General features: G+C 46.9%; 109 protein-coding genes, 6 tRNA genes, 1 pseudogene and 2 riboswitches (2 of these 118 running past the window's edge). Of the genes and pseudogenes, 66 read left to right on the top strand and 50 right to left on the bottom strand.

The window, feature by feature from the left end:
• The 3 genes and pseudogenes from BN3349_RS03470 to ampD form a co-directional block, all read right to left on the bottom strand.
• On the bottom strand, positions 1–380 hold the beginning of the coding sequence (locus BN3349_RS03470) for a sulfite exporter TauE/SafE family protein (protein WP_040975944.1). It extends 409 nt beyond the left edge of the window; only the first 380 of its 789 coding nucleotides appear in the window; it begins with the start codon at positions 378–380; the stop codon falls past the left edge of the window.
• A gap of 120 nt (positions 381–500) precedes the next feature.
• Positions 501–978 (bottom strand): annotated as a pseudogene (gene rppH, locus BN3349_RS03465) (RNA pyrophosphohydrolase); the annotation flags it as partial.
• A 556-nt stretch (positions 979–1,534) separates the two neighbouring features.
• Complete coding sequence (ampD, locus tag BN3349_RS03455; RefSeq protein WP_040975940.1) at positions 1,535–2,089, bottom strand: 1,6-anhydro-N-acetylmuramyl-L-alanine amidase AmpD; 555 nt, start codon at positions 2,087–2,089, stop codon at positions 1,535–1,537.
• A gap of 122 nt (positions 2,090–2,211) precedes the next feature.
• Between ampD and ppdD the strand changes: the two genes are divergently transcribed.
• From ppdD to BN3349_RS03395, 12 genes are all read left to right on the top strand, one after another.
• Entirely contained in the window at positions 2,212–2,640 is a 429-nt protein-coding gene (gene ppdD / locus BN3349_RS03450) for a prepilin peptidase-dependent pilin (protein ID WP_040975938.1), read from the top strand.
• A 16-nt stretch (positions 2,641–2,656) separates the two neighbouring features.
• Positions 2,657–4,072, top strand: coding sequence for a GspE/PulE family protein (locus tag BN3349_RS03445; RefSeq protein WP_040975937.1), 1,416 nt, complete (start codon positions 2,657–2,659; stop codon positions 4,070–4,072).
• Entirely contained in the window at positions 4,059–5,282 is a 1,224-nt protein-coding gene (locus tag BN3349_RS03440; protein WP_040975935.1) for a type II secretion system F family protein, read from the top strand. Before BN3349_RS03445 ends, BN3349_RS03440 begins: the two co-directional genes overlap by 14 nt.
• A complete protein-coding gene (locus tag BN3349_RS03435; RefSeq protein WP_052461926.1) occupies positions 5,279–6,043 on the top strand; it encodes a prepilin peptidase in 765 nt (254 codons plus the stop codon). The genes BN3349_RS03440 and BN3349_RS03435 overlap by 4 nt, the downstream gene beginning before the upstream one ends.
• Positions 6,044–6,110: 67 nt before the next feature.
• Positions 6,111–6,731: a dephospho-CoA kinase gene (gene coaE / locus BN3349_RS03430; RefSeq protein ID WP_040975933.1), complete on the top strand. Its 621-nt coding sequence runs from the start codon at positions 6,111–6,113 to the stop codon at positions 6,729–6,731.
• Positions 6,724–6,930 (top strand): DNA gyrase inhibitor YacG, encoded by a 207-nt coding sequence (gene yacG / locus BN3349_RS03425; protein ID WP_040975931.1) that lies wholly within the window; start codon positions 6,724–6,726, stop codon positions 6,928–6,930. The genes coaE and yacG overlap by 8 nt, the downstream gene beginning before the upstream one ends.
• Complete coding sequence (locus tag BN3349_RS03420; RefSeq protein ID WP_040975929.1) at positions 6,930–7,196, top strand: GNAT family N-acetyltransferase; 267 nt, start codon at positions 6,930–6,932, stop codon at positions 7,194–7,196. Before yacG ends, BN3349_RS03420 begins: the two co-directional genes overlap by 1 nt.
• A gap of 269 nt (positions 7,197–7,465) precedes the next feature.
• Positions 7,466–7,585: riboswitch (glycine riboswitch) on the top strand.
• Between the two features lie 112 nt (positions 7,586–7,697).
• A complete protein-coding gene (locus BN3349_RS03415; RefSeq protein ID WP_040975927.1) occupies positions 7,698–9,065 on the top strand; it encodes an alanine/glycine:cation symporter family protein in 1,368 nt (455 codons plus the stop codon).
• A gap of 267 nt (positions 9,066–9,332) precedes the next feature.
• Positions 9,333–9,656 (top strand): ribosome-associated translation inhibitor RaiA, encoded by a 324-nt coding sequence (gene raiA, locus BN3349_RS03410; protein WP_040975926.1) that lies wholly within the window; start codon positions 9,333–9,335, stop codon positions 9,654–9,656.
• Positions 9,657–9,745: 89 nt separating this feature from the next.
• Positions 9,746–9,790, top strand: a riboswitch (PreQ1 riboswitch).
• A gap of 1 nt (position 9,791) precedes the next feature.
• Positions 9,792–10,478, top strand: a complete 687-nt coding sequence (gene queC / locus BN3349_RS03405) for a 7-cyano-7-deazaguanine synthase QueC (RefSeq protein ID WP_040975924.1) — start codon at positions 9,792–9,794, stop codon at positions 10,476–10,478.
• Entirely contained in the window at positions 10,471–10,899 is a 429-nt protein-coding gene (gene queD / locus BN3349_RS03400) for a 6-carboxytetrahydropterin synthase QueD (RefSeq protein ID WP_040975922.1), read from the top strand. The genes queC and queD overlap by 8 nt, the downstream gene beginning before the upstream one ends.
• Positions 10,889–11,533 (top strand): 7-carboxy-7-deazaguanine synthase QueE, encoded by a 645-nt coding sequence (locus BN3349_RS03395; protein ID WP_040975920.1) that lies wholly within the window; start codon positions 10,889–10,891, stop codon positions 11,531–11,533. Before queD ends, BN3349_RS03395 begins: the two co-directional genes overlap by 11 nt.
• Before the next feature lie 4 nt (positions 11,534–11,537).
• Here the strand turns inward: BN3349_RS03395 and xerD are convergent, their stop codons facing one another.
• The 3 genes from xerD to proC are packed head-to-tail and all read right to left on the bottom strand — an operon-like array spanning position 11,538 to position 14,409.
• The gene (gene xerD / locus BN3349_RS03390) at positions 11,538–12,431 is read right to left on the bottom strand and encodes a site-specific tyrosine recombinase XerD (RefSeq protein WP_040975919.1); all 894 of its coding nucleotides are present in this window, start codon (positions 12,429–12,431) and stop codon (positions 11,538–11,540) included.
• Positions 12,428–13,594 carry a 3-phenylpropionate MFS transporter gene (locus BN3349_RS03385; protein WP_040975918.1) on the bottom strand — a complete coding sequence of 389 codons (1,167 nt, stop codon included), beginning with the start codon at positions 13,592–13,594 and terminating at the stop codon, positions 12,428–12,430. Before BN3349_RS03385 ends, xerD begins: the two co-directional genes overlap by 4 nt.
• Positions 13,594–14,409, bottom strand: a complete 816-nt coding sequence (gene proC / locus BN3349_RS03380) for a pyrroline-5-carboxylate reductase (protein ID WP_040975917.1) — start codon at positions 14,407–14,409, stop codon at positions 13,594–13,596. Before proC ends, BN3349_RS03385 begins: the two co-directional genes overlap by 1 nt.
• Positions 14,410–14,485: 76 nt before the next feature.
• Here proC and rdgC point away from each other — a divergent pair, with 76 nt between their 5' ends.
• Positions 14,486–15,391, top strand: a complete 906-nt coding sequence (rdgC, locus tag BN3349_RS03375; protein ID WP_040975915.1) for a recombination-associated protein RdgC — start codon at positions 14,486–14,488, stop codon at positions 15,389–15,391.
• A 125-nt stretch (positions 15,392–15,516) separates the two neighbouring features.
• On the opposite strand, the gene purA is transcribed toward rdgC, so the two are convergent.
• The 4 genes from purA to BN3349_RS03355 all read right to left on the bottom strand — a co-directional run bounded on the left by purA (position 15,517) and on the right by BN3349_RS03355 (position 20,431).
• Positions 15,517–16,815, bottom strand: coding sequence for an adenylosuccinate synthase (gene purA / locus BN3349_RS03370; RefSeq protein WP_040975913.1), 1,299 nt, complete (start codon positions 16,813–16,815; stop codon positions 15,517–15,519).
• A gap of 149 nt (positions 16,816–16,964) precedes the next feature.
• Positions 16,965–18,320: a lysine-sensitive aspartokinase 3 gene (lysC, locus tag BN3349_RS03365; RefSeq protein WP_040975910.1), complete on the bottom strand. Its 1,356-nt coding sequence runs from the start codon at positions 18,318–18,320 to the stop codon at positions 16,965–16,967.
• A 171-nt stretch (positions 18,321–18,491) separates the two neighbouring features.
• Positions 18,492–19,751 carry a glutamate-5-semialdehyde dehydrogenase gene (gene proA, locus BN3349_RS03360; RefSeq protein ID WP_040975908.1) on the bottom strand — a complete coding sequence of 420 codons (1,260 nt, stop codon included), beginning with the start codon at positions 19,749–19,751 and terminating at the stop codon, positions 18,492–18,494.
• Between the two features lie 8 nt (positions 19,752–19,759).
• A complete protein-coding gene (locus BN3349_RS03355) occupies positions 19,760–20,431 on the bottom strand; it encodes a trimeric intracellular cation channel family protein (RefSeq protein ID WP_040975906.1) in 672 nt (223 codons plus the stop codon).
• Between the two features lie 157 nt (positions 20,432–20,588).
• On the opposite strand from BN3349_RS03355, the gene BN3349_RS03350 reads away from it, so the two are divergent.
• Positions 20,589–21,398, top strand: coding sequence for an HI_1241 family integral membrane domain (locus BN3349_RS03350; protein ID WP_040975905.1), 810 nt, complete (start codon positions 20,589–20,591; stop codon positions 21,396–21,398).
• Between the two features lie 184 nt (positions 21,399–21,582).
• Here the strand turns inward: BN3349_RS03350 and BN3349_RS03345 are convergent, their stop codons facing one another.
• Complete coding sequence (locus BN3349_RS03345; RefSeq protein WP_040975904.1) at positions 21,583–21,813, bottom strand: hypothetical protein; 231 nt, start codon at positions 21,811–21,813, stop codon at positions 21,583–21,585.
• 258 nt (positions 21,814–22,071) lie between these two features.
• On the opposite strand from BN3349_RS03345, the gene BN3349_RS03340 reads away from it, so the two are divergent.
• Positions 22,072–22,770 (top strand): RraA family protein, encoded by a 699-nt coding sequence (locus BN3349_RS03340; protein ID WP_040975903.1) that lies wholly within the window; start codon positions 22,072–22,074, stop codon positions 22,768–22,770.
• A 32-nt stretch (positions 22,771–22,802) separates the two neighbouring features.
• The gene (locus BN3349_RS03335) at positions 22,803–24,149 is read left to right on the top strand and encodes an MFS transporter (RefSeq protein ID WP_040975902.1); all 1,347 of its coding nucleotides are present in this window, start codon (positions 22,803–22,805) and stop codon (positions 24,147–24,149) included.
• 158 nt (positions 24,150–24,307) lie between these two features.
• Here the strand turns inward: BN3349_RS03335 and BN3349_RS12020 are convergent, their stop codons facing one another.
• The 3 genes from BN3349_RS12020 to BN3349_RS03330 all read right to left on the bottom strand — a co-directional run bounded on the left by BN3349_RS12020 (position 24,308) and on the right by BN3349_RS03330 (position 25,587).
• Positions 24,308–24,451, bottom strand: a complete 144-nt coding sequence (locus tag BN3349_RS12020; protein WP_180334831.1) for a hypothetical protein — start codon at positions 24,449–24,451, stop codon at positions 24,308–24,310.
• A 305-nt stretch (positions 24,452–24,756) separates the two neighbouring features.
• Positions 24,757–24,903 (bottom strand): hypothetical protein, encoded by a 147-nt coding sequence (locus BN3349_RS12015; protein WP_180334830.1) that lies wholly within the window; start codon positions 24,901–24,903, stop codon positions 24,757–24,759.
• A 12-nt stretch (positions 24,904–24,915) separates the two neighbouring features.
• A complete protein-coding gene (locus BN3349_RS03330; RefSeq protein ID WP_245853732.1) occupies positions 24,916–25,587 on the bottom strand; it encodes a putative quinol monooxygenase in 672 nt (223 codons plus the stop codon).
• A 143-nt stretch (positions 25,588–25,730) separates the two neighbouring features.
• Here BN3349_RS03330 and BN3349_RS03325 point away from each other — a divergent pair, with 143 nt between their 5' ends.
• Complete coding sequence (locus tag BN3349_RS03325; protein WP_032109500.1) at positions 25,731–25,982, top strand: helix-turn-helix domain-containing protein; 252 nt, start codon at positions 25,731–25,733, stop codon at positions 25,980–25,982.
• Between the two features lie 500 nt (positions 25,983–26,482).
• Here BN3349_RS03325 and BN3349_RS03320 read toward each other — a convergent pair.
• From BN3349_RS03320 to BN3349_RS03310, 3 genes are all read right to left on the bottom strand, one after another.
• Positions 26,483–26,569: transfer RNA gene (locus BN3349_RS03320), tRNA-Leu, on the bottom strand.
• Positions 26,570–26,595: 26 nt separating this feature from the next.
• A tRNA-Cys gene (locus tag BN3349_RS03315) sits at positions 26,596–26,669 on the bottom strand.
• 11 nt (positions 26,670–26,680) lie between these two features.
• Positions 26,681–26,756 (bottom strand) — tRNA-Gly (locus tag BN3349_RS03310).
• 316 nt (positions 26,757–27,072) lie between these two features.
• Here BN3349_RS03310 and BN3349_RS03300 point away from each other — a divergent pair.
• The 3 genes from BN3349_RS03300 to trxA all read left to right on the top strand — a co-directional run bounded on the left by BN3349_RS03300 (position 27,073) and on the right by trxA (position 29,659).
• Positions 27,073–28,185 (top strand): methionine biosynthesis PLP-dependent protein, encoded by a 1,113-nt coding sequence (locus BN3349_RS03300; protein ID WP_040975899.1) that lies wholly within the window; start codon positions 27,073–27,075, stop codon positions 28,183–28,185.
• Positions 28,186–28,220: 35 nt separating this feature from the next.
• Positions 28,221–29,216 (top strand): 2-hydroxyacid dehydrogenase, encoded by a 996-nt coding sequence (locus BN3349_RS03295; RefSeq protein ID WP_040975897.1) that lies wholly within the window; start codon positions 28,221–28,223, stop codon positions 29,214–29,216.
• 119 nt (positions 29,217–29,335) lie between these two features.
• Positions 29,336–29,659: a thioredoxin TrxA gene (gene trxA, locus BN3349_RS03290; RefSeq protein ID WP_040975895.1), complete on the top strand. Its 324-nt coding sequence runs from the start codon at positions 29,336–29,338 to the stop codon at positions 29,657–29,659.
• Between the two features lie 73 nt (positions 29,660–29,732).
• Here trxA and rluC read toward each other — a convergent pair whose 3' ends face one another.
• Entirely contained in the window at positions 29,733–30,704 is a 972-nt protein-coding gene (rluC, locus tag BN3349_RS03285; RefSeq protein WP_040976025.1) for a 23S rRNA pseudouridine(955/2504/2580) synthase RluC, read from the bottom strand.
• 410 nt (positions 30,705–31,114) lie between these two features.
• Here rluC and rne point away from each other — a divergent pair, with 410 nt between their 5' ends.
• Positions 31,115–34,054, top strand: coding sequence for a ribonuclease E (gene rne / locus BN3349_RS03280; RefSeq protein WP_040975893.1), 2,940 nt, complete (start codon positions 31,115–31,117; stop codon positions 34,052–34,054).
• Between the two features lie 168 nt (positions 34,055–34,222).
• Positions 34,223–34,312, top strand: a tRNA-Ser gene (locus BN3349_RS03275).
• Positions 34,313–34,386: 74 nt separating this feature from the next.
• Here the strand turns inward: BN3349_RS03275 and priC are convergent.
• From priC to BN3349_RS03240, 7 genes are all read right to left on the bottom strand, one after another.
• Positions 34,387–34,944 (bottom strand): primosomal replication protein PriC, encoded by a 558-nt coding sequence (priC, locus tag BN3349_RS03270; protein WP_040975891.1) that lies wholly within the window; start codon positions 34,942–34,944, stop codon positions 34,387–34,389.
• A gap of 40 nt (positions 34,945–34,984) precedes the next feature.
• Complete coding sequence (locus BN3349_RS03265) at positions 34,985–36,343, bottom strand: Na+/H+ antiporter family protein (RefSeq protein ID WP_040975889.1); 1,359 nt, start codon at positions 36,341–36,343, stop codon at positions 34,985–34,987.
• A 116-nt stretch (positions 36,344–36,459) separates the two neighbouring features.
• Positions 36,460–37,107, bottom strand: a complete 648-nt coding sequence (gene rnt / locus BN3349_RS03260; protein ID WP_040975886.1) for a ribonuclease T — start codon at positions 37,105–37,107, stop codon at positions 36,460–36,462.
• A 114-nt stretch (positions 37,108–37,221) separates the two neighbouring features.
• Positions 37,222–37,629 carry a lactoylglutathione lyase gene (gene gloA / locus BN3349_RS03255; protein ID WP_040975884.1) on the bottom strand — a complete coding sequence of 136 codons (408 nt, stop codon included), beginning with the start codon at positions 37,627–37,629 and terminating at the stop codon, positions 37,222–37,224.
• A 106-nt stretch (positions 37,630–37,735) separates the two neighbouring features.
• Complete coding sequence (locus BN3349_RS03250; RefSeq protein ID WP_218971799.1) at positions 37,736–38,020, bottom strand: hypothetical protein; 285 nt, start codon at positions 38,018–38,020, stop codon at positions 37,736–37,738.
• A gap of 44 nt (positions 38,021–38,064) precedes the next feature.
• A complete protein-coding gene (gene cmoA, locus BN3349_RS03245) occupies positions 38,065–38,790 on the bottom strand; it encodes a carboxy-S-adenosyl-L-methionine synthase CmoA (protein WP_040975881.1) in 726 nt (241 codons plus the stop codon).
• A 66-nt stretch (positions 38,791–38,856) separates the two neighbouring features.
• A complete protein-coding gene (locus tag BN3349_RS03240) occupies positions 38,857–39,366 on the bottom strand; it encodes an isoprenylcysteine carboxyl methyltransferase family protein (RefSeq protein ID WP_040975879.1) in 510 nt (169 codons plus the stop codon).
• Between the two features lie 205 nt (positions 39,367–39,571).
• On the opposite strand from BN3349_RS03240, the gene aspS reads away from it, so the two are divergent.
• From aspS to ruvB, 7 genes are all read left to right on the top strand, one after another.
• Positions 39,572–41,338, top strand: coding sequence for an aspartate--tRNA ligase (aspS, locus tag BN3349_RS03235; RefSeq protein ID WP_040975877.1), 1,767 nt, complete (start codon positions 39,572–39,574; stop codon positions 41,336–41,338).
• Between the two features lie 157 nt (positions 41,339–41,495).
• Positions 41,496–41,951 (top strand): dihydroneopterin triphosphate diphosphatase, encoded by a 456-nt coding sequence (gene nudB / locus BN3349_RS03230; protein WP_040975875.1) that lies wholly within the window; start codon positions 41,496–41,498, stop codon positions 41,949–41,951.
• A gap of 91 nt (positions 41,952–42,042) precedes the next feature.
• Positions 42,043–42,783 (top strand): YebC/PmpR family DNA-binding transcriptional regulator, encoded by a 741-nt coding sequence (locus BN3349_RS03225; RefSeq protein ID WP_032109514.1) that lies wholly within the window; start codon positions 42,043–42,045, stop codon positions 42,781–42,783.
• Between the two features lie 28 nt (positions 42,784–42,811).
• A complete protein-coding gene (locus BN3349_RS03220; protein WP_040975873.1) occupies positions 42,812–43,279 on the top strand; it encodes an ACP-like domain-containing protein in 468 nt (155 codons plus the stop codon).
• Between the two features lie 47 nt (positions 43,280–43,326).
• Entirely contained in the window at positions 43,327–43,899 is a 573-nt protein-coding gene (gene ruvC / locus BN3349_RS03215; RefSeq protein ID WP_040975871.1) for a crossover junction endodeoxyribonuclease RuvC, read from the top strand.
• 74 nt (positions 43,900–43,973) lie between these two features.
• Complete coding sequence (ruvA, locus tag BN3349_RS03210; protein ID WP_040975870.1) at positions 43,974–44,588, top strand: Holliday junction branch migration protein RuvA; 615 nt, start codon at positions 43,974–43,976, stop codon at positions 44,586–44,588.
• A gap of 12 nt (positions 44,589–44,600) precedes the next feature.
• Positions 44,601–45,611 carry a Holliday junction branch migration DNA helicase RuvB gene (gene ruvB / locus BN3349_RS03205; protein WP_032109517.1) on the top strand — a complete coding sequence of 337 codons (1,011 nt, stop codon included), beginning with the start codon at positions 44,601–44,603 and terminating at the stop codon, positions 45,609–45,611.
• A 46-nt stretch (positions 45,612–45,657) separates the two neighbouring features.
• Here ruvB and BN3349_RS03200 read toward each other — a convergent pair whose 3' ends face one another.
• From BN3349_RS03200 to BN3349_RS03190, 3 genes are all read right to left on the bottom strand, one after another.
• Complete coding sequence (locus tag BN3349_RS03200) at positions 45,658–46,791, bottom strand: glycerate kinase (RefSeq protein WP_040975868.1); 1,134 nt, start codon at positions 46,789–46,791, stop codon at positions 45,658–45,660.
• A 13-nt stretch (positions 46,792–46,804) separates the two neighbouring features.
• Positions 46,805–48,181, bottom strand: a complete 1,377-nt coding sequence (locus BN3349_RS03195; protein WP_040975866.1) for a GntP family permease — start codon at positions 48,179–48,181, stop codon at positions 46,805–46,807.
• Between the two features lie 122 nt (positions 48,182–48,303).
• Positions 48,304–49,401 carry a sugar diacid recognition domain-containing protein gene (locus tag BN3349_RS03190; RefSeq protein ID WP_040975864.1) on the bottom strand — a complete coding sequence of 366 codons (1,098 nt, stop codon included), beginning with the start codon at positions 49,399–49,401 and terminating at the stop codon, positions 48,304–48,306.
• 179 nt (positions 49,402–49,580) lie between these two features.
• On the opposite strand from BN3349_RS03190, the gene rpsO reads away from it, so the two are divergent.
• The 6 genes from rpsO (at position 49,581) to manA (ending at position 54,617) form a co-directional block, all read left to right on the top strand.
• Complete coding sequence (gene rpsO / locus BN3349_RS03185; protein WP_040975862.1) at positions 49,581–49,850, top strand: 30S ribosomal protein S15; 270 nt, start codon at positions 49,581–49,583, stop codon at positions 49,848–49,850.
• A 370-nt stretch (positions 49,851–50,220) separates the two neighbouring features.
• Positions 50,221–51,201: a PTS mannose transporter subunit IIAB gene (manX, locus tag BN3349_RS03180; protein WP_040975859.1), complete on the top strand. Its 981-nt coding sequence runs from the start codon at positions 50,221–50,223 to the stop codon at positions 51,199–51,201.
• Between the two features lie 12 nt (positions 51,202–51,213).
• Positions 51,214–52,017 (top strand): PTS mannose/fructose/sorbose transporter subunit IIC, encoded by an 804-nt coding sequence (locus BN3349_RS03175; protein ID WP_032109523.1) that lies wholly within the window; start codon positions 51,214–51,216, stop codon positions 52,015–52,017.
• 13 nt (positions 52,018–52,030) lie between these two features.
• Positions 52,031–52,867: a PTS mannose transporter subunit IID gene (locus tag BN3349_RS03170; RefSeq protein WP_040975857.1), complete on the top strand. Its 837-nt coding sequence runs from the start codon at positions 52,031–52,033 to the stop codon at positions 52,865–52,867.
• 58 nt (positions 52,868–52,925) lie between these two features.
• On the top strand, positions 52,926–53,411 hold the full coding sequence (locus BN3349_RS03165; protein WP_040975855.1) for a DUF986 family protein: 486 nt from the start codon (positions 52,926–52,928) through the stop codon (positions 53,409–53,411).
• Positions 53,412–54,617: a mannose-6-phosphate isomerase, class I gene (gene manA, locus BN3349_RS03160; RefSeq protein ID WP_040975853.1), complete on the top strand. Its 1,206-nt coding sequence runs from the start codon at positions 53,412–53,414 to the stop codon at positions 54,615–54,617.
• Between the two features lie 112 nt (positions 54,618–54,729).
• On the opposite strand, the gene rnhA is transcribed toward manA, so the two are convergent.
• A complete protein-coding gene (rnhA, locus tag BN3349_RS03155) occupies positions 54,730–55,194 on the bottom strand; it encodes a ribonuclease HI (RefSeq protein WP_040975852.1) in 465 nt (154 codons plus the stop codon).
• Between the two features lie 72 nt (positions 55,195–55,266).
• Between rnhA and dnaQ the strand changes: the two genes are divergently transcribed.
• The 4 genes from dnaQ (at position 55,267) to der (ending at position 58,054) form a co-directional block, all read left to right on the top strand.
• Entirely contained in the window at positions 55,267–56,028 is a 762-nt protein-coding gene (gene dnaQ / locus BN3349_RS03150) for a DNA polymerase III subunit epsilon (RefSeq protein ID WP_040975851.1), read from the top strand.
• A gap of 87 nt (positions 56,029–56,115) precedes the next feature.
• Positions 56,116–56,192: transfer RNA gene (locus BN3349_RS03145), tRNA-Asp, on the top strand.
• Positions 56,193–56,213: 21 nt separating this feature from the next.
• Positions 56,214–56,290, top strand: a tRNA-Asp gene (locus BN3349_RS03140).
• 240 nt (positions 56,291–56,530) lie between these two features.
• The gene (der, locus tag BN3349_RS03135; RefSeq protein WP_040975849.1) at positions 56,531–58,054 is read left to right on the top strand and encodes a ribosome biogenesis GTPase Der; all 1,524 of its coding nucleotides are present in this window, start codon (positions 56,531–56,533) and stop codon (positions 58,052–58,054) included.
• Positions 58,055–58,166: 112 nt separating this feature from the next.
• Here the strand turns inward: der and BN3349_RS03130 are convergent, their stop codons facing one another.
• From BN3349_RS03130 to udk, 4 genes are all read right to left on the bottom strand, one after another.
• The gene (locus BN3349_RS03130) at positions 58,167–59,357 is read right to left on the bottom strand and encodes a sugar transporter (RefSeq protein WP_040975848.1); all 1,191 of its coding nucleotides are present in this window, start codon (positions 59,355–59,357) and stop codon (positions 58,167–58,169) included.
• Positions 59,358–59,420: 63 nt separating this feature from the next.
• Positions 59,421–60,764, bottom strand: a complete 1,344-nt coding sequence (locus BN3349_RS03125) for an AsmA-like C-terminal region-containing protein (RefSeq protein ID WP_040975847.1) — start codon at positions 60,762–60,764, stop codon at positions 59,421–59,423.
• 3 nt (positions 60,765–60,767) lie between these two features.
• Positions 60,768–61,349 carry a dCTP deaminase gene (dcd, locus tag BN3349_RS03120; RefSeq protein WP_032109532.1) on the bottom strand — a complete coding sequence of 194 codons (582 nt, stop codon included), beginning with the start codon at positions 61,347–61,349 and terminating at the stop codon, positions 60,768–60,770.
• 5 nt (positions 61,350–61,354) lie between these two features.
• The gene (udk, locus tag BN3349_RS03115; RefSeq protein WP_040975846.1) at positions 61,355–62,002 is read right to left on the bottom strand and encodes a uridine kinase; all 648 of its coding nucleotides are present in this window, start codon (positions 62,000–62,002) and stop codon (positions 61,355–61,357) included.
• 245 nt (positions 62,003–62,247) lie between these two features.
• Here udk and BN3349_RS03110 point away from each other — a divergent pair, with 245 nt between their 5' ends.
• The 3 genes from BN3349_RS03110 to fbpC all read left to right on the top strand — a co-directional run bounded on the left by BN3349_RS03110 (position 62,248) and on the right by fbpC (position 66,533).
• Positions 62,248–63,288 carry an ABC transporter substrate-binding protein gene (locus BN3349_RS03110; RefSeq protein ID WP_040975844.1) on the top strand — a complete coding sequence of 347 codons (1,041 nt, stop codon included), beginning with the start codon at positions 62,248–62,250 and terminating at the stop codon, positions 63,286–63,288.
• 66 nt (positions 63,289–63,354) lie between these two features.
• Entirely contained in the window at positions 63,355–65,412 is a 2,058-nt protein-coding gene (locus BN3349_RS03105; protein WP_040976023.1) for an ABC transporter permease, read from the top strand.
• 71 nt (positions 65,413–65,483) lie between these two features.
• A complete protein-coding gene (gene fbpC, locus BN3349_RS03100) occupies positions 65,484–66,533 on the top strand; it encodes a ferric ABC transporter ATP-binding protein (RefSeq protein WP_040975842.1) in 1,050 nt (349 codons plus the stop codon).
• A gap of 161 nt (positions 66,534–66,694) precedes the next feature.
• On the opposite strand, the gene apbC is transcribed toward fbpC, so the two are convergent.
• Positions 66,695–67,819 carry an iron-sulfur cluster carrier protein ApbC gene (gene apbC / locus BN3349_RS03095; protein ID WP_040975841.1) on the bottom strand — a complete coding sequence of 375 codons (1,125 nt, stop codon included), beginning with the start codon at positions 67,817–67,819 and terminating at the stop codon, positions 66,695–66,697.
• A 166-nt stretch (positions 67,820–67,985) separates the two neighbouring features.
• Between apbC and metG the strand changes: the two genes are divergently transcribed.
• Complete coding sequence (gene metG / locus BN3349_RS03090) at positions 67,986–70,031, top strand: methionine--tRNA ligase (protein ID WP_040975840.1); 2,046 nt, start codon at positions 67,986–67,988, stop codon at positions 70,029–70,031.
• A gap of 61 nt (positions 70,032–70,092) precedes the next feature.
• On the opposite strand, the gene mnmC is transcribed toward metG, so the two are convergent.
• Positions 70,093–72,114 (bottom strand): bifunctional tRNA (5-methylaminomethyl-2-thiouridine)(34)-methyltransferase MnmC2/FAD-dependent 5-carboxymethylaminomethyl-2-thiouridine(34) oxidoreductase MnmC1, encoded by a 2,022-nt coding sequence (mnmC, locus tag BN3349_RS03085; protein ID WP_040975839.1) that lies wholly within the window; start codon positions 72,112–72,114, stop codon positions 70,093–70,095.
• 156 nt (positions 72,115–72,270) lie between these two features.
• Between mnmC and fabB the strand changes: the two genes are divergently transcribed.
• The 6 genes from fabB to BN3349_RS03055 all read left to right on the top strand — a co-directional run bounded on the left by fabB (position 72,271) and on the right by BN3349_RS03055 (position 78,136).
• Positions 72,271–73,491, top strand: coding sequence for a beta-ketoacyl-ACP synthase I (fabB, locus tag BN3349_RS03080; RefSeq protein WP_040975838.1), 1,221 nt, complete (start codon positions 72,271–72,273; stop codon positions 73,489–73,491).
• Positions 73,492–73,767: 276 nt separating this feature from the next.
• Positions 73,768–74,598 (top strand): beta-keto acid cleavage family enzyme, encoded by an 831-nt coding sequence (locus tag BN3349_RS03075; protein ID WP_040975837.1) that lies wholly within the window; start codon positions 73,768–73,770, stop codon positions 74,596–74,598.
• A 44-nt stretch (positions 74,599–74,642) separates the two neighbouring features.
• The gene (locus BN3349_RS03070; RefSeq protein WP_040975835.1) at positions 74,643–75,578 is read left to right on the top strand and encodes a SphA family protein; all 936 of its coding nucleotides are present in this window, start codon (positions 74,643–74,645) and stop codon (positions 75,576–75,578) included.
• A gap of 44 nt (positions 75,579–75,622) precedes the next feature.
• Entirely contained in the window at positions 75,623–76,282 is a 660-nt protein-coding gene (locus BN3349_RS03065) for a CoA transferase subunit A (protein WP_040975833.1), read from the top strand.
• A 5-nt stretch (positions 76,283–76,287) separates the two neighbouring features.
• Complete coding sequence (locus BN3349_RS03060; protein ID WP_218971798.1) at positions 76,288–76,917, top strand: 3-oxoacid CoA-transferase subunit B; 630 nt, start codon at positions 76,288–76,290, stop codon at positions 76,915–76,917.
• A gap of 55 nt (positions 76,918–76,972) precedes the next feature.
• Complete coding sequence (locus tag BN3349_RS03055) at positions 76,973–78,136, top strand: thiolase family protein (protein ID WP_101430477.1); 1,164 nt, start codon at positions 76,973–76,975, stop codon at positions 78,134–78,136.
• 115 nt (positions 78,137–78,251) lie between these two features.
• Here the strand turns inward: BN3349_RS03055 and BN3349_RS03050 are convergent, their stop codons facing one another.
• From BN3349_RS03050 to epmB, 3 genes are all read right to left on the bottom strand, one after another.
• The gene (locus tag BN3349_RS03050) at positions 78,252–78,638 is read right to left on the bottom strand and encodes an MliC family protein (protein WP_040975830.1); all 387 of its coding nucleotides are present in this window, start codon (positions 78,636–78,638) and stop codon (positions 78,252–78,254) included.
• Between the two features lie 74 nt (positions 78,639–78,712).
• Positions 78,713–80,038 (bottom strand): opacity-associated protein OapA, encoded by a 1,326-nt coding sequence (gene oapA, locus BN3349_RS03045; protein WP_040975829.1) that lies wholly within the window; start codon positions 80,036–80,038, stop codon positions 78,713–78,715.
• An 88-nt stretch (positions 80,039–80,126) separates the two neighbouring features.
• Positions 80,127–81,140 carry an EF-P beta-lysylation protein EpmB gene (epmB, locus tag BN3349_RS03040; RefSeq protein ID WP_040975828.1) on the bottom strand — a complete coding sequence of 338 codons (1,014 nt, stop codon included), beginning with the start codon at positions 81,138–81,140 and terminating at the stop codon, positions 80,127–80,129.
• Positions 81,141–81,174: 34 nt separating this feature from the next.
• Here epmB and efp point away from each other — a divergent pair, with 34 nt between their 5' ends.
• On the top strand, positions 81,175–81,741 hold the full coding sequence (efp, locus tag BN3349_RS03035; RefSeq protein WP_032093607.1) for an elongation factor P: 567 nt from the start codon (positions 81,175–81,177) through the stop codon (positions 81,739–81,741).
• A 397-nt stretch (positions 81,742–82,138) separates the two neighbouring features.
• Here efp and BN3349_RS03030 read toward each other — a convergent pair whose 3' ends face one another.
• Positions 82,139–83,077 carry a LysR family transcriptional regulator gene (locus tag BN3349_RS03030; RefSeq protein ID WP_040975827.1) on the bottom strand — a complete coding sequence of 313 codons (939 nt, stop codon included), beginning with the start codon at positions 83,075–83,077 and terminating at the stop codon, positions 82,139–82,141.
• 235 nt (positions 83,078–83,312) lie between these two features.
• On the opposite strand from BN3349_RS03030, the gene BN3349_RS03025 reads away from it, so the two are divergent.
• The 4 genes from BN3349_RS03025 (at position 83,313) to BN3349_RS03010 (ending at position 87,608) form a co-directional block, all read left to right on the top strand.
• On the top strand, positions 83,313–84,308 hold the full coding sequence (locus BN3349_RS03025) for an enoyl-CoA hydratase/isomerase family protein (RefSeq protein WP_048736494.1): 996 nt from the start codon (positions 83,313–83,315) through the stop codon (positions 84,306–84,308).
• A 73-nt stretch (positions 84,309–84,381) separates the two neighbouring features.
• Positions 84,382–85,644, top strand: a complete 1,263-nt coding sequence (locus BN3349_RS03020; protein WP_040975826.1) for an MFS transporter — start codon at positions 84,382–84,384, stop codon at positions 85,642–85,644.
• 31 nt (positions 85,645–85,675) lie between these two features.
• Positions 85,676–86,422 (top strand): SDR family NAD(P)-dependent oxidoreductase, encoded by a 747-nt coding sequence (locus BN3349_RS03015; RefSeq protein ID WP_040975825.1) that lies wholly within the window; start codon positions 85,676–85,678, stop codon positions 86,420–86,422.
• Between the two features lie 10 nt (positions 86,423–86,432).
• Positions 86,433–87,608, top strand: a complete 1,176-nt coding sequence (locus BN3349_RS03010; protein ID WP_040975824.1) for an acetyl-CoA C-acetyltransferase — start codon at positions 86,433–86,435, stop codon at positions 87,606–87,608.
• A 304-nt stretch (positions 87,609–87,912) separates the two neighbouring features.
• On the opposite strand, the gene BN3349_RS03005 is transcribed toward BN3349_RS03010, so the two are convergent.
• The 3 genes from BN3349_RS03005 to rng all read right to left on the bottom strand — a co-directional run bounded on the left by BN3349_RS03005 (position 87,913) and on the right by rng (position 92,309).
• Positions 87,913–89,109: an aspartate aminotransferase family protein gene (locus BN3349_RS03005; protein ID WP_040975822.1), complete on the bottom strand. Its 1,197-nt coding sequence runs from the start codon at positions 89,107–89,109 to the stop codon at positions 87,913–87,915.
• A gap of 89 nt (positions 89,110–89,198) precedes the next feature.
• Positions 89,199–90,647, bottom strand: coding sequence for a metalloprotease TldD (gene tldD / locus BN3349_RS03000; protein ID WP_040975820.1), 1,449 nt, complete (start codon positions 90,645–90,647; stop codon positions 89,199–89,201).
• Positions 90,648–90,833: 186 nt separating this feature from the next.
• Positions 90,834–92,309, bottom strand: coding sequence for a ribonuclease G (gene rng / locus BN3349_RS02995; protein WP_040975818.1), 1,476 nt, complete (start codon positions 92,307–92,309; stop codon positions 90,834–90,836).
• A 137-nt stretch (positions 92,310–92,446) separates the two neighbouring features.
• On the opposite strand from rng, the gene putP reads away from it, so the two are divergent.
• Together putP and cmoB are read left to right on the top strand one after the other, a co-directional pair.
• Entirely contained in the window at positions 92,447–93,961 is a 1,515-nt protein-coding gene (gene putP / locus BN3349_RS02990) for a sodium/proline symporter PutP (RefSeq protein ID WP_040975816.1), read from the top strand.
• A complete protein-coding gene (gene cmoB, locus BN3349_RS02985) occupies positions 93,958–94,923 on the top strand; it encodes a tRNA 5-methoxyuridine(34)/uridine 5-oxyacetic acid(34) synthase CmoB (protein WP_040975814.1) in 966 nt (321 codons plus the stop codon). The genes putP and cmoB overlap by 4 nt, the downstream gene beginning before the upstream one ends.
• 97 nt (positions 94,924–95,020) lie before the next feature.
• On the opposite strand, the gene glnA is transcribed toward cmoB, so the two are convergent.
• A complete protein-coding gene (gene glnA / locus BN3349_RS02980) occupies positions 95,021–96,439 on the bottom strand; it encodes a glutamate--ammonia ligase (RefSeq protein ID WP_040975812.1) in 1,419 nt (472 codons plus the stop codon).
• Between the two features lie 147 nt (positions 96,440–96,586).
• The gene (locus tag BN3349_RS12135; RefSeq protein ID WP_218971797.1) at positions 96,587–96,802 is read right to left on the bottom strand and encodes a hypothetical protein; all 216 of its coding nucleotides are present in this window, start codon (positions 96,800–96,802) and stop codon (positions 96,587–96,589) included.
• On the opposite strand from BN3349_RS12135, the gene typA reads away from it, so the two are divergent.
• Both typA and BN3349_RS02970 read left to right on the top strand, forming a co-directional pair.
• Positions 96,790–98,640, top strand: a complete 1,851-nt coding sequence (gene typA, locus BN3349_RS02975) for a translational GTPase TypA (protein ID WP_040975811.1) — start codon at positions 96,790–96,792, stop codon at positions 98,638–98,640. The genes BN3349_RS12135 and typA overlap by 13 nt on opposite strands.
• Before the next feature lie 177 nt (positions 98,641–98,817).
• Positions 98,818–100,443 (top strand): phosphoethanolamine transferase, encoded by a 1,626-nt coding sequence (locus BN3349_RS02970; RefSeq protein ID WP_040975810.1) that lies wholly within the window; start codon positions 98,818–98,820, stop codon positions 100,441–100,443.
• A 48-nt stretch (positions 100,444–100,491) separates the two neighbouring features.
• On the opposite strand, the gene bcp is transcribed toward BN3349_RS02970, so the two are convergent.
• Positions 100,492–100,971 (bottom strand): thioredoxin-dependent thiol peroxidase, encoded by a 480-nt coding sequence (gene bcp / locus BN3349_RS02965; RefSeq protein WP_040975809.1) that lies wholly within the window; start codon positions 100,969–100,971, stop codon positions 100,492–100,494.
• Between the two features lie 139 nt (positions 100,972–101,110).
• Here bcp and dapA point away from each other — a divergent pair, with 139 nt between their 5' ends.
• On the top strand, positions 101,111–102,007 hold the full coding sequence (gene dapA, locus BN3349_RS02960) for a 4-hydroxy-tetrahydrodipicolinate synthase (protein ID WP_040975808.1): 897 nt from the start codon (positions 101,111–101,113) through the stop codon (positions 102,005–102,007).
• Between the two features lie 138 nt (positions 102,008–102,145).
• On the top strand, positions 102,146–103,150 hold the full coding sequence (gene bamC / locus BN3349_RS02955; RefSeq protein ID WP_040975807.1) for an NlpB/DapX family lipoprotein: 1,005 nt from the start codon (positions 102,146–102,148) through the stop codon (positions 103,148–103,150).
• Positions 103,151–103,302: 152 nt separating this feature from the next.
• On the opposite strand, the gene mglC is transcribed toward bamC, so the two are convergent.
• From mglC to BN3349_RS02935, 4 genes are all read right to left on the bottom strand, one after another.
• Entirely contained in the window at positions 103,303–104,310 is a 1,008-nt protein-coding gene (mglC, locus tag BN3349_RS02950; protein ID WP_032109573.1) for a galactose/methyl galactoside ABC transporter permease MglC, read from the bottom strand.
• Positions 104,311–104,333: 23 nt separating this feature from the next.
• On the bottom strand, positions 104,334–105,854 hold the full coding sequence (mglA, locus tag BN3349_RS02945) for a galactose/methyl galactoside ABC transporter ATP-binding protein MglA (protein ID WP_040975805.1): 1,521 nt from the start codon (positions 105,852–105,854) through the stop codon (positions 104,334–104,336).
• 51 nt (positions 105,855–105,905) lie between these two features.
• A complete protein-coding gene (gene mglB / locus BN3349_RS02940) occupies positions 105,906–106,898 on the bottom strand; it encodes a galactose/glucose ABC transporter substrate-binding protein MglB (protein ID WP_040975804.1) in 993 nt (330 codons plus the stop codon).
• Positions 106,899–107,078: 180 nt separating this feature from the next.
• Positions 107,079–108,080, bottom strand: coding sequence for a substrate-binding domain-containing protein (locus BN3349_RS02935; RefSeq protein WP_040975803.1), 1,002 nt, complete (start codon positions 108,078–108,080; stop codon positions 107,079–107,081).
• A 209-nt stretch (positions 108,081–108,289) separates the two neighbouring features.
• Here BN3349_RS02935 and galT point away from each other — a divergent pair, with 209 nt between their 5' ends.
• The 5 genes from galT to lnt all read left to right on the top strand — a co-directional run bounded on the left by galT (position 108,290) and on the right by lnt (position 114,118).
• Positions 108,290–109,333, top strand: a complete 1,044-nt coding sequence (gene galT, locus BN3349_RS02930) for a galactose-1-phosphate uridylyltransferase (protein ID WP_040975801.1) — start codon at positions 108,290–108,292, stop codon at positions 109,331–109,333.
• Positions 109,334–109,387: 54 nt separating this feature from the next.
• Positions 109,388–110,545 (top strand): galactokinase, encoded by a 1,158-nt coding sequence (galK, locus tag BN3349_RS02925; RefSeq protein WP_040975799.1) that lies wholly within the window; start codon positions 109,388–109,390, stop codon positions 110,543–110,545.
• A complete protein-coding gene (gene galM / locus BN3349_RS02920) occupies positions 110,539–111,564 on the top strand; it encodes a galactose-1-epimerase (protein ID WP_040975797.1) in 1,026 nt (341 codons plus the stop codon). Before galK ends, galM begins: the two co-directional genes overlap by 7 nt.
• 116 nt (positions 111,565–111,680) lie before the next feature.
• A complete protein-coding gene (gene corC / locus BN3349_RS02915; RefSeq protein WP_040975795.1) occupies positions 111,681–112,583 on the top strand; it encodes a CNNM family magnesium/cobalt transport protein CorC in 903 nt (300 codons plus the stop codon).
• Entirely contained in the window at positions 112,580–114,118 is a 1,539-nt protein-coding gene (gene lnt, locus BN3349_RS02910; RefSeq protein ID WP_040975793.1) for an apolipoprotein N-acyltransferase, read from the top strand. Before corC ends, lnt begins: the two co-directional genes overlap by 4 nt.
• 59 nt (positions 114,119–114,177) lie before the next feature.
• On the opposite strand, the gene infA is transcribed toward lnt, so the two are convergent.
• The gene (gene infA / locus BN3349_RS02905) at positions 114,178–114,396 is read right to left on the bottom strand and encodes a translation initiation factor IF-1 (protein WP_005627617.1); all 219 of its coding nucleotides are present in this window, start codon (positions 114,394–114,396) and stop codon (positions 114,178–114,180) included.
• A gap of 219 nt (positions 114,397–114,615) precedes the next feature.
• Here infA and BN3349_RS02900 point away from each other — a divergent pair, with 219 nt between their 5' ends.
• Positions 114,616–114,696, top strand: the beginning of a protein-coding gene (locus tag BN3349_RS02900) for an LPS O-antigen chain length determinant protein WzzB (RefSeq protein ID WP_040975779.1). Its footprint extends 1,047 nt past the window's final position; 81 of the gene's 1,128 nt are visible here — the first part of the coding sequence; the start codon lies at positions 114,616–114,618; its stop codon lies beyond the right edge, outside the window.

Here is a 114,696-nt window from a genome sequence, read left to right as displayed (position 1 = left end):
ATGGATAAGAGCATTTTGACTGCCAGATAAATTACCAGACAGGCAAAAATTTTACTGGAAATCGCTTTGTCCAGCTTGCCGATAAATAAACCAGAAATAAAGGTTGAAAGCATAATCACCGGTGCCAGAATTTTTACCGCATCCCACACCACATTGCCGAGTTTGTGGTGTTGTTGGGCCGATGAAAAGCCGGTGATAACAATAGTGGCGAAAGAAGTGCCAAGTGCGGTGGACATTAACAGATTATCTGGTACGCCGACCATCGGTAACAGATAAACCAGCACCGGCACGATGACCAGACCGCCACCGATACCGAATAACCCGGCGAGAAAACCGACCAGCGAACCAACCGCCAGACAGATCAGAAAAAAGGTCAACATATTAACCCCTTGTTTTATGTGATGAACGTTTTTGGTATTTGGCGGAACCGGACTTTTTGAGCGGCTGCGCATGTTTATTATCGTGGCGGTAAGCGGTGGTTTTGCCGGTCAGCAGCTCTTTATTTTGATCAAACAGCACGGCGGCGAATTCTTTCATCGCTTTACGATAAACGTCTTTTTTGAACGAAACCACCTGACGAACCGGATACCAGAAACTGACCCAACTCCAGCCGTCAAATTCGGGCGATTTGTTGGATTGCACGTTAATATTGGTTTCATCCGAAATCAGTTGCAGCAAAAACCAACGTTGTTTTTGTCCGATACACATGGGTTTGCTGTCATAACGCAGCAGGCGTTTTGGCAGTTTGTAGCGCAGCCATTGCTTAGAAACATACAAAATCTTGACATCTTTTGGGCTGAGTCCCACTTCTTCAAACAGTTCGCGGTACATTGCCTGCTCCGCACTTTCATTATCATTAATGCCGCCTTGAGGAAATTGCCAAGAATTCTGCCCGTATCTTTTTGCCCAGAGTACTTGTCCTTTGCGGTTGCAAATCACGATACCCACATTCGGACGGTAGCCATCGAAATCGATCACTATCCCTCACCTTAATTTTTGTCTAATTATATTGATAACGCTAAATTGTTTCATAATCCGCTCGGTTTAACAACCGCTAATCATGATTTTCAGCGCAAAAGTTAAAGTGCCGAAATGTGTGGATAAGATTGTGTATAGGCGGCGCATAAATGTGGAACAGAAAAAAATGATCCACACCGGAGCATTGTCGTTATTGATGTGGTGGCGACGCAACAAAGGATCTTGGTTTTTTAAGTAAGCGATCCTGACCTATTTCGAACCGCACTTTTTTACAGCGATTTATGCCGATAAAATCAGCGACTCACCGCTGGTAATTGCAATGTCTTGCTGTTTACGCCAGCGCTGTGAGTTATTCAGAATTTCTGTGGATAACTGTGTGACTGACCGGCGGGATAAGTCCGAGTAACGTTGCAGAAGTTTGTAAGATAATTGATTGAATTTGAAAATAACGTTATTTTTCAATGTATTGACGAATTTTTTAGGCGTGTCTCAACGCACTGAATATCCTCTGAAACAGGCGGTTATTTATTAAGCGGTAGCGCTTCGGTGCATACTGTTACAGTCGGGACAAATAGTTTTCCCAGTCGAAATACTGACCGGGATCAATTTTGCGCCCGGGAGCAATATCACAATGCCCGACGATGCGAGTTTTATCGATTAACGGATATTCTGCCATGATACGACGGGTTATCCGGCTGAGCGCACGGTACTGCGATTCGGTGAACGGCTGCGCATTACTGCCTTCCAACTCAATACCGATTGCAAAATCGTTGCATTTTTCCCGCCCTTGAAAACAGGATAAACCGGCATGCCAGGCGCGCTCCTCAAAACTCACATATTGAGTAACTCGACCTGAGCGTTCGATCAAACAGTGGGCGGAAACGCGGGTCTGATAAATTTCTCGGAAATAAGGGTGAATGCGGGGATCAAGTTGCCCGAGAAAAAAATCGTCAATATAACCGCCGCCAAACTGCTCCGGCGGCAGGCTGATATAATGAATTACCAATAACGAAATATCATGGCGATCCGGGCGCTGATCATAATGGGGCGAGGGCAGTTTTCTGGCGTCGGTAAGCCAACCGTGAGAAATATGTGGTGTTTTTGGCGTCATAAAAAGTATTTTTGCGATCCTGATCGAAAAAAAAGTGCGGTGCATTTGGTGTGCGTTTTTCTTTTCGTCACACTGTCGTCCATACTTTGTATGGCAGTTCAGATTAATAGAGGACAATCACTATGCACCTGTTTTATCCGGCAAAAATTGAGCGGGGATTTACCCTGATCGAATTAATGATCGTCATTGCGATAGTCGCGATTTTGGCTACCATCGCGATTCCGTCTTATCAGAATTATACCAAAAAAGCCGCCGTAGCAGAATTGTTGCAGGCGTCGTCACCCTACCGCTCGGAAGTGGAGCTGTGCATTTACAATCAAGGCGGCAGAGAAAACTGTCATGCCGGCAGCAACGGCATTCAGAATAAACTTGAAAATAGAGGGCGAGTGGCTTCCGTGGAAGTGAAAAGCGGCGTGATTACGGTGAGCGGGCGCGACAGTTTGGCTGACACGACTTATATTTTAACGCCGGATGGTGATGCCGCCCAAGGCATTGCGTGGAGTGCTTCCTGTTCGCCGGCCGAGATTTTTCCGGCAGGCGCTTGCAGCTAGTTAGAGATTGAAGGCAATGTCCGATTATCGCGCCGAACCGGTGCCAAGCATCACCGCCGCAGACGGAAAACGTTTTGAAATCACACCGCACTTGTGGAGCAAAAATCGCCAGCAGCGGGCGTTACTCTTGCGTTATTTTGCCTTTCCCGTGCAGGAAGACACGCATTCGCTGTGGCTGGGCATTGATAATCTGGCTAATCTTGCCGCCTGCGAAACTTTTGCGTTTATCAGCGGCAAAATCGTCGAACCGGTTTTACTCGACAGCGCAGCGTTGAAAGCATTGTTGCAGGCGCTGGCACCGTCTGTGGCGGAGGAACCGCAAACGGTGTTTTATACTCCGACGGAAGTTAGCACGCCGCCGGCAGGGCTGGCGCAGACTGATGAACCGGTTATTCGTTTGCTGGAACAGATTTTTGAAAACGGATTGCGCCGGCAGGCGTCTGATATTCATCTAGAACCACAAGCCGACGGTCTGCAAGTGCGGTTTCGAATTGATGGCGTGTTACAGCAACAGAGTGCGGTGGCACCAGCATTGGCGGTCCGCCTAATTTCTCGTTTAAAACTGCTGGCAAGGCTAGATATCAGCGAAAACCGTTTGCCGCAAGATGGGCGTTTTCAGTTTAAAACTGCTTTTTCCGACGTGCTGGATTTTCGTTTGTCCGTATTACCGACCAATCGCGGCGAAAAAGCGGTGCTGCGTTTACAGCAAAATAAACCCGTAACTCTCAGTTTTGCCGAGCTCGGCATGACAGCGGCGCAACAAAGCGCATTACAACGGGCATTATCCCGACCGCAGGGCTTGATTTTGGTGACCGGTCCGACTGGCAGCGGTAAAAGCATTACGCTTTATACCGCGCTGGAATGGCTGAATCGCACGGAAAAACATATTATGACCGCCGAAGATCCCATCGAAATTGAATTGCCGGGCATTATCCAAACGCAGGTCAATTTGCCAATCGGTTTGGATTTCAGCCGATTGTTGCGCACTTTTTTACGGCAGGATCCCGATATTATTATGCTCGGCGAAATTCGTGACGAAGAAAGCGCGGCGATGGCATTGCGCGCTGCACAAACCGGGCATCTGGTGTTATCCACTTTGCACACCAACAATGCCGCATCTGCAATTTCCCGCTTGCGGCAACTGGGTATTCGTCAGCACGAAATCGAGAGTTCGCTGTTGCTGGTGATTGCTCAGCGTTTGGTGCGTAAACGCTGCGTTGTTCATCAGGCGGAGAATTGTGATTGTTATCAAGGATATAAAGGACGCATTGGTATTTATCAGTTTTTACGACCGCACTTTTCGGCGCAGCAAACAACATATCGAACAGATTTTGCCGATTTGCATGCCAGTGCCATGGAAAAGGTGAACGCGGGGGTGACGGATTTAGCGGAAGTGGAACGAGTGCTGGGTAAAGGTGATGAGCAAACTTAAACGATTCCGCTGGCGGGGCATCGATCAGTTACAACAGAAACAGCGGGGCGAGATTGTGGCGGAAAATGCCGATGCGGCGCGGCAGGTCTTGTTCCAGCAAGGATTGCGCCAACTCAGGTTGCAATCGGACTGGCAATGGCCGCGCGCACCACAACATGCGGAAATCACTGACCTGACGATGCAACTGGCGGTGCTGCTACAGGCGGCACTTCCGCTGCAAAGCTGTTTAGAAATCTTGCGCCAGCATTGTACCAATGTGGCGCTTTATCAATGGTTGGACTTGTTAATTGCCGATATTGAACGCGGGTTGAGCCTTTCACAGGCGCTGGATCATCAAGCGGTATATTTCACTTATCAGGAACGCCAGCTGATTAAAGCCGGTGAAATAACCGGCAGATTGGTGGATGTCTGCGAACAAATTGCACAACATAAAGCGCGCGCCTTGGCATTGCAGCGCAAAGTGCAAAAAATGCTGCTTTATCCTTTGTTGGTATTGGCGGTTTCGTTGATTTTAACCTTGCTGTTATTGATTTTTATCGTGCCGCAATTTGCTCAAATGTATGTCGGCAACAATGCTTCGCTGCCTATGTTTACGGCATTGCTGATCAATCTGTCCGACGGGCTGCGTCAATATATTATTCAGTTTGTGTTATTGGGCGCGTTGTTGGTGGCATTTATCCGTTTACGTTTGCAACATTCCCGTCGTGTTAATCGTTGCAAAGAGTGGTTATTGGCGCATACGCCGATATTGGGCGATATTATTCGGCTGTCGCGTTTGGTGGCGTTCTGCCGCAGTTTGTGCTTAATGTTGCATGCTGGCGTTCCGCTGGAGCAGGCGTTGCAATCTTTTCTGCCGAAAGTGCAAAGCTGGCAGGTGGGCACGCCGTGCGACGGCGATCCGGTGTTAATCGCCGAGGTGGAATATATGTTGCAGCGGGTTCGCCAGGGGTATGCATTTTCTCACAGTATCGGTTCGGTGTTATTTCCGCCGCAAGCGCGGCAAATGTTACACATCGGGGAGCAAAGCGGCAATCTCACGATGATGTTGCAGCATATTGCCGAGCATTATCAACAGCGCCTTGATCATCGGATTGACTTGTTGTCGCAGTTGTTGGAACCGATATTAATGCTGATCATCGGCGGGCTTATCGGCATGATTATGCTGGGAATGTATCTGCCGATTTTTACTATGGGGGCGCTGATTGAATGAGTTATTTCGCTGGGATATTGTGCGGCATTGTCGTCGGTAGCTGGGCGTTTCATTATATTTCTACGTTTGCCGAACACACGGTTATGCAGGTTTATCGCAATTATGTGCAGATTTTCAGCCAAAATCCACCGCACTTTTGTCCACGCGATGCCACATTACAACGTAAAAAGTGCGGTGCGTTTTACGCCTATTTGATCGGTTTCGGGGCATTGTTTTTGGGTTGTGCCGTCAGTTTTTCGCCGTTGTCGTTTGCGTTGTGGATTGCAGCATATTGTAGTTTGTTGTTTGTTATTGCGTTGATTGATTGGCAATATCGTCTGATTCCGCCTGCGCTGTGTCAGCTGTTGTTTGTGCTGGCGCTGGGCGGTGCATACGTGCGTTTAACGCCGTTGGCGTTAGAACAGAGTCTGCTTGGCGCGGCGACCGGATTTAGCAGTTTCTACTTAATGTATCATCTGGCTAAAGTCGGTTACCGGCGCGAAGCCTTGGGGCGCGGCGATTACTGGCTAATGTTTGGATTGGGCGGGTTTGTTCCCGCTCAGCAGTTGGCGTTAACGGTGTTTCTTGCCTGTTTTGGCGGTCTGAGTTACGCGCTTTATTTACGTATGCGCGGCACACATGTTCGGTTAATTCCCTTTGCGCCGTTTTTATGCGCGGGCGGCGGGCTGGGGTTTATCTTTTATATGGGCAATTTTGCTGAGATATGCCACAATAATCTTCATTCGATTTGTATGTTTATTCCGTATTCTTTCGGGCATTAACTCATTCGTGTCTTGAAATTAACCATACCTTTGCGGGATAACTATTTGATGGCATTAAGGAAAAAGAATGACCTATATTGTAGGCTTAACGGGCGGTATCGGCAGCGGTAAAAGTACTGTGGCGAATTTGTTTGCCGCACTTGGCGTTCCTGTGGTTGATGCGGATATTGTCGCGCGCGAAGTGGTGGCAAAAGGTACGCCGTTGTTGGCGCAGATTGTCCAGCATTTCGGTGAAGGCATCGTAACCGAACAGGGCGAGCTAAACCGCGCAGCGTTGCGCGAGCTGATCTTTGCCGATGAAACCGCACGCCAATGGCTGAATAATAGATTGCATCCGGCTATTCGGGAAGCTATGTTGCATCGTTTGCACGCACAGAGCTATCCTTATGTGCTTTGGGTGGTGCCATTATTAATTGAAAATAATTTGACCGCACTTTGCCGGCGCATACTGGTGGTGGATGTGATGCCGGAAACGCAGCTTTTACGCGCCGCCAAGCGGGATAGCAATAACGCGGCATTGATTAAAAATATTATGCGTGCGCAAGTCAGCCGTGAGGTGCGCCTTCGTGTTGCCGATGATGTGATTGACAACAACCGGGAGTTAAGCGAATCGCTGCCAAATATAAAACAAAAAGTGTTAGAATTACACCGTTATTATTTACAACAGGCAGAGGCTGAACATGAGTGATGATATTTTTGCAGTGCCTTGCCCGATTTGTGGAAAATCGGTGGTATGGTCGGCACAAAGTCCGTATCGCCCTTTTTGCAGCAAGCGCTGTCAGCTAATTGATCTGGGCGAATGGGCGAATGAAGAAAAAGCGATTCCGGGCGAAACGGCGGATTTTACAAGCGATGAACATGGTGGCGAAGATTGGAGTAAACATTGATGAACATTCAGCATGAACAGGGCGAAAAGGGCGGCGTATTTTTTCTGACCGACGCCGATAATCAACGAGTGGCGGAACTGACGTATTATTTTGTCGATCCGAACACCATCAACGCCAATCATACCTATGTATCGGAAAGTTTACGCGGGCAGGGCGTAGCGGATAAATTATACGGCGCGCTGCGGGCTTTTATTACCGAACGCCAACTGACGCTGATTCCCGGCTGTAGTTATATTGCAAAAAAATGGGAAAAGGAAACCCGTTGAATTTATCGGTATATCATTGAAAATAAAAAACACGCATAGCGCCCGTTTCGGTTGCCCGCAATTTTGTCGGCAGCTGTGAGTAAACGGCAGGCTGAATAAATCCGGCGGCGGTTATTGAGCTTCGGCGCTTATCCTGCTAAAATTCACCGCACTTTTATTCTTGTGATAAAAGACAAGTTCGGATGAAGGTAGCTGGAGAGTAGGGAATTGACCCTGCACCGACGAGGTAAAATCTTTCAGGTGCTAATAGATTAGCGAGGACTGTTACTGGACGAACCCTTGGAGAGATCCACTGTGCAATGGCACAAAATGGACGCCGAAGGCGCAAAAGAGCGGTCGTTTTTACGACAGTTTTTGAAACGCTCAGGCAAAAGGACAGGGGCAAGAGACTATTCAGGTGACGTTGACGCTGATATTTCGACAGAAATCGCGTTATTTCTTATCTATTCGCCAAACATCTTTTCGCCTCCTTGTAAACCGTCATTTTTACGAGGAATTCACATGTCGCTGGAAACGATATTATCATCCATCAATTCATTTATCTGGGGTCCGCCGCTGCTGATTTTGTTGTCCGGCACCGGACTTTATCTTACTTTGCGCCTTGGCTTTATTCAGATTATTCATCTGCCGCGCGCACTGGTTTATTTATTTAAAAAAGAACGGGGACAAAAAAAAGGTGATGTTTCCGCCTTTGCCGCGCTTTGTACCGCACTTGCCGCGACTATCGGCACTGGGAATATTGTCGGTGTGGCGACTGCCGTGCAGGCGGGTGGACCGGGTGCGATGTTTTGGATGTGGCTGGTCGCCTTGCTGGGTATGGCGACTAAATATGCCGAATGTCTGTTGGCGGTAAAATATCGCGTGCGCGATAAACAGGGTTTTATGGCGGGCGGACCGATGTATTATATTGAACGTGGCTTGGGGCTGGGTTGGCTGGCGAAACTGTTTGCCGTTTGCGGCGTGTTGGTAGCGTTTTTCGGTATCGGTACATTTCCACAGATTCAGGCAATTACCCATGCCATGAACGATACTTTCCATGTGCCGGTAGCGCTGAGTGCTGCGGTGATGACACTGTTGGTCGGGCTGATAATTCTCGGCGGGGTGAAACGCATTGCGACGGTTTCTTCCGTGCTGGTGCCGTTTATGGCGGTGTTGTATGTGGCGACGGCTATTGTGATTATTATCTTCAACTGGCAGCGCGTGCCTGATGCTGTTGCACTGATTATTCACAGTGCTTTCGAGCCGCAGGCGGCGTTGGGCGGCGCTTTGGGCTATACGGTGATGAAAGCGATTCAGTCTGGTGTGGCACGCGGTATTTTTTCCAATGAATCGGGGCTAGGCAGTGCGCCGATCGCCGCCGCTGCGGCACAAACTAAAGAACCGGTACGGCAGGGGCTGATTTCCATGACCGGTACTTTTCTAGATACGATCATCGTCTGTTCTATGACTGGAATCGTGCTGGTCCTGACCGGCGCATGGCAGTCAGAGATGGCGGGCGCTGCGGTGACCAATTATGCGTTTTCGCAAGGCTTAGGCAGCGGTATCGGGGCGACTATCGTTACCGTCGGATTGCTGTTTTTTGCTTTTACTACCATTTTGGGGTGGTGTTATTACGGTGAGCGTTGCTTTGTTTATCTGGCGGGTGTAAAAGGGATTAAACTGTACCGTACGGTGTTTATCGTGCTGGTGGGCTGCGGAGCTTTTATTCATCTGGAGTTAATCTGGATTTTGGCGGATATCGTCAACGGATTAATGGCGTTTCCGAACCTGATTGCATTGGTTGGACTGCGTCATGTGGTGGTGAATGAAACGAAAGCGTATTTTGCTCGCCTGCCACTGAGTAAGGTTGACCAAGACGAGCCAGCATAACTGGGAACTTGTTTAAAAGATAAGCTAAAACAAAGAGTTGCTAATGTAAATCAGCAACTCTTTGGGGTAAAAAACTCTCTCATCATAGCAATTTTCAACTAAAAAGGCAGTATCTTTTTTCAGATTTTCCAGCCGGATCATAATTTTTATTTTTTCCGATGAAATTCGCGATAAAGTGCTTGAAAAGTCAAGATAACGACGTTATGTTGTTACTAAAGGATTTCACGGAGTAGAAATACTCTTCATTAAAACAAAGAGGTAAATGCTATGACTCTAAATATCACAAGTAAACAAATGGATATCACCCCTGCAATTCGTGCTCACATCGAAGAAAGACTTGCTAAGTTAGGTAAATGGCAAACTCAGTTAATCAATCCGCATTTTATTTTAAACAAACTTCCGCAAGGTTTTTCCGTTGACGCCTCAATTGGTACGCCGCTTGGTGATTTATTTGCCAGCAGTCAATCGGAAGATATGTATAAAGCGATTAATGAAGTTGAAGAAAAATTAGAAAAACAACTGAATAAATTGCAACATAAAGGTGAGGCTCGGCGAGCCGACGAACGTTTAAAAGATTCGTTTGCCGAATAATCAACCAAGATCTTAATTCAGCCCGTCTGTGATGACGGGCTTTTTTGTTGGACAATTGCCGCTTTCAGGGTAAAATGGCGGCACTTGATATTCACGTGGTTCGCAACCCTCCCACGCAAAAAAACTAGGAAAATTATGTCTCTATCAACTCAAACGGGCGATCGCAAAGCGGTTGTCATTTTCTCCGGTGGACAGGATTCCACCACCTGCCTGATTCAGGCGATTGCCGATTATGGCGTACAAAACGTCGAAACGGTCACGTTCCGTTATGGTCAGCGCCATGCCATTGAATTGGAAAAAGCCGCTTGGATTGCGCAGGATCTCGGTGTTAAACAAACCTTAATTGACACCTCAGTGATAAGCACCATCACTACCAATGCGTTAATGCACACGGATGCCGCAATTAAAGCAGGCGATAATGGCGTGCCGAATACTTTTGTGGACGGGCGTAATGCGCTGTTTTTGCTTTATACGGCGATTTATGCCAAAGGGCGCGGCATTCACGATATTATTGCCGGTGTGTGCGAAACAGATTTCAGCGGCTATCCCGATTGTCGCGATGTGTTTATTAAGTCTATGAACGTTACGCTGAATCTGGCAATGGACTATACCTTCAACTTGCGGACGCCTTTAATGTATCTGACCAAAGCGCAAACTTGGGCGCTGGCAGACGAGCTGGGCGCGCTGGACTATATCCGCACACATACTCATACTTGCTACATGGGCGTTGAACAAGGCTGCGGCGAATGCCCGAGCTGTATCTTGCGCGAAAAAGGGCTGAATGAGTATTTGCAACAAAAAAGTGCGGTGCAAAATGTTTAAGGTTTCAAAAGAATTCAGTTTCGATATGGCGCATCTGCTCGACGGACACGACGGCAAATGCCAGAATCTGCACGGGCATACCTATAAACTACAGGTAGAAATTGCGGGCGATTTGCATCCACAGGGCGCAAAGAAAGGCATGGTAATAGATTTTACCGATCTCAAGGCGGTGGTCGACGCACTGATTTTAGCGCCGATGGATCATGCTTTTATTTATGATACCAGCAGCCCGCGAGAATGCCGAATTGCGGCATTGCTACAGGAGTTGAACTCGAAAACCTTTGGTATGCCGACCCGCACCACGGCGGAAGAAATCGCGCGGTTTATTTTTCAGCGCCTAAAACGGGAAGCTGGATTGCCGGTATCGGCAATTCGTTTATGGGAAACGCCGACTTCGTTTTGTGCCTATGATGAAGATTGAACCGATTATGCTAACTGCTGCGGATGAACCGCAGTATGCCATCGTAGAGATTTTTGAAAGTCTACAGGGCGAAGGCGCCAATACCGGTATGCCTTGTGTATTTATCCGTTTCGGCAAATGCAATCTGGCTTGTTCTTGGTGTGATACAGAATTCAACCGTTTTCGCTGGCTGCGCTTAAGCGAGATTATGCGCAAAGTGCGGTCTTTTTCCGCCAAGAATATTATTATCACTGGCGGCGAACCTACAATTCAGCCGAAACTCACCGCACTTTTGGCACAATTAAAACAGGCGGGTTATTTTCTTGCGATTGAAACCAACGGATTAAAGCCCGTTGCGGCGCAAATCGATTATATTGCGGTGAGTCCGAAAGCCGAATATCAAGACAAATATCGCCAGCGCTGTATTAAAACCGCCGATGAAGTGCGGATTGTAGCGGACGGCGACGTGCTGGATTTTTGTGCGGAAATCGAAACGCGGATTCGAGCGACTTATTATTATCTGTCGCCTTGCGACAGCGGCGGCGAGATGAATCTGTTGCATACCGTGCGCCAATTGGGCTTGTTGAATCAGCGTAACAACAAACCGAAATGGCTGTTGAGCCTGCAAACCCATAAATTGCTCGGCATTGAGTAATGCGCTAGCCGCGCGGGTGATAACGCGCGTGCAGATGTTTTAAACGTTCCTTGGCAACGTGGGTATAAATTTGCGTCGTGGATAAATCGCTGTGTCCAAGCAGCATTTGCACCACCCGCAGATCAGCGCCGTGATTCACCAAATGCGTGGCAAAGGCATGGCGTAGCACATGCGGCGATAGGGCATCGCAGTCGATTTCCGCCAAAATGGCATAATGCTTGATCCGATGCCAGAATGTTTGGCGTGTCATTTGGCTGCCGCGACGGCTCGGAAACAGCGTATCGGCGCTTTGCCCGGCGAGTAAATGTGCCCGTCCATACAGAATAAACTGGCGCAGCCAATAAGCCGCCTCTTCGCCCATGGGCACAATGCGTTCTTTATTGCCTTTCCCGATGACCCGTACAACCCCTTGATTCAGACTGATGCTGTCGATAGTCAGAGAAACCAGCTCGCTGACCCGCAACCCCGTAGCATAAAGCAGTTCCAACATAGCTTTATCGCGCAATTCCAACGGTTCATCCGTATTCGGCGTACTGAGCAAATCCGTAACCTGCTGTTCGCTCAGGTATTTAGGCAACCGTCCCGGCAGTTTCGGCGAGCTTAATACCGCACTGGGATCGTCAAGACGGTATTTTTCCCGGTATAAATATTGAAACAACTTACGCAGCGCGCTTAACAAACGCGCCGTGCTGGTGGCTTTATAGCCTTGTTGCAGTCGTTCGCCGAGAAACGTTTGCAGATCCACCGCATCTAAGGTCAGCAGATTGCCGTTTTGTTTTTCCAGCCAACGACAAAGTGCGGTCAGATCCAGCCGGTAAGATTGCACGGTATTTTCCGATAAGCCTTTTTCCAGCCAGAGTTCGTTGAGAAACAGTTCAAGCAGCGCAGAATCTTTCATGAAGCGTCGTTCCGAAGTAAAAAGGCTTCCACTTTCGGCGGAATAAATAACAGTGCGATTAAGGCGACTGCGCTCATAACAGCGAACGTTAGTGACGGCGAAAGCGGATACAACACGCCAGATAGCGCCGTCAGCAGCGCTACGGCGGCGCAACCGGACAGACCGTTATATAATCCCTGTAATTTGGCGATCGCATTTTGCGGCTGGGTCGTAATATAACGCACCATGGCATAATGACCGGCAGCATAAGTCAGGCTGTGCAGCAGTTGTGCCGAGGCGATAACCGCCAATTCCTGCGTGGATCCCAACACGCCCCAGCGTAGCGCTGCCGCCAGTGCAGACAGATAAAACAGACGGCTGACGTTCCAGTGTTTGAATAATTTGGTAGAAAAGAAAAACAACACGATTTCCGCCACGACACTTAATCCCCACAGCAAACTGGTGGTCTGCACCGAAAGACCAGAATCCGTCCAATACAGCACACTGTAGGCATAATAAGCCGCATGGGAGCCTTGAATTAGCGAAATGGCGATCAGCAGGCGCAATGTGGTGTTATCTTTCAGTAATTGTTTGAATGTTACCGTATTTTCGACCGCACTTTCCGCTTCGTCATGGGGTGGCGTATGCGGCGAATTCATCTGCATCACGGCATACAGCCCTAGCAGCGCGGCTAAGATCCAAATAATAGACGCTTCCCCGATAATCCCGATCAGATATCCGAATAAGGTAACGCCGACCACAAAGGCGGCAGAACCGATCAAGCGCGCCTTACCGTAATCCAGCTGAATCTGCTTTTGCCAAGTGGACGCCAGCGTATCACTGAGCGGCATTCCCGCCGCATTTAACATCGCAAATAGCCAAATTGCAGCGCATAGCAGCCAGAAACTTTGGGCCAGAAATGCGATAACCGACATGACGGCACAACTCAGCCAAGCCAGATAACGCAACGCATTCAGCAGTTGTGAGGCGCGTTTGACCAAGGCGGAGAAGAAAATGCCGCCGATAAAACGGAATAAATAGGAAGAGGCCAAAATCAAGCCGATGGTCTCGGCGCCGTACGCTTGCGATTTCAGCCAAACAGGAAAAAACGGCACAAAGACGCCGTAGGCACAGTAATAACCGAAAAAACTCAGTGCCAGCCAAGTAAAAGGAGCGATTTTCATTAAAACAGTGTTTCCATTTCTTGTGAACGTTGCACACAGGCTTGTATGGCCTGTTGTACCATTTGTTCAAGCTGATACTGATCAAATACCGCCAGTGCCGCCGCGGTAGTACCGCCTTTCGAGGTGACGTTTTGGCGTAGCTGAGCTAACGTAATTTGTGGATTTTCTCCTGCCATTTTTGCCGCGCCCAAAGCGGATTGCTGCACTAGCATACGTGCCTGTGTTTCGCTCAGCCCCATTGCCGTCAATGCCTGCTGCATGGCGTGCATAAATTGGAAAAAATACGCCGGGCTGCTGCCGGAAGCAGCGGTTACCAGATGCATATCCGATTCGTTTTCCACCCAGCAGCTTGCGCCGACTGCATTTAATAAATTCTGCGCAAAGGTTTTAAATGCCGAAGGCAGATTCGGTTCGGCAAATAGCCCCGCCATTCCTGCGGAAACCAGCGCCGGCGTATTCGGCATCACACGCACGATATGCCGTGCGCCGGGCAACAATTCCCGCAAGCGTGCAATCGGCACGGCGGCGGCGATGGAAATTAATAATTTATCTGAAAAATCCACCGCACTTAAGGGCGAACAGACCGCGCCGATCACCTGCGGTTTTACCGCCAGCAACACCACTTCGGCTTGATTTACCGCCGACAGATTATCTGCCGTGACCTGCACGCCTTGACGGGCGAACAGTTCCCGTCTGTTCGCATTCGGATCGCAAACGATAATGTGCTGTGCCGGATAGTCTTTTTTTAACAGCCCGAAAACAATCGCCTGCGCCATATTACCGCCGCCGACAAACGCAATGAATTTATGTTGCATATTTTTATCCCGAATAAGTTACAATAGAAAACCGATATAGGCATACATTTTACCTGAATAATAATAAGGATCTACTATGTTTTGGTTTAAGCACGCGATGATTTTCCGCCTAACAAAAACACTGGATTGGGATATGGAGCGCTTGCAGCAACAGTTGGCACAATGTGAATTCCATGCTTGCGGTCAAGCGGATATGAGTAAATTCGGCTGGGCAAATCCGTTGTCCGGCAGCGAGTTATTGCATTTTTCCGTTGGTAAGCAGATTTTGCTGGTCGCGCATAAAGAAGAGAAAATTCTGCCTTCTTATGTGGTTAAGCGTGAGCTGGACAGTCGTATTGAGGCGCTGGAACAAAAAGAAAATCGCAAACTGAAGAAAATAGAAAAGCAGGCGTTAAAAGATGACGTGGTTTCTCTGTTATTGCCGCGCGCATTCAGCAAACATCAGCAAACCGCGTTGTGGATTGATGCGCAACATGAGCTGATTTATGTGGATGCCGCATCAAGCAAACGGGCGGAAGACGTGCTGGCGTTATTGCGTAAATCCTTGGGTTCACTGCCGGTGGTGCCGTTGAGTTTTGCCAATGAACCGACGTTGGTCATGAGCGATTGGGTGGCACAGGATAAGCTGCCGCAATGGTTGAATGTATTGGAAGATGCCGAGTTGAAAGGCAGTCAGGATAATGCAGTGATCCGTTGTAAACAGCAGGCGCTGGATACGGATGAGATGCTATCGCTGTTGCAGGCGGGCAAACAGATCAGCAAACTGGCATTGGAATGGGAAGAGCATTTAACTTTTGTGTTGAATGAGGATTGCAGCTTGAAACGGTTGAAATTTGCCGATCAAATTCGTGACAAAAACGAGGATATTTTAAAAGAAGATGTTGCGCAGCGCTTTGATGCGGATTTTGTTCTGATGACCGGCATATTAGCGAAATTGACGGCAAATCTGCTAGAAGAATGCGGCGGAGAAAAAGTGCGGTGATAAAAATCAATGTTTCAGTGGGTCGGCATATTCAATCCTCTTTCTGATTAACTATTTTCCCTGCTATGCCGATTACAGTGAAAATAAAGGGCGAATATATTTCGCCCTTATGTGTTTGATATCGGTTAAGCCGCAAAAGGATCGCGTAAAATCATGGTTTGTACACGGTCAGGACCGGTAGAAAGAATATCCACCGGTACGCCGGTGACTTCTTCAATCCGTTTGATATAGTTGCGGGTATTTTGTGGAAGCTGGTTAACATCGGTGATCCCGAAGGTATTTTCTTTCCAGCCCGGCAGTGTTTCATACACTGGTTCAACGCCTTCCCAGTCTTTTGCCGCCAACGGTGCGTATTCGACAATATCGCCGTTCGGCATTTTATAACCGACACAGATTTTTACTTCGTCAAAACCGTCCAGCACATCCAATTTGGTCATACAGAATCCGGAAATCGAATTCACCTGAATGGCGCGGCGAATGGCCACGGCGTCAAACCAACCGCAACGACGCGGACGACCGGTCACAGCACCGAATTCGTTACCTTTGCGCGCGATCTCCGCACCGACGTCATCGAATAATTCGGTCGTGAACGGACCGCCGCCGACACGGGTACAGTAAGCTTTTACGATACCCAATACATAACCGATATAGCGCGGACCGAAGCCAGAACCGGTAGATACGCCGCCGGCAGTGGTGTTTGAGCTGGTGACATACGGATAGGTGCCCTGATCGATATCCAGCATTGTGCCTTGTGCGCCTTCAAACAGAATATTGTCGCTGTTTTTACGTGCGCTGTCTAAAATGGTGGTCACATCGGCCACCATGCCGGTAATAATATCGGCAATGGCAAATACTTCATCCAGCGTTTTTTGGTAATCAACCGGCTCGACTTTATAATAGTTGACCAGTTGGAAATTGTAATAGTCTAAAATCGTTTTTAATTTTTCGGCAAATGCCGCGCGATCAAACAGATCGCCTACTCGCAAACCGCGCCGCGCCACTTTATCTTCGTAAGCCGGGCCGATACCGCGCCCGGTGGTGCCGATGGCTTTTTTACCCAGCGCCGCTTCACGGGCGTGATCCATCGCGACGTGATAAGGCAGAATTAACGGGCAGGCTTCGGAAATCAATAAACGTTCGCGTACTTTAATGCCGCGGCTTTCCAGCTCACCCATTTCTTGTAATAGTGCGGACGGTGAAAGCACTACGCCGTTGCCGATCAGACAGGTGACATTTTGACGCAGAATACCGGACGGAATTAAACGCAGCACGGTTTTTTCACCGTTGATAATCAACGTATGCCCCGCATTATGACCGCCTTGATAACGTACTACGTACTTTACCCGGTCGGTGAGTAAATCGACAACTTTTCCTTTACCTTCATCGCCCCACTGAGCGCCTAAGATAACAACACTTTTTCCCATATATTCCGCCTTTTAAGCTGAGTTTTTATGAATGAACAAACAGCTGATTACTTTACTATTTTATCCGCTTAATCTCAATCCAAATCGTTATTTTCTTTGTATCTTTTCCGGCAGTAAAAAAGAGCGGTGATTTTACCGCTCTTTTGCCGCTATGCTTCAAACAGGTTTTTATGCAGTGCGCGTACGACATCGTCCGCTTGTTCGCTTTGCACCAGCATGCAGACATTATTGCTGCTGGCGCCGTAACTGATCATGCGGATATTGTAGGTTTCCAGCGTGCCGAAAATCCGTTTTGCCAGCCCGGCAGTAATATGCAAATCATTGCCGACCAACGCCACCAGCGACAGCCCGGTATCCACTTTTACGCTGGATACTTCGCTTAATTCGGCGAGCAACTCGCCGGATAGCATATTAGCGCCGGAAGAGGCGGAGCCGGTTTTATCCAGCGTCAGCGCAACACTGACTTCAGAAGTCGTAATGGTATCCACCGAAATTTTGTGTTTTGCCAGAATGCTGAACACATTGGCTAGAAAACCCTGCGCATGCAGCATGCTGAGGCTGGACAGGGTGAGCAGGGTCTGATCGCGGCGCAGGGCGATGGCACGGAAAGTCGGACGCGGCTGCGGATCGCGCGTGACCCATGTGCCGCCGTCTTGTGGCGCTTTGCTGGAACCGACGTAAACCGGAATATTGCTGCGCACCGCTGGCAGCAGGGTTGCCGGGTGCAAAACTTTGGCGCCGAAAGTCGCCATTTCCGCCGCTTCGGCAAAACTCATGGTATCAATGCGACGTGCGTTCGGCACAATGCGCGGGTCGGTGGTGTAAATGCCGGCGACATCGGTCCAGATTAATACATCTTTGGCATCTAATACTTCCGCCAGTAGCGCTGCGGAATAATCGCTGCCGCCGCGCCCCAAGGTGGTGGTTTTACCTTGTGGATCACGACCGATAAAACCTTGTGTGATCACCAGTTCGCCGCGATCAAGCAAGGGTTTCAGAATATTGTCGCTGTTTCTACGGGTTTGTTCGTCATTCGGTGCGGCTTTGCCGAAATGGCTGTTGGTGGCAACGACTGTGCGTACATCGATCCACGTAGCGTTGGCATGCAGTTCTTTCAGTACCTGCACGAAAATTAAGGTGGACATCATCTCACCCTGGCAGATTAATTCGTCGGTAAGCGCCGGGGAAGTCGCCAAACTGGCGGCTTCCGCCAGGCTTTCAATGGTGCCGAGGATGGTCTCCACTTTATGACGAACCTGCGTGGCATCCTGCAATTCATTTAAAATGTTTTCCTGAATTTGGCGTACTTCCGCCATCCGTTTGGCTTGTTCTGCCGCATCGCAACCGTTGGCGAGTGCAACTAATAAATTGGTAACGCCGGCCGAGGCGGAAAGTACCACGACGCGCGTGGCGGGGTCGGCAATGACGATTTCCGCGCAGGCACGCATAGCGGCATAATTGGCGACGCTGGTGCCGCCGAATTTAGCTACTGAAAGATTAGGCATAGGTTAATTCCTTAATAATTAATGGTAAGCGATATTGTGTTCAACAATACAGATAACGATTTAAACAAAGATTGTCAAATATTTTTTTATAAAATAAAAGAAAAACGCCATTCTGTTAAATGGCGTTCTGTTATTCTTGGTTTTTGACGATTAAAATCGAATAATTTTTAATTAGCTGCGAACCAGATAATCGCCGCTACCAATCCATTTGTATGAGGTTAGTGCCTCCAATCCCATCGGACCGCGCGCGTGCAGTTTCTGCGTGCTGACCGCCACTTCCGCGCCCAGCCCGAATTGTCCGCCGTCGGTGAAACGGGTGCTGGCATTAATGTACACAGCAGCGGCATCCACCTGATTGACGAATTGCCGGGCGAGCTGCTGTGAGGCGGTTAGAATTGCCTCCGAATGTTGCGTGCCGTATTCGGCAATGTGGGCAACGGCCTGTTCGATGTCTTGTACAATCACGACGTTTAAATCCGGTGACCCCCATTCTTGGCGCAGTTCCGCTTCCTGTACCGCCACAACCTCGGCGCCGGTTTGCTGTAAAAGCGCAAGTGCGGTCGGATCGGCGTGAAATTTTACCTGTTTATCCTTTAAGTAAGCGGCGAGCCGAGGCAGGAAATCGGCTGCGATACTGCGCTGTACCAGCAGAGTTTCCAGCGTATTACAGGTGCTGGGGCGCTGTGTTTTGGCATTGGCAATTAGGGCTAAAGCGCGCTGTAAATCGGCACTTTGTTCCACGAAAATATGGCATACACCGACACCGCCGGTAATTACCGGAATGTGGGAATGCTGTTTGCAAAGTGCGTGCAGACCGGCACCGCCGCGCGGAATAATCATATCAACGTAACGATCCAGTTTGAGTAATTGCAGCACCAGTTCGCGATCGGGATCAGTAATCGCCTGTACGGCATGTTTCGGCAAATCGGCTTGTTGCAGCGCCTGCTGTATCACGCCAACCAGCGCGGCATTTGAATGGCGGGTTTCTTTGCCGCCGCGCAGAATAACCGCATTGCCGGTTTTTAAACACAGGGCAGCGGTGTCAATGGTCACATTCGGGCGTGCCTCATAAATGGTACCGATTACGCCCAGAGGCACACGTACACGTTCGATTTTTAATCCACTGTCCAGCGTGCCGCCGTCGATAATTTTGCCGACTGGATCGGCCAGCGATACGACATGACGGACATCCTCGGCGATAGCGCGCAGGCGCGCTTCGGTCAGCAGCAGGCGATCGAGCAATGCTGCGCAAAGCCCGTTTTGTTTGGCTTGTGCGATATCCTGTGCATTGGCAGCCAGGATTGTGTCAGCTTGCGTTTCCAACTGTTCGGCAATCAGCAGTAGGGCGTTGTTTTTGTCTTTTGCCGATAACTGAGCGAGAACGAAAGCCGCCTGTTTAGCCTGTTTTCCCATTTCGATTAAATCTGTCATAACTGATCCTATTTGGTTTTTTGCGGTAATTTGTCGGTGTTTTCTTTGGCTGCGATAGGCGTTTCCTGATAATCGAACACCGGCAGCCCCCATTCAAAATAAATTGCCAGTAAACGGATGATAAAGCCACTTACCAGCGTGACGATAATGACCAGATTTTGATTAATATGCAGCTGCTGTAAGCCGATATAAATGATTGCCGCCAGCAGCGCGACACTGGCATAGAGTTCTTTTTGAAAGACCAGCGGAATACGGTTGCACAATAAATCGCGCAAAACGCCGCCGAATGCACCGGTAATAATTGCGGCGATAATGGCAATCGTCATGCTGTGTCCCATATCCAGCGCGATCTGTGCGCCGATAATCGAAAAGACGATCAGCCCCAGCGCGTCCAACACCAAAAAGACAGTGCGGAAATAGTGAATAAAATGTTTAATCAACGGCGCGATAACCACGGTTAAGACGGCAGCGCTTGCCACGATTAAAAAATAATGCGGATTTTTCACCCAACCGAGCGGATAATGACCGAGCAGTACATCGCGCACCGAGCCACCGCCGATAGCTGTCATCGAGGCGATAATAATTACCCCGAAAATATCCATTTTCTCCCGTCCGGCCGCCAGTGCGCCGGTGATTGCTTCGGCGGTGATGCCGATAATATATAAAATGCTGAGCAGCATAAGGCTCCTGATAAAAAGTGCGGTCCGTTTTGGCGTATTTTAGAGAGGAATCGGACAAAATGCCAGTGAAGCGAAAGATTGAAATACGCTTATTTTTGACCGCACTTTTAAATTTTTGCATAATGTGCGCCTCAATCGTCCCGAGTAGGAAATTTTTATGTCAGAACAACAATCGAAACCTTTAACCGCGGCATTATCTTTTATTCCGGTGCTGCTGCTTTGTCTGTTAGATATTTTCGCCTTGTATTTACAAGCGCAGTCCAAAGCGCTGGCTCATTTGAGTTTTGCCGTGTTGACGGCACAACTGTTGTGTATTCTGGTATTTGCGAAAGGTGAAATTTGTAACGGACAACGCGCGCGCTTGGTGAGGGTCAATCTTTATTTTCTGATGTATTGGACGTTATGGCTTGTGTTAAGCCTGTTTTCCAATTATCACTATGTGCTGACGGATATTGTCAGTCTGTGTGGCATTGCCGTTACGCTGGCGATTTGGCTACAGCCGCAGGAGGCACAGATGCGCAAATCACTTTTAATGCTCGGTGCTTTGTTGGCGGGATTAGGCATGCTCACCTATGCGCTGATGTTTATCGAATTACCGTTGCTGGATACGATGCAATATAACTTAACCGCACAACTGCTGACGGGCGTGATTCTGACCAATATTGCGTTGGTGACGGCGAAAAACCGTCTGCGGGCGCTGATCGCTTTATTTCCCTTTGCCATGCTGATTTTATTGTTAATCAATGCGTTGATTGTGCTAGCGTTATTGGCTTACGCGTTTACAAGTGCGGTAGTTTTTGCCAATGAATTGGCGCTAGGTTTGTATTTCGTCTTACATTTGCTGATTGCGGGGATCATCGGGCTGCATATTTTCCTCAAACGCAGCTTGGATTATAACGCGTTATTGATTCTGTTGTTTATCAGTGCCAGCCTGCCGTTATGGATAGGGTTTTCTTATATGAAATAGTCACTACTTTTTTATTTGTAGACAGACTATTGTCTGTCGGCAAAGAGGTTTTTATTAAATTTGATATGTTATCACCGGACTGATTTTGTCCAAAAACAAGAATGAAAGAGATAAAAAGCCATTTAATGCGCCTATCTTTTATTATGTACAGTCTAAATAACTTATTCTAACTTGCTAAAATTTTCTAGCGCGTCCACGCCTGTTTGACATCTTTGGTTTGAGGCGTATTTTGCGCCATGATGCCGGCGAGGCGATGCGGTTGGTAGGTTTCTTTCAGATAAGCCGCATCTTTGGCAGAAAGTTGTAATTCAGTGGTGTCGTATTTGCCTTTGGCATAGATGTCTTCTTCGGCATGCTTGGTAGTTGTGCCCGACAGGCGGGACAAGCATTCACTGGCAAGGGCGCTGTAGAGCATAAGGGCGATGTTGTCTTCACTGCACAGAGGATGCAGTTGGCGCTCAAATTTTTTATAAAGCAACCCATTATTTTATTTAATTTGTTAAATAAATGTTTTTTATTTGAATTAATAACCCCTCTTAATCCTTCAATTGTTCTTTTTATGTTAAATCCTACCAATTTTTAAGTATTTTTACTTTGTTTTCTTATTTAATCTGATTAGAATGAAACACGTTTATTGTTTGTTTGAACTTTTTTATTCATTTATGAGGTGAAAATGACTACTCTTGGAAATCGTATTTATACAAAAATCAACCGTCCTTCCCCAGAATTAATTCAACAATTCAAAAATCTTCCTGTGCCAAATATTGCAGACAATATGTCTCGTATGTTTTGTGCACATTCATCCATTAAAGCCGTTAAACCTGAGATGACTATTGTAGGTTGTGCATTTACGGTAAAAGTACGTCCCGGTGACAATTTATTTTTACATAAAGCCATTGATATGGCACAACCGGGCGATGTCATTGTTATTGACGCTCAAGGCGATGTCACCAACTCAATTTTAGGCGAAATTATTGCACGTCACGCTAGAAAACGTGGTATCGCTGGCATGATTGTTGATGGTTCAATTCGTGATTACGGCGGTCTTGCTGAATTAGATGATTTCCCTGTGTTCTCTAAAGGCTACGCAGCAATGGGTCCTTATAAAGATGGTCCAGGTGAAATTAATACGGTGATTTCTTGTGGCGGCGCAGTCGTTCGTCCTGGTGATATTGTTGTTGGCGATTGTGATGGTGTGGTTTTTGTACCAGCTGACAAAGCTGAAGAAATTTTAAAAGAAACTATTGCTGTTGGTGAAAAAGAAAAACAAATTTTCAAAGATATTGAAAATGGTTGCTACGACAGAACTTGGGTAGATAAATCCCTTGCCAAAATTGGCACTGAAATTATTGACGATTACTATAAATTTTAATTGAAATTTAAATGTAGATTTGGAGTTTTACTATGAGTGAAAATACTAAAGAGCAATCACCACCTAAAAAAATCGGGAAGTTCCGCTGGGTTATTGCCGTTATCTTTTTCTTAGTGTATATGATTGCGGGTGCTGACCGTGCAAACATTGGTGTGGTTGTTCCTTTTATTAAAGAAGATTTCCATTTAACCAACGTTGATATTGGATTAATGGCAACCTTATTCTATATCACTTATGCCGCGATTCAAATTCCTATCGGTTTCTTGTTTAGTAAATATGGTGTAAGAAAAATTTTCTCTGGTGCCATGATTTTAACTTCACTTTCAACCTTAGTGATGGGTTTTGCGACTAATGTTATACAATTGAAAATTTTCCGCGCTATTCTTGGTGCTGCAGAGGGTCCATTAAACATTGGTATCGTATCAACCATTAACCGTTGGTTCCCTGCAAAAGAAAAAGGCTTAGCAACGGGGATCTTTATGTCCGCCATTAAATTTGCGCCTGCATTTGTTCCACCACTTTGTACTTTTATTATTCTTACTTGGGGGTGGCGCGAAGTTTTCTATATTTTTGCGGTGCCTGGAATTTTACTTTCTATTGTTTGGTGGGTTATTGTTAAAGACGATCCAAGAGAAAGTAAATATTGCTCAAAAGAAGAATGTGATTACATTTTAAATTCAGATGCTCCTGCTGCCACTGATAAAAAATCAGCGGCTACTGAAGTGAAAGAAAATATTTGGTTAGATAAATTAATTCGTCGTAAAGAAGTTGAATTATTAGATGACAACCGTTCTATTTTATTTTCTTGGAATAACTGGGCTTGTGCAATTGGATATGGTCTAATGGTGGGGATTACTTATTCTATTATGACTTGGGTACCAACCTATTTATTAAATGAAAAAGGCTTATCCATCAAGAGTATGGGGATTGTGGCAGCCGCACCTTGGGTTGGCGCAATTTTAGGGAATATTATTGGCGGGTATTTATCCGATAAATTCTTTAATCGCAGAAGAAAACCAGTAATGTTAATTACCACTGCATCCACAGTGATTATGATGTATTTGTTAATTAATGTTCCCGCTATTCCTGTCGTTATTGGCGTATTATTCTTCTTAACTGGAATTTTATTAAATATTGGTTATTCAACTTTCTTAGTTTATCCAATGGGATTAGTGGCGAAAGCGAAAGTACCGCTTGCTGCATCCATCGTTAACACTGTAGGTTCAATTGGCGGTGCTGTTTCTCCATTCGTGGTGGGCTTGCTTTTAGATACCTATGGTTGGGAACAAGTGTTTATTTTCTTATCCATCAGCTCTTTCATTACATTATGTTTATTGTTAACCATGATCGAGCCTTTCGGAAAAGAAAAACAACAATAATTTAATTTTTAAAACGAATAGCCCTAATTATTTATAATTAGGGCTATTTTTTCATGGAGTTTTTAACCCATCTTCCCGATATTATGTAGTAGTTATACAAAGGTTTTAAATGTAGGGGCGGAGCGATGTGTGTGCCCTTACGAGATTTTGAGCAACGGCTACATAATACCGACGATTTTGGCAATTTCGTCCAGTTCGAAAAAGCAACTGAAACGGCTTTCGATTTCCGCCTGTACCCGTGTGATGTCATCCGATTTTTCTACATCGGCAACGATGTAATGGATATTTTCATGCTGCGCCATAGTTTTGGCGATGCTACGCCTGATACCCGAGCCGCCAGTGATTAACGCGACTTTGTCATTGAGTTCTAATATGGTTTTCTCCTGTCATTCAGATAAAAAGTGCGGTCGTTTTTGTCGGTGTTTTTAACGTCCCGCCTGTTGTGCATTTATTATACGGACTTTGATTTTACAAATTAGCCGGTAAATCACAAATTCAGTTTTAGGAAAAATGAAGAATAGAAGAAAAAACATGGCACCTGAAATAGCATTCAGGCACCGGTGGTGAGATAAGAGATGAAAAAAGAGACGGTCAAATCGCTTTTAATTTAATGGCGCATTTCTCCAGCCAGTTGCCCAGTTGAACCCGTCCGTGTTGAATCATCGGGATCCACCAAATCCAAGGTGCGTAACTCCTGCGCGGCGACGGAAAAGCCGAGGCTGAGCGCCAAGGCGGTTAACAAAAATTTTTTCATCGTAAGCCTGCCTTATTTATTCGTTGAACCGTCGAAGGCCAAACCACCTTTGTTACCCAAATAGGTCGGACGGATTTCGATACTTTGCTTATCCTGCAACATATCACCAGTTTGTTTTAAATAATCTTTAAAATGCGGGGTTTCGCGGTGTGCCGCATAAGCCTCATCGTTGGCGTAAATTTCAAAGAACACCCAGCGATTCGGCTGTTCTTTCACGGTGGCGGCATACATCGCCAGCACGCCCGGTTCCACGTTCAGGGATTTCTCCATTTCCGGCAAGACAACGGCTTTAAATTTGTCATTTTCCGACGGTTTCACATCCACAATCACCAAATTAGTGCGGGTTTCGTCCGTTTGCTGCACTTTTTTATCCGCTGAAAACTGCGGTTCCAGCATGGTATGTTTTTTATGATCCGTTAAAATCTCCGGCGAAGCGGTTAAAAACGCCTTATATTGCGGCGAAGTGCGGTGGGTTTCATAAGCGTTTTCATCGGCATAAATTTCCACCATGTACGCCATGCTCGCATCGGCTTTTTGTTTCACCGAATACATCGCCAGTGTGCCTTTTTCATCTTGAATGGAGGTGCTGATATTGTGCTCGCCCATGGCATCATATTGCGCGCTCTTGCCGTTTTGAATGCCGAGCTCGAACAGATTGATAATCGGCGCGGTTTGGGTGGTCATTGCCATGCTTAACAGTCCTAAAAGTGCGGTTGTTTTTTAAGCATTTCTAAGCTTAACCGCTTGCTGATGCGGTGTATTATAACGAAAAGATTTATGATGATTAGATACAATATAGCAAAAACAATATTAGGCAGAAACAAACAATGGACAATTCATTCTACGGGCAACTCAATGTCTTCCAAACTATCGCCCAAGAAAGCAGCATCTCAGCGGCGGCACGTAAATTGCAGATTGCCGTGCCTTCCGCCAGTCAATCTTTAAAACTGCTGGAACAGAAAATCGGCGTGCCGTTGTTTCATCGTACCAAGCGCAGCATTCATCTGACTGGCGGCAATACCCTGCGTTATATTCATATTATTTGTAACATACACAAAAAGCTAAAAAGGTTCAGGTAGTAAATTAGCAAAGGTAAAAAAATAAAGCTATTAGAAAATATTAAAAGGCATTTCAAAAGCTGTATAACAAAATTATTAAGCTATTTAAGAAATTATAGTTAACCTTTTTAGGTTATAAGTGTTTTTACAATAAAAATATTTTACAAGATCTTTATAATTTAATTGTATTCTCATTAATGGCATTAAATCTAGGAAAGCTGTGTTAGGTCCTCGAATTCGCTTTAATATTAATGATATAAAGCTTGTATGTTAGCAATATTTCGAAGTTTGATATCGTATTGAAAAGATTGATTTTATTTTTGCCTTATCCTATAGAATAATTGACAAAAACGGTATGAAAAAGTGGCAAACCTGCTCATATTTTAACACGGTTGACGAAAAATTAAGTTAATAAGAAGTATCGATTATAATCACTATACAATTACAGGATGCTTAATAATTTTAAGCCAGTTAAGGATGTAAACTATAACTATCTGATTTGTAGATACAGTTTAATTAAATGGTGCCCGAGGGCGGACTTGAACCGCCACAGCTCGAAAGCCGAGGGATTTTAAATCCCTTGTGTCTACCGATTTCACCACTCGGGCAAGACATTCTGACTGCGGTTGCATAATGGAGGCGTGTCCCGGAGTCGAACCGAGCTACATGGATTTGCAATCCAGTGCATAACCGCTTTGCTAACACGCCGTAGCGTAGATTGGAGCGGGAAACGAGGCTCGAACTCGCGACCCCGACCTTGGCAAGGTCGTGCTCTACCAACTGAGCTATTCCCGCTTGCGCTGCAACACATTCGCTGTCAGTGGCGTGCATTTTACTGACTTCTGGCAATCTGTCAACGGGCAGGATGAAAAAAAATGCCTGACTGCTGAAAAAAAATGCAAACCGAAAGATGGAAAAGACGGGTTGCAGATCCGCATAAGCGATAACTGAATTGTATCAAGGAAAACGAAAATCTGCTTTTATCGTGACTGAGTTTGTGCCAGAATGTGACAATTCATTTTTCGGATTGATATGCGCCGATTGCCGGATAGCGACAGATTAAACAGGCTATAAAGTGCGGTGCATTTTTTGATAATTTTAGTGAGGAATTATGACCCAGCAATATAAAATCGATACTTTGTTAGCCCAAGCCGGCAACCGAACCGACGAACGGACTGGCGCGGTTTCTACGCCGATTTTCCTTTCCACTGCATATGGTCACCGCGGTATTGGCGAGAGTACCGGATATGATTATACCCGCACCAAAAACCCGACCCGCACTGTGCTGGAAGACACTATCGCCGCGCTGGAAGGTGGGGATCGCGGTTTTGCCTGCGCCTCCGGTATGGCGGCGATTCAGCTGCTGATGTCGCTATTTACCGCGCCAGACGAATGGATTGTGTCCAGCGATGTGTACGGCGGAACTTATCGTTTGTTGGATTTCGCCTATAAAAATAATCACGGCGTTAAGCCGGTTTATGTTGATACCGCATCGCCACAGGCGATTGAAGCGGCGATTACGCCGAACACTAAAGCCATTTTTGTGGAAACACCATCCAATCCGTTGATGGAAGAATGTGATGTGGCACAGATTTCGGCGATTGCGAAAAAACATCACTTATTATTGATTGTGGATAATACTTTCCTAACGCCAGTGTTATTCCGTCCGCTTGAGCACGGTGCGGATATTGTGATTCACAGCGGTACTAAATATCTCGCCGGTCATAATGATGCGTTGGTCGGTCTGATTGTGTCGAAAGGTCAGGAATTGGGCGAACGTTTGTTTTATATTCAAAACGGTGCCGGCGCAGTGTTGTCGCCGTTTGATAGCTGGTTGACGATCCGCGGGATGAAAACGCTGGCGTTGCGCATGGAACGGCATGAAAAAAATGCCAAAGAGTTGGTAGCGTTTTTACGTGCTCAGCCGCAGGTCACCGATGTGTTATATCCGAACAAGGGCGGCATGCTGTCTTTCCGTTTGCAGGATGAAAACTGGGTAAATCCGTTTTTAAAAGCCTTGAAACTGATTACCTTTGCCGAAAGCCTTGGCGGTACGGAAAGTTTTATCACCTATCCGGCGACTCAGACTCACATGGATATTCCCGCCGCAGAACGTATTGCGCGCGGCGTGTGCAACCGTTTACTGCGTTTTTCCGTAGGGCTGGAGAATGTAGAAGATATTCAAGCCGATTTGCAGCAGGCTTTCGCACAGTTAAACGGATAAAATGACACGGAGTTTTCACTGGATAGGAGGTGAATATGAAAATCGCAGTCTATAGCACCAAAAGTTATGACCGTAAATATTTAGAACTGGTGAATGTTAAATACGGTTTTGAGATTGAGTTTTTTGACTTTATGTTGAACGAAAATACGGCCAAAATGGCGGAATATTGCGATGTAGTCTGTATTTTTGTTAATGATGACGGCAGTCGCAAAGTGTTGGAAAAACTGGCCGCACTTGGTGTGAAAATGGTGGCGTTGCGCTGTGCTGGGTTTAATAATGTGGATTTAAAAGCGGCGCAGGAACTCGGTTTGAAAGTAGTGCGCGTACCGGCTTATTCGCCGGAAGCCGTTGCTGAACATACAGTGGGGCTGATGTTGACCTTAAACCGCCACATTCACCGCGCTTATCAGCGTACCCGTGAAGCCAATTTTTCGCTGGAAGGATTGATCGGGTTTAATATGCACGGGCGTACCGTCGGGGTGATCGGCACCGGTAAAATCGGCGTGGCGGTAATGCGTATTTTAAAAGGGTTCGGCATGCAGATTCTGGCTCATGATCCGTTTAAAAATCCGATGGCGGAAGATCTGGGCGCACAATATGTCGAATTGGACGAATTATATGCCAAATCCCACGTGATCACGCTGCATTGTCCCGCTACGCCGGAGAATTATCATTTGCTGAACCGCGATGCGTTTGCCCAAATGCGTGATGGCGTGATGATCATTAATACTAGCCGCGGCACACTGATTGATACTCAGGCGGCGATAGATGCGCTGAAACAGCGTCGAATCGGTTCATTGGGGATGGACGTTTATGAAAATGAACGCGAGTTGTTCTTTGAAGACAAATCCAATGAAGTGATTCAAGATGATATTTTCCGTCGTCTGTCCGCCTGTCACAACGTGTTATTGACCGGTCATCAGGCGTTTTTGACCGAAGAGGCGTTAATCAGTATTTCCGATGTGACATTATCGAATATTTATACTTTGCAGACCGGTCAGCCTTGTGCCAATGCCGTATTATCTTCTTAGTCTTTGACTATCGAAAGATTAGTGCGGAGGCGATGATCTTTGTGTTATTATCACCGCACTTGAATTTAACAATAATGTCACCATATTATGAGACATGGTTTACAACAAAGGAAATAAAAATGAGTGAAGTATTACATACAACAGATGCGACATTTGAACAGGATGTATTGAGATCCGATGTGCCGGTATTATTAGATTTCTGGGCGCCATGGTGCGGTCCGTGCCGTATGGTTGCGCCGATTTTGGACGAATTGGCAGCTGAGTTCGGCGGCAAAGTGAAAGTGGTTAAAATCAATATTGATGAAAATCAGGAAACCCCAGCAAAATTCGGCGTGCGCAGCATCCCGACATTAATGTTGTTTAAAGAGGGAAAAGCGGCGGCAACTCAGGTCGGTGCGCTACCGAAAAATCAGTTGGCGAATTTTGTTAACCAAAATATCTAATGAGTTAATCAAACTCAAACCGGAATAAAGTCCCGCACCAGGCGGGGCTTTTTTGTTTGGCGGATGCGGCGTTTTATTTCGTTTCACGTAAGGTTTTTAGCAGCGCTTTCATTGTCTCGTCCAGTGGCGCGGTTAAATGCAGCAGCTCCCCCGATTTAGGATGAGCGAAGCGGATTGCATAAGCATGCAAAAACAGGCGATTTAAACCAAGTGCGGTCATTTTTTGGTCGAAATTTTTATCACCGTATTTATTATCCAGCGCAATAGGATGACCGGCATATTGGGTATGTACGCGGATTTGATGGGTTCGCCCAGTAACCGGTGAGGCTTTGATTAAGGTTGCCTCGGCGTAACGTTCTTCAATGCTGAAACGGGTTTCCGACGGCTTACCCTGTTCGTCAACTCTGACGATACGTTCGCCGCCGGTCAATTCGTTTTTCAGTAACGGTGCTTGAATCATTTTGCAATGGGATTGCCACTGCCCGCGCACTAGCGCCAAATAGTCTTTCTGCACTGTTTTGTCACGCAGCTGTTGATGCAGATTGCGCAGTGCAGCGCGTTTTTTAGCGATCAGCAAAATGCCTGAGGTATCGCGATCCAGACGATGTACCAGTTCCAGAAAGCGGGCTTGCGGACGTAGCGCGCGTAATGCCTCGATCACACCGAAATTCAGCCCGCTGCCGCCGTGCACGGCAATGCCTGAGGGCTTGTTCAGCACCAGCAGACAATCGTCCTCAAAAATAATCTGATGTTCCAGTCGGGCAACTTGGTTTAAGTTTTTTGAGATGGGCGCTTGCGCTTTATCCGCAACGCGTACCGGAGGCAGCCGTACGACATCGCCCTGTTGTAATTTATACTCCGGTTTGATTCTGCCTTTATTGACCCGCACTTCGCCTTTGCGCAAAATGCGGTAAATCAGGCTTTTCGGCACGCCTTTTAATTTTGCCGCCAGATAATTATCCACTCGCTGTCCGGCTTCATCCTCTGTAATGGTCAGAAATTTTACGCCCTGATTGATGATTTTTGCTTGGCTATCGTTATTCATGTGATTTTTCGCAATGCTCAATAAAATTGCCGCGTATCATACCATAAAATAACGGAATTACCTTGCCAAAATAGCCCTGTCGGTAGATAATAAGGCGGCTTTTTAAGTAACTAAAAACAGCTTAAAAATGCGTTGGATATCGTTGAATCCGGCAATGCGGCATACGGCATAAGACATCGCGGGTTCAATCAGTTAGTCTGATTAAGATAAACGACAGCTTGCAAAATGACGGTTTAATCGGTTTTGTTTTATCGGAATATTGCGCTTTGCATTTGATTCCGATAACGCAGTCAATGCACCCAGCGACTGACGGTCGGGAGACTGACATGGCGCGACAGACACGAGGTCGATTGCGAAGCAAAGTGCGGTTATTTTTAATCAAGAATTATGAAAATATAAGAGACAATTTAATGAAAAGAATGCTGATTAACGCAACTCAAAAAGAAGAGTTGCGCGTTGCTCTGGTGGACGGGCAGCGTTTATTTGATTTGGATATTGAAAGTCCGGGTCACGAACAAAAAAAAGCGAACATCTATAAAGGTCGCATTACCCGCGTAGAACCAAGCCTTGAAGCCGCTTTTGTCGATTATGGTGCCGAACGGCACGGTTTCCTTCCGCTGAAAGAAATTGCGCGCGAATATTTCCCGGCTGATTATGTTTATCAGGGGCGTCCGAATATTCGCGATATTTTAAGCGAAGGACAGGAAGTGATCGTACAGGTCAACAAAGAAGAACGCGGTAACAAAGGGGCGGCGCTCACCACTTTCGTTTCTCTGGCGGGCAGTTATCTGGTGATTATGCCGAATAATCCGCGTGCCGGCGGGATTTCCCGTCGTATTGAGGGCGATGAACGTCTTGAATTGAAAGATGCGTTAAGTTCGTTGGATGTGCCTGAAGGCGTCGGTCTGATTGTGCGTACTGCCGGGGTCGGTAAATCGCCGGAAGAACTGCAATGGGACTTAAAAGTGTTATTGCACCATTGGGAAGCGATTAAACAGGCGTCCGAAAGTCGTCCCGCACCGTTTTTAATTCATCAGGAAAGCGATGTGATCGTCCGTGCGATCCGTGATTATTTGCGTCGTGATATCGGTGAGATTTTAATCGACAGTCCGAAAATTTATGAAAAAGCGAAAGCGCACATTAAACTGGTTCGTCCGGATTTTATTAATCGGGTTAAATTGTATCAGGGCGAAGTGCCGTTATTTAGCCATTATCAAATCGAGTCACAAATTGAATCTGCGTTCCAGCGTGAAGTGCGTCTGCCGTCCGGCGGTTCAATTGTGATTGATGTCACCGAAGCCTTAACCGCAATTGATATTAACTCCGCCCGTTCCACGCGCGGTGGTGATATTGAAGAAACCGCGCTGAATACTAACTTAGAAGCGGCAGATGAAATTGCCCGCCAATTGCGTCTGCGCGATTTGGGCGGTTTGATTGTGATCGATTTTATTGATATGACGCCGGTGCGCCATCAGCGCGAAGTGGAAAATCGCATGCGTGATGCGGTACGACAGGATCGCGCGCGTATTCAGATTAGCCGTATTTCCCGTTTCGGTTTGCTGGAAATGTCTCGTCAGCGTTTGAGCCCGTCACTGGGCGAATCGACCCACCATGTGTGTCCGCGTTGTCAGGGTACGGGCAAAATTCGCGACAATGAATCTCTGTCGTTATCCATTTTGCGTTTGCTTGAAGAAGAAGCGCTGAAAGAAAACAGCAAGCAGGTTCATACCATCGTGCCGGTGCAAATTGCCTCTTACTTGCTGAATGAGAAACGTCGTGCAATCAGCAGTATTGAAAAACGTCATAATGTGGATATTGTGGTGGCACCGAGTGAAACGATGCAAACGCCACAATTCAGTGTTTTCCGTGTGCGTGACGGCGAAGATGTGAACGAATTAAGTTACAATCTGGCAAAACTGCATGAAAACGAAGAAGACAGTTTCAGTGCGGAAGGCTCGCTGGTAAATCGTAATACGGAAGTCGCCGCGGTTACCACGGAAAATATTCTAGAAAATGCCGCCGTTTCTCTGGCTATTGATACGCCGGCACCGATGCCGACTGAGCGCAAAGAGGAAAAACCGTCCTTGCTTGAGCGGATTATCGCTAAAATTAAAAGCCTGTTTGCCGCTGAAACGGTAGAAGAACAGCCGAAAGAAACGCGCAATAATAAAACTCAGCGTAATAATCGCCGCAATCAGGAACGTCGTAACGGCCGCCGAAATCGGAATGAAAATCAGACTAACGGTAAAAACGGCGATGAAAACAATGAGCGCAGCGAACGTAATGCGGAAAAAGCACCGGAAAATGCGCGCTCAAACCGCAATAAACGTAAGAAAGCGCAGACCGTTGAAGAGGTGCAGCCTAAAGAGCCCGCGGACAATCAGGCCGCAAATGCAGAAGGTCGCGAGTCGGCACCGGCTCCGCAACGTCGTCAGCGCCGTGATTTGCGTAAGAAAGTGCGAGTGAACGAAAATGAAAATCCGTCACCGCAAAAAACGGGTGAAGCCGTAGCGCAGCTGGAGAGCGTACCACAAGCAGAAGTTGTGCCACAGGAAGAAGTGGCACCGCAATTTAATGTCGAGGAAACAGCCGCGACGGAAAATCCGATTGCGCCGCTCACCGAGGTTGTCGCTGAAGAAAGCACCGATAACGAAAAACGTCGGGATAATCGCGATAATAATCGTCAGCGCCGTTTACCGCGCCATTTGCGAGTCAGCAAACAGCGTCGCCGCAATAACGGTAATGAGGTTAAATCGCCGATGCCGTTGTTTGCCGCCGTGGCATCACCGGAACTGGCAAGCGGTAAAGTGTGGATTAATCTTACAGACAGCAATACTGCCAAGAGCAATGCGTTTTTATCCGTAGATGAATTGCTTGAACAACAGAATCGACCGGAAGAGCTTGCCGTGGTACTGCCAGCTACTGAAGTGCTGGTAGAGGCTGGACAAAGCGAGTCGAAACCGTTAGCAAATTTTGTGCCACAGCCTGCAAATGAATCGGTCGAGAAAAAGGTTCAGGAATCCTTGCAGCGTCTGAATGTTGTGCAAATCGAAGCGGAACCGGTAATGCCGATTGAACAACCGCTAGTTGAGAATAAACCGCTTTCAGTGGAAATTATGCCGGAAACCGACCGCACTTATACCTTTGCCGGTCAATTAGGCACGATTTCTGCGGTGTCGCATACCAAGGCGGAAATGACGCAGGCGAAAGCGCTGGAAGGGCGAAACACGCCTTATCCGATTGTAGAATGGCAGGACTCCCGTTATTATTTCCACGGTAAAGGTTCGGCAGGGCATCACAGCGCTGTCAGCCATGTATATTCGGAACCGACCCGAGCAAAAGCGGAATAATTTGTTATTGCATTAAAGTGAAATCCGAAAGCGTTGGCTTTCGGATTTTTTTATCTGTTTTTTCTGCCGTGAGAAGTTGTTGCAAAAAAAAGCAATTAAACCAAAAGCGATTTTTCTTCGCTTGACTTAGCCGGGCAAAGCACGTATTATTCCTCACGCTTAAATCACGGAGGAATGGTCGAGTGGTTGAAGGCACCGGTCTTGAAAACCGGCGAGGGTTTACGCCCTCCGTGAGTTCGAATCTCACTTCCTCCGCCATCAAATTCAATAAAACCTGTCAAATTACTCTGGCAGGTTTTTTTATTATGACTTTTCCGATTCTTCTGCTTTTATCAATCGTTGTTTAATGACAGATAATCTTCCAGCAGTTCAATGGCTTCGAGACAGCGGGCGCGGCGTTGTTTGGTGATTTCTGCCTGTTGTAAGTGGTATTGTTTTTCTGCGTGGTTGCGCGCGCGAGTAGCGTTGGTCTGTTGTTGTTCCAGTTTTTCATTCAGCGCGCGTAGTGCGTCGTAATATTTTTCCAGCCGCTTGCGCGGCGGTAGTTGATGAACCAGTTGTTTCTGTCGTGCCCGTAATGATTGCGCCGCCTGCGTTGTTGTAACGGATTGGCGCGGGGAAGGGGTCAGCGCATCGGCGAGCGCATTGCATTGTGCCAGCAATTTTTGGCTGTAAAACTGATATTGTGCCTGTTGGTCGCTTTGCAAATGTTCTAAAACCGTCAGCGTTTGTTGCAACTCTTTTACATAAAAATCCAATGATTGGAAATCTTCGCTGAATAAAGTGCGGTCGAATTTTGCTAAGATTTTGCGCTTCTCTGCAATATGATATTGCGTATAAAATCGCTTTACCGTTTGTTTCAGACGCAGAATAAGTTTGGATTGATTCATAGCATAATAAAGCGGGCGCCGTGGTGACGCCCGTATAAAATTAAAGAGACATTGCCGCTATCCAGCCGAAAATCAGCAGCGGGATATTGTAGTGAATAAATGTCGGCACCACTGAATCCCAGATGTGGTCGTGCTTGCCATCCATATTCAAACCGGAAGTCGGACCCAATGTTGAATCGGAAGCGGGTGAACCGGCATCGCCCAACGCTGCCGCAACGCCAACAATCGACACCGTCGCCAACGGTGAAAATCCCAGTGACAGGCACAGCGGCACATAAATTGAAGTAATAATCGGTACGGTAGAGAATGAGGAACCGATGCCCATGGTGATAAACAAACCGACCAGCAACATTAAAAATGCCGCCAGCCCTTTGTTATTGGCGCCCAATCCTTGACTGAAGGTATCCACCAGGATGTTGACGCCGCCCGTTGCATTGATGACCGCAGCGAAACCGGAAGCGGCGATCATCACAAAGCCAATCATCGCCATTAGGCGTAAGCCCTGCTGAAAGATATCGTTGCTTTCTTTTAATTTAAAAATTCCGCACAGGGCGAAAATAATTAACCCCGCCAGCCCGCCGATAATGGTGGAACTGGTGATTAGCTGTAGCCCGAAAGTGACGATAATCGCGACGATACTGGCAGTAATATGAAATGGTTTGATATTGGCGATATGCTGTTCGATTTCGGCGGTGGTTAACGTCTGATGCGAAACAGCATACTCGCGCGGTTTACGATAGCTGATAAATACTGCGGTCAGCAATCCCAGCACCATACCGATTACCGGAATGGTCATCGCCAGCGAGACTTCACCCACACTGGTTTGTAAGCCTAACGGCGCGCCCACCTGATTGATATTTTTCACCAGTACGCTTTCAATAAAGATTTTCCCGAAACCGACCGGCAGCAGCATGTAGGTAGCGGTTAATCCGAAAGTCAGTACACAGGCTACCGCACGGCGGTCGATTTTCAGTTTATTGAAAATGGAAAGCAGTGGCGGAATGACAATCGGAATAAACGCAATATGTACTGGCAGCAGATTTTGGGAAGAAACGGCGAATACCAACAGTACTGCGAGGATAAAATATTTAAAGCCCGCCATGGAGCTGCTTGTGGGCGCTCGCCCCAGCCGCTTGATAACGTTAAACGCCAGTAAATCGGTGATGCCGGATTTTGAAATTGCGACGGCGAACGCGCCCAGAATGGCGTAGTTCATCGCGACTTCGGCACCGCCGCCCAGTCCGCCGGTAAAACTTTTTATTGTTTCGCTGATATTCAGATCACTGCAAATGCCTGCGGTTAAGGCGGCGATAATCAAGGCGATCACCACATTAATGCGCAGTAGGCTTAATGCCAACAAGACAATGATAGAAATAACAACCGGGTTAGTTAATAACATGGTGTATTGTCCTTATGGAATGAATAATAGAAAACCGCCGTTCAATGTACTAAAAATAAAAGTTTTGTCTATAACTTTTATAAAATACACCGCACTTTATGCCAATCGGATTGATTTTATTCAGAAATATGCGGAAAACCGCCGAGATTTTTTAAATGATTGACCATATAACAAAACAATTCCGCGGTGCGTTCCGTATCATAGAGGGCGGAATGCGCCTGTTTGCTGTCGAACGGAATTTTCGCCGCCTGACAGGCTTTCACCAGCACTGTCTGTCCGAACATCAGCCCGCTTAATGTGGCGGTATCAAACATGCCGAAAGGATGAAATGGGTTGCGCTTGAGCGCGGTGCGTTCTGCGGCTGCCATCAGAAAACTCTGATCAAATGCGGCGTTGTGCGCCACAATAATGGAACGCTGGCATTCGGCGTCTTTTTGCGCGCGGCGCACCATTTTGAACAGCTCACTCAGCGCGATATTTTCTGAAACGGCGCCGCGCAAGGGATTGTCAATATCAATACCGTTAAATTTTAATGAGTCAGGGTTGATATTGGCGCCTGCAAAGGGCTGAATATGGAAATGACATCGCTGATCCGGCGCTAATAAGCCGTTTTCGTCCATTTTTAAGGTAATGGCCGCCAGTTCCAGCAACGCATCCGTTTTGGCGTTAAAGCCGGCGGTTTCGACGTCAATAATGACCGGGAAGTAGCCGCGGAAGCGGTTTTTCAGCAGATTATAGTTAATGGGTTCGGCTATGGTTGTCATCAGTATAAATTCCGAATGAATAAGTCAATAAAAATATCGGGCGGTTGCATTGTTCCTCCCGTAAAATCATCACGGCAGCGCGGCAATTATCCGTCCGCCGCATAAACAGTGAAATTAGTTGCCTAAACCCGCCTGTGCGTTTTTATTTTCGATAAATTCAATTTTATAACCGTCCGGATCTTCTACGAAAGCGATCACGGTTGTACCGCCTTTGACCGGTCCCGGTGCGCGCGTTACTTTCCCGCCGGCGGCGCTGACTGCCTCGCAGGTGCGATAAATATCGTCCACGCCGATTGCAATATGACCGAATGCGTTGCCCGCTTCATATTCGCTGACGCCCCAGTTATAAGTGAGTTCAATCACCGACGCTTTGTCCTCATCGTCATACCCTAAAAATGCCAATGAATATTGATATTCGGGATTTTCGCTGGTGCGCAGCAAACGCATGCCCAATACATCGCGATAAAATGTAATTGAGCGTTCCAAATCGCCTACCCGTAACATGGTGTGTAAAATGCGCATTCTTGCCTCCGATTGATTTGAATAGATAAACCGCCGGAATTATGCCACAAACGGGGGCAAAAATCATTAAGCCGACGAACCGGTTATAACGAATTGTCGCTCGGCGTTATTTCGACATTGTTGAATCTAAACTCAGAATTTGCTCCGGACTGACCTGCAATACGCCTTTCCGCGAGGCAAAACGGCTCCGTATTTGTCGGTAGTCGCTGTTTTCCGGCACATGTACTGCAATGGCGTTGAGATGGTTATAGCGATAAAGCAATGTCGTTCCTTGCCGATGGGCATAGGCAATCAACGTATCGGCGTCGGTTTGAGTTCGGTCATAGAAAATAATCAGATTATTGGTGCGCGTTTCCTGCGCCAGTGCCGATTGCAGGAGACCGGCGCACAAACCACAAATTAGAAGCGTGTATTTTATCATGCGGATTAACAGGTTTATTTTACAGCAATCATCGAGCCGAAATTAAAACATTGAAACCACAGTTCTGTATGTGAAAACCCAACGGATTTTAACCGCACTTTATGTTGTTCAATGCTGTCGGTGTGCATCACGTTTTCAAGTGCGGTGCGTTTTTGGCTGACTTCTAGCTCGCTGTAGCCGTTGGCGCGCTTGAACTGGTGATGCAGATCGATCAGCAGATCGTTGATATTGCTATCATCAAAGCGGAATTTTTCCGACAACACCAATACGCCGTTTGGATTCAGCCCGTGGTAAATATTTTGCAATAAAGCCAGACGATCCTGCGGCGGCAGAAATTGCAACGTGAAATTTAAAATCACCATGGAAGCGTTGTGAATCGGAATATTGCGGATGTCGTCGCACAGAATTTGCACCGGAATTTCACTGTGATAGGCGCTGATATGTTGGCGACAGCGCTCGACCATCGGCAGGGAATTATCCACCCCGATGATCTTCACGTTCGGCTGTCGGATATTACGCCGCGCGGCAAGTGTTGCGGCGCCGCGCGAACAGCCGAGATCGTACACCGTGGAATCGGCAGTGACGAACCGATGCGCCAGCATGCCGATAGCGGTGATGATATTGGAATAGCCGGGCACCGAGCGTTGGATCATATCCGGAAACACTTCTGCCACGTTTTCATCAAATGTGAAATCGCCCAGTTTCTCAATCGGGGTCGAAAATAGCGTATCTTTTGGCATTCTTTTTTATCGTTCAGTGAAAAAGTGCGGTCATTTTAGAAGAAGTTTCGCTATCCGACAAATGATTTAGTATAAATGCGCCATTGCACGCTGTTCTTGTTTTATGCGAATAAATAAGATCAGTAAATATACCGGCAGACCGAACAACGCCGTATATGTTGCGTGGCAGAGCAGCGCGAGCCCGATCAGTTCGGGGATAATATTGAGGAAATAATTCGGGTGGCGCACGTATTTAAATAAAAAGGAACGATTGAGCCGGTGATGAGGCAGAATATAGATTTTTACCGTCCAGATTTCTTTCAGCTGGCGGATCACATAACACAATGCCGCGAACGCGAAAACAATCAAGCAAAGTCCGCATAACGCAACCGTATCAAAGCCTATTTGGTTACGGTTGGCTTCAATAATGGCGGAAAAATAAAAAACGATATGGGCGGCGGAAAGCAGCGCGGAATTGCCTTTGCCGTATTGTTGTGCACCGTTTTTGATCAGGTTTTTTTCATTTTTAATGGAAATAGACAGGGTATAACACCGAATAGCCAATATTGTGATAAATAACACATTGATAATGAACATTAAATATCCTTGATTTATTAATTTTTATCGAAAATAATGTTAGCAGAGATTTGCGTTTTATCAAACTCGGGAATGATTGGTCGGAGCAGAAAACAGGCGCTTTGAGCTGCCAATAAAGTGCGGTGAAAACAAATCATGTTTTTTTGCCTTGATTTTCGCTATAATCAGTCGGTTAATTTATCTCGTTTTATTCAAGGAATACTATATGATGCGAACTCATTATTGCGGTGCGTTAAGCCGCGAACATATCGGGCAGGAAGTGACCTTAAGCGGCTGGGTGCATAAACGCCGCGATTTGGGCGGGTTGATTTTTATTGATATGCGCGATCGCGAAGGTATCGTGCAAGTTTGTTTTGATCCGAAGTTTCCCGACGCCCTGAATGCCGCTGCGGCGCTGCGCAATGAGTTTTGTATTCAGATTAAAGGCGAAGTGATTGCCCGCCCGGACAATCAAATTAATAAAACCATGGCGACCGGCGCAGTGGAAGTGCTGGCGCAAGCCTTAACGGTTTATAACGCCTCCGAAGTGTTGCCGTTGGATTTTAATCAGAACAATACCGAAGAACAACGCTTGAAATATCGTTATCTGGATCTGCGCCGTCCGGAAATGGCGCAGCGTCTGAAAACGCGGGCGAAAATTACCGCATTTGTGCGCCGTTTTATGGATGCCAACGGCTTTTTAGACATTGAAACGCCGATGCTGACCAAAGCCACACCGGAAGGCGCGCGCGATTATCTGGTGCCGAGCCGCGTGCATAAGGGCAAATTCTACGCGTTGCCGCAATCGCCGCAATTATTTAAACAGTTACTGATGATGTCCGGTTTTGATCGTTATTATCAGATCGTAAAATGTTTCCGTGATGAAGATTTGCGCGCTGATCGCCAGCCGGAATTTACCCAGATTGATGTGGAAACCTCATTTTTAACCGCACCGCAAGTGCGTGAGATTATGGAACGGATGATTCGCGGTTTGTGGCAAGATACGCTCGGCGTGGATTTGGGCGCATTCCCGGTGATGACTTGGCAAGAAGCTATGCAACGTTTCGGTTCTGACAAACCGGATCTGCGTAACCCGCTGGAAATGGTGGATGTAGCGGATATTGTCAAAGACGTGGATTTCAAAGTCTTCAGCGTCCCGGCGCAAGACCCGAACGGTCGCGTCACAGTGATCCGCGTGCCGAACGGCGCCAGTATCACACGTAAACAAATTGACGAATATACGCAATTCGTCGGCATTTACGGTGCGAAAGGGTTGGCGTGGTTGAAAGTCAATGAGCTAAATGCCGGCTTAGACGGCGTACAAAGCCCGATTGCCAAATTTTTAAACGAAGCAAAAATCAAGGCGATTTTAGACCGCACTTCGGCGCAAAGCGGCGATATTTTGTTCTTCGGTGCGGATAAATGGAATGTGGCGACCGATGCCATGGGCGCATTGCGTTTGAAACTCGGGCGCGATTTAGGCTTAACCCGTTCGGACGAATGGCGGCCGCTTTGGGTGATCGACTTCCCGATGTTTGAACGTGATGACGAAGGTCATTTAGCCGCAATGCACCACCCGTTCACCTCGCCGAAAGATTTTACCCCGCAGCAGTTGGAAGCCGATCCGACCAGTGCGGTGGCAAATGCTTATGATATGGTGATTAACGGCTACGAAGTGGGCGGCGGTTCGGTGCGTATCTTCAACCCGCACATGCAGCAAACCGTGTTCAGCATTTTAGGCATTGATGAACAGCAGCAGCGCGAAAAATTCGGCTTCCTGCTTGATGCGTTAAAATTCGGTACACCACCGCACGCCGGGCTTGCATTCGGGCTGGATCGGTTAGTCATGTTGCTCACCGGCACTGATAACATTCGCGATGTAATCGCCTTCCCGAAAACTACTGCGGCAGCCTGTCTGATGACCGAAGCACCGAGCGCGGCAAATCCGCAGGCCCTGGCGGAATTGGGGATTGCAGTGGCAAAAAGCGAATAAAATTTAGCTTGAAGGGCGTATTGGCGGGCGCCCTTTTTCTGTAATCCGTTCGCCGTGTGTATCGCTTTGAATGCCAAGATGTTCTTGCAAGGAATAGGATTGCGTTTCCGTTTATTGTGAAAAGCCGTCTTTATTTATCTCAGAATCAACAACACCGATGAAATATAAAAATCCTCATTCCATTCTTGCCGTGATCTATGCTGAAAATACCGGGCGAGTTTTGATGCTACGGCGCCGAGACGATCCCGCGTTCTGGCAATCGGTGACCGGTTCGCTGGAGGACGGCGAATTTGCCCGTCAGGCAGCGATGCGGGAAGTGAAAGAAGAAACGGGCATTGATATTGCGGCGCAGCGGTTGAATTTAATTGATTGCAAAGACAGCATAAAATTTGAAATTTTTCCGCATTTTCGGTATAAATACGCGCCGAATGTCACACATTGCACAGAATATCGATTTTTGCTGGCACTGCCGCAGGAGGCAACGCCGATGTTAAGCGAACATTCGGCGTATCAATGGCTGGAACCGCAGCAAGCGGCGGCGATAACTAAATCGCCAAATAATGCGCAGGCAATCAAAAAGTATTTAATCAATAAAAGTGCGGTTGAAAAATAGCAAATTTTTAACCGCACTTTCGAGACGATAATCACGTTTCTGCTTTGCTGCGGCAAAGACCGAAACGGGAGCAACTTAAAAGGAAAATAATATGGCAGGACATAGTAAGTGGGCCAATATCAAACACCGCAAAGCGGCACAAGACGCACAGCGTGGTAAAATCTTCACCAAATTAATTCGCGAATTAGTTACGGCGGCGAAAATCGGCGGCGGCGATGCCGGCTCGAACCCGCGCTTGCGTGCGGCGATTGATAAAGCGCTGGCTAGCAATATGACTCGCGATACCATTAATCGTGCCATTGACCGCGGCGTGGGCGGTGGCGATGATACCAATATGGAAACAAAAATTTACGAGGGTTACGGTCCGGGCGGAACTGCGGTGATGGTTGAGTGTCTAAGTGATAACGCCAACCGTACTATTTCGCAGGTGCGCCCAAGTTTTACTAAATGCGGCGGCAATCTGGGCACGGAAGGTTCGGTCGGTTATTTATTCAGCAAGAAAGGATTGATCTTGATCGAAAACGGTGACGAAGACGCATTAACCGAAGCCGCAATTGAAGCAGGCGCCGACGACATTCAGCCGCAGGATGACGGCAGTTTCGAAATCTATACCGCATGGGAAGATTTAAGCGCGGTGCGTGATGCTATTGAAGCGGCAGGATTTAAAATTCAGGAAGCGGAAGTCACGATGATCCCATCGACAACCGTGGATCTGGATGCGGAAACCGCACCGAAATTATTAAGATTGATTGATATGCTGGAAGATTGCGATGACGTGCAGAACGTTTATCATAACGGCGAAATCAGCGATGAGGTCGCCGCATTGCTTTAATTGACAAAAGATTTTTCAGGAGAAACCAATGAAATTTATTTCCTCTTTAGCATTAATCGGTTTATCAGTCGCATTAGTCGGCTGTGATGATAAACCACAACCCGCGTCGACTAATGCTCAGCCATCGGCTCAAACGCAGGAAGCCGCCAAAGCGCAGGCACCCGCAGAGCAACAGGCTGTGACTAAAACGGTAGAATATGCCTGCGGCGTTGACAGCAATGAACCGGTTATCGTCACTTATCGTTTTGAGGGGCCGGATGCTGTTTCAGCAGAGGTGGCTTATAAAGGTCAGAGCGTATCCGCTTCCGGCTTTATGCGCGATATGGACGATAAGGAGAGCGCCAGATTTACCAGCGCGGACAAATTCGTCTGGGTAGCCGATAACTTGACGCTGGATAACCTCGATAAAGTTAGCGGCAATATGTTATATATCGACGGTAAAGAATCCGATGAGATTCTGGTAAAATACTGCTCGACACCGAAATCGGTTAAATAATCGGGGATAAGCGGGCAATAGCTCGCTTATTTTTTGCAGTAAGCTGTATGACGGTTATTTTAGGTATTGACCCCGGTTCGCGCGTCACCGGTTATGGCGTGATCCGCCAGCAGGGGCGGCAGTTGGATTATCTCGGCAGTGGTGCTATTCGCACACTGGCGGAGGATTTGCCGACCCGACTGAAACGCATTTATGCTGGCGTGACAGAAATTATCACTCAGTTTCAACCGCATATGTTCGCCATTGAAGAAGTGTTTCTGGCCAAAAACGCCAATTCTGCGCTGAAGCTCGGGCAAGCGCGCGGCACGGCGATTGTTGCGGCGGTGAATCATGATTTGCCGGTATTCGAATATGCTGCGCGGTTGGTGAAGCAGACGGTGGTAGGCACCGGTTCGGCGGATAAAAAACAGGTGCAGGATATGGTTACGCGTATTCTGAAATTATCCGATACGCCGCAGGCTGATGCCGCAGACGCGCTGGCGATTGCGATCACTCATGCGCATTCAATACAACATTCGCTGCGTGTAGCAGACAGCGTGAACACCATGGAAACACCGGAAAAAATGACCGCACTTTTACGCACGCGATACAGCCGCGGACGTTTTCGGCTTAAAATCTAACGATAAATAAAACTGGATATTTATCCAGTTTTATTTTATGCTAAGGAAAATTTTTAGCCAAGGTAAATCACATTATGATTGGTCGTTTAAAAGGGGTGCTGATTGAAAAGCAGCCGCCGGAAATTTTGTTGGACGTGCAGGGTGTCGGTTATGAACTGCTGCTGCCGATGACCAGTTTTTATAATCTGCCGGAAACCGGGCAGGAAGTCACATTATTTACCCATCTGAGTGTGCGCGAAGACGCTCATTTATTATTCGGATTCTCGCATAAAAATGACCGCACTTTATTCCGCGAATTGATTAAAACCAACGGCGTCGGGCCGAAACTGGCGCTGGCTATTCTTTCAGCAATGTCGGTGACGGAATTTGCATACGCTATTGAACGGGAAGAATTATCCCGCCTGACCAAAATTCCGGGAGTCGGCAAAAAAACGGCGGAACGTTTATTGGTGGAATTAAAAGGCAAATTCAACGGTTTGCAGCAAGCGGATTTCTTTGTGCAGAGTAATCGCTTGCCGGCGGTAGAGAAAAACCCATCGCATGTGGATAGTCAATCGGATGATGCGGTGGCTGCCTTAATCGCACTGGGCTATAAACAAAATGACGCCGAGAAAATGGTGAAAAAAGTCGCAAAACCAGAATTAAACAGCGAACAGCTCATTCGTGAAGCATTAAAAGCCGCTTTATAAAAGATAAATAAAATGATTGAAGCAGACAGAATTATCAGTGCCGGCGCTAAAGCGGACGATGAATATATCGACCGTGCGATTCGCCCCAAATTACTGACCGATTATGTGGGACAACCGCAGGTACGCGGGCAGATGGAAATTTTTATTCAGGCGGCAAAATTGCGCCAGGATGCGTTGGATCACCTGCTGATTTTCGGCCCGCCGGGTTTGGGCAAAACCACATTAGCCAATATTGTCGCCAATGAAATGGGCGTGAATATTCGTACCACCTCGGGACCGGTATTGGAAAAGGCCGGTGATCTGGCGGCAATGCTGACTAATCTAGAACCGCACGATGTGCTGTTTATTGATGAAATACACCGCTTATCGCCGGCGATTGAAGAAGTGCTTTATCCCGCCATGGAAGATTATCAGCTGGATATCATGATCGGCGAAGGTCCCGCCGCCCGTTCGATTAAACTGGATTTGCCGCCGTTTACCTTGATTGGCGCAACCACGCGCGCGGGTTCGCTGACCTCGCCATTGCGGGATCGATTCGGTATTGTACAACGCTTGGAATTTTATTCGGTGGCGGATTTAACTTCAATCGTAACTCGTAGCGCCGCCTGTTTAAATTTAACCATTGAACCTGCCGCCGCGCAGGAAATCGCATGTCGTTCACGGGGCACGCCGCGCATCGCCAACCGGTTACTGCGCCGTGTGCGCGATTATGCGGATGTCAAAAACGGAGGCGTGATTTCCGTTGCGATTTCGGAATCCGCATTATCCATGTTGGATGTCGATCCTGCCGGTTTTGATTTTATGGATCGCAAACTGCTCAGCGCGATTATCGAACGCTTTGACGGCGGCCCGGTTGGTTTAGACAACCTTGCCGCTGCTATCGGCGAGGAGCGCGATACTATTGAAGATGTACTGGAACCCTATTTAATTCAACAGGGTTTTTTACAACGCACCCCACGCGGGCGCATCGCCACATCAAGAACTTATCGGCATTTTGGGGTGGAGAAAATCGTTGATGAATAAAAGCAAGTGGAAAGACAGGGCAAATTAACTTGCCCCGTAGCTATTATTATTTCAGTAGTTGATACAGTTTTGCGACATTCTGTGCGGTAGAAATTAAATTTTCCCGACCGCACTTTAATGTATCTTCCAGACTTTGAACCTGACGGATAATCGGAAAGACAGCGTCAATGCCGTTTTCATAAATTGCCTCGTAATCTTCCCGTAAGCTACCAACGATAGCGATAACCGGTTTATTAAAGATTTTTGCCGTTTTTGCAACACCAATCGGTGTTTTGCCACGAGCGCTTTGCCCGTCCATTCGACCTTCTCCGGTAATCACTACATCAGCATCTTTAATACGCTCCTTTAGATTTAGGGTGTCAGTAATAATATTCACGCCTGATTTCAACCGCACTTTCGGCAACAGTAATAGACCACCACCCATACCACCCGCTGCACCGGTACCCGGTGTATCGCGAATATTCAGCCCGCATTGCTGCTCGGCAATCTGTGAAAAATGTAACAGCGCATTGTCCAGTATGTGTATCATTTCCGCAGTTGCGCCTTTTTGTGGACCGAATATTGCTGTAGCACCGCTTTCTCCGCAAAGAGGATTATCGACGTCGCAAGCAACGTCCAGTTCTATTTGTTGTAAGCGGGGATCCAGTTTGCTGAGGTCAATGGTTTTAATCTGCGTTAAATTTTCACCACCGAAAGCAATCTGTTCATTTTGCTGATTAAGAAATTTTGCACCCAATGCTTGCAACATGCCGACTCCACCGTCATTAGTAGCGCTACCGCCAATGCCCAGTATGATTTTTTTTATACCATAATCAAGTGCGGCGCGAATCAGTTCACCTGTGCCGAAGCTAGTGGTTTTTAACGGATTGCGTTGTGGCGAGGGAACTAGGTGTAACCCTGAGGCGGCAGCCATTTCGATAATAGCGGTTTGATTGTCACCGGATAATCCGAAAAAAGCAGATACTTTGTTACCCAACGGCGCACATACTTCGACATTGATCAGTTTTCCCTGAGTGGCATCCACCAGTGATTGAACGGTGCCTTCCCCGCCGTCGGCCATTGGGATTTTGACATATATGGCGTCAGGAAAAATTTTTCTGAATCCGATTTCGATCGCCTCCGCTACTTCTAATGCGGTCAGGCTTTCTTTAAAACTATCCGGAGCAATGACGAATTTCATTATTGTTCTCCCGTTACAGTAAGATTAAAGAGAGTATATAGACACTTAACATACCGACAATACCCATGATGAACGTTAGCATGGTTTGTGTTCGGTAACCTTGCTGCGGCGTCATTTTTGAGAAGTTAGTGACTACCCAGAAGTAGCTGTCATTGGCATGAGAAATACACATTGCACCGGCAGCGATAGCCATTACCGTTAATGCGGCGGCTATTTCAGAGGTTAATCCCAAGGCATTCATGAGTGAATCACTTGCATCAAACATGCCCATAATTGCTGCTGTTGTGATCATTGCGACCGTTGAGCTACCCTGTGCAGTTTTTAGAACCGCTGAAATAATGAATGGGAAGAAAATACCAGCTGTACTGATAATATGTGCATTTTGTTTAATGTATTCGACAAAACCGGCTTCTATGATTACTTTGCCTAACACGCCACCTGCGGCAGTAATAAATAGAATCGGTCCGACGATTTTCAACGTATCATTAGTGAAAGCGTCAAATTCTTTCATTTTGCTGGAATTCAGCAATAAGAATACTGAAAAGATGACTCCGACCGCTAATGCAATGATCGGATTGCCCAAGAATAGAATTAAATCACCGGCAAAACCCCCCATTCCTATGATTTTGGCGATAGAGCCCAATGCCATTAGTAGAATCGGCATGAGGATTGGTGCAAGGCTTAAGAAACCGTTCGGTAATTTACCGTATTGTTTAATTAATTCATCATAACTTTGAGTAATGACGGTATCGGCCTCGGTCTCTGATAAGATAACCTGTTTACCGATTCGTTTGGCAAAAATATAACTGGCGATTAATACCGGTATGGAGACGATTAGCCCCATGACAATAACCAATAGTAGATTGTGGCTTAAACCGACCGCACCCGCTACCGCTATTGGTCCCGGTGTTGGTGGAATAAATACGTGTGCAGTATAGAGACCGCCACTTAGCGCTACCGCTGTTCCTACCGGATTTGCCGCAATTTTTTTGCGGATTGCTTCTCGAATCGGATTTAAAACTACGAAGCCGCTGTCACAAAAGACCGGAATACCGACAACCCAGCCCATAATCAACATAGCGAGTTCGGGGCGTTTTTGTCCGACAATATTGACTACCATATCTGCTAATTTAAGTGCGGCACCGGTTTTTTCCAGAATTGTACCGATAATAGCACCGAAAATGATGACGATACCGATACTTTTAAATGTGCCACTGAAACCTTCGCCGACAATTGCCGGGATTTTGTTTAGACTGATGCCGGCTATCAGAGCAAGCAACAGGGAGATTGTCATTAGCGCTAAGAAAGGATGAACTTTCAGTTTTGCAATCATCCAGATCATAACGATAATGGCAATAATAAAACAGATAATCAGTGCTATACCGCTCATAGAAAAACCCCTTGTGTTGTTGAGATCCTATGTTGATTATTATCGCTTTAAGTTAAAAATGCTTTGTAAAAAAATACAATTAAATGACCTGAAATGGTATTTAATTGTGTTTTTATCTAATTCTATCTAGTCAGTATAGTGCTTAAATAAAGTATGAATAAATCATCTATCTTATTGAAAGATAAGGAAGTTATTTGTGATATCTTATGCAGTCGATAACGCAGCGTATTAATGTGAATGAACAATTTTTGACTAGTGAGAGACGGATCACAATTTGATAAAAAATATTGTTGCAGCGTTTTGCGTAATTGACGATGTGGATCTTGCCGATAGAGCTTTTGTAATGGTTTTAACAATTCTTCCGCTTGCCAAGAATCGGTCAAATTGTCCAGTAAAACCGGCAGCTGATATTGTTCAAAAAAATAGAATGTCCGTTTGGGATAACATTTCTGCCCATAATTTAAGGTGCTAACTGCGGTTTTATAAGAAAAGTGCAGCTTGAATTCATTCTCTAAGCAGGCCCCAACGGCGATTTTATAGCTATGCGGTGGGCTGTTTGGCGGTAGTAATTTATCTAGTTGTTTGATATCGGTTTGTTGTGCAAGGGTTAGAACGGCGACAGTGTTTAGCGACAGAATCGCTAAATGATGCTTGAATTGCGGTTGATTTAAATAGGTTACCAGCTCCTGTAATTGTTCGCTGGAAGATTGGCAGAGTTTAATAATGACAACAACGTAAGGTAAATCAAGGTTGATATTAAAAAACGCCGCCTGACTTTTAAGTGCATTGATTTGCAGTTTTTCATTTAACAAATGTAAAATAAATTCCTCTTTATAACGATATGCCCAGCGTTCTCGTTCGAGTAAAATTTGTTGTTCAATAATCAGTTCGGCTGTCATTTTAACCAACTCGGCATAGGAGCGAACTTTTTCAGGTTCGCCGGAAATACCGACTACGCCGAGTGTATTACCTAAATAATTAATTGGTACGTTAATGCCGGGCTTAGTGCCAAAATCCCATTTGCGAGCCAATTCATCATCAATTTCAACAACTCTATTTTCCCGAATTGCCACAACCGCACCGATATGTTTTTGGTTCAAGCGAGAACAATCCCCGGAGGCAATAATGATCCCGTTTTTATCCATAACATTAACTGAATTATGGATGATATTCATCGCCCGCTTTACAATCTTCTGCGCCGTTTGCTTATTCAGTTCCATTTGTCGAATCCTATTGTTACCGTGGATATAAAATAATACTATGATAAATTCAGCCACCGCTAATAATATTTATTGCATTTTCCCCCTCCGATGTTAAAATTTGCGTTCATTTGTCGTCGCTGAGTTAGAGATCGGCGAACGATGTATTGTTAACAAAGCCTATTTAAGAGGATTTTATTATGTCTCTAAGCACAGAAAAAAAAGCGGCAATTGTTGCCGAGTTTGGTCGTGACGCGAAAGATACCGGTTCTTCCGAAGTACAGATCGCATTATTAACCGCGCAGATTAACCATCTGCAAGCTCACTTTGCGGAGCATAAAAAGGATCACCATGGTCGTCGCGGTTTGTTGCGTATGGTTTCCCGTCGTCGTAAACTGTTGGACTATTTAAAACGTACCAATCTTGAGCTTTATGCTTCGACTATTGCTCGTTTAGGTTTACGTCGCTAATTGTTACAATTTGTTTGAAAAAGCTTCCGTTAATCGGGAGCTTTTTTTGTGCGGATAAGCAAAAAAGTGCGGTGAAATTTTTGTCAAAATCACCGCACTTTTCTCCGGCTGCGCTATATTTTTGTTAGTAAAACTGATGTTGTGCGTAAATTAATGGAGTTTTATTTCTAAAATATAAAAAATAAATATCAAAACCCAATTCATTCTTCAGTCTGTTGGCTTAATTTGTGATTAGCGTCACAAAATAAAACAATTTTTATCTCAAATTCGTGATCGCAATCACATTATTCTGGAGCGTTTTCATTTACAATCCGCCGGTCAAATAATTCTATTTGATTTGAGCCACTTTTATTATGTTTAAGGAGTCAGAATGACGATTGCGATCATCATAGCAACACACGGTGTGGCGGCGGAGCAACTGCTGAAAACCACCGAAATGTTGATCGGTGAGCAAGATGACGTAGCCACCATTGATTTCGTGCCCGGCGAAAATGCTGAAACGATTATGGCGAAATATCAGGAACAACTCGCGACCAGCTTATCCCATTGTGATCAGGTATTATTCCTTGTGGATACTTGGGGCGGCAGTCCGTTTAACGCCGCAAACCGCGTCGCCGAAGGCAAAGACAATATGGATATTGTCACCGGTGTGAATGTTCCGATGTTGGTAGAAACCTTTATGGCCCGCGATGACGGTCCGAATTTATCGGAATTGGTTGCCATTGCATTGGAAACAGGCCGTGCCGGTGTTCGTGCATTAAAATATGTTGAACCGGAAGTTACCGTGCCGGCAACAGTTGCGCCAGCACAGCCGACACCCGCGCCGCAACAGATTGTGCAGGCGAATAAAGAAGGACATTTAATCGTCGGTCTTGCCCGCATTGATGATCGCTTGATTCACGGTCAGGTCGCTACCCGCTGGACGAAAGAAAGCCGAGTCAGTCGCATTATTGTGGTAAACGATGATGTGGCAAAAGATCAGGTACGTTCCACTATGCTGAAAAGCGTGGCGCCGCCGGGAGTGACCGCCCATGTTGTCAACGTGGATAAAATGATCCGAGTTTATAACAATCCGGAATATGCCAATGAACGCGTCATGCTGTTATTTACCAACCCTGCCGATGTGCTGAAGCTGCTGGAGGCCGGTGTCGATATGAAATCGATTAATATCGGCGGTATGGCGTATAAAGAGGGCAAAAAGCAAATTACCAGTGCGGTATGCGTTGATGATAACGATATTGCGGCGTTTAAAGCTATTGATGGTATGGGAATCGAGCTTGATGTGCGCAAAGTCTCCAATGATACGCGTCAGCACATGATGGATTTATTAAAGAAACATAACTTAGTTTAAGGAATATTCACGATGGAAATTTCAACACTCCAAGTCATACTCGTTTTTATCGTTGCCTGTATATGCGGTATGGGCTCGATTCTTGATGAGTTTCAGACCCACCGTCCGTTAATCGCCTGTACCCTGATTGGTCTGGTGCTGGGCGATATTAAAACCGGCATTATTGTTGGCGGTTCCTTAGAATTGCTGGCGCTCGGTTGGATGAATATCGGTGCAGCGCTGGCGCCCGATGCGGCACTGGCTTCGGTGATTTCCACTATTCTGGTTATCGTCGGCGGTCAGGAAATTACCACCGGTATCGCGATTGCCATTCCGCTGGCGGCGGCAGGTCAGGTTCTGACTTACGTCGTTCGTGCGATTACCGTCGGTTTTCAACACGCGGCGGATAAATCCATTCAAGACGGCAATCTGACCCGTTTGGACTGGATCCATTGCAGCGCGTTGTTATTACAGGCGATGCGTATTGCCATTCCGGCCCTAATTGTGGCGCTCACCGCCGGTACGGATGTTGTTCAGTCCATGTTGCACGCGATTCCTGAGGTGGTTACCAACGGGCTTAAAATCGCCGGCGGTATCATTGCCGTAGTTGGTTATGCCATGGTTATCAACATGATGCGTGCCGGTCACTTAATGCCGTTTTTCTACGCTGGTTTCGTTGTTGCCGCTTTCACTGATTTCAATCTGGTGGCGTTAGGTGTTCTCGGCGCGATTATGGCGGCGCTGTATATTCAGTTGCACCCGAAATACAACCAAAGCAAACAAGTGGTGCAGGTTGTCGCAAACGGCAATGATGACCTTGATAACAGATTAGATTAATAGGGTAAAAAACATGACTACAGAAATTAAAAAAGTAACCCAGCGTGATTTAAACTCCGTGGTACTGCGCTCCAACCTGTTTCAGGGCTCATGGAACTTTGAACGTATGCAAGCGCTCGGCTTCGCTTATTCTATGGTGCCGGTAATTAAACGCTTATACCCGGATCCGAACTCGCCGGAACGCAAAGATGCAATTAAACGTCATTTGGAATTCTTTAACACTCAGCCGTTTATGGCAGCACCGGTATTGGGCGTGACCATTGCGATGGAAGAAGAGCGTGCCAACGGTAAAGAAATCGACGATGCCGCCATTAACGGGATTAAAGTGGGATTAATGGGACCATTAGCCGGGGTCGGCGACCCGATTTACTGGGGTACCGCACGTCCGGTATTCGCTGCCCTAGGCGCGGGCTTGGCATTAAGCGGCAGTCTTTTAGGTCCGATTCTGTTCTTCTTATTATTTAACCTAGTTCGTTTTGCCACTCGTTACTACGGTGTCACCTATGGCTATCGCAAAGGGCTGGATGTGGTGCAGGATATGAGCGGCGGTTTATTGCAGAAACTGACCGAAGGCGCGTCGATTCTCGGTTTGTTTATTATGGGGGCGTTGGTGCAGAAATGGACCAGTATTCATGTGCCGCTGGTCGTGTCCGTGATTGAAAAACAAGACGGCACCGTAGAAACCACCACTGTACAAAGCATTCTGGACAGCTTAATGCCGGGTTTGTTGCCGTTATTGTTCACTTTTGCCTGTATGTGGTTATTACGCAACCGCGTCAATGCGTTATGGATTATCGCCGGTATTTTTGTTATCGGTATCTTCGGCGCTTGGACAGGCATTCTTGCCTAGCTTATAATAGGCGCATTGTGGCGGGCTTTCACGCCCGCCTTTTAGTTTTATTTAAGCTATGATCGAGATCCTCCTACTGAGCGGCATTGTGCTGTTTTTTATTTACGCTTTTTACGATCAGTTCGGCATGGACTGGTTGAAAGGCGAAACTCGCCTAAAAGTGCGGTTAAAAAAACGGGCAAAAATTGACGCGCTGATTTTTATCGCGCTTATTGCCGTTATGCTTTATCAGACCCAGGCGAATATCCGCCCGCTAACCCTGTATTTATTGGCGACCGCCGTGATCCTCAGCCTGTATATTGCATTTATCCGCTTTCCCGTATTGATTTTGAAAGCAAACGGCTTTTTTTATGAAAATCTGTTTATCCGCTATGAGAAAATCCGTCAAATCAACCTTGCCGACGGCAATATACTGGTTATTGAGTTAAACAACGGCAAACGGCTTATTGCACCGCTGCACGACCCACAAGATACGGCAAAAGTGGTGGCATTTTTCGGTGGTTATAAACAAACGGCGGTGGCAAACCGCAGCAAGGAAAGTTAAATGAACGACATTTATATTCTGAAAGGCAGTCTACAGCACTATCAATGGGGCGGCGGGCATTACCTTCCCGCATTGCTCGGTTTTCCCGAACAGACAAATCAGCATTATGCGGAATGGTGGCTCGGCGCTCATCCGTCTTCGCCCTCAATGCTGGAAATCGACGGCAACTGGCAGCCTTTGACCGCATTTTTAGCGGAAAATCCGACCGCACTTGGAAATGACAGTCGCAAAAAGTTCGGCAATCAGCTGCCGTATTTATTAAAAATTCTGGATGTGGAAAAGCCGCTTTCCATTCAGCTGCATCCGACCAAACAGCAAGCCGAAGCCGGCTTTGCGCGGGAAAATGCCGCCGGTATCGCCTTAAATGCGCCGACCCGCACTTATAAAGATGATAATCATAAACCGGAAATGATGATCGCGCTTTCTGACTTTTGGCTATTGCACGGCTTTAAACCCAAAGCAGATATTATCGCCGCGTTAAATGCCCGTCCTTCACTGGCAGCGCTGGCGGAAAAATTGACCGTGCAGGATCTGCACAGCTTTTATGCCGATATCATGCAGGCATCTCAAGCACAGCTTGCTGACTGGCTGCATCCGATTATTACACACAACAACAGCGCTTATGCCGCAGACCGACTGACCCCGGATAACCCCGATTACTGGGTACTCTACAGCATGTCAGCCATGGACATTCGCCCAGATAAACTGGATCCGGGCTTAATCTGTTTTTATTTATTCAATATCGTGCATACCAGACCGGGCGAGGGCATTTATCAGGACGCCGGCATTCCGCACGCTTATCTGCGCGGGCAGAATATCGAATTAATGGCGTGTTCCGATAACGTGATTCGTGGCGGTTTAACGCCCAAGCATGTGGATATTGCGCAGTTGCTGCAAGTGGTGGATTGCCGTGAGGTCGCGCCGAAAATTATTCCTGCCGCACCGCATGATCGCGCGCAGTTCACTTATTCTACACCGGCGCAGGATTTTGCCTTAACCCACCTTCGATATGCTGCCGCCGACCGTCTGCACGGACAGGCGCACAGTGCTGAGATTGTGCTGGTGATGCAAGGGGCAGTGAAAATCGCCTCAACTCACAGCACACTAACGCTGACACAGGGCGAATCCGCGTTTATTTGTGCAGATACCCACTATGTCATAGACGCGGTGCGGGCAGGTTATGCCGTTGTGGCAAAACTGCCGTAATTTCAAGCCAGCATGCGTACAATGGCAATAAAAGTGCGGTGATTTTTTCAGCAAAATAAAAAACTTACCGAAAAACCACCGCACTTTATTCCGTGTCTCAGCGGATGAGCCTTTATTCCGCCGTATAGCCTGTATCTTCCAGTGTCGGATGCGCTGCGCCCTGTTTTGCCAGTTGATCGCAGAGCTCGTTTTCCCGGTGCCCGCTGTGACCTTTTACCCATTGCCAATGAATGTCATGCGCTTGCACCGCGTGATCCAGTGCAATCCACAGATCCTGATTTTTCACCGGATGACCGCCGGCGGCTTTCCAGTTGTTTTTTTTCCAGTTGAAAATCCATTGTGTGATCCCGTTTTTCATATATTGGCTGTCGCTGTGCAGCGTTACCGTGCAAGGCTCTTTTAAACTGCGCAGTGCGGTAATCACTGCCAGCAGCTCCATACGATTGTTGGTGGTACGGAAATAGCCCTGCGAAAGTTGTTTCTCGTGTGCGCCGTAACGCCACAACACGCCGATACCGCCCGGGCCGGGATTCCCTAGACAGGAACCGTCGGTAAAAATCTCAATCTGTTTGCGCATAAATTTAGACTACTCATTTTGTATAAATCAGGCGATAATAGCGCAAATTGATTTAAAGATATAGCGAAACTCATGACTATCAGCATAAATACTAATCGCCAGATCGTGCTGGATACGGAAACCACCGGTATGAACCAGTTCGGCGCCCATTACGAAGGTCACTGCATTATTGAAATCGGTGCGGTGGAAATGATTAATCGCCGTTATACCGGGCGCAAGCTGCATTTATATATTAAGCCCGACCGCCCGGTGGATCCCGAGGCGATTAAGGTTCACGGCATTACCGATGAAATGTTGCAGGACAAACCGGCCTTTGCGGCGGTGGCGGAAGAATTTATCGAGTTTATTAAAGGCGCGGAACTGTTGATTCACAACGCGCCCTTCGATGTGGGTTTTATGGATTACGAATTCGCGAAGCACGGCATCAAGGTGAAAACCGATGAAATCTGTCTGGTTACTGATACGCTGCAAATGGCGCGCAAAACCTATCCCGGCAAACGAAACAGCTTAGATGCCTTATGTGAACGGTTAAATATTGATAACAGTAAGCGTACTCTGCACGGTGCGTTATTGGATGCGGAGATTCTGGGCGATGTGTATCTGGCGATGACCGGCGGTCAGACCAGCCTGTTTGACTACAACGAACAGGAAACCCTATACAGTGCCTCTGTAACGGAACAGCAAAGTGCGGTGGCTTTTTCCCATAATTTGAAACTGTTGCTGCCGAGCGAGGAAGAGTTGCAGGCGCATCAGGATTATCTGCGGCTGATAAACAAAAAAAGCAAGGATAACTGCCTGTGGGATAAGGTGGCGGAAACGGAGAATCTGCATTAACGTTCATGGATTAAGCAACCGGGCGGGAAAGCATAAAAATCGCTTGACGAGCATGCTATTCATGATTATTATGCCTCCACTTAACGCGGAGCGGTAGTTCAGCTGGTTAGAATACCTGCCTGTCACGCAGGGGGTCGCGGGTTCGAGTCCCGTCCGTTCCGCCAATTTATTTACACCTCAGATACGGAGCGGTAGTTCAGCTGGTTAGAATACCTGCCTGTCACGCAGGGGGTCGCGGGTTCGAGTCCCGTCCGTTCCGCCAATCTTGGTGAGATTTAAGGTTAATAAGCACTTTTTAGTGCTTTTTTGCTTTTTCGTCTCTTCCTTTTGGGTTAAACATAGTTTCGGTTCGTTTTAGGTTGCCTTCGATGTGCGAGAAGGCAAGTCGTGTTGCGCTAAACACAGCTTGCGTAGATCAATTTTTCATTCCCCCTGAAATCCGCTATAATGCCCGCCATTGATAAATACCGCATAAGTGCGGTTGATTATAAAGAGGTTTTTTATGACAACTCCCGTTGTTGCGCTGGTCGGTCGTCCTAATGTCGGCAAATCGACTTTATTTAATCGGCTAACCCGAACTCGAGATGCGCTGGTGGCTGATTTTCCCGGACTGACCCGCGACCGCAAATATGGTCAGGCGAATATTGCTGGCTATGATTTTATCGTGATTGATACCGGCGGTATTGACGGCACGGAACAAGGCGTGGAAGAAAAAATGGCGGAACAATCGTTGCTTGCCATTGAAGAGGCGGATGTGGTGCTGTTTTTGGTGGATGCCCGCGCCGGTCTGACGGCAGCGGACATCGGCATTGCCAATTATCTGCGTCAGCGCCAGCACAAACTTACTGTGGTGGTTGCCAATAAAACTGACGGTATCGATGCCGATTCCCACTGTGCGGAATTCTATCAGCTCGGGTTGGGGGAAATCGCGCAGATTGCCGCCTCGCAGGGGCGCGGTGTAACGGCGTTGATGGAACAGGTGCTTGCTCCGCTGGCAGAAACCTTCGATAGCGAACAGTCCATAGCGCAGAATACAGCGGATAATACCGCGCAAGAGCAGGACGAATGGGAGCAGGATTTCGACTTTGACAATCAAGAAGATACCGCCTTATTGGACGATGTGCTGGCACAAGAGCAACAGGATGACGATAAAACCATCAAAATTGCGATTGTCGGACGCCCGAATGTGGGAAAATCCACCCTGACCAACCGTATTTTGGGCGAAGATCGTGTGGTGGTTTATGACTTGCCCGGCACCACCCGCGACAGTATTTATATTCCAATGGAACGCGACGGGCAGCAATATACCATTATTGATACCGCCGGCGTGCGCAAACGCGGCAAAGTGCACCTGACGGTGGAAAAATTCTCTGTGATCAAAACCTTACAGGCTATTCAAGATGCCAATGTGGTTTTGCTGACGATTGATGCGCGCGAAGGTATTTCCGATCAGGATCTGTCGTTGCTCGGTTTTATTCTAAATGCTGGGCGCTCGCTGGTTATCGTAGTGAATAAATGGGACGGCTTGGATCAGGATATTAAAGATCGAGTGAAATCCGAGTTGGATCGTCGTCTGGATTTTATTGATTTTGCCCGCGTACATTTTATTTCCGCGCTGCATGGCAGCGGCGTTGGTAATTTGTTTGAATCAATCCGCGAGGCTTATGCTTGTGCCACGCAAAAAATGACCACTTCAATGCTGACCCGTATTTTGCAAATGGCAACAGACGAGCACCAACCGCCAATGGTCAGCGGGCGTCGAATTAAGCTGAAATACGCGCACCCAGGCGGTTATAACCCGCCGATTATCGTGGTGCACGGCAATCAGATTGAACGCCTGCCGGACAGCTATAAGCGCTATTTATCCAATTATTACCGGCGCAGTCTGAAAATCATCGGATCGCCGATTCGCCTGTTGTTGCAAGAAGGCAATAATCCGTTTGCTGGCAGACGCAATAAACTCACGCCGACCCAGTTACGCAAACGCAAACGATTAATGAAATTTATTAAAAAAGCGAAAAAATAACAACTTGATTAGCGGACGATGCTTAAGCGCGCTGATCGTGTTGTTGGGATGATGTTAAAAAGTGCGGTGGAAAATGTTCGATTTTTCACCGCACTTTTCATTTAGCGGCGTGTTATTGAATAGCTTTAATCGGCAAATGGCGGAAACGCAGATGCAGACACACAAATAACAGCGTGGCAAGCAGCGCCAGTGCGCTGCCGACCAAACCGATATATTGCAGCCCGACGAAATGCATAATCTGATTGCCGATTAATGCGCCGCCGCCGATGCCGATATTATAAATGCCGGAATACATTGCCATTGCCACATCGGTGGCATCTGGTGCCAGCTGTAATACCCGTACTTGCAAACTTAGCCCGATACCGGCGATACCGATGCCCCAGATGAATACCAACATAAATTGCAGCGTTTCACTGCTGTGCAGCACGAGCAATAAACATAAAGACAGGGTGAGCAGCGCCATGGACGAGAGCAGAAATTTCGCCGGTCCGAAACGGTGAAAACGATTGAACAGCAGGCTTGCGATAATGCCGGACAGCCCGAACACTAACAACACGGCAGTTGTCAGACTCGGCGCCATTTGCACGATATTCAGCATAAAGGGTTCGATATAGCTGTAAGCGGTGAAATGCGCCGATACTACAATGACAGTCAGCGTATATAATCCGACCAACAGCGGGCGTTTGAATAATTGCGGTACACTGTGCAGCGAGCCGGCATTAATACTGACTAAGTGCGGTAATAATTTATATAATAATAGCAGTACGACGCTGGCAACCAGCGCAATAACCGCAAAAGTCGCGCGCCAGCCCAATGCCTGACCGATAATACGTCCCAGCGGCAGCCCCAAGACCATTGCCAGCGCACTGCCCATTGCCAGCAGACCGAGCGCCTGGGCTTTTTTGTCTTTCGGCGCCAGACGTACCGCTAACGAGGCGGTAATCGACCAGAATATTGCATGGGTTACCGCCACGCCGATGCGGGAAATCAGCAGTACCCAGAAATTCCACGCACAAGCCGAAAGAATATGGCTGAGGATAAACAGAATAAACAGTTTAATCAGCAAGCTGCGACGTTCCAGCTTGGCAGTCAACAGCATAAAAGGCAGCGATAGCAGCGAGACAATCCAAGCATAAATGGTGATCATCAGCCCGGTTTGCGCCACCGGCATGTGAAAACCCTGCGCAATATCAGACAACAGTGCCACCGGAATAAATTCCGTGGTATTAAAAATAAACGCGGAAAAAGCCAGACAAATTACGCGCCAGAGTTTCAGGCGGCGGACAATTTTCGGTGATAACATGAATGCGGTCTCGGGCGAGAATAAAGAGAGACTATTTTAGCACTCCGGCATCAAATGTCACCTTTAACGCTCAAGTTTCTGTCGGAGCAACTCTTTGATCTGATGCCGAATATCCCGCGTCATTTCAATTTTATACTGCGGCGAATAACAGCTGTCGAAAAAGCGCAACGGTAAAGTGAAATCTTTATATTTTTCATCGGTTAAACCAATATTCAGCGAAATGTCGCAACGCATATCGTTAAGCGCTACCATGCCTCTGCCGAACAGCCGAATATTGCGATTTTTCAGTCGTAAATGATCGATCAGCATGATTTCTTTATCCCAACGCAAATCGGACTGCAAGCGCTCGAATTGACTGTTAGCGTTTTGCAGCGCCTCGGCATCATAATTAATCGGCAGGTGCTGCGCGATAATATTGAGTATGTTTAAACCGTTAAATTCACCGTCTGTAAGCGCAAAGGTGGCCTGTCCCGACGTCATTTGCCATCGGTCAAAGAAAATATCCGCCTGCACATCACCTTTTCCGGAAATTACTGCCGGCAGCTTTAAGAGATTAAACCATTTATTCACCGCGACGCCTTTACCGGTAATTGCCAAATGCGTGAGGCGAGGTTCTGCGTGCGGATGAGAATCAAGTTGAAAGCGAATATTCGCCATTTCGGCGTTAACCAAGTAGCCGGTCAGCGCATCCGCTTGGTTATTGAGATCAATATTAATGTAGCGGAAGGTCTCATTATTTGAGCTGAGATCTTTTAAAATCAGGATATGATGCCCGTCTGTATGGCTTGAAAAAATAGCTTGATCCAAACTGAAATCAAATTGCTTTTTATCGCTGTAAAGGGGGTCGTGCAAATTCAATGTCAGTTTGAGTTGACTGAATTCCGTTTCCAGACCGGAAAAGAAGACTTCCGTTTGTAGCTCAACGTGGTTATTAAACGAGTCTTTGGCACTGAACTGCACTGCATAGCGCCATTTATCCGCCGACCACAGTGCGCTCGGCTCAATCTGCTCGGTGGCGAGAAAATTCATGACGTTCGGTAAGTCTTCCAGGCAAAGTGCGGTGGGTTTTATAACAATATTCACATCATGTAAATCGGGCTTGCTAATCTGTCCCTGATGCAAGGCAATAGACGAAAAACGCACATCGCCAATCAGACTGTAAAGCGGATTTAGTGCGATATCGATTTGTGCAAAGGTAAACCTACGCCCTTGCTCCAATGTCAGATCGACACCTTCCAAGGTGAGTTTGGGGGAAAGAAAAAACTGAAAGTCCAGTTTTTCAAATTGAATGTCGTGCTTGTGCAAGCTGGCGGTTAGCTGACGTTCTAGCCGATCTTTTTGCACGTACATCACTGATAAGATCGCAATAACGACAACCATAAAACTCAATGCGATCTTTTTCCACATCGCCTAATCCTCGCTAATCCGACTTGCGACGGCATTTTGCTGATTTTTATATTTGGCATCCCGCCGCCGATTATACGGGCGCGCTGCTTCGCCGCTCAGCACTTCAAAACTCAGCGCGCCGATCACCATATTTGGGCGCAACGCCAACGGCAGTTTGCCGGAATTAAAAAATTCCAGCACGATTTTGCCTTCCCAACCCGGATCGATACGGTGGGCGGTCACGTGCACCATTAACCCAAGTCGTGCCAGCGATGAACGTCCGTCCAGCCAGCCGATAATATTCGCCGGTAATTTCACCGCTTCCAGCGTTGTCGCCAGCGCCAGTTCACCGGGATGCAGAAAAAACGCGTCGCCGTCGGCAATCAGGATTTCTTCGCTCATTACCGCATCCAGTTGAGCCGCAACCTCTTGTTTATGACCGCTTAAATCAATGTAAGGCGCGGTATGTTCACGAAACACGCGAAAGGAATTCCCCAACCGAACATCAATGGTGGCGCCGTTAATTTTGTCATTACTCGGGCGTGGTGTTAAAGAAATAATGCCGTCGTCCAGGTAGCGTTCAATATCGGTATCGCATAGTCTCATGGCGGTTAACCCTTATTTTTGCCTAACAGATGGCGAATTTGCGCTTTTAACATATTGATTGCAATGCGATTCTTCCCGCCGCGCGGGACGATAATATCGGCATATTGTTTTGACGGTTCGATAAACTGTAAAAACATCGGACGAACCGTGGCACGATACTGATCAATCACCGATTGCAATGAGCGCCCGCGTTCCTGCATATCGCGCTTCAAGCGGCGGATAAAACAAATATCCAGCGGCGTATCCACAAAAACCGAAATATTGGCTTCCTGCCGGACGCGCTCATCGGTCAGCAGCAAAATACCTTCCAAAATAATCACTTTTTTCGGTTCAAAGTGGGTGATCTCACCGGTTCGCGTATGTTCCACATAGCTGTAAACCGGAATATCCACTGCCTTGCCGGATTTTAACGTACGCAGATGCTCGATCAGCAAATTGCGATCCATGGAATTAGGATGATCGTAATTGGTTTTAATTCGTTCCTCAAAGGCCAGATGGCTTTGATCCCGATAGTAGCTGTCTTCCGAAATAATGCCGATGTCGTCACAGCCTATTTCCTCGCGCAGTTCTTTATGAATGGTGGAGGCGATTAAACTTTTACCCGATGCCGATGCGCCGGCGATAGCGATGATAATACAAGATGGCTCTGACATATTGATGATCCGAACAAGTGAACACGATAACCCGCAATTATAAAGAAAAATTCGCAGTTTGGATAATCATTTAGCACAAGATCGGCAAATAAAACCGCACAATTGTTATTCTGTGATTCCCTTCACGTTATTTTCAGCCGGTTTCCTGTAGCATACGCTGCATTCAAAATCGGGCGAAGGATCAAATCGCACCACATTTTGATTGATCGATTTATAATAAGCATAAAGACATGGAGGATATCCGTATGAGGCTAAAGAAAATTTCTCTTGCGATTTCGACCGCACTTTTAAGCGCGGGATTGCTGGCTACTGCGCCGGCGAGTGCAAAAGGTCGTCTGGTTGTGTACTGTAGCGCGACCAATGAAATGTGTGAAGCCGAAACGCAGGCTTTTGGGGCGAAATATGGTGTCAAAACTGCGTTTATTCGCAACGGTTCTGGCAGCACTTTTGCGAAAATCGAAGCGGAAAAAAATAATCCGCAGGCTGATGTTTGGTACGGCGGCACGCTGGATCCGCAGTCACAAGCCGGTGAATTGGGGCTGCTGGAAGCCTATCGTTCACCGCATGTCGAGCAGATTATCGAACGTTTTCAAGATCCGGCAAAAGTAAAAGGTAATTTAACCTCCGCCATTTATATGGGCATTTTGGGATTTGCCGTGAATACCGAGCGTTTGAAAAAACTGGGCATCAGCGATATGCCGAAATGCTGGAAAGATTTAACTGATCCGCGTCTGAAAAACGAAATTCAAATTGCCGACCCGCAAAGCTCCGGCACCGCTTATACGGCGATTGCCACCTTTGTTCAGTTGTGGGGCGAGGACGCAGCCTTTAACTTCTTCCGGCAATTACATCCGAATATTTCGCAATACACCAAATCCGGTGTCACACCGTCGCGCAATACGGCACGTGGCGAAACCACCGTGGGCATTGGCTTCCTGCATGATTACGCATTGGAAAAACAGCAGGGCGCGCCAATTGAAATGATTGTGCCTTGCGAGGGTACCGGTTATGAATTGGGCGGCGTCAGCATCCTTAAAGGTGCACGCAATATGGACAATGCGAAACTGTTTGTGGACTGGGCGTTATCGAAAGAAGGTCAGGAAACGGCGTGGAAACAAGGAAAATCCTTCCAGACCTTGACCAACACGACTGCAGAACAATCGCCGGTCGCTTTTGATCCGAGTAAGCTCAATTTGATTAATTATGATTTTGAAAAATACGGCGCCGCCGATGAGCGTAAGCGCTTAATTAATAAATGGGTCAATGAAGTTAAATTGGCACAATAATTATTCTAACCGTGCAAGAATGTGGCCGTTTTGCTGACCACATTCTTGTTTTTTCTGCGAGGCATTATGAATTCCGCAACATTACCGATTCTTGACCGTTCAACGTTTTGGGTCACGCTGGCCTTCAGCGCATTTTTACTCCTTCCCGCTACCGCACTTGATTACGGTATACTGGACAGCACCGCCGATGAGTTTTTGGCGGCTATGGGCTGGTCTTCATGGAATTTGAGCATACTTTGGTTTCTTCCGCTGCTGGGTTTTTTATTGTTGCCGCGGCTGAAACTGTCGGTGGAAACACAGGCAAAAGCGGAGCTGTGTTTAATCGCCTTTAGTGCGCTGTTTACCTTTGTCAGCGCCACGGTATATCAGGTCAGCATGGGATATGCGACGATTGTATTAGCCCTCAGTTTGACCGCACTTGCCACGTTAGCGCTGGCCAAATTGAAAATCATGCAGGGCGACAAATTCATTCTGGCGGCGCTGATCAGCATTATTTTGATTATTTTCTTTTTTATCGTTTATCCCACTGTTGCGATCTTTATTTCCATGTTTTATGACGGCGACACCTTCGCGCCGCAGCAGGTGGTGCGTATTCTTGGGCAGCAATATATTCTGCGCATTATCACCAACTCGTTAATGCTCTCGGGCTTTGTTGGACTGATTTCAACGGTATTCGGTTTGGCATTTGCCCTTTATACCACCCGTATCGCCAGACGCACCGCATTTATCGGTAAAATCTTTTCCATTCTGCCGATTGTTACCCCGCCTTTTGTGGTTGGTTTAGGCGTGACCTTAATGCTGGGGCGTTCCGGCTATGTGACTGAATTTTTGGATACGTATCTGGGTTTTACCAATCATAATTGGCTATATGGTTTTAGCGGTATTGCCATTGCGCAGATTCTGGCGTTTGCGCCGATCTCCTTTATGATTCTGGACGGTGCGCTAAAATCCATTCATCCATCAATTGAAGAGGCTTCTTATACCTTACGCGCAAATCGTTACCAGACATTCTATAACATTATTTTTCCATTATTGCGTCCGGCGCTGGCAAATTCGTTTTTAATCATATTTATCCAATCATTGGCGGATTTCAGCAACCCGTTGGTACTCGGCGGCAGTTTTGATGTGATCGCTACCCAGATTTATTTCTATATCGCCGGCTCGCAGCTGGATTACGCCTCGGCAAGCACGCTGGGCTCTATGCTGTTAATTTTCTCCCTAGGCATTTTTATCATTCAGTATTTATGGATCGGTAACCGCTCTTATGTCACCGTTTCCGGCAAATCTTATCGCGGCGATGTGCAGGAACTGCCCGCCGGGCTTAAATACACCATTATCGCAATGCTCGGCGGCTGGGTGATATTTAATCTGGTGCTTTACGGTAGCATTTTCTACGGCAGTTTTACCGTCAATTGGGGTGTCAACTACACCTTAACTTTACAAAATTATGCCATGTTATTCGGTCAGGGGTTCAGCGACGGAGCTTGGCCTTCTCTCATCAATACATTGATTTACGCCGGTATCGCCGCGCCATTAACCGCACTGTTTGGCTTGCTCATCGCTTATATTGTGGTACGCAAAGATTTTCAGGGTAAAAAAAGCCTCGAATTCCTTACTATGCTGTGTTTCGCTGTGCCGGGTACCGTGGCTGGGGTTTCTTATATTCTGGCTTTTAATAATGCTCCGATGTATATCACCGGCACCGGCATCATCATTATTATTTCCATGGTCATGCGCGATTTGCCAATTGGTATGCGCGCCGCCATTGCCGGGCTGGGACAGCTGGACAAATCGCTGGACGAAGCCTCATTATCGTTAAAAGGCAGCTCCCTTAAAACGATCTGGTTTATCGTTTTTCCACTGTTAAAACCGGCATTGTTGTCCGCATTGGTAACCAGTTTCGTGCGCGCGATGACCACTGTCAGCGCCATTATTTTCTTAGTTACCGCCGACACGCGGGTTGCCACCGCTTATATTTTAAACCGAGTGGAAGACGGCGAATACGGTGTTGCAATCGCTTATGGCTCGATACTGATTATCGTGATGATGACCATTATTCTGCTGTTTGACTGGCTGATTGGCGACACCCGCATTGCGCGTTCCAAAGCGAAAAAAATGCACTGAACGAACAAATATCGCCGCACTCGACGGCATTGCGGCGTAATAACGAATAATCAATATAAATAGGTTGTTTTATGAATAATCATGATTTCTTAGTATTAAAAAATATCACTAAAGCCTTCGGCAAATCCGTTGTGATCGATAATCTGGATCTCAGCATTAAACGCGGCACCATGGTGACGTTGCTCGGTCCTTCAGGCTGCGGCAAAACCACCGTGCTGCGTTTGGTTGCCGGTCTGGAAAGTCCGACTGCGGGACACATTTTTATCGACGGAGAAGACGTCACCAAATCCTCCATTCAAAACCGTGACATCTGCATCGTCTTTCAGTCTTACGCCTTGTTCCCGCACATGTCTATCGGCGATAACGTCGGCTATGGTTTGCGTATGCAAGGTATCAGCGGGGAGGAGCGTAAACAACGGGTTAAGGAAGCGCTTGAACTGGTGGATCTGGCAGGGTTTGAAGACCGCTATGTCGACCAAATTTCCGGCGGTCAGCAACAGCGGGTGGCATTGGCGCGCGCCTTGGTGTTAAAACCGAAAGTGCTGCTCTTTGACGAACCGTTGAGCAATCTGGATGCCAACTTACGCCGCTCAATGCGCGAAAAAATTCGCGAATTGCAGCAACGGCTGGGCATTACTTCGCTTTATGTGACGCACGACCAGACCGAGGCATTTGCGGTTTCCGACGAAGTCATCGTCATGCACAAAGGTAAAATTATGCAAAAGGCGCCGGCAAAAACGCTCTATCAACACCCGAATTCTCTGTTTCTGGCTAATTTCATGGGTGAAAGCAGCATCTTCGACGGCGAACTACGACAGGGCACGATTACCGTCAACGGCTATCACTTCACTCTGCCGCATATTGAACGTTTCGGTCTACCCGACGGTGCTTGCTTGGTCGGCGTCCGTCCGGAAGCCGTTCGTTTGGAACCAACGGGCGAAGCGGCGCAATATTGCACTGTTACCAGCGCAGTGTATATGGGAAATCACTGGGAAATCGTCGCCGACTGGGGTGGACAAACCTTGCTAATTAACGCCAATCCAGACAGCTTTGATCCCAACCAACACAACGCCTACGTCCATTTAGCCGAACATGGTGTGTTTTTACTGAAAAAAGAATAGCCCGTAGAATGGAAAAGTGCGGTGGAAAATAAAAAAATTTTTAAAATTATGTGATTGTTATATAGAAATTAAAAGGACTAAGCCCTGCTTAATACAGTACTCAGTCCTTAAGTTTAGTAAAACTGTTGCAAAATACCGAAAATTTCTACCGCACTTACCTTTTATTTCACCTCTTTAAACATGATTTCGCCTGGGATGACATCGCCCTGCCAGTAGAGTTCGGCGGCGACCTTTTCCGCCAGTTGCAGGAAGGATTGGGCGATTTCGCTGTGCGGGGCGGAGATGACAGTCGGGGTGCCGTTATCCATGTCTTCGCGTAAACGGATATGCAGCGGTTGTTGCGATAAGACTTTGACTTGATATTTTTCCGCCATTTTTTCCGCGCCGCCAGTGCCGAAAATTGATTCCTGATGACCGCAGTTGCTGCAAATATGGACTGACATGTTTTCTACAATTCCCAGTACCGGTACGGATACTCGCTGGAACATTGCCACGCCTTTGATTGCGTCGATTAATGCGATATCCTGCGGTGTTGTCACCACAATGGCACCGGTCACCGGAATTTGCTGCGACAAGGTAAGCTGAATATCGCCGGTACCCGGCGGCATATCAATAACCAGATAATCCAGTTCTTTGCCGTCGTTAGCCCATAACGTTTCTTGCAGCAGCTGGTTTAAGGCACTGCTTGCCATCGGGCCGCGCCATATTGTCGCGCTGTCGGCATCCATTAGAAAACCGATGGAATTGGCGATAATGCCGTGTGCCTGAATCGGGTTAATATGTTGATTGTCCGGAGAGGTTGGGCGCTGGTCTGCCGCACCAAGCATGTGCGGGATCGAAGGACCGTAAATATCCGCATCCAGAATGCCGACATGCGCGCCTTGCGCTTGTAATGCTAGCGCCAGATTGACCGCGACGGTGGATTTTCCCACCCCGCCTTTACCGGAGCTGACGGCAATAATATTTTTGACCCCTTTGACCGCCGGATGATTATTGGCGCGTTTTAACGTGGCGATTTGGTAGGTCAGCAGCCATTTAATTTGCTGGGTTTCGCTGATTTTTTGCAACGGTTCGGAAAGTGCGGTCTGTAGTTGCGCAAATCCGCTATTCCAAGCAAAGGGCATGGTGATTTCAACGCGCAGGGTTGCACCGCCTTTTTCCACTTTTTTGACGGCGTTTAACGCGAGCAGATCCTGCTGTAACGTAGGATGCTGGAATTGTTGAAATTGCGATTGAATTTGTTGTTTTTGTCTCTCGGTCAGATTTTCAGAAAAGAAAATAGCCATAACTGATATTCCTTTAAGCTGGTGAAGTCAATTCGTCGGATATATTTAAACACGCCGAATCGGCTGTGTTAAGTCAAAATTGCGAAAAGTGCGGTTGAGCTGGAAAAAATACCGTGAATCAGGTAAAATTTACGCCGATTTTTTTGAGGAGAAAGGTAGATAAATCATGTCAAATCCGGCGCGTAAAATTTTGGTCACCTGTGCATTACCTTATGCCAATGGACCGATTCATTTAGGTCACATGTTAGAACATATTCAGGCGGATATTTGGGTGCGTTTTCAGCGTATGCGCGGCAACGAAATTTACTTTGTTTGTGCCGATGACGCACACGGTACGCCGATTATGTTAAAAGCGGATCAAATGGGCATTACACCGGAGCAGCTGATTGACGATGTGCGGCAAAAGCATATGGCGGACTTTGCCGGCTTCAATATCAGTTTTGATAATTATCACTCCACTCACAGCGAAGAAAATAAGCTGTTGTCTGAGATGATTTATCAGGCGCTAAAAACCAACGGATTTATTAAAAGCCGCACGATTTCGCAGTTGTTCGACCCGGAAAAAGGCATGTTTTTGCCCGATCGTTTTGTCAAAGGCACATGCCCGAAATGTAAATCGCCGGATCAGTACGGCGACAATTGCGAAGTTTGTTCGGCGACCTATAGCCCGACCGAGCTGATTAATCCGCATTCGACAGTTTCCGGCGCCACTCCGGTACTGAAAGAAAGTGAGCATTTCTTTTTTGACCTACCGAGTTTTGAAAGTATGCTGAAAGACTGGATCCATTCCGGCACCTTGCAGCAGGAAGTGGCGAATAAAATGCGCGAATGGTTTGATGCCGGGCTACAGCAATGGGATATTTCCCGTGATGCGCCGTATTTCGGGTTTAAAATTCCGAATACGCAAGATAAATATTTTTATGTCTGGTTGGATGCGCCGATCGGTTATATGGCGTCGTTTAAAAATCTTTGCGATAAAAAGGGCGCGCTTGATTTTGACAGTTTTTGGCGACAGGACAGCCAAGCCGAGCTTTATCATTTTATCGGTAAGGATATTATGTATTTCCATTCTCTGTTCTGGCCGGCAATGTTGGAAGGCGCGGGGCTGCGGAAGCCGAATAATATTTTCGTACATGGCTATGTCACCGTAAACGGCGAGAAAATGTCTAAATCACGCGGTACCTTTATTCAGGCGGCGACCTATTTAAAACACTTGGATCCGGAATGTCTGCGTTATTATTATGCGGCAAAATTAAGCGGTCGGATTGATGATCTGGATTTAAATCTGGAAGATTTTGTGCAGCGCGTCAATACGGATTTAGTCAATAAACTGGTCAATCTGGCTTCGCGCAATGCTGGTTTTATTCAGAAACGATTTGATGGTCAACTGGCGGATAAATTAGACGATGAGGCATTATTTGCGGAATTTACCGCACAATCGGAGCAAATCGCGGCATATTATGAACAGCGCGAATTTGGTAAAGCGGTGCGTGAGATTATGGCGTTGACCGATAAGGCGAATAAATACATCGACGACAAAGCGCCTTGGGTGATTGCCAAACAAGCGGAGCGTGAGACCGAATTACAGCAGGTATGTTCTATGGGCATTCAGCTGTTCCGGGTGTTAATGGGCTATTTAAAGCCGATACTGCCGCAACTGGCGCAGCGCGCCGAGGCGTTTTTGCAAACGGAACTGATGTGGGAGAATTTAACTGCGCCGTTACTGGCACATCGGGTGGCACCGTTTAAGGCCTTGTTTGCCCGCGTGGAGATGAAGCAAATTGATGCGATGATCGCCGCTTCAAAAGCGGAAAACGCACAAGTGAACCAAAGTGCGGTGAAAAATGGCGGAGTTTCTGTAACACAGGTTGAACCTTTTGAAACGACCATCAGCATTGATGATTTTGCCAAACTGGATTTGCGTGTGGCGAAAGTATTGAAATGCGAAGCGGTACCGGAGAGCAATAAACTGCTGAAATTTATGCTGGATTTAGGCGTGGAAACCCGACAGGTATTTTCCGGTATTAAAGCTGCCTATGACAAGCCGGAGCAGTTGGAAGGGCGCTTTGTGATTATGGTCGCCAATCTGGCACCGCGCAAGATGAAATTCGGCGTTTCCGAAGGGATGATCTTATCGGCAGGTAGCGGCGGCAGTGATTTATTCCTATTGGATGTGGATCAGGGCGCGCAGCCGGGCAGTCGAGTCAAATAAGGCGTCCAACACATTGAAAAATCCCTTAATATGAATTTTATTAAGGGATTTTTTATGCGTTTTAATCGACCGGCGTGCCTTTCAGCCATTTCCGCAACCAGCTGCGGTTAGCGCTTAAGCAATGAAAAATCTCCTCGTTCAGCGGCAAAGGTTCGCCGTAAATCAGTGAAGCAAGGGTTTCGCCTAACAGCGGTGCGGAGGTTAATCCTCTGGAGCCCAGCGCGCCGACCAGATACAAATTCGGGTAATTGGCGGCATGGTTAACGGCTTGTTTGCGTCGGCGCAGATTGAACAAGTTATGATAATCTCGTGTCTGCGCGGTAAAATTCGGTACATTACCGACCATTGGAATTCTGTCGCGAACGGCACAACGCACGCCGATACGTGCCAGATTAGCTGAGGTGTCCACCTCGTTCACCCAATCGCTTTTTGCCAGATTATGCTGAATTTTTTGCTGATTCTCCAGCTGTTCCTGCGGGTTGAAACGGCGATCCGCACTATCGCGTACATGGCTGGCGCCGATGCAATGGCTGGTTTTGGTCTGGTCTGGCGGGGTGAGATAGCCGTCGTAACACAATACGGTTTTCAGTTTGAGCAGATTGGTTGTCGTCGGAATCTGGCTGACCTGACCGCGCACCGGATACAGCGGCAGTTTTGCCGTTTGCGCGAACTGCGTGAGCTGATGACCGTTAGCTAGTACTACAACAGTATGGGTAAAATGTTCGCCCTGCGTATTGGTAAGCTGCCAGCCGTCGGCAAACGGTGAAAGTGCGGTGATTTTTTGCGCTGTTTTTATGACTAACCCCGCTTGTTGCAAATAGGCGAAGGCGTTTTGGACAAATTGACGCGGCGCCAGCCAGGCCCCCTGCGGAATAAATCCACCACCGCACGGCAGCGGCAAACCGGCTAGCTCGCTTAAGGTTTGTTGATCAAGAGATTGATAAATATTCTGCGGCCAGTCATAGTCGGAAATTTTGGCTAATTTGACCGCACTTTTGCGATTATAGGCGCACAGCGCTACGCCACAGAATTGATGTTCAAATTCGATGCCCTGTTCAATAGCCCAGTGCAATCGTTGATGTCCATAGGCGAAAGCATGGATATAAAAACGGATATTGCGCGGATCGTCGTCGCTCAGTTGCGGATAAAACGCGCCTTGTTTATTGCCGGAAGCGTTCAGCGCAGGTTGTTCGTCTTCACAATAAAGCGTAACCTTGGCGCCACGTTGCAACAGGGAAAGTGCGGTAAATAATGAAGCGATTCCGCCGCCGATCACGGCAATATCTTCTGCTCCGTTGAATTGCGCCGGCTGCGCCAGATACCAAGGCGCATTAATGTGAGGGGCTGCCGTTGCGGTCGGTTTGATGCCTTGCAGACATTCGCGCTTGTGTCCGAACCCTTTACGTTTGCTGACCTGAAACCCGGCGTTTTGCAGCCCTTTGCGCACCGCACTTGCAGCCGTAAAGGTGGCGAAAGTGCCTTGCGGCTTGGTGTAGCGGAACATGTTGCGATACAGTTCATCGTTCCACATTTGCGGATTTTTAGCCGGTGAGAAGCCGTCTAAAAACCAAGCGTCAATGCGCTGAGTCATATAATCGCCCAATTGTGGCAGATTCTCGGCAATATCGCCGAACCATAGATCTAATGTGGTTTCGGCAAAATGAAAACGGTAGCAGCCGGTAATCGGATCAAGCCAATACTGCTGCAACTGTTGTGCCAGTGCGCTGAATTCCGGATAAGTGCGGTGAGCCTCGGTCAGCTGCTCGGCGGTGAGCGGATATTTTTCAAAAGAAATAAAAAACAGGCGTTTCAGCGGCGATTGCGGATAGTCATGGCGAAAGCGACGAAATAGCGCGGTGGCGGCAAAAAAATTCAGCCCCGTGCCGAAACCGCTTTCGGCGATGACGAAATGCCGTTCGCGACACTGTTGCCAGCGTTGCCAAAGCTGATTGCCTTGTAGAAACACATAACGGCTTTCCTGCAAGCCGTCCTGATCGGAAAAATAAACATCATCAAATTGAGCGGAGACGGGCGTGGCGTTTTGATTAAAATAGACCGCGGCGGGCGTGACTTTAAAGCGCATATTCTGGTCCTTTGTGGCAAATACTTATTTTGCTATAATAGCGAAAATCTCCGCATTGGTCGAACCTTCAAAGAAATACTTGCAATATTTTCATTTCGTAGTAAGTTAGCGACCGTGTTCTTATTTTTAACAGTTGAATCACATAAGGAATGATCTATGAAAAGAGCAGTGATTACGGGCTTCGGTGTAATCTCCAGTATCGGCAATAACAAAGATGAGGTGCTGGCCTCATTGAAAGCGGGTAAATCGGGTATTGAATCGGTACCTTCTTTCATCGAAATGGGGATGCGCAGTCACATCGCCGGTACCATTAAGTTAAATCCTGCAGAATTCATTGATCGTAAAGTCTATCGTTTTATGGGCGACGCGGCGGCGTATGCCTACCTTTCTATGAAAGAGGCGATTGAAGACGCCGGACTGACTCCGGAACAGGTATCCAACGATCGTACCGGTTTGGTGATCGGCGCAGGGACTGGTTCTGCACATAATCAGCTGATTGCCTGCGATGCTGTTCGCGGTCCACGTGGCGTTAAAGCGGTCGGTCCTTATGCGGTAACGAAAACCATGGCATCCAGCGTGTCCGCCTGCTTAGCCACACCTTATAAAATTCGCGGTGTAAACTACAGTATCAGCTCCGCATGTGCGACCTCCGCGCATTGTATCGGCAATGCGTTGGAATTGATTCAACTGGGTAAACAGGATATTGTGTTTGCTGGCGGTGCGGAAGAATTAGGCTGGGAATGCGCTTCGGAATTTGATGCGATGGGCGCGGTTTCCACTAAATATAATGATACGCCGACTAAAGCCTCGCGCGCTTATGACGCCAACCGCGACGGTTTTGTCATTGCCGGCGGTGGCGCAGTGGTGGTGGTTGAAGAGCTGGAACACGCCTTGGCGCGCGGTGCGAAGATTTATGCGGAAATTGTGGGTTACGGCGCGACCTCTGATGGCTATGATATGGTTGCACCGAGCGGTGAAGGTGCCGAGCGCTGTATGAAACAGGCAATGGCGACGGTGGATGCGCCGATTGATTATATCAATGTACACGGTACGTCCACACCGGTCGGCGATGTGAAAGAGCTGGCTGCGATTAAAAACGTTTTCGGCGATAACATCCCACCGATTTCCTCCACCAAGTCTATGACCGGTCACTCTCTGGGTGCTGCTGGCGCACATGAAGCAATTTATAGTTTATTGATGCTGGAACACGATTTTATCGCACCAAGCATTAATATCGACACGCTGGATGAACAGGCACAGGGAATGAATATTGTAACGGAAACCAAAGAAAACGCCGGTCTGCGCACGGTGATGTCAAACAGCTTCGGTTTCGGCGGCACTAATGCCGCGCTGGTGTTCAAAAAATACCAAGCCTAATTACTTACTGTTTTTTCATTAAATATCAATTAAACCCGACGTTTCCGACCAGGCAATCGCCGGGTTTTTTGTTGCACTTAAAAAAGTGCGGTCGATTTTTTCTTTATTTTTCCTTTCTCATTGGTTCAAGATTTATTCGAAAAATACATAACTAATGTATAAAAAAGCATTTCAGCTGCCTATTGCTCAGGTGTTAAAGTCCATAGCAGTGAATAGAAAGTTTGTTGATTTCTATTTGATTTTTATATATTCGCAGATACAAACGAGGTAACGGCTATGAGCAATAAAGTGATATTAACCGCAGCGTTAACTGGCGCAGTTACACCTAAAGAGATCGCCCCCTATATTCCTATTACTCCTCAAGAAATCGCAGAAGACGCTTATCGATGCTGGAAAGCGGGAGCTTCTGTCGTGCATCTGCATATGCGTGACGAGCAGGGATTGGGCTGCATGGATAAGCATAAATTTAAAGAAGCCGTGGATCGTATTAAAGACAAATGCGATGTGATAATTAACATCACGACCAGCGGCGATCACCGTGCTTCAGACGAGCAGCGTATGGAGCATTTGGCTTATGTGAAGCCGGAGATTGCGTCTTTTGATGCGGGATCGTTTAACTGGATGCCGGATGGGGTATTTATGAACTCACCGCAATTTTTAACAAAGCTCGGTAATATTATGCAGGAGCTTGATATTAAACCTGAGATCGAAATTTTTGACAGTGGAATGGTGCATGCTTGTCAATATTATTTGAAACAAGGCAATTTAAAGGCACCAATGCATTTTCAATTATGTTTGGGGGTACTTGGTGCGGCTATGGCGACAGTTGGCGATCTTGTGTATTTACAAAGCCTTTTGCCGCAAGATGCCACTTGGAGCGCTTTCGGCATCGGACGTGCGCATTTGCCGATCATGATGGCGACGATTGCCATGGGCGGTAATATTCGAGTTGGTCTGGAAGACAATGTGTATTATAAAAAAGGCGTTCCCGCGACCAACCAAATGCTTGTAGAACGTGCAGTGCGCATTATTAATGAAGCGGACAAAGAAGTGGCGACACCGAATGAGGCCAGAAAAATTCTAGGGTTAAAAAATGTTAATAAATAACAAATAACCTTCTTTTTTCGTTCAACTTAGCGAGGAATGCCGGTATGAAATTTAATCGTATGTTACAAAAACTCGGTCGTATTTTACCAGTGACCGTAATACTATTTCTAATGCATCCAAATGTTTATGGGGCAGAAGGCGTATCACCGTTGCAGCCCGGCGCGACCACCGGTAATCATGCCGGTGCATTGCCACCCGAAGGCTTTTATTTTGGATACGACGTGGATTATGAATGGGGAAAATTGCATTCGCCAAATGTAAGGGTGAAGGCAAGTAATGTGAGTATGGTCGCCACTCTGTTATGGTCAACGCCGTATCAATTCCTCGGCGCGAACTATGCCATGGGAATTGCGCAGCCGTATAAAATCGCGCATACTACCTTAAACATGCCCGGAGGAGAAAACAAATATTCTAATCACGGTTTGATGAGCACCACGATTATGCCGATTTTGCTATCATGGCATTTAGGCAACGGATTTCATTTAGGCACGGGAACCGCTTTTGTCTTTAAAAACGGTAAACATGCTACCGCTTGCGGCGGAGGTTCCTGTAGTAATACACCGGAAAATCTCGCCAACCGCTACTATACCGTTCAGCCCAATATCGCTTTAACTTACTTTAAAAACGATTGGGCTTTTACCATTAATAATACCTTTGATTTTAACGGCAAAAACAAGAAAACCGATTACCGTTCGGGGAATACCTATTATCTTGATCTGACGGCAACAAAACGCATGAATAAGTGGACGGTCGGTATTATCGGCAATTGGACCAAACAATTTACCGACGATAAGAAACATGGCGCAGTGGTGCAGGGCTTACATTCGGCAGGCAGTCGTATTGAACATGTGATGTTCGGTCCGTTGGTAGGTTACGATTTCGGTAAGTTTTCGGTCAGCGCCAGATTATTAGCCTCAGTACATTCTGAAAATGATCCTAAAATGCGTTTTTTCCATATGAGCGTGGCAATTCCTCTATAAAAATGGCGGATATTTAAGTTGCATAACAATGAAGGAATAGACATATGATGAATAATAAAATTTATTCAAAAGCAGATATTGCCGCAAAATTTTATGATGGAATGAAATTAATGGCGGGCATTTTTGCTTGTAAAGGCTGTGCCGATAGACTTGTCGACATTATCGTGGAAAAAGGTTGTAAAAATATTGAATTAATCTCTAATGATGCGGGCGATCCCGGCATTGCGCTGGGTAAACTCTATGATGCTCATCTCATTAGCAAGGCACACCATTCCCATATCGGAATGAATCCTTATGTAACGGAATTAGTTAATCGCGGACTGGTTACTGTTGAATTGATTCCGCAGGGAACGCTTGCAGAAAAAATTCGTGCTGGCGGCGCAGGTTTGGGGGGCGTGCTGACTAAAACTGGTTTGGGAACGGTTGCTGAAGAAGGTCGCCAACTTATGGAAGTTGATGGACAAAAATATATTTTTGAAAAACCTTTTAGAGCTGAAATTGCGATTATTCGTGCGGCTAAAGCCGACGAATTTGGCAATCTGGTTTATCAGGGTGCTGCTCGTAACTTTAATCCTATGATGGCGATGGCTGCGGATCTGGTGATCGTTGAAGCAGATGAAATTGTGGCGGTCGGGGAGCTCGATCCTGAAGCGGTGGTTACTCCCAGTGTTTTTGTCGATATGATTTTAAGCAATGAGGAGTAATGATTATGACTGATTCAAAAAAACTTATTGCAAAAAAAATTGCCGGTTTTTTTAAAGCAGGTGATGTCGTAAATCTGGGGATCGGTATTCCCGGTTTAGTACGCGAATATATTGTAGACGGAGTACTGCTACATGCAGAAAACGGTCTGTTAGGCTATGGCCCGTCCCCAAAACCTGGTGAAGAAGTGCCTAACTATGTTAATGCCGGTGGTCAAATTGTTACCTTACTACCGGGGGCGTCTGTTTCCGACAGCGCGGGCGCTTTTGCGTTGGTCCGTAGCGGCAAACTCACTGCGGTAGTACTGGGGGCATTGCAGGTAGATGCGGAGGGCAGTATTGCCAATTGGAGTATTCCGGGCGGGCGCATTATGGGCATGGGCGGTGCTATGGATTTGGTCTCTGGTGCGAAACAAGTCATTGTTGCGATGGAGCATAATGCGAAAAATGGTGCGGCGAAAATTTTAAGTAAATGTACTTGGCCGCTGACTGGTTATCAAGTGGTGGATATTATTGTGACGGAACTTGGGGTGTTTGACGTTACACCGCAGGGTATCGTGGTGAGAGAGTTGTTTCCGGGCGTTGATAGAGCAGAGGTAATAAGCCGAACTGAGGCGCCCCTAATCTTCAAGAATTAATAAAAAAGTGCGGTCAGTTTTTTAAGAATTTTAACAGCATGAGGAGAATGTTATTATGCGTGAAGCGGTTATTGTTGCTGCGGTGCGAACTCCCGTCGGTAAGGCGAGAGGTATTTTAGCTTCGGTGCCGGCTTGGGAATTAGGACGATTAACTGTGCAGGAAGCGGTTAAACGCTCGGGTGTTGACCCTGCGGAAATCGATGAAATTATTTTCGGTAATTTGTTAAACACAGATTGCGTGAATATGGCGCGAGTGGTCGGGTTGGCGGCCGGGTTGCCGATTAGCGTGCCGGGAATTACTTTGAACCGCCAGTGTGCCTCCGGTATTAATGCCATTGCTTACGCCGCTGCGCTAATTCAGGCAGGTTATGGTGATATTATGGTGGCAGGCGGGGTGGAAAGCGATTCAACCCGTTGTTATCTCATGGAAAAACCGACGGTGGCTTATCAGATGTACCCGCCTGCATGGGTGGTACCGATGTCGGCACCGAAAGAAATGGATATGCCGATGGGGATCACCGCAGAAAATCTGGCTAAAAAATATCATTTAACTCGGGAAGAGTGTGATCAGTTTGCTGTTGAAAGCCATATGAAAGCGACGAAAGCTTGGCACAACGGTTATTTTAACACGCAAATCGTGCCGGTCACGGTGAGAAATCGTAAAGGTGATATTTTAGTGAATCGTGACGAAGCGCTACGTCCCGATTGCAACCTTGAATCTTTGGCTAAATTACCGCCGGCTTTTATGAAGGAAGGTATTGTTACCGCCGGTAACAGTTCGCCGATGAGCGATGGTTCCGGTGCGGTAGTGATTATGGAAAGAAAAAAAGCTGAAGCGTTAGGACTAAAAATTTGGGCTAGATTCGTAAGTTTTGCCGCAGTGGGAGTAGAGCCGTCTATCATGGGTATTGGTCCGGTTTACGCTACTCAAAAATTACTGAAAAATGTTGGTATGTCTTTGTCGGATATTGATTTAATTGAGATGAATGAGGCTTTTTCTGCACAATCTTTAGCCTGTATTCGTGAACTGAAGATGGATACTACCAAATTGAATGTTAATGGTGGCGCTTTGGCTTTAGGTCATCCGTTGGCGGGTACCGGCGGTATTTTAGCCACAAAACTGGTATATGAGCTGGAACGACAGGATTTGCATACGGGGCTGATTACTTTCTGCGCCGGTGGTGGGCAAGGATTTTCCGCTTTGTTGGAGCGCGTGTAAGAGCGAATAAAAAATCCGAGGATTATCGGATTTAAATTATCGACAAAGCCCGTTATATCGGATTTATGCTAATAAGTATGGCGGTTTGTCAGTTATTCGCGCTTTTATTTGATATTTATCGCTGTTCTACACATTGCTCGGCCAATATATCACCTACCGCACTGGTTAGGGTGCCGTATTCGCTACGTTCAGTCCAATGCCAATGAATATTGGTGAATTTTCGTCCGCTTTCAGAGATTGACTGCGTGAGTTTTTGCGTGCTTTGCTCAAACGTGAGGGTAATTGAGTTCAGTTTTCTTTTTTTATTACCCGGTGTGCGCACGATACGTACGATTTTGTTATCTTTGCACAGGTAACGCGTTGCTTTGCCACCCTGTTGGGTCGTTTTTTCTACCACTGCGGGCGTTTTCGGTACGGTTTGAGGTGCAGCCGGTTGGAGCAATGGTTGGCTACAGGCTGCAAGTCCAAATATAAAAATAAATAAAAGTCCTGTTTTTAACATAACATCCCCTTTTATTGTTCTGAGAAAACTGCGTTTAAACGCAATGAAAAGGTGGGAATGCGCCCACCTGAAGATTATTTTTTATAGTGATAACTGCCGTCTGCCTGACGCACGAACCGGCTACCGTTAGACAGGCGCAGCTCGCTGACTCTGCCTTGTCCGTTTAATGAAACCTGAACTTTATCCCCTGGTTTAAAACTGCTTAACACGTTGCCGGCGCCGCTAGCTTTGGTCATCGCATTCACATCGGCGATATTCAAATTGTTATCGCGAAATACCTGCATCAAGGTGACGCCTTGCGGTACGGTGAGGGTTTTGCCTGTTGTCACACTTGCGCTCTGTTTGGCTGCGGATGCACCAGTCGCTTTCGCTTCAACTACCGGCGCGCCTTTGCGTTCTGCTTTTGCTGCCGGCGCGGTTTTGCTTTCGCTGGCTTTTACGTTCTGAGCCGGTTTTGCCGGTTTGCTTGGCGTAGCTTGTTCATGACGCGCAGGTTTGTTGACTTCGCTGCGCACGTTGTTGCTGTGGCTTGGTTGTTGTGTCGGCTGCGGTTGAACAGGTTGTGGCGCGACCATTGGTGCGGTATCGGCTTTATTTTCTGTTGTTGGCTGGCTTGGCGCAGGTTGTACGGCAGGCGCTTGGGTTGCCGCAGGCTGGCTATCGGCGGGGTGCAGAGTGCTGTTATCCGCTGTCGGGCTTGCTGCATTTTGTTCTTCACGCTGTGCGTTTGCATCAGTTGCATTCGTTGCCGGCAAATCGGCAGGCTGCTCGTTTTGTGCGTTATTAATATTGTCCAGCACCGTATTTTCTAGCGGCTGGCTTTGATCCAGAGATTGAAATTGAGTCGGAATAGTGGTTGAGGATTGCTCAAAGGAATGGACGGTTTCCGAACTCGGTTTTAACCAAGATACAATCAGCAGAATAATGATTGCTATCAGCAATGCAATAAAAATACGTCGGTATTTCGGCGGTAGCGCCTGTAAAATCGCCCAGTTTTCAGGATTTTTCAGGCTTTTTGTCGGTGCTGAAGTATTTTGTGGCTGTTGCGAATTTAAGGACGCCGCATCTGACTGCGGGTTGGCGGCGGATTCGCCGGTAGCGGTATCGTTAACCGATGTCGCAGTCGGCGGTACGCTGTTTGTCTGATTGCCTTGCGGCGCGTTTTGAACGTCGGCGTTCGCACCGAAAGTGGGTTCTTTGCGCACGCTGAATTGTGCTTCCGGAGTCTCTTTGCGAGTAAAAGAATTCATAATACCTTTCGCCTTGTTGAAAAATGAAGGTTCAGAGGCAATGGGTTTTTTCGGCGTAATGGGCTCGATTTGATTAAATTCGAGATCCAACTCATTTTGTGCCGGATTATTTTCCGCCCCTGTCTCTGGTTTGTTTTGTTCAGTTGTCACGGTTATACCTTAATACTAACAGTAAAAATAAATGCACTTAAAGTGCGGTCGAAATTTCGCTTATTTTAAAGGATCTTTCGCGATTTTCCTATGCTGAATACAAAGTTTTATTCGGTTCGCCGGCAATTTCGCGCGCCAGTTTCGGCACCAGATAACCGGAGGTGAGGCTTTGTAATTCATTGTAAATTTTTGTGGCACGTTGATCATCAATATAAAAATGGCTGGCGCCTTCCACTTTATCCAACAGATGCAGATAGTAGGGCAGGATGCCGGCGGCAAACAGTTTATCGCTCAAACGTTTCAGTACCTGTGCATTATCATTGACATTTTTCAGCAGCACCGATTGATTAAGCAGAGTAACACCTGCCTGCTTGAGTTTCTGCATGCCTGCCGCCAGTTGTTGATCAATTTCATTTGGATGATTGATATGCGTGACCAATAGGGTTTGCAGGCGCGTTTGAGCTAATAGCTGACAAAATTGTTCGGTAATACGCTGCGGAATTACCACTGGCAGACGGGTGTGAATACGCAAGCGCTGTAAGTGCGGTAGTTTTTCCAGCCGCATGATCAGCCATTCCAGCTCGTGATCTTTTGCCATCAGCGGATCTCCGCCGGAAAAAATGACTTCCTCAATTTCCGCATGCGCCGCGATATAATCGATGGCTTTCAGCCAGCTTTGCTTATCGCCCTTATTTTCCGCATAAGGAAAATGCCGGCGGAAACAATAGCGACAGTTGATTGCACAGCTGTTTTTAACTATAAATAACAGTCGGTTGTAGTATTTGTGCAGAATATTCGGCGCGGCGTTATGTTGCTCCTGCAACGGATCTTTGCTAAATCCTTCCGCACTGAGAAATTCCTGTCGAGAAGACATCGCCTGTAGAAAAAGCGGATCTTGCGGATTGCCTTTTTCCATTTTTTCCACAAAAGGCAAGGGAACGCGCAGCGGAAATAAGCGACGGGCGGCAATATCCGAACTGAATTGATCGTGCGGCAACGAGAGTGCGGTCAATAACGTTTGCGGATCGGAAATTGCGCCGGCAAGGTAATCCGTCCAATTTTGTTCTTCTCTAATCGGGTTGTTTCGGGTTAAAATACGCACTTTAAAAAAACAATCTCTTTTCTTTGAGGATAATATGGCTACATATACTACCAGTGATTTCAAACCAGGTCTAAAATTTATGCAGGACGGCGAACCTTGCGTTATCGTGGAAAACGAATTCGTTAAACCGGGCAAAGGGCAAGCGTTTACTCGTACCCGTATCCGTAAATTGATTTCAGGCAAGGTGTTGGACGTCAACTTTAAATCTGGCACGTCCGTAGAAGCGGCGGATGTTATGGATTTAAATTTAACCTATTCTTATAAAGACGACGCGTTCTGGTACTTTATGCATCCGGAAACTTTTGAACAATATTCCGCCGATAAAAAAGCCGTCGGTGATGCGGACAAATGGTTATTGGATCAGGCGGACTGTATTGTCACCTTATGGAATGGCGCGCCGATTTCCATTACACCGCCGAATTTCGTTGAGCTGGAAGTGATCGAAACCGATCCGGGTCTGAAAGGCGATACTGCAGGTACCGGCGGTAAACCGGCCACTTTAAGTACCGGTGCGGTGGTAAAAGTGCCTTTATTCGTACAGATCGGCGAAGTGATCAAAGTAGATACCCGCTCCGGCGAATATGTTTCCCGCGTGAAATAAGTCTATCTTGTTTGCAAAAGTTGGTTTGAAGGCTGCGATACTCATTTTTCATGCGCAGCCGTCAAAACTTGGGCGGATAATCCTAACGTAAACATTGAGCTCTGTCATCGGCAGAGCTCAACTTTTTTGAGTTTAATTTCATTTTTTATTGTCATAATGAATATGGGTATGGGCGGTGCCGATTCCGTAATATCAGTACATCGCCACAATTAGAAACGTTTCAATGCTAATCCGCTGAAAGAACTGCCTTGTTCTTTCCTGCAAATAGTCTTTGTTTGATGATGTGTAATTTAAATTTAAGTCAATAACCTCTGCCCATAAAGGGTTGCACTTTAATCTTCAGTTGATGAGTTTGGGTAATTTTGGGGGATAGAACGATCAAAGTGCGGTCGGTTTTTTACATAATTATTTCTTTATCATCAAAGGATTGGGCTAATTTATTGATGAATTTCGATACGTAAGGATTGATATTGTGCGCATTCCAGACTAATTCCATGATGTAAGAATATCGATTCGTATCATTGATTTCTAATATTTTACTATTTGGGCCTAAGAGAAATTTTCGGTGTTTTGGTAAAAGCAATATTACATTTGTATTTAATTCTAACTCAACAGTGCAGGTTTTGATATTTGGATATTCTTTATACACGGTAAACGGAATATTTTGTCTTTGCAGAAAATCTGTACTATATAGTTTCGCCCACGGCGATTCTTTTAATTCTTCAACAATAATTGGATATTTGCTGATTTCTTCCAATGACACATTTTGCAAAGATGCCAAAGGGTGTTTTTTATTGAGACCCACACATAAAGGATCGTAAGAAAGCGGTAATGTGCGAAAATTTAATTTTTCTTTCAGAATTTCCTGCGCCAGATCCTGTACGAACACAGGACGAAGCACCATGCCGATATCATATTCCTTAGTTCTTAATAGATTAAAGGATTCCAGTAAATCAGAATCCCGATAATTTACATTCACGTTTGGGTATTTTTCTTTGAATTGACCAAGAAAGGTCGTTAGGAGGTTAAAGAAAGCGTCACCTAAATAAACGATCGACAGTTTATCTTTCGATATCCCAGTGAAATTATTCATAATTGACATGGAGTCATCATATTGCCTGACTATCTTCTTCGATTCCTGTAGCAATAATTCGCCAGCTGGAGTTAGGCTGACATTGTGGGTATTACGAATGAATAATTTGGTATTGAACTTTTCTTCTAACTCTTTGATATGACGAGTTAAAATCGGCTGCGTTGTATATAATTTAGTAGCCGTCTGAGTAAAGTTTAAGATTTCGCTTAAAGCGATGTACTCTCTTAATAAACGTATTTTCATTGCCAACTCCTCCGGTTATCTGCCATTCAACATAGTGTGAATTATATGGATATATAGACTATTTTCTGTGATCTTTATTCCAAATTGGTTGGTTATATATAAATCGGATAACCAATGACAAAAAAGGCATTTCAACACTCACTTGTGAAATAGTATTCTGCGAATTATAGCTAGACCAGTGTACTGATTTAGTTTTAGTAGTAAAGATATCTAATTGTTAATCAAGGAGTTATTTATGACTATCAAAGCAAACTACGAATCAGATCATAATAAACGTAAGGAAATGTCTCATGAGGAACTCGGCACTCTTCCTCACATGACTTTTGAAGAATATTCGGAGAAATTAAAAGATTGTTTCATTATGAAACGTAAAAACGGGATCCTTGAAGCTCGTATGCATACTAACGGTGGTCCTATTCAATGGGGCGCTCAACTTCATCAAGGGTTGCATTATTTCTTTGATTGGGCCGGTCGCGATCCTGATAACGAAGTAATTATTTTAGGCGGTATCGGTCCTGATACTTTTAAAGGTATCGGTCGGGTAAATAAACAAGGTGAATGGTTGCCTGCGACAGAATTTGCATCGGATCCAGATGTAGCCTGGCGTATGTATAACTATCAGTACTACGACGGTACCAATGATATTGAAGGTCAAATCTTTGACCTGGAAGTGCCTACCATCGGCGTATGGGCCGGTGCAACTTTTCATTCCGATTTGGTGTTATTTAGCGATATTACGTTAGCTACCGAAGACGCTTGGACCACAGAAATGCATTTTCGTACCAACATGGTTCCCGGTGATGGGGTTCAAATCGCATGGCGCGAATTAATGGGACGTAAACGCTACGCCTATGCAGAATTAACCGGTGAAATTATTACTGCCCGTAAAGCGTTAGCTTTGGGTATGGTCAATGAAATCTGTGAAGATACCGAAGCTGCTTATGCTCGCGCTTGGGAAATTGCAGAATTGATTATGCGTACCGGTACCCGTGTTACCCGTCGAATTACGACTCAGGTTCTTCGTCAGCCTTGGAAAGAAGATATTGCCAGAGAACTTCGCAGTGCCTTTGCTACAGAAATGTTCGTTACCGCAACGGAACATTCTCCGCACGAAGCTGATTACTGGGAACGTGCTAAAGAAGAGGCTGCATTAGTACGCGCCGCTGAGAAGAAAGGCAAAGTTATTCGTCCGCGTATTAATGGCGGTCAGGAAGAGGACGAAATTAAATAGTCAATCATTAATTACTTTGGAGCTCTGTCATATTCGGCGGAGCTTTATTGTAACCTCCAAGGAGAATTAAGCTATGGCTAATTTAGATAAAGATCAAAAAGGCCTTAACTTTGGCAAAAACGGTTGGCTGGTGATTATTAATCAAGCGATCATGTTTTGGGTTGGCGCCGGTGTCGCAACTCATGGTCTGAATATCGTGCTTCCTGCAATATCCGAATATTATCAACTTAATTATGAAGAGCTACTCTTCGTGGTGACTCCCGCTTCATGGGCCGCTATTCCTGCCGCGCCATTTTGTGCGTGGTTGTGTGAAAAGAAAGGCAATAAATTCGTTATCTGTTTATGTTTATTATTATGCGCACTCTGTTGGGGCTTAATTGGTTACGCTGACTCTATTATTATTTTCGCACTGCTTTTTGCTGGCGTTTCTTTCTTTGCTACTGGCTATGCTTATATTGCCGGTACCGCGTTGGTTGCCAATTGGTTTGTGCGGAAACAAAGCCTAGCATTGGGCTTTATCACCTTCGGTCAAACTACTTCCAGCGCGTTTTTTGTACCGGTATTAAGCGCCACCTTTGGTGTCTGGGGAGTCCATCACGGCTTTTGGGGCATGTCGTTGCTTATGCTGCTTATTTTCTTATTCGTGTTGAAATTTATTTTTAACAGACCGGAAGACGTAGGCGAATTACCGGATAATGAACCCGAGCAGACCGTTCTTTCGGTTCAAAATACGCAAAATAACGATTTCAGTGGCTTAACCCGCACAACATTACTGCGCTCGAAAGACATTTGGTTTATGGGGATATCTACCGGAATTATCTATATTATGTTAGTCGGCGTTGTTAGCCAGATCGTACCGCGTTTGGTCAGTCTCGGGTTTGATCTCAATACAGCGATTTTGTATATGAGCGTCAGTGCCTTAATCGGGACTTTCGGCGCTTATACTTGGGGCTGGCTTAATCATAAAGTAGGGATAAAGATTGCATTGATTATTTATAATCTTTGGTGGCAGGCGGCGATTTTACTCAATCTTTCTTCATCTTCAACCATGTTGCTTGTTTCCATGTTTATGATCGGTCTTGCACTACCGGGAGCCACTAATTACAGCACAGCCTTCGTATCAACTAAATATCCGCGTCAGGCCTATGTACGTGCAATTGGTCTGGTTCATCCGATTCAATCTATTATTCGTTGCTGCGCCTTTTCAGTATTGGCTTTCGGTCTGGCTTATCTAGGAGGGTATGACGGTGCATATTTACTGCTTGTGGGGATAGGTGTCGTTTCGCTGGTTTTGATTCTGGCAACGGATTTAACTCCGGTTACGACGGAGATATAAATTCGGCAAAAATGAAATAGGGGTAAATAATATGAGATTACAGCATAAAGTCGCCATCGTGACCGGCGCAAGCTCGGGTATAGGTGCGAAAACCGCAGAATTGTTTGCCGCAGAAGGGGCAATCGTCGTATTGGTTGCAAGACGCAAACAACGTCTAGAGCAATTGGCAGCGACTATTCGAGCTAAAAATGGTATGGCCAACGTGATTTCGGCAGATTTAACTTCCGAAACCGAATGTCGTCGGGTAGTGGAAGAAACCGTAGCGAAGTTCGGCAAGTTGGATATTCTAGTTAATAACGCCGGCATTGCGGATAAACATATGCCGATTACTAAATGTTCCACTGAATGGTGGAATGAGGTTATTTTAGCGGATCAGACTTCTTTGTTTTATATCACTAAAGCGGCCCTGGAATATATGACTAAAGGCTCTATTGTAAATATTTCCTCTATCGGCGGTGTGTTTGGTTCGGCAGGAATTTCCTATTCTGCGGCTAAAAGCGCAGTGATCGGTATGACCAAAAACATCGCCATCCAATATGCCGGCAAAGGTATTCGTTGCAACGCTGTTTGCCCGGGGCCGACGCCGACAGAATTGAACACACCGGAAAAATTAGCCACGTTTGACGATTTTGCCAAACAATGTGCAAAACATATGAACATGTCTTTACCTGAAACGAGTGCGGAAGAACAGGCTCGGGCAATTCTTTTCTTTGCTTCTGATGAGGCAAGCGGAGTAACTGGTCAGATTATGGTTGTGGATAACGGTATTACATTATAGGCGTTTGTATATGAAAGAAATTGTGATTGTTTCAGCAGTGAGAACGCCTATCGGCAGTTTCGGCGGCTGTTTTAAAGACGTAAGTGCGGTGGAATTAGGCCGAATTTCTGTTGTGGAAGCGTTAAAAAGAGCACATATCAGTAGTAGCGATGTGGACGAAGTCATTTTGGGTAACGTATTATCCGCAGGTCTTGGACAAAATGTAGCCAGACAAGTGGCGATACAGGCGGGTATTCCTGTTGAAACACCGGCTTTTACTGTGAATAAAGTTTGTGGTTCCGGCTTAAAGTCGGTAGTGCTTGGTGCTCAATCCATTATGTGCAACGATGCCGAAGTGGTTGTCGCCGGTGGAACAGAAAGTATGAGCAATGCGGCTTATGCCGCGTCTTTTGTTCGCTGGGGTGCCAGAATGGGCGAGGTTAAATTAGTGGATACCATGATCAGTGACGGTTTAACCGATGCTTTTTCCAAACTTCATATGGGGATAACTGCGGAAAATTTAGCCTTAAAGTATAGTTTGAGCCGTGAAGAATTAGATGAGTTTTCTCTGTCTAGCCAGTTAAAAGCAGAACGAGCGCAAAAGAGCGGTAAATTTGAACAAGAAATCGTGCCGGTAGAAGTCAAAGGTAGGAAATCTACCGTTACTGTCACAACGGACGAGCATCCGCGTCACGGCTCAACCATTGAAGGAATTGCCAAACTGCCTCCCGCTTTTAAAAAAGATGGCGTTGTGACTGCAGGCAATGCTTCCGGATTGAATGACGGTGCTGCAATTATTGTCCTAATGAGCAAAGAAAAAGCGGAAAAACTGCATCTAACGCCACTGGCCACCATTCGAGCTTGGGCGAGTGCCGGGGTTGAACCGAGCATTATGGGATATGGTCCGGTACCGGCAAGTCAAAAAGCGTTAAAAAAGGCCGGACTCAGCATTGCTGATTTAGATTTGGTAGAAGCCAACGAAGCCTTTGCAGCGCAAGCGCTAACGGTTATGCGGGCATTAAATCTGGATCCGGCTAAAACTAACGTAAACGGCGGTGCTATTGCATTGGGTCATCCGATTGGCGCTTCCGGTGCAAGAATCTTAGTCAGCTTGTTGTATGAAATGAAACGGCGAAACGCTAAAAACGGACTAGCTACATTATGTATTGGTGGAGGGCAAGGTATCGCATTAATTGTATCCAGATAACTTAATTTGTGTATTGATGGCATGATAGCCGCCATGTTGTACGGGTTATTTTAAATTACGTTTGAAAAAACTGTTGTGTCAATTCATCAGATTGACGTTATCCCGTGAGTTTTGCCCAATGTTGCCTGTAAAGACCGGCAGTTTGTTCTTTCAAGTGAAGGGTTTATTGGTCTTAGGTTAATTATTTGTTGAAAGAGTTGATGCAGTGAGAACGTAAAAGTGCGGTCAGTTTTTGCTGAATTTCAAGCGGTTAGTCGGGCTAATCTAAGGGCTGAAATGCGTCAGCCCTGTTCACTTTTGTGGATTACTGTGCCAGTGTTTTTTCTAATCGTGCCAGACCGAGAGCCAGTTCTTCCTGTGAGATATTAAGTGCCGGTGCGAAGCGTAATACATTTGGTCCGGCAATTAGTATCATTAAGCCGTTGTCTGCTGCTTTTTTGACAAACTCGGCGGCGTTGCCCTGATGACGTTCAATCAGTTCGGCACCGATTAAAAGACCTTCGCCACGGATTTGTTTAAATAAACCGTATTTTTGGTTAAGCGTTTCCAGCGCGGCGACAAACTGTGCAGAAGTGCGGTTCACATTTGCTAAGAATTCGGGCGCGGAGAGAATATCCACGACTTTGGCGGCAATGGCGCAGGCCAGCGGATTACCGCCAAAGGTGGTGCCGTGTACGCCCGGCGTGAAACTGGCGGCGATTTTGTGAGTTGTCATCATTGCACCGATAGGAAAGCCGTTCGCCAGCGCTTTAGCCGAGGTTAAAATATCCGGTGTAACGCCATATTTCATATAAGTGTAGAAATAACCGGTGCGCCCTAGCCCGGTTTGCACTTCATCGAAAATCAGCAGTGCGTCGTTTTCATCACACAACTGGCGCAGACCTTGTAAAAACGCTGGATTCGCCGGTTGAACGCCGCTTTCGCCTTGAATCGGCTCGACGATAACCGCACAGGTGTGATCGTCAATGAGCGCTTTGACCGCCGCTAAATCGTTAAATGGCAGGTGAACAATATCTGCCGGTTTCGGACCGAAGCCGTCGGAGTATTTGGCCTGACCGCCTACGCTGACGGTAAACAGCGTGCGTCCGTGGAAACTCTGCTTAAAGGAAATGATTTTGCTTTTTTGCGCGCCGAAATGATTAAACGCATAACGGCGGGCAAGTTTAAGCGCCGCTTCATTGGCTTCTGCGCCGGAGTTGACGAACATGACGCGCTCGGCAAAGGTTTTGGCGGTCAGTTTGCTTGCCAGTGCAAGGGTCGGTTCGCTGGTGAACCAGTTGCTTGAATGCCACAGCATTTCGCCTTGTTCTTTTAGCACCGCGACGATTTCATCGGGACAATGCCCCAATGCGTTGACCGCAATGCCGCTGGTAAAATCAATATACTCGCGCCCGGTTTGATCCCATACCCGACAGCCTTTTCCTTTTACCGGAATAAAATCTGCCGGTGCGTAATTCTGGATCATCACTTGATCGAAAGTTTGTCTGGTATAGGTATTCATGTGGTTGTCCTTATTTTACATAGCGGATGGAATTTGCTTTCAGCATAATCCTAAATGAATATCTAGTCAAATTAATGAATAAAAATTCGTTAATTGGTGCCGCCGACGGTAATTCTGTCGATTTTTAATGCCGGCTGACCGACGCCGACCGGTACGCTTTGTCCTTCTTTTCCGCACACGCCGATGCCGTGATCCAGTTCAACATTGTCCGCCACCATGGAGACATTTTGCATTACCTCAATGCCGCTGCCGATTAAAGTAGCGCCTTTTACCGGTTTGGTAATTTTGCCTTTTTCGATTAAATAGGCTTCCGAGGTGGAAAAAACGAATTTGCCCGAGGTGATGTCCACTTGTCCGCCGCCGAAGTGCGGGGCGAAAATGCCGCGTTCAACGGAGGCGATTAACTCGTCAAATTTGCTTTTCCCCGCCAGCATATAGGTATTAGTCATGCGCGGCATCGGCAGGTGAGCGTAGCTTTCGCGGCGCCCGTTGCCGGTTGGTTGCGTTCCCATTAAACGCGCATTCATTTTATCCTGCATATAGCTTTGCAAAATACCGTCTTTGATCAGTACATTGCAGCGGCTTGGCACACCTTCATCATCAATTGTCAGCGAACCGCGGCGATCTGGCAGGGTGCCGTCATCGACAATCGTGCATAGCGGTGAGGTGACCAGTTCACCGATTTTACCGCTGAACAGCGAGCTTTGCTTACGGTTGAAATCGCCTTCTAAACCATGTCCCACCGCTTCATGCAACAATACGCCCGGCCAGCCTGCGCCTAACACTACCGGCATTGCACCGGCCGGTGCCGCCACGGCGCTAAGATTGATTAAGGCTTGGCGAACCGCCTGTTTAGCAAAATAAACGGCACGAATTTCGCCTTGATAAGGCTGGAGGAACCAATCCAGCGCGAAGCGTCCGCCAGCACCGGCACCGCCGCGTTCGCGCTTGCCGTCCTGTTCTACTAGCACGGAAACCGACAGGCGTACCAGCGGGCGGATATCGGCTGCCAGCGTGCCGTCGGTTGCGGCGACCAATATTTCTTCATATACCGCACTTAATCCCGCCGATACCTGCGTGACCCGCGGGTCTTCCGCCCGTGCGCTGCGATCCACCAATTGCAGCAGTTCAATTTTTTGTGTGTTGCTGAGGCTATTGAGCGGATTCAGTGCAGCATAGCGTAAGGTCGGCTTGAGCGGATTAAACGCTTGCGGCGTGATCAAGCGTGGTGCCTGTGATTGCGCGATGCCCTTCACCGCATCGGCACATTGCTGTAAAGTCGTCAGATTAATCTGATCGGAATAGGCGAAGCCGGTTTTTTCGCCGCTGACAGCGCGCACGCCGACGCCGCGATCAATATGAAAACCACCTTCTTTAATGATGCCGTCTTCCAATACCCAGTTTTCATCCTGACTGAGCTGAAAATACAGATCCGCATAATCAATATCGCGCTGGCAAAGCCGATCAAATATATTGGGTAAGTCCTGCAATGATAAATGGCTTTGACCCAGCAGGGTTTGCGTTACTTTGTTTAACATAAATCTCTCATGAGTTGGTGATCAGCCCGCCCCTTGAGCGCTGAACAGGCGGAAGACCGGGATTGCCGATTCGTTATGCTGATCATGTAATAATTAAATAAAATTTTCGGATAAACGGACGAGCAGTGTATGCGTTCGGTCGGAAGAAAAGTGCGGTGCATTTTTCTCACTTTTTCATGCCCGCACTTACATCACGACAACATCAAATTGCTCCTGATGATAAAACACTTCGGTTTTGATTTGAATCTGTTTGCCGATAAACACTTCCAGTTCCGCCACTAAGCCGTGACTTTCTTCATTGATTAAGTAATCCGCCACTGCTCTTGAGGCATATACCACAAACTGTTCGCTGGAAAATAAATGATGCACGCGGATAATTTCGCGCATGATTTCGTAACAGACGGTTTCCACCGTTTTGACTCGACCGCGCCCTTTGCAGGCAGGGCATTCGCCGCATAATACGTGTTCCAGACTTTCCCGCGTGCGCTTGCGGGTCATCTCCACCAATCCGAGTTGGGTAAAGCCGTTGACACTGGTTTTTACCCGATCTTTGGACAGCGCTTCCTGTAGCGATTCCAGCACGCGGGCGCGGTGTTCCTCGGTTTGCATATCAATAAAATCAATAATGATAATCCCGCCCAGATTGCGTAACTGTAGCTGCTGGGCAATCGCTTTAGTTGCTTCAATATTGGTGTTGAAGATGGTTTCTTCCAGATTACGATGACCGACAAATGCGCCGGTATTGATATCAATCGTAGTCATGGCTTCGGTCTGTTCAATGATCAGATAACCGCCGGATTTTAAATTCACGCGGGTATCCAGGGCGGTTTGAATGGCCGTCTCTACGCCATAGACATCAAATAACGGTTGGCTGCCGGAATACAGCACCAGTTTATCCGTTAAAGTCGGCATAAATTCTTCTGTGAACTGTTTTACGTCGGTAAAACACAATTTTGAATCGATGCGGATTTTTTCCAAACCGGCACCGATAAAATCCCGCAGCACTCGTTGGGTTAGCGCCAGTTCGCCGTATAGCATGGAACGCGTCGGATATTTGCCGCGCCGTTCCATCACTTTTCGCCACAAACGCTTGAGAAAATCTGCGTCTTGTTTCAGATCTTCTTCCGTCGCTCCTTCGGCGGCGGTACGAATGATAAACCCGCCCAGCTCATCGCACAGCGGCAGTACCAGTTCTTTTAAACGTCCGCGTTCCGCTTCGCTTTCAATACGTTGTGAGACGCCGACATGACTGTTTTCCGGCATAAATACCAAATAGCGGGAAGGCAACGTAATATCGGTGGTCAGCCGTGCGCCTTTGGTGCCGAGCGGGTCTTTTACCACTTGCACCACGATATCCTGTCCTTCGCGCACTAATTCGGCAATGTCTTTGACGATAAATTGTTTTTTCTCGTTTTCATCGACGCATTCAGTGTGGGAAACGATATCCGAAGCATGTAAAAAGGCGGCTTTCTCTAGCCCGATGTCCACAAATGCCGATTGCATTCCCGGCAGGACTCGAGTGACCCGCCCTTTATAAATGTTGCCGACGATACCCCGTTTTGCCTGACGCTCGATATGAACTTCTTTTAAAATCCCTGTGTCAACTAACGCGATACGGGTTTCGTTCGGCGTTACGTTCACTAATAATTCAACAGATTCCATAATTAAACATGAATTAAAATTTATTATCTACCGGACGTTAGTCTAGCGAAAAGGGAAATAGAATAATAGTACCAAATAGGGTAAAATGCGACCTTTGTCAAATTTTTATAATATAAAATATGTTTTGTGAGGTCGTGATGTTTGGATGGGATCCGACGCTGATTACGTTTGTTGTGTATATTTTGGGGATGTTACTGATAGGGGTTCTGGCATATTATTATACTCATAGTTTGTCCGATTATATTCTAGGTGGACGCCGATTAGGCAGTTTTGTCACCGCGATGTCGGCGGGGGCTTCGGATATGTCGGGCTGGTTGCTAATGGGGCTGCCCGGCGCGGTTTATCTGGCGGGGCTGGTGGAAGGCTGGATTGCTATCGGGCTGACCTTAGGGGCATATTTAAACTGGTTGTTGGTTGCCGGGCGGCTGCGGGTTTATACCGAAATCAACAACAATGCCTTAACCTTGCCAGAGTATTTTCATCACCGTTTCGGTACTGATCGCCGTGCGCTGAAAATTGTTTCCGCTTCGGTGATTTTGATCTTTTTTACGATTTATTGCGCTTCCGGTGTGGTTGCCGGTGCGAAATTATTTCAAAACCTGTTTTCTGTGGAATATTCTACCGCACTTTGGTACGGCGCCTTAGCCACCATTGCTTATACCTTTATCGGCGGCTTTCTGGCGGTCAGCTGGACGGATACCATTCAGGCCACTTTGATGATTTTCGCATTAATTCTCACGCCGGTGATGGTGATGATTACGTTGGGCGGCGTTGACAGATTAAGTGCGGTGTTAAATCAGGCAGAAAATGTAGCACATAAGGATTTTACCGATATGTTTGGTGGCACCACAACCTGGGGCTTGTTAAGCCTTGCCGCATGGGGGCTGGGCTATTTCGGTCAGCCTCATATTTTGGCGCGTTTTATGGCGGCGGACAGCGTAAAATCCTTAACCAAGGCGCGCCGGATCAGCATTACGTGGATGATTCTCTGTTTGCTTGGTGCCATAGGGATCGGGTTTTTCGGGATCGCCTATTTTTATGCCCAATCGCAGGTGGCGGCAACGGTCAATCATGAGCCGGAACAGGTGTTTATTGAGTTGGCGAAATTGCTGTTCAACCCTTGGATTGCCGGTGTGCTGCTGTCCGCTATTCTGGCGGCGGTGATGAGTACCCTGAGCTGTCAGCTGTTGATTTCTTCCAGCGCGATTAGTGAAGATTTTTACAAAGGCTTTATTCGCCCGCAGGCATCGGAAAAAGAGCTGGTTTGGTTGGGGCGTGCGATGGTGCTGCTGATTGCGGCTATCGCCATTTGGATTGCGCAGGATGAAAACAGCAAAGTGTTGCAGCTGGTGCAGTTCGCGTGGGCGGGCTTCGGTAGCGCATTCGGACCGGTGGTGCTGTTTTCTTTGTTTTGGAAACGCATGACGGCATCTGCGGCAATGGCGGGAATGTTGGTCGGTGCGCTGACGGTGTTCTGCTGGAAAAGCGTGTTTGCGCCGAGCGGTGCGTGGCACGAAGTGTATGAAATGATTCCGGGATTCGGTTTGGCTTGTCTGACGATTATGGCGGTATCCCTGCTTTCCGGCGCACCGGAGCAGGCGGTTATCAACCGTTTTGAGCAGGCAAAAAAAGCGTATAAAGAGGCATTATGATTGATTTTCGTCCTTTTTATCAACAAATCGCCGTCAGCGAGTTATCGCCGTGGCTTGAAACTTTACCGCTGCAATTGAAACAATGGGAAAAGCAAACGCACGGCGATTACGCCAAATGGGCGAAACTCATTGATTTTCTACCGCACTTGACGGCTGAACGCATTGAGCTGAAAAGTGCGGTCAGATCCGAAAGCGATTTGGCGCTGTCTGAAGGCGAACGGCAGCGTATTATTCATCATCTCAAACAGTTAATGCCGTGGCGCAAAGGACCTTATCATTTGCACGGCATTCATATTGACTGCGAATGGCGCTCGGATTTTAAATGGGAACGGGTGTTGCCGCATTTGGCGCCGTTGCAGGATCGCCTTGTGTTGGATGTCGGCTGTGGCAGCGGTTATCACATGTGGCGTATGGTCGGCGAAGGTGCCAAAATGGTAGTGGGGATTGATCCGACTGAACTGTTTCTCTGCCAGTTTGAAGCGGTGCGTAAATTACTGAACAATGACCGTCGCGCCAGCCTGATACCGCTCGGCATTGAACAAATGCAGCCGTTGGGCGTGTTTGATACGGTGTTTTCTATGGGCGTGCTGTATCACCGCAAATCTCCGCTCGATCATCTTACCCAGCTGAAAAATCAGCTGCGCAAAGGCGGTGAGTTGGTGCTGGAAACGCTGGTGGTGGACGGCGATGTGAACACGGTGTTGGTGCCGGCGGATCGCTATGCCAAAATGAAAAACGTGTATTTTATTCCTTCCGTGGCGGCATTGATTAACTGGCTGGAAAAAGCGGGATTTGAGCATGTCCGCTGTGTGGATGTGGCGGTTACCAGCTTGCAGGAGCAACGCAAAACCGATTGGCTGGAAAATGAAAGTCTGATCGATTTTCTTGACCCGCAGGATCATCGTAAAACCATTGAAGGCTATCCCGCACCGAAAAGAGCGGTGATTTTAGCCGATAAATAAGATAAAGCAGGATAATAAGTGTAAAAAATCCGCACCTTGAATTGTTGTGTAACATGCAGGTGCGGATTGAGACAAGCGTTTATCGAGAATACGGCGCTTAGGCGTAGTACATTTCAAATTCCACCGGGTGCGGTGTCATATTCAGGCGTTCCACTTCTTTGCGTTTTATTGCGATAAAGGTATCCACGAATTCTTTGCTGAACACGCCGCCCTGAATTAAGAATTCATAATCTTTTTCCAGGCTGTTGAGCGCTTCTTCCAACGAACTGGATACCGCAGGGATTTCTTTTAGTTCTTCCGGCGGTAGATCATAAAGATTTTTATCCATGGCATCGCCCGGGTGGATTTTATTGATAATGCCGTCCAGACCCGCCATTAACAATGCGGAGAAGGCTAAATATGGATTTGCCAATGGATCCGGGAAACGGGCTTCAATACGAATCGCTTTCGGGCTAGTGACGGCCGGAATACGGATTGAGGCGGAACGGTTGCTGGCGGAATAAGCTAACAATACCGGCGCTTCAAATCCCGGCACTAACCGTTTGTAGGAGTTGGTGGACGGATTGGTGAAAGCGTTCAGCGCTTTTGCATGTTTGATAATACCGCCGATATAATACAGCGCGGTTTCGGAAAGACCGGCATATTTATCACCTTGGAAAATATTCTTGCCATCTTTGCTCAGCGACATATTACAGTGCATGCCCGAGCCGTTGTCGCCGGTAATCGGTTTTGGCATAAAACAGGCGGTTTTACCGTGTTCGGCAGCGACGTTTTGGACCACATATTTGTAAATTTGCGTTTCATCGGCTTTTAAGGTCAGCGAATTAAAACGGGTGGCGATTTCATTTTGTCCGGCGGTTGCCACTTCATGATGATGCGCTTCGATCACTAAGCCCATTTCTTCCAGCAACAGACACATTTCGGAACGCAGATCGTGTGCGCTGTCGTTTGGCGCCACGGCGCAATAGCCGCCTTTTTTCAGCGGGCGATAAGCGTTGTTGCCGCCTTCGTAGCGTTTGTTGGTGTTCCACGCGGCTTCAATATCGTCAACTACATAGGAATTGCCGTTCATAGATGCTTCAAAACGCACATCATCAAAGAGGAAAAATTCCGGTTCAGGACCGAAGAATACATTATCGGCGATTCCGCTGGCGCGCATATAGTTTTCCGCACGGGTGGCGATTGAGCGCGGGTCGCGATCATAACTTTGCATCGTGCTCGGTTCGTAAATGCTACAACGAAGGGATAATGTCGGGATTTGTGCGAAAGGATCGACGACAGCGGTTTCTGCGATCGGCATTAACAGCATATCTGCTTTATTAATGGCTTTCCAACCTTCCACAGACGAGCCGTCGAACATTTTACCGTCTTCGAATAGGTCTTCATCGACCAAACTGACAGGCAGCGAAACGCCATGTTCTTTGCCCTTGATATCGGTAAATCGCAGAAGAACGAATTTAATATCGTTTTCTTCGATCAGTTTGAATACATTCGCAACAGCAGCTGCATTTGACATAAGATGATCCTCTATAAATAAGATGGGTGAAATCGAGTGTTGTGTATTATAAAGCACGTTGCTAAAAATAACATATCATTTATAAAAAACAAACGTCAGTTTGAAGATTGTTAATAAAATTATTGATTTTATGTTTTTTTATTTACTTTAATATTGATTTTTTATATTTGTTTTAATTAAACTTGTTTTTATTGAATTTATACCCGGTTCACCATCATCTGGAGCCGTATTATTTAATAGCCCGCTGGCGGAAAAAGTTGTATAATCTGCGACCTTTCGAATAATGCCCACACATTGCGCATTGTCCGTTACTTCAAGAATACCTTTATATTGAATGATTAAGAATACAAATGACAGAGACAATTGATATTAACAAATTGCGTAATATCGCAATTATTGCTCACGTTGACCACGGTAAAACGACGCTGGTGGATAAACTTTTGCAACAATCCGGTACGTTGGAAGCCAGCCGTACCGACGCCGACGAACGAGTTATGGATTCCAACGATTTGGAAAAAGAACGCGGAATTACCATTCTGGCGAAAAATACCGCAATCAACTGGAACGATTATCGCATTAATATCGTGGATACGCCGGGACACGCGGATTTCGGCGGTGAAGTGGAACGCGTACTTTCCATGGTGGACAGCGTGCTTTTAGTGGTGGACGCGTTTGACGGTCCGATGCCGCAAACCCGTTTCGTTACGCAAAAAGCCTTTTCACACGGACTAAAACCGATTGTCGTCATCAATAAAGTGGATCGCCCGGGCGCGCGTCCGGATTGGGTAGTGGATCAGGTTTTTGATTTGTTCGTGAATTTGGGAGCGACGGACGAACAGCTGGACTTCCCGATTATTTACGCGTCGGCGCTAAACGGCGTTGCCGGTCTGGAACACGACGCGCTGGCTACGGATATGACACCGCTGTTTGAAGCTATTGTCAAATATGTCGAACCGCCGAAAGTGGAACTGAATGCACCGTTCCAGATGCAGATTTCCCAACTGGATTACAACAACTATGTGGGCGTTATCGGGATTGGACGCATTAAACGCGGCACGGTCAAACCGAATCAGTCGGTGACGATTATCGACAGCGAAGGTAAAACCCGCAACGGTAAAATCGGTCAGGTGCTGGGGCATTTAGGCTTGCAGCGCTATGAAGAAGATTTGGCGCAGGCGGGCGACATTGTCGCGATTACCGGGCTTGGCGAGCTGAATATTTCCGATACCGTTTGCGATATTAATAACGTGGAAGCCTTGCCAGCGCTGACTGTGGATGAACCGACAGTCACCATGTTCTTCTGCGTGAATACCTCACCGTTTTGCGGAAAAGAGGGCAAATTCGTCACTTCCCGTCAGATTTTGGAACGCTTGAATAAAGAATTGGTGCATAACGTGGCATTGCGCGTGGAAGAAACGCAAAATCCGGACGAATTCCGAGTTTCCGGTCGTGGTGAATTGCATCTTTCCGTATTAATCGAAAATATGCGCCGTGAAGGCTATGAATTGGCGGTTTCTCGTCCGAAGGTGATTTACAAAGAAGAAAACGGGCGTAAGCAAGAGCCCTTTGAGCAGGTCACCATTGATATCGAAGAACAGCATCAGGGCGCGGTAATGGAAGCCCTTGGAATCCGCAAAGGTGAAGTGAAAGACATGATCCCGGACGGCAAAGGTCGCACCCGTTTGGAATATGTGATCCCAAGCCGCGGTTTAATCGGTTTCCGCAATGAATTTATGACCATGACATCCGGAACCGGATTGCTTTATTCCACATTCAGCCATTATGACGATGTTAAAGCGGGCGAAATCGGTCAGCGTAAAAATGGGGTGTTAATCTCCAATGCGACCGGCAAAGCGCTTGCTTATGCGCTATGGGGCTTACAAGAACGTGGTAAACTGATGATTGATCACGGGGTGGAAGTATATGAAGGGCAGATTATCGGTATTCATAGTCGTTCCAACGACTTAACCGTTAACTGTCTGCAAGGCAAAAAGTTGACCAATATGCGCGCCTCCGGTAAAGATGATGCGATTCAGTTGACCACACCGATTAAGTTCTCCCTCGAACAGGCGATTGAATTTATTGATGATGATGAATTGGTGGAAGTCACGCCGGTTTCGATCCGCATCCGTAAAAAACTCTTAACGGAAATGGATCGCAAACGTGCTAACCGCACCACGACCAGCACCAGCACGCATTAAGCGTAAAAACAATGAAAAAATCGACCGCACTTTTAAAGTGCGGTTTTTTTATCCGTCGTTTTTCCTGTCGAATATAAAAAAGTTCCGCGTTTGAAATATCTTTTTCCCGTGCGAACTTTTCTTTTCCCCTTTCGTCTAATCCCGACGTAGTATTCCGTGAATTTATTAGGATTTTTTATGTTTCGATTGTTACGCTTTCATTGTCGTAGTTCCACGCTGATTGCCCTGACGGCACTGTATTTTACCTTAGTGTTGAATTACGCCTTTTATAGCAAGGTACTGGCACTCCATCCGTTTGACGGTAAAGCGGCAGACTATTTTTTATTGACCGTACCGTTCTTTGTTTTCTTTACCCTGAATGCGGTGTTTCAGCTGTTGGCATTGCCGCTGCTGCATAAAATCCTTATGCCGTTGTTGCTGATAATCAGTGCCGCGATTGCCTACAGCGAAGTGTTTTTAGACGTCTATTTCAGCACTGATATGCTGGAAAATGTGTTGCAGACCACGCTGGCGGAAAGCGCGCGCATGGTAACCTGGCAATATCTCTTATGGGTGGCGGTATTCGGCCTGATTCCCGCTTTAGTATACGTTGCGGTGAAGGTAGATTATCGTCGCTGGTTTATGGAAATCGCCTACCGAATCGGAGCGGTTGTACTGTCCGCATTGGTGATTGTGGGCATTGCGAAGTTTTTTTATCAGGATTATGCCGCGTTTGTGCGCAATAACAAACCGGTGGTCAATTTAATCCTGCCGTCGAATTTTATTACCGCCGGCATAAATGAAATCAAACGTCTGCGTGATGCGAACCGCCCTTATGAACAAATCGGTCTGGATGCGCGGCAGGCAAAACCGGATCCGTATCGCCATTTCACCGTGATTGTCGTCGGTGAAACCACCCGCGCACAAAACTGGGGATTAAACGGTTATGTGCGCCAGACCACGCCGCAATTGGCAGCGCGCGGTGATGATGTGATTAATTTCAGACAAGTAACCAGCTGCGGCACGGCCACGGCAGTATCGGTTCCTTGCATGTTCTCTTATTTAAACAAAGAGCAGTATAACGGCTCGAAAGCGGAAAAAATGGATAATCTGCTGGATGTATTGCAGCGTGCCGGTGTCAATATTTTCTGGCTGGATAACAACAGCGATTGCAAAGGTGTTTGTCTTCGCGTGCCGAACGAAACCGTGAATATGACGCTGAAAGACTATTGCACCGAGGGCGAATGTTTGGATGAAGTATTGCTGCGGGATTTTGATAAGATTTTGAATGAAAGCACAAAAGATACGGTACTGATTTTGCATACCATCGGCAATCACGGCCCGACTTATTATGAACGCTACACGCCGGAATATCGCCGATTTCTGCCCACTTGCGATACCAATCAGATTCAAAATTGCAGCAATGCACAGTTGGTGAATACCTATGATAACGGCATTTTATATATTGATAATTTCTTAAATACGGTCATCAGTAAGCTAGAGCATCGTGACGATCTGGAAAGTGCGGTTTATTATGTCTCTGATCACGGCGAATCGCTGGGTGAAAACGGTATGTATTTACACGGCACACCTTACGCTATCGCACCGGAACAGCAAACGCGGGTACCGATGATCTTCTGGTTTTCAAATACTTGGAAAAAGAATGAAGGCGTTGATTTAAATTGCCTGCGAGAAACAGCGAAAACACAAACCTTTTCCCATGACAACCTGTTTAGCACCGTTATCGGCATGATGGACATGAATCTGAAAACCTCGGTTTACCAACCGCAGTTAGACATTCTGGCGAGCTGTAAGCGCCGGTAACATAAAAAATGCGCCGCGCGGTTTACGGCGGCGCATAGTAAAGTGCGGTTATTTTTCGGCTTGTTTTTGGAGTAGATAATCCAACACCACCTGATGATGATCGGTGGTTTTAAATTTGTCAAAGACGTGTTCGATTTTGCCCTGTTCGTCAAGCAAAAAGCTGATGCGGTGAATGCCGTCAAAGGTGCGACCCATAAATTTTTTCTCTCCCCATACGCCGAACTGGTCGGCAACCTGATGCTCCGCATCGGACAGCAGAGTAAAATTCAGCGCTTTTTTCTGTTCAAAAGTCGCTAATTTTTTCGGACTGTCGGGGCTGATGCCTAAAATCACTACGCCGAATTTGTCCAGCTCGCTTTTACTGTCGCGTAGTCCGCAGGCTTGGGTGGTACAGCCCGGGGTCAGCGCTTTGGGATAGAAATAAACCAAAACTTTTTTGCCCTGAAAATCCGTCAGGCAAACCGAAGTATTGTGCTGGTTCGGTAAACAAAAGTGCGGTGCGACATCGCCGGCTTTTAAACGGTTCATTTAAAATCTCCTTAAAAAAGTTGTGCCATATCTAAAAAATAGAAAAAATCGCTTGCAAATTATGGCTATTTTAGCGATCTTAAAGAAACTTTTTCAAGCAAACTCAGCACGAATAACAAAAATAAATCGGGAGGTTTTTATGGCTGCAAATAATCCTTTATTTTACGGTAGTATTACCGCGTTGGTCACACCGATGGATAACCATGGCGAAGTGGACTTCGACGCATTGGAAAAACTGGTTGAATATCATGTAGCGGCAGGTACGCACGGCATTGTTTCGGTCGGCACCACCGGTGAATCCGCCACTTTAAGCATTGAAGAAAACGTGAAAACTATTTTAAAAACCGTCGAATTCGCTGCCGGACGTATTCCGGTGATCGCTGGCGCCGGTGCGAATGCGACCAGTGAAGCGATCACCATGACGAAGCTGTTAAACGACAGCGGTGTGGCGGGATGTTTGTCCGTGGTACCTTATTATAATAAACCGACACAGGAAGGCATGTACCAGCATTTTAAAGCCATTGCCGAGTGTACCGATTTACCGCAGATTCTTTATAATGTGCCGGGGCGTACCGGCAGTGATATGCAGCCGGAAACTGTGGGGCGGTTGTCTGAAGTAAAAAATATCGTGGCGATTAAAGAAGCGACCGGCGATGTCAGCCGCGTGGCGAAAATTAAACGGCTTGCCGGTGAAGATTTTATTGTATTAAGCGGAGACGATGCGACCGGTCTGGAGAGCATGAAAGCTGGTGGTGAGGGCGTAATTTCCGTTACCAATAATGTGGCGGCGGCGGAGATGGCGAAAATGTGCAATCTTGCGCTGGCGGGTAAATTTGATGAGGCGGAGGCAATCAATCAACGCTTAATGGCACTGCATAAAAACCTGTTTATTGAATCTAACCCGATTCCGGTGAAATGGGCGTGTTATAAACTCGGGCTGATTCCGGAACCGGTACTGCGTTTGCCGCTGACGACTTTAAGTGATGCCGCCCAGCCGAAAGTGATCGAAGCGTTGCACAGTGCCGGTCTGTTATAAACCGACGATGTTGTTATTTTAGGGTCTGCCGCATGAATGCAGACCCTAAACTTTTTGTTTCTTTTATTGTCAAACAGTGACGAAAATATCGCGAAAGACGGCGCAATCCGTGTCGACTTAAACCTGAGGAATAAATGTATGAAAAAGTGGTTACTTACCGCAACGATTTTAGCAACTCTGACAGCTTGTTCCGCAAGTAACGAGAGTAAGCAGCAGTCAAATGATAATTTTGAAGAAAAAAGCCGTGAACTGCCTGCCTTTGCACCGCTGGCAAGCGGCGGTGTGAATCTGCCGCAACAGGATCAAACCTATCAGTTACCGCAGGTGAATATTCAACCAGGTCAACCCGTGGATATTCGCCCGCCGACAATGCCGATCGCGATGATTCATAATTCAATTGCGCAATTTGACGGCGAGCGTTCGCTGATTGTTTATCCGCTGGAGAAGCAGAATGTCTATAATTTAAAACAGGTGGAACGCCTGCTGAAAGAACAGGGGATTACTTATTCGGCGGAAAATAGTCAGATTTTGACCGACTGGGCACCGACTGGGCGCGCCGATGAGGTGGGCGATACCCAAATCCGTTATCGCATTGAACAGGTCGCCACCCGTGATGCAAGCGCCTTGACCGTTTCCGTGCAACAAATGAAACGTGACGGCATTATTTTTACGCCGAATGCCACCGATAAGCAACGCTATAGTTCGGATCGCTTGAATCAATTGATCGGCGAGCTGAATTCAGCATACCGCAAACAGCAGCAAGATTTACATAATGCGGTGCGCACACCGGTGCAGTCTGCATTGACGACAGATGCCAACGGACGCGCGGCGTTGGTGTTGGCTGCGGATTTTAATTATGCTTGGGCAAGATTGGGTGAAACATTGTCTCTGCTCGGTTTTGCAATCGAATCGGAAAACGGTGGTCGTGGTTATCGCGAATTAAAATATAAACCGCTGGATGCGCAGGAATGGTTGCGTTTTGGGGTAACACAGCCCGATTTAGAAAAAGGTACCTATTCTATGCAGCTCAGTTCGCTCGGCAAGCAAAGTGCGGTGGTCATTTCTGATGAAAACGGCAATGCCTTATCTGGCGTTCAGGCACAAAGCGTTTATCAAGCATTACAGAATATCCTCGCTAAGTAGCTCAATCAGCGGTAAACAGCGCATTTTGCCGTCATCATCGCGGTTCTGCGCTTGCTAAAATTGTTGTGAAAAAACACCGCACTTTACATTAAAGTGCGGTGTTTTTTTGTTATTTTTTAATCGGATAGGGCATCTTTTGGCAACTGTGGCGATTATTTTTTCTTCGCGTATTTAAGCGAGTCAATTGCCACTGCCAGAATAATAATGCTGCCTTTGATAATGTATTGCCAGTAAGGGTTGACGCCGATGTAGGTTAAACCGTAGTTGATCACAGTGAAGATTAGTACCCCAGTTACCACTCCGATAATGGTGCCGACACCGCCAGCAAAGGACACGCCACCCACCACGCAGGCTGCAATGGCATCCATTTCATACATAAAACCCAGGTTATTGGTTGCGCTGCCGATACGACCGGCTTCTAACATACCGCCGAAGGCATAGAATACGCCGGCTAAGGTGTAGATAACCAGCAGATTGCGAACGACATTGACGCCGGAAACCCGCGCTGCTTCAGGATTGCCGCCGATAGCGAAGATATTTTTGCCGAAGCGGGTTTTGTTCCACAATATCCACATGATAATCGTCGCAATCACCGCATAAATAGTGATGTAGGATAACTTAAAGGAACCGAGTCGGAAAAATCCCTGTGCGAAGGTGGAGAAGTTTTCAGTAAAACCGGCGATTGGGGAGGAACCCACCGCGTCATAGTAAAGCGAGTTGATACCGTACACAATAATCATGGTTCCCATGGTGGCGATAAACGGAGTAACGTTTAACACCGCAATAACGAACCCGTTGAGCAGACCGATAGCGGCACCGACCGCACACACCAGCAGAATAACAAGCGGAATCGGCATTTCCGGTAAATCCGGGAATACGCGGTTCATATTTTCCATTGATTGCAGCATAGTCGCCGAAACCACCGCCGCCAACCCGACTTGACGACCGGCAGACAAGTCGGTACCTTGCACCACCAGCAAGCCAGCAATGCCCAATGCGATAATCAGACGAACGGAGGATTGGGTCAGAATATTACTGAAATTCATCAGATTTAAAAATGTCGGATCCTGCGAGATAATGATTAACAGCAGAAGCAGCAACACGAAGTAAATCGCGTTTTGTTTAAAAAAGTCCCACGTTTTATTTTGTTTAACAGCCATAACTATATTCCTTTTTACGCTTGTTATAAATATTTGGCAGCAAGCTGCAAAATCTGTTCCTGCGAGGTTTTCGCCGTTTCCACTATGCCGGCGACCTTACCGTTACTCATCACGAGAATACGGTCGGTAATGCCTAATAATTCCGGCATTTCGGAGGAAATCATGATAATGCCCTTATCTTTTTGGGCGAGCTGCATGATTAACTGATAAATTTCATATTTTGCGCCGACATCGATCCCGCGGGTCGGTTCGTCCAGCATCAGAATTTCTGGCTGGGTCAGTAACCAACGACCGATAACCACTTTTTGCTGATTGCCGCCGGACAGCGAGCCGATAGTCGTTCTGTGAGACGGCGTTTTTACATTCATCGCATCGATCACCCATTGCGTATCGCTTTTCATTTTCTTATTACTGAGCAATCCCCATGAGCTGATATAGGATTTCATGTTAGAAATCAATGAGTTGAATTCAATGCTTAAGTTGGCGTAAATCCCGGTGGAACGGCGTTCTTCGGTCACCAGCGCAAAACCGTTGTTAATGGCTTCAAGTGCGGTGTTATTTTTCACAGTTTTGCCGTGTAGCTTGACTGAACCGCCGCTGCGTTCCCGCACGCCGAAAATGGTTTCGACGATATCGGTTCGTTTCGCCCCCACCAGACCGGCGATGCCCAAGATTTCGCCCTTACGCAGTTCAAAACTGACATCTTGAATCGACGGCTGATTTTTGGCGGTCAGATTCTCAACCTGCAAAATAACTTCTTTCGGCGTATTAGTTTTTTCCGGAAAACGCTGGGTTAATTCACGTCCGACCATCATGGCGACGATACTGTCCATGGTCGAGCCTTTGACTGGTACGGTGTTGATCCATTTACCGTCGCGCAAAATGGTGATTTCATCGCAAATCTTGAAAATTTCGTCCATTTTGTGTGAGATATAAATAATACCGCAGCCGCGATTTTTGAGCTTGCCGATAATTTTAAACAAATGATCGACTTCTTTTTCCGATAATGAGGAGGTCGGTTCATCCATGATTACGATTTTTGCGTTATAGGAGAACGCCTTGGCAATTTCGATCATCTGCATTTGAGAAACCGACAGATTAGCCACTTTTTCTTTCGGATCAATATGAATGTCCAGCTCGTCGAAAATCGCTTTAGTATCCCGATACATTTTGGCGTGATCAACAAACGGACCTTTCAACGGATAACGACCCAGCCACAGGTTATCCATTACATTGCGCTGACGCACCAGATTCAGCTCCTGATGCACCATGGAAATGCCGTTTTCAAGCGCTTCTTTCGATGTTTTAAAATTAACGGGGCGATTTAAAAATAGAATTTCGCCTTCATCTTTGGCATAAATACCGAATAAGCATTTTAACAATGTGGATTTGCCCGCGCCGTTTTCCCCCATTAGGGCGTGCACCGAATGCGAACGGACGGTCAGATTGGCGTGATCCAGCGCTTTAACCCCGGGAAAGGATTTGCTGACGTCCGTCATGGTGAGCAGCACTTCGCTGTCTTGAGTTTGAGTGTGTACTGTCATCTCCAACCTCACAGAAAAGGGGAGACGACGCTCCCCTGAAGATTACGACGATTATTTTAAAAAGTCGGCTAAATTATCGTTATCAATACCAACATAAGGAATACGCACCACGCGTTCCTGTAAATTCCAGTTGGTGCCTTCGGTCGCTGCTTTACCGTGCGCCAGATTATCGGATAACTGCACGACGGCTTTTGCTTGATTGACACCGTCATTGAGCACGGTACCGGCAATTTCGCCTTTTTTAATCAGCTGCAACACTTCCGGCAAGGCGTCTACACCGAAGATCGGCAGTTTTTTACCGTGCGCTTTGGTTGCTTCCAGTGCGCCCATTGCCATACCGTCGTTATTAGTAATAATCACTTCAATATCGTTTGCCTTGGAACTGGATAACCATGCGTCGGTTTTATCTTTCGCCATCGCTGCATCCCACATACCGGTATCAATAAACAGCTGCTCGGTCTGAATGCCTTGCGCGTTCAGCTGCTCGATCACATATTTGGTACGCGCTTCCGCATCAGGATGACCCGGTTCACCTTTCAACAATACATATTGGATTTTGCCGTCTTTATTTAAATCATACGCCGGATTGGCTTTCCAATGTTTAGCGATCAGGTCGCCTTGAATCAGGCCGGATTCTTTCGGGTCAGTCCCCACATAATAGGCATTTTCATAGCTGCTGATGGCTTTGGCGCCCGGGTCTTTATTGAAGAAGACCACCGGGATGTTATCAGGTTTGGCTTTATTAATAATGGTCGGTGCGGCCGCCGGGTCAACAAGATTGATTGCCAAGGCTTTCACGCCGCGGGAAAGTAATACATCAACTTGGTCATTTTGAATGGATTGTGCATTTTGCGAATCGTTCATCAGCAACTCAACACCTTCAAGTTGTTTCGCTTCTTTGTCGATTTCTTTACGCATTAATGACATAAAGTTATCGTCGTATTTGTAAATGGTTACACCGATACGGGTTGCCGCTTGTGCCGCACTGGCGGCAACACCCAAACCTACAGCTAAAGCGACCGCACTTAATACTGTTTTTTTCATAAAAACACTCCTTGAGTACATTGATGATCAGTTGATTGCTATTACTCTGTTAATCTCAGCTGGTACCAGAGCAACTTGGGCTTAGAGAATATAGGAAAAGCGGTCGGAAGACTGTGATCGCTCTCACAATTATGAAAGCGATTACAAAATAATGCAGGAAAATGTGAGGCAGATCACGTCTTAAGTGAAATTGCCGGTAGAAAAACGTCTGACTAAGGTTGGGTTAAACTGAATATGTTCAGGGGTTTTGATGGTGTTATCGACTAAACTTAGTGCTAAATTAGCTGCATAAGTTGCCATTAAATCAATAGGATAGCGAATCGTGGTAAGTTTAGGGATCAGATATTTGGCAATCGGCATATCGTCAAAACCGATAATGGAAAACTGTTTCGGCACATTGATGTTGTTTTCACTCAAAACGGAAATTGCGCCCGCAGCCATGCTGTCGTTATAGGCTACTACTGCGCTCAAATCGGAGTTATAGCTGAGCAGATTGATCATCGCTTCCTCGCCGCCTTCAAAATCGGGACTGCTGTGTGCGATAGCATGGGCTTTAACCGAGAGCGCATAATGCTTAAGTGCGCTCAAATAGCCTTCAATTCTTTCCGCTTCATCGGTAATTTTATGATTGGAACCGATGTAACCGATATTTTTATGCCCTAAACCAATTAGCATTTCAGTGGCAGAAAAGGTGCCTTTTCGGTTATCCAGACTGACGCAGCGCTTTTCATAACCTCGTACGATGCGGTTGATAATCACCATGCCCGGAATTTTACTCAGATAATCGCGCAATTCGTCGTCGCTGAGCGCTTTAGAATGTACCACCAAACAGCTACAGCGCTTGCGCAGCAGCGTATCAATGGCTTTGCGTTCTTTTTCCGCATTATGATAACCGATGCCGATTAAAATGGTTTTTTGATGTTCTTCGGCGACTTTATCCACCGCTTTGACCAGAATGGCAAAGAACGGATCGGTCACATCCGTTACCACGACACCGATAGTTTCCGTATTTTGCAAGGCGAGCGCCTGTGCGTTGGCATTAGGGCGATAGCCCAGTTTTTCCACCGCGCTTTGTACCGCCAGGCGTGCTTTTTTACTGGATGAAGGATGATTATTCAATACCCGGGAAACGGTGGCGACCGAAACGCCGGCTTGTTCCGCCACATCACGAATCGTAATCATAGCATTTTCCTGCATTTTTATCTTAATCCGAGGCTTATATGATATACAAAATCGCTAAAATTGAAAGCGGTTACGTTGAAAAATAACATCAAACTCACAAAAAAGGTCAACTTTTTTACTCATTTTGTGATCTAGATAATGGTTTATTTTTTTTTATCTGTTATCTTATGCAACAATATTTTTGTAACCGTTTTCAATAAGAGGTGATTATGACAGAGCAATTTATCCCGACCGAGCATCCGCATCGTCGTTATAATCCGTTAACGGAACAATGGGTGTTGGTCTCACCCCACCGTGCCAAACGCCCTTGGCAGGGGCAGCAGGAGAAAACCGCGGAAGAGCATAAACCAAGCTATGATCCTGCCTGTTATCTCTGCCCGGGCAACACGCGAATTAGCGGTGAACAAAACCCGACTTACCGCAAACCTTTTGTCTTTAAAAATGATTTTTCTGCCTTGCTGGAAGATACGCCGGCGCCGCCGGAAAGTGTCGATCCGCTATTTAGAACCGCACCGGCACGGGGGGAAAGCAGAGTGATCTGTTTTTCACCGGATCACAGTAAAACGCTGCCGTTGCTCAGCGTAGATGAAATCAACGATGTGATTTTGGTGTGGCAGCAACAGCTGAATGAGCTCGGAGAGAAGTATCAATGGGTACAGATTTTTGAAAATAAAGGCGCAGCAATGGGCTGTTCAAACCCGCATCCGCACGGACAGATCTGGGCTAACAGTTTTTTACCCAATGAAGTGGCGCGCGAAGACATCGCACAACGCAACTATCTGCACCGGCATGGTTCGGTACTTTTGCTTGATTATGTCCGGCGTGAGTTGGCGCTGAAAGAACGCATTGTGACGGAAACCGAACATTGGGTGGCGTTAGTGCCTTATTGGGCGGTCTGGCCGTTTGAAACGCTGTTGTTGCCGAAAGCGCATATTATGCGGCTAACCGAGTTGGACGCAGCACAGCGCCGCGATCTGGCATTGGCGCTAAAAACCTTGACCACAAAATACGACAACCTGTTTGAAGTGTCTTTTCCGTATTCTATGGGCTTTCATGCCGCACCGTTTAACCATCAAAACAACGAACACTGGCAGCTGCACGCGCATTTTTACCCGCCGTTATTACGTTCGGCAACGGTGCGCAAATTTATGGTCGGCTACGAAATGTTGGGCGAAAGTCAGCGCGATTTGACCGCAGAACAGGCGGCAGCGCGTCTGCGTGCACTCAGCGAACGGCATTATACGCAAAAATAACTATCACGGCGACCTTTCAGTGTTTTCAATATATTGATTTATTTGGAGAATATTATGACACCTCAACAAAGTGCAATGCGACTATTTAACGAAAAATTCAACCGCACTTGTGAACTGACCGTTTATGCGCCCGGTCGAGTGAATATTATCGGCGAACACACCGATTACAACGACGGCTTTGTGATGCCTTGCGCGATTAATTACGGTACGGCAATCAGCGGTGCGAAGCGAGAAGACAATCTATTTAGGGTTTATGCGGCAGATTTTGAACAGTTTGATGCGTTTTCTCTGGAGCAGGCAATTGTGCCGAATACGGCGGAAAAATGGACGGGCTATGTGCGCGGCGTGGTGAAATTTATTCAGGCGCGCTGTCCGACGTTTAAGCAGGGAGCGGATTTGGTTATCAGCGGAAATGTGCCGTTATCCGCCGGTTTAAGTTCTTCCGCCTCGCTGGAAGTGGCGGTTGGCAAATTCTGTCAGCAGCTCGGCGATTTACCGCTAACTGATACGGATATTGCGTTGATCGGGCAACAAGCGGAAAATCAATTTGTCGGCGCCAACTGCGGCAATATGGATCAGCTGATTTCCGCGCTGGGGCAAAAAGATCATCTCTTGCTGATTGATTGCCGCACGCTTGCCGCCACACCGACACCGGTGCCGGAAAATGTGGCGGTGATGATCGTCAATTCACACGTAAAACATGATCTGGTCAGTGGCGAATATAATACGCGGCGTCGGCAGTGTGAGCGCGCCGCGGCATTTTTCGGGGTTAGCGCGTTGCGTGATGTTTCGCTTGAACAGTTCAAATGCCAAGAGCAGGCGTTGATTGCACTGGATGCGGAAACAGCGAAACGGGCGAAGCATGTCGTGACCGAAAATCAGCGCGTGTTGGAAGCGGTTGAGGCTTTGCAGCAAGGCGATTTATCCCGATTAGGCAAGCTGATGGCGCAATCGCATGTCTCAATGCGTGATGATTTTGAAATTACCGTGCCGGAAATTGATTATCTGGTTGAACTGGCGCAGCGCGCAATCGGTGACAGCGGTGGGGCGCGTATGACCGGCGGCGGTTTCGGCGGTTGTATCGTGGCGTTGGCGCCGGGTGATAAAGTGGAGGCGGTGCGTAAAATCATTGCCGATAATTACGAAAAACAAACCGGGCTGAAAGAAGACTTTTATGTATGTACCGCTTCACAAGGAGTCCGCGTATGTTAAGAGAGTATGCACAAGCGACGGCGCCGGACGGTCGACCGTTTCGCATTTTCACCTTAACCAATGGCACGGGTATGCACATTAGCCTTATGGACTGGGGCGCCAGCTGGCTTTCTTGCTGCGTGCCGGTGAATGGGCAGGCGCGAGAAATGCTGCTGGGTTGTAAGCCGGCGGATTATCCGCGCCAGCAGGCTTATCTGGGAGCCAGCATCGGGCGTTATGCCAATCGGATTGCCAGCGCGCGTTTTCGCTTAAATGCTGAAACGGTGAAACTTACCGCCAATCAGGGCGTGCATCAGTTACACGGCGGCTACGGGTTTGATAAGCGGCGCTGGGCGGTGGAAAAGTGCGGTGAAAATTTCGTGCGTTTTTGCCTTTTTTCAGCGCACGGCGATCAGGGCTTTCCGGGCAATCTACAGATTTCTGTAACCTATCGTTTAACCGAGGATAACTGCGTACAGATAACATTTGACGGGCTGGCGGATCGCGATACGCCGCTGAATCTGACCAATCATGCCTATTTTAATTTAAACGATGCGCGGCGCGGTACAGATATCCGCGGACATGCTTTGCAGCTGAATGCGGATTATTTTTTACCGGTAGACAGCGACGGTATTCCTAATGCGCCGTTGAAATCGGTACAATATACCAGCTTTGATTTTACTGAAGAAAAGCCTATCGGGCTGGATTTTATGCAGGAAGAGCAGCGGCTTACTAAAGGGTATGATCACGCTTTTTTGCTTAATCCGCAAACGGACAAACCTTGCGCAATACTGACCGCACTTGACCGTTCGGTGAGTTTGCAGGTATTTACTTCACAGCCGGCACTGCAGGTATATAGCGGAAATTATCTTGCCGGCACACCGAATCGTGATGGCGGCGAGTATGCCGACTATGCTGGCATCGCGCTGGAAACCCAGGCGCTGCCGGATACACCGAATCATCCTGAATGGCTGCGTTTTGGCGGCATCAGCAAAGCCGGACAACCGTATCACCACTGGACGGAATATCGCTTTTGCTAGTGTTGTTTGATAATGACTGCGCCTTCGGCAAATCCGGAGGCGTTTTTATTTTGCGATCAATGATAAAATATGATAATTTTCCACTGTCGATACGACGGCAATGTTTTAACTAAACTATGAACAACGAAGAAAATTCAAACCAATCTGAAAATACCGCTAAAAAAAATTTTTTCCAATCTCTTTTCGGACGCTTTTTCCAAGGCGAACTTAAAAACCGTGACGAATTGGTGGAAGTGATCCGAGATTCCGAACAGAATGAATTAATCGATCTGGATACGCGCGAAATGATCGAAGGCGTGATGGAAATCGCTGAATTGCGCGTGCGCGATATTATGATCCCGCGTTCGCAGATTATCTTTATTGAAACCTCGCAGGATCAGGATTCTTGCCTGCAAACCATTATTGAAAGCGCGCATTCCCGCTTCCCGGTGATTAACGGTGAGCGTGACAATATCGCTGGGATTTTGCATGCCAAAGATTTACTCAAATTTCTGCATTCCGATGCACAAGAATTTGATTTGTTGCCGTTGTTGCGTCCGGCGGTGATTGTGCCTGAAAGCAAGCGAGTGGATCGTATGTTGAAAGATTTCCGTTCCGAACGCTTTCATATGGCGATTGTGGTGGACGAATTCGGGGCGGTGTCCGGGCTAGTGACAATTGAGGATATTCTGGAGCAGATCGTTGGTGATATTGAAGACGAATTTGATGAGGAGGATGTGGTGGATATTCGCCAGCTCTCACGTCATACCTACACCGTGCGCGCCCTGACCGATATTGATGATTTCAATCAACAATTCAGCACCCGCTTTGCCGATGAGGAAGTGGATACCATCGGCGGCGTGGTAATGCAGGCGTTCGGTTATCTGCCGAAACGTGGCGAGGAAATTAAGTTGGACAATCTGGAATTTAAGGTAACCTCGGCAGACAGCCGCCGTATTATCCAACTGCGTGTGACCGTGCCGGATGCACAGCTGGCGGAAATGGAAAAAGCGGAAGAAAAGACTGACGATCATTCATGAAAAATTATGTTATCTATTTTATCGCGTTAATCAGCGGGGGATTGGGCGTATTCGCCTTTTCCCCTTTTGATCTGTGGGGCGTTGCTTACCTATCGTTAATCGGCTTGCTGTTTGTGGCAAAAACGGAACGAAAAAAGACCGCACTTTTCGGTGCCTTTTTATGGGGAATGAGCTTTTTCACTTTTGGCGTAAACTGGCTGCACGTCAGTATTCACCAATTCGGTGGGGCGCCGCTGCTGATTAGCTATTTGCTGGTGGCGCTGCTGGCGGCGTATTTGTCTTTATATCCGCTGCTGTTTGCCTATTTGGTGCAGCGCTTTCAGGTGCGTGGCGCGGCGGTTTTTCCGGTGATTTGGACATTGACCGAATTTTTGCGCGGCTGGTTGTTTACCGGTTTTCCGTGGCTGCAATTCGGTTATACGCAGATTGACAGCCCCTTTGCCGGGCTGGCGCCACTGTTCGGCGTGGAAGGACTGAGCTTTTTTGTGATGTGGGTAAGTGCGGTGCTTTTCAGTATCGTTTCCGCACTGCTGAACGCGCCGAAAAAGCTGAATATCGCGCTGGCTCATACTGTTCTGCTGCTTGTGATTGGCGGATTAAGCGCGCTTTCTTCCAACTTGGATTATGTGCGCAAGGTGGAAGATAAAGCGCTGAACATTAGCCTTGTGCAGGGGAATATCGAACAGAATTTGAAATGGGATCCCGCCTATGCTTATCAAACCTTTGAGATTTACAGTAAATTAATCAATCAACAGCTGGGGAAAACTGATCTGATTATTCTGCCCGAGGCGGCGCTGCCGGTGTGGGAAAATGAGATTCGGCCGTTTTTCGATACCTTACAACAGGCGGCGCAACGGGCGGGCAGTGAGCTGCTTATCGGCACGGTGTATGAAGACGAAACGCGCGGTAAGCTATTAAATTCCATTATCAATATCGGTAATCCGACATTGCCTTATCGCCCCGATACGGCAAACCGTTACAGTAAACATCATCTGGTACCTTTCGGTGAATATGTACCGCTGGAACATTTATTGCGTCCGCTGGGCACTGTGTTTAATCTGCCGATGTCGGCTTTCCAGCAGGGCGATAAAATTCAGCCGCCGCTGTTGGCTAAAAATCGCCGATTTACTCCAGCGATTTGTTATGAAATTATTTTTGGCGCTCAGCTACAACAGAATCTGACGGCGGAAAGCGATTTTATCCTAACGATTTCCAACGATGCTTGGTTCGGCGACAGCATTGGTCCGTGGCAGCATTTACAAATGGCGAGAATGCGCGCACTGGAAACCGGCAAACCGGTGATTCGCGCTACAAACACCGGCATTACGGTCTTTATTGACGAAAAGGGCAAGATTGTCGCGCAGGCGCCACAATTTACCGAAACCGTACTGACTCACCGCATTGCCCCAACAGAAGGCAAAACGCCTTATGCCGTATTGGGTACAATGCCGTTGTATCTGTTAAGTGCGGTGCTGATTTTATTGCGGGGAGCAGGCGTTGTGCTCAAACGCCGACTGGTAAAAAGTGCGGTCTAAATTTTTCGCGTTTCACCGAAACACCAAGTACCGGACTTGGTGTTCATCACGCGAACCCATTAACGGCTGCGGAAGATGATACGCCCTTTGCTTAAATCATAAGGGGTCATTTCAACAGTGACTTTATCACCGGTTAAAATACGAATGTAGTTTTTACGCATTTTTCCTGAAATATGCGCGGTCACAACATGACCGTTTTCCAACTCGACACGAAACATCGTGTTCGGCAGAGTTTCCAAAATGGTTCCCTGCATCTCAATACAATCTTCTTTAGCCATTTTTTCCTCTAATCTTGGGTAATACGAAACAAAACGGACGGATTATACTCTTTTAACGTCTTTTCTAAAAGAGCTTTGTGGGAAAATTATTTTTGACCAGATAGTAGTGCGTTTTTCGAAAGTGTAAATTTTGAAGATATAGCTTGGTTATTGATGGAAAAACCATTAGAATTGCCCTTGCTTATTTTTTAATTATTTGAATTATGTGGGAGTATTGCGATGGTAACAGATCAGCATTCTTTGAATGAAAAGCGCAATGATGAAATCGATCTTATTGAATTAATTAAAGTTTTATGGGAT

The sequence above is a fragment of the Necropsobacter massiliensis genome, assembly GCF_000827595.2.
GTDB lineage: Bacteria > Pseudomonadota > Gammaproteobacteria > Enterobacterales > Pasteurellaceae > Necropsobacter > Necropsobacter massiliensis.
This window is presented reverse-complemented; position numbering and strand designations above follow the sequence as displayed.

What these genes read in the sequence shown, in the direction of transcription:
- ampD (WP_040975940.1), bottom strand. Translation starts at nt 2,089, where the DNA reads ATGACGCCAAAAACACCACATATTTCTCACGGTTGGCTTACCGACGCC.
- ppdD (WP_040975938.1), top strand. Translation starts at nt 2,212, where the DNA reads ATGCACCTGTTTTATCCGGCAAAAATTGAGCGGGGATTTACCCTGATC.
- BN3349_RS03445 (WP_040975937.1), top strand. Translation starts at nt 2,657, where the DNA reads ATGTCCGATTATCGCGCCGAACCGGTGCCAAGCATCACCGCCGCAGAC.
- BN3349_RS03440 (WP_040975935.1), top strand. Translation starts at nt 4,059, where the DNA reads ATGAGCAAACTTAAACGATTCCGCTGGCGGGGCATCGATCAGTTACAA.
- BN3349_RS03435 (WP_052461926.1), top strand. Translation starts at nt 5,279, where the DNA reads ATGAGTTATTTCGCTGGGATATTGTGCGGCATTGTCGTCGGTAGCTGG.
- coaE (WP_040975933.1), top strand. Translation starts at nt 6,111, where the DNA reads ATGACCTATATTGTAGGCTTAACGGGCGGTATCGGCAGCGGTAAAAGT.
- yacG (WP_040975931.1), top strand. Translation starts at nt 6,724, where the DNA reads ATGAGTGATGATATTTTTGCAGTGCCTTGCCCGATTTGTGGAAAATCG.
- BN3349_RS03420 (WP_040975929.1), top strand. Translation starts at nt 6,930, where the DNA reads ATGAACATTCAGCATGAACAGGGCGAAAAGGGCGGCGTATTTTTTCTG.
- BN3349_RS03415 (WP_040975927.1), top strand. Translation starts at nt 7,698, where the DNA reads ATGTCGCTGGAAACGATATTATCATCCATCAATTCATTTATCTGGGGT.
- raiA (WP_040975926.1), top strand. Translation starts at nt 9,333, where the DNA reads ATGACTCTAAATATCACAAGTAAACAAATGGATATCACCCCTGCAATT.
- queC (WP_040975924.1), top strand. Translation starts at nt 9,792, where the DNA reads ATGTCTCTATCAACTCAAACGGGCGATCGCAAAGCGGTTGTCATTTTC.
- queD (WP_040975922.1), top strand. Translation starts at nt 10,471, where the DNA reads ATGTTTAAGGTTTCAAAAGAATTCAGTTTCGATATGGCGCATCTGCTC.
- BN3349_RS03395 (WP_040975920.1), top strand. Translation starts at nt 10,889, where the DNA reads ATGAAGATTGAACCGATTATGCTAACTGCTGCGGATGAACCGCAGTAT.
- xerD (WP_040975919.1), bottom strand. Translation starts at nt 12,431, where the DNA reads ATGAAAGATTCTGCGCTGCTTGAACTGTTTCTCAACGAACTCTGGCTG.
- BN3349_RS03385 (WP_040975918.1), bottom strand. Translation starts at nt 13,594, where the DNA reads ATGAAAATCGCTCCTTTTACTTGGCTGGCACTGAGTTTTTTCGGTTAT.
- proC (WP_040975917.1), bottom strand. Translation starts at nt 14,409, where the DNA reads ATGCAACATAAATTCATTGCGTTTGTCGGCGGCGGTAATATGGCGCAG.
- rdgC (WP_040975915.1), top strand. Translation starts at nt 14,486, where the DNA reads ATGTTTTGGTTTAAGCACGCGATGATTTTCCGCCTAACAAAAACACTG.
- purA (WP_040975913.1), bottom strand. Translation starts at nt 16,815, where the DNA reads ATGGGAAAAAGTGTTGTTATCTTAGGCGCTCAGTGGGGCGATGAAGGT.
- lysC (WP_040975910.1), bottom strand. Translation starts at nt 18,320, where the DNA reads ATGCCTAATCTTTCAGTAGCTAAATTCGGCGGCACCAGCGTCGCCAAT.
- proA (WP_040975908.1), bottom strand. Translation starts at nt 19,751, where the DNA reads ATGACAGATTTAATCGAAATGGGAAAACAGGCTAAACAGGCGGCTTTC.
- BN3349_RS03355 (WP_040975906.1), bottom strand. Translation starts at nt 20,431, where the DNA reads ATGCTGCTCAGCATTTTATATATTATCGGCATCACCGCCGAAGCAATC.
- BN3349_RS03350 (WP_040975905.1), top strand. Translation starts at nt 20,589, where the DNA reads ATGTCAGAACAACAATCGAAACCTTTAACCGCGGCATTATCTTTTATT.
- BN3349_RS03345 (WP_040975904.1), bottom strand. Translation starts at nt 21,813, where the DNA reads ATGCTCTACAGCGCCCTTGCCAGTGAATGCTTGTCCCGCCTGTCGGGC.
- BN3349_RS03340 (WP_040975903.1), top strand. Translation starts at nt 22,072, where the DNA reads ATGACTACTCTTGGAAATCGTATTTATACAAAAATCAACCGTCCTTCC.
- BN3349_RS03335 (WP_040975902.1), top strand. Translation starts at nt 22,803, where the DNA reads ATGAGTGAAAATACTAAAGAGCAATCACCACCTAAAAAAATCGGGAAG.
- BN3349_RS12020 (WP_180334831.1), bottom strand. Translation starts at nt 24,451, where the DNA reads ATGGCGCAGCATGAAAATATCCATTACATCGTTGCCGATGTAGAAAAA.
- BN3349_RS12015 (WP_180334830.1), bottom strand. Translation starts at nt 24,903, where the DNA reads ATGAAAAAATTTTTGTTAACCGCCTTGGCGCTCAGCCTCGGCTTTTCC.
- BN3349_RS03330 (WP_245853732.1), bottom strand. Translation starts at nt 25,587, where the DNA reads ATGACCACCCAAACCGCGCCGATTATCAATCTGTTCGAGCTCGGCATT.
- BN3349_RS03325 (WP_032109500.1), top strand. Translation starts at nt 25,731, where the DNA reads ATGGACAATTCATTCTACGGGCAACTCAATGTCTTCCAAACTATCGCC.
- BN3349_RS03300 (WP_040975899.1), top strand. Translation starts at nt 27,073, where the DNA reads ATGACCCAGCAATATAAAATCGATACTTTGTTAGCCCAAGCCGGCAAC.
- BN3349_RS03295 (WP_040975897.1), top strand. Translation starts at nt 28,221, where the DNA reads ATGAAAATCGCAGTCTATAGCACCAAAAGTTATGACCGTAAATATTTA.
- trxA (WP_040975895.1), top strand. Translation starts at nt 29,336, where the DNA reads ATGAGTGAAGTATTACATACAACAGATGCGACATTTGAACAGGATGTA.
- rluC (WP_040976025.1), bottom strand. Translation starts at nt 30,704, where the DNA reads ATGAATAACGATAGCCAAGCAAAAATCATCAATCAGGGCGTAAAATTT.
- rne (WP_040975893.1), top strand. Translation starts at nt 31,115, where the DNA reads ATGAAAAGAATGCTGATTAACGCAACTCAAAAAGAAGAGTTGCGCGTT.
- priC (WP_040975891.1), bottom strand. Translation starts at nt 34,944, where the DNA reads ATGAATCAATCCAAACTTATTCTGCGTCTGAAACAAACGGTAAAGCGA.
- BN3349_RS03265 (WP_040975889.1), bottom strand. Translation starts at nt 36,343, where the DNA reads ATGTTATTAACTAACCCGGTTGTTATTTCTATCATTGTCTTGTTGGCA.
- rnt (WP_040975886.1), bottom strand. Translation starts at nt 37,107, where the DNA reads ATGACAACCATAGCCGAACCCATTAACTATAATCTGCTGAAAAACCGC.
- gloA (WP_040975884.1), bottom strand. Translation starts at nt 37,629, where the DNA reads ATGCGCATTTTACACACCATGTTACGGGTAGGCGATTTGGAACGCTCA.
- cmoA (WP_040975881.1), bottom strand. Translation starts at nt 38,790, where the DNA reads ATGCCAAAAGATACGCTATTTTCGACCCCGATTGAGAAACTGGGCGAT.
- BN3349_RS03240 (WP_040975879.1), bottom strand. Translation starts at nt 39,366, where the DNA reads ATGTTCATTATCAATGTGTTATTTATCACAATATTGGCTATTCGGTGT.
- aspS (WP_040975877.1), top strand. Translation starts at nt 39,572, where the DNA reads ATGATGCGAACTCATTATTGCGGTGCGTTAAGCCGCGAACATATCGGG.
- nudB (WP_040975875.1), top strand. Translation starts at nt 41,496, where the DNA reads ATGAAATATAAAAATCCTCATTCCATTCTTGCCGTGATCTATGCTGAA.
- BN3349_RS03225 (WP_032109514.1), top strand. Translation starts at nt 42,043, where the DNA reads ATGGCAGGACATAGTAAGTGGGCCAATATCAAACACCGCAAAGCGGCA.
- BN3349_RS03220 (WP_040975873.1), top strand. Translation starts at nt 42,812, where the DNA reads ATGAAATTTATTTCCTCTTTAGCATTAATCGGTTTATCAGTCGCATTA.
- ruvC (WP_040975871.1), top strand. Translation starts at nt 43,327, where the DNA reads ATGACGGTTATTTTAGGTATTGACCCCGGTTCGCGCGTCACCGGTTAT.
- ruvA (WP_040975870.1), top strand. Translation starts at nt 43,974, where the DNA reads ATGATTGGTCGTTTAAAAGGGGTGCTGATTGAAAAGCAGCCGCCGGAA.
- ruvB (WP_032109517.1), top strand. Translation starts at nt 44,601, where the DNA reads ATGATTGAAGCAGACAGAATTATCAGTGCCGGCGCTAAAGCGGACGAT.
- BN3349_RS03200 (WP_040975868.1), bottom strand. Translation starts at nt 46,791, where the DNA reads ATGAAATTCGTCATTGCTCCGGATAGTTTTAAAGAAAGCCTGACCGCA.
- BN3349_RS03195 (WP_040975866.1), bottom strand. Translation starts at nt 48,181, where the DNA reads ATGAGCGGTATAGCACTGATTATCTGTTTTATTATTGCCATTATCGTT.
- BN3349_RS03190 (WP_040975864.1), bottom strand. Translation starts at nt 49,401, where the DNA reads ATGGAACTGAATAAGCAAACGGCGCAGAAGATTGTAAAGCGGGCGATG.
- rpsO (WP_040975862.1), top strand. Translation starts at nt 49,581, where the DNA reads ATGTCTCTAAGCACAGAAAAAAAAGCGGCAATTGTTGCCGAGTTTGGT.
- manX (WP_040975859.1), top strand. Translation starts at nt 50,221, where the DNA reads ATGACGATTGCGATCATCATAGCAACACACGGTGTGGCGGCGGAGCAA.
- BN3349_RS03175 (WP_032109523.1), top strand. Translation starts at nt 51,214, where the DNA reads ATGGAAATTTCAACACTCCAAGTCATACTCGTTTTTATCGTTGCCTGT.
- BN3349_RS03170 (WP_040975857.1), top strand. Translation starts at nt 52,031, where the DNA reads ATGACTACAGAAATTAAAAAAGTAACCCAGCGTGATTTAAACTCCGTG.
- BN3349_RS03165 (WP_040975855.1), top strand. Translation starts at nt 52,926, where the DNA reads ATGATCGAGATCCTCCTACTGAGCGGCATTGTGCTGTTTTTTATTTAC.
- manA (WP_040975853.1), top strand. Translation starts at nt 53,412, where the DNA reads ATGAACGACATTTATATTCTGAAAGGCAGTCTACAGCACTATCAATGG.
- rnhA (WP_040975852.1), bottom strand. Translation starts at nt 55,194, where the DNA reads ATGCGCAAACAGATTGAGATTTTTACCGACGGTTCCTGTCTAGGGAAT.
- dnaQ (WP_040975851.1), top strand. Translation starts at nt 55,267, where the DNA reads ATGACTATCAGCATAAATACTAATCGCCAGATCGTGCTGGATACGGAA.
- der (WP_040975849.1), top strand. Translation starts at nt 56,531, where the DNA reads ATGACAACTCCCGTTGTTGCGCTGGTCGGTCGTCCTAATGTCGGCAAA.
- BN3349_RS03130 (WP_040975848.1), bottom strand. Translation starts at nt 59,357, where the DNA reads ATGTTATCACCGAAAATTGTCCGCCGCCTGAAACTCTGGCGCGTAATT.
- BN3349_RS03125 (WP_040975847.1), bottom strand. Translation starts at nt 60,764, where the DNA reads ATGTGGAAAAAGATCGCATTGAGTTTTATGGTTGTCGTTATTGCGATC.
- dcd (WP_032109532.1), bottom strand. Translation starts at nt 61,349, where the DNA reads ATGAGACTATGCGATACCGATATTGAACGCTACCTGGACGACGGCATT.
- udk (WP_040975846.1), bottom strand. Translation starts at nt 62,002, where the DNA reads ATGTCAGAGCCATCTTGTATTATCATCGCTATCGCCGGCGCATCGGCA.
- BN3349_RS03110 (WP_040975844.1), top strand. Translation starts at nt 62,248, where the DNA reads ATGAGGCTAAAGAAAATTTCTCTTGCGATTTCGACCGCACTTTTAAGC.
- BN3349_RS03105 (WP_040976023.1), top strand. Translation starts at nt 63,355, where the DNA reads ATGAATTCCGCAACATTACCGATTCTTGACCGTTCAACGTTTTGGGTC.
- fbpC (WP_040975842.1), top strand. Translation starts at nt 65,484, where the DNA reads ATGAATAATCATGATTTCTTAGTATTAAAAAATATCACTAAAGCCTTC.
- apbC (WP_040975841.1), bottom strand. Translation starts at nt 67,819, where the DNA reads ATGGCTATTTTCTTTTCTGAAAATCTGACCGAGAGACAAAAACAACAA.
- metG (WP_040975840.1), top strand. Translation starts at nt 67,986, where the DNA reads ATGTCAAATCCGGCGCGTAAAATTTTGGTCACCTGTGCATTACCTTAT.
- mnmC (WP_040975839.1), bottom strand. Translation starts at nt 72,114, where the DNA reads ATGCGCTTTAAAGTCACGCCCGCCGCGGTCTATTTTAATCAAAACGCC.
- fabB (WP_040975838.1), top strand. Translation starts at nt 72,271, where the DNA reads ATGAAAAGAGCAGTGATTACGGGCTTCGGTGTAATCTCCAGTATCGGC.
- BN3349_RS03075 (WP_040975837.1), top strand. Translation starts at nt 73,768, where the DNA reads ATGAGCAATAAAGTGATATTAACCGCAGCGTTAACTGGCGCAGTTACA.
- BN3349_RS03070 (WP_040975835.1), top strand. Translation starts at nt 74,643, where the DNA reads ATGAAATTTAATCGTATGTTACAAAAACTCGGTCGTATTTTACCAGTG.
- BN3349_RS03065 (WP_040975833.1), top strand. Translation starts at nt 75,623, where the DNA reads ATGATGAATAATAAAATTTATTCAAAAGCAGATATTGCCGCAAAATTT.
- BN3349_RS03060 (WP_218971798.1), top strand. Translation starts at nt 76,288, where the DNA reads ATGACTGATTCAAAAAAACTTATTGCAAAAAAAATTGCCGGTTTTTTT.
- BN3349_RS03055 (WP_101430477.1), top strand. Translation starts at nt 76,973, where the DNA reads ATGCGTGAAGCGGTTATTGTTGCTGCGGTGCGAACTCCCGTCGGTAAG.
- BN3349_RS03050 (WP_040975830.1), bottom strand. Translation starts at nt 78,638, where the DNA reads ATGTTAAAAACAGGACTTTTATTTATTTTTATATTTGGACTTGCAGCC.
- efp (WP_032093607.1), top strand. Translation starts at nt 81,175, where the DNA reads ATGGCTACATATACTACCAGTGATTTCAAACCAGGTCTAAAATTTATG.
- BN3349_RS03030 (WP_040975827.1), bottom strand. Translation starts at nt 83,077, where the DNA reads ATGAAAATACGTTTATTAAGAGAGTACATCGCTTTAAGCGAAATCTTA.
- BN3349_RS03025 (WP_048736494.1), top strand. Translation starts at nt 83,313, where the DNA reads ATGACTATCAAAGCAAACTACGAATCAGATCATAATAAACGTAAGGAA.
- BN3349_RS03020 (WP_040975826.1), top strand. Translation starts at nt 84,382, where the DNA reads ATGGCTAATTTAGATAAAGATCAAAAAGGCCTTAACTTTGGCAAAAAC.
- BN3349_RS03015 (WP_040975825.1), top strand. Translation starts at nt 85,676, where the DNA reads ATGAGATTACAGCATAAAGTCGCCATCGTGACCGGCGCAAGCTCGGGT.
- BN3349_RS03010 (WP_040975824.1), top strand. Translation starts at nt 86,433, where the DNA reads ATGAAAGAAATTGTGATTGTTTCAGCAGTGAGAACGCCTATCGGCAGT.
- BN3349_RS03005 (WP_040975822.1), bottom strand. Translation starts at nt 89,109, where the DNA reads ATGAATACCTATACCAGACAAACTTTCGATCAAGTGATGATCCAGAAT.
- tldD (WP_040975820.1), bottom strand. Translation starts at nt 90,647, where the DNA reads ATGTTAAACAAAGTAACGCAAACCCTGCTGGGTCAAAGCCATTTATCA.
- rng (WP_040975818.1), bottom strand. Translation starts at nt 92,309, where the DNA reads ATGGAATCTGTTGAATTATTAGTGAACGTAACGCCGAACGAAACCCGT.
- putP (WP_040975816.1), top strand. Translation starts at nt 92,447, where the DNA reads ATGTTTGGATGGGATCCGACGCTGATTACGTTTGTTGTGTATATTTTG.
- cmoB (WP_040975814.1), top strand. Translation starts at nt 93,958, where the DNA reads ATGATTGATTTTCGTCCTTTTTATCAACAAATCGCCGTCAGCGAGTTA.
- glnA (WP_040975812.1), bottom strand. Translation starts at nt 96,439, where the DNA reads ATGTCAAATGCAGCTGCTGTTGCGAATGTATTCAAACTGATCGAAGAA.
- typA (WP_040975811.1), top strand. Translation starts at nt 96,790, where the DNA reads ATGACAGAGACAATTGATATTAACAAATTGCGTAATATCGCAATTATT.
- BN3349_RS02970 (WP_040975810.1), top strand. Translation starts at nt 98,818, where the DNA reads ATGTTTCGATTGTTACGCTTTCATTGTCGTAGTTCCACGCTGATTGCC.
- bcp (WP_040975809.1), bottom strand. Translation starts at nt 100,971, where the DNA reads ATGAACCGTTTAAAAGCCGGCGATGTCGCACCGCACTTTTGTTTACCG.
- dapA (WP_040975808.1), top strand. Translation starts at nt 101,111, where the DNA reads ATGGCTGCAAATAATCCTTTATTTTACGGTAGTATTACCGCGTTGGTC.
- bamC (WP_040975807.1), top strand. Translation starts at nt 102,146, where the DNA reads ATGAAAAAGTGGTTACTTACCGCAACGATTTTAGCAACTCTGACAGCT.
- mglC (WP_032109573.1), bottom strand. Translation starts at nt 104,310, where the DNA reads ATGGCTGTTAAACAAAATAAAACGTGGGACTTTTTTAAACAAAACGCG.
- mglA (WP_040975805.1), bottom strand. Translation starts at nt 105,854, where the DNA reads ATGACAGTACACACTCAAACTCAAGACAGCGAAGTGCTGCTCACCATG.
- mglB (WP_040975804.1), bottom strand. Translation starts at nt 106,898, where the DNA reads ATGAAAAAAACAGTATTAAGTGCGGTCGCTTTAGCTGTAGGTTTGGGT.
- BN3349_RS02935 (WP_040975803.1), bottom strand. Translation starts at nt 108,080, where the DNA reads ATGATTACGATTCGTGATGTGGCGGAACAAGCCGGCGTTTCGGTCGCC.
- galT (WP_040975801.1), top strand. Translation starts at nt 108,290, where the DNA reads ATGACAGAGCAATTTATCCCGACCGAGCATCCGCATCGTCGTTATAAT.
- galK (WP_040975799.1), top strand. Translation starts at nt 109,388, where the DNA reads ATGACACCTCAACAAAGTGCAATGCGACTATTTAACGAAAAATTCAAC.
- galM (WP_040975797.1), top strand. Translation starts at nt 110,539, where the DNA reads ATGTTAAGAGAGTATGCACAAGCGACGGCGCCGGACGGTCGACCGTTT.
- corC (WP_040975795.1), top strand. Translation starts at nt 111,681, where the DNA reads ATGAACAACGAAGAAAATTCAAACCAATCTGAAAATACCGCTAAAAAA.
- lnt (WP_040975793.1), top strand. Translation starts at nt 112,580, where the DNA reads ATGAAAAATTATGTTATCTATTTTATCGCGTTAATCAGCGGGGGATTG.
- infA (WP_005627617.1), bottom strand. Translation starts at nt 114,396, where the DNA reads ATGGCTAAAGAAGATTGTATTGAGATGCAGGGAACCATTTTGGAAACT.